Annotated in this window: 112 protein-coding genes, 2 tRNA genes, 1 other RNA gene and 2 pseudogenes (1 of these 117 running past the window's edge); 60 read left to right on the top strand and 57 right to left on the bottom strand. The window is 49.9% G+C overall.

All coding sequences use genetic code 11. The annotated features are described in order from the left end of the window. The 7 genes from FEK46_RS03865 to FEK46_RS03835 all read right to left on the bottom strand — a co-directional run. Nucleotides 1-170 carry the 5' end (the start) of a mannitol dehydrogenase family protein gene (locus FEK46_RS03865; RefSeq protein ID WP_135559559.1) on the bottom strand. Its footprint begins 1,291 nt before the window's first position, so only the first 170 of its 1,461 coding nucleotides appear in the window; it begins with the start codon at nt 168-170; the stop codon falls past the left edge of the window. 135 nt (nt 171-305) lie between these two features. Further along, a complete protein-coding gene (locus FEK46_RS03860; RefSeq protein WP_130260610.1) occupies nt 306-1,589 on the bottom strand; it encodes a TRAP transporter large permease in 1,284 nt (427 codons plus the stop codon). A gap of 24 nt (nt 1,590-1,613) precedes the next feature. Next, nucleotides 1,614-2,006 carry a TRAP transporter small permease subunit gene (locus FEK46_RS03855; protein ID WP_240731111.1) on the bottom strand — a complete coding sequence of 131 codons (393 nt, stop codon included), beginning with the start codon at nt 2,004-2,006 and terminating at the stop codon, nt 1,614-1,616. A gap of 133 nt (nt 2,007-2,139) precedes the next feature. Next, complete coding sequence (locus FEK46_RS03850; protein WP_130209277.1) at nt 2,140-3,114, bottom strand: TRAP transporter substrate-binding protein; 975 nt, start codon at nt 3,112-3,114, stop codon at nt 2,140-2,142. A 44-nt stretch (nt 3,115-3,158) separates the two neighbouring features. Next, on the bottom strand, nt 3,159-4,178 hold the full coding sequence (locus FEK46_RS03845) for a Zn-dependent oxidoreductase (protein ID WP_135559558.1): 1,020 nt from the start codon (nt 4,176-4,178) through the stop codon (nt 3,159-3,161). Between the two features lie 11 nt (nt 4,179-4,189). Next, entirely contained in the window at nt 4,190-5,404 is a 1,215-nt protein-coding gene (gene rspA / locus FEK46_RS03840) for a starvation-sensing protein RspA (protein WP_135406695.1), read from the bottom strand. Between the two features lie 219 nt (nt 5,405-5,623). After that, nucleotides 5,624-5,950, bottom strand: coding sequence for a YnfA family protein (locus FEK46_RS03835; protein WP_130209283.1), 327 nt, complete (start codon nt 5,948-5,950; stop codon nt 5,624-5,626). Between the two features lie 134 nt (nt 5,951-6,084). Here FEK46_RS03835 and FEK46_RS03830 point away from each other — a divergent pair, with 134 nt between their 5' ends. Further along, on the top strand, nt 6,085-6,426 hold the full coding sequence (locus tag FEK46_RS03830) for a DUF1283 family protein (protein WP_130209285.1): 342 nt from the start codon (nt 6,085-6,087) through the stop codon (nt 6,424-6,426). A gap of 34 nt (nt 6,427-6,460) precedes the next feature. Next, nucleotides 6,461-7,021, top strand: a complete 561-nt coding sequence (gene speG, locus FEK46_RS03825) for a spermidine N1-acetyltransferase (RefSeq protein WP_064529978.1) — start codon at nt 6,461-6,463, stop codon at nt 7,019-7,021. A gap of 2 nt (nt 7,022-7,023) precedes the next feature. On the opposite strand, the gene FEK46_RS03820 is transcribed toward speG, so the two are convergent. Continuing rightward, complete coding sequence (locus FEK46_RS03820) at nt 7,024-7,734, bottom strand: YnfC family lipoprotein (protein ID WP_130209287.1); 711 nt, start codon at nt 7,732-7,734, stop codon at nt 7,024-7,026. Between the two features lie 106 nt (nt 7,735-7,840). Here FEK46_RS03820 and FEK46_RS03815 point away from each other — a divergent pair, with 106 nt between their 5' ends. The 4 genes and pseudogenes from FEK46_RS03815 to clcB all read left to right on the top strand — a co-directional run bounded on the left by FEK46_RS03815 (nt 7,841) and on the right by clcB (nt 10,394). Then, nucleotides 7,841-8,146, top strand: coding sequence for a DUF1161 domain-containing protein (locus FEK46_RS03815; protein WP_130219129.1), 306 nt, complete (start codon nt 7,841-7,843; stop codon nt 8,144-8,146). A gap of 52 nt (nt 8,147-8,198) precedes the next feature. Then, nucleotides 8,199-8,285: pseudogene (locus FEK46_RS23620) on the top strand (hypothetical protein); the annotation flags it as partial. Between the two features lie 42 nt (nt 8,286-8,327). Next, nucleotides 8,328-8,942, top strand: coding sequence for a Tat proofreading chaperone DmsD (gene dmsD, locus FEK46_RS03805; protein WP_130260606.1), 615 nt, complete (start codon nt 8,328-8,330; stop codon nt 8,940-8,942). A gap of 159 nt (nt 8,943-9,101) precedes the next feature. Beyond that, the gene (clcB, locus tag FEK46_RS03800; RefSeq protein ID WP_135559557.1) at nt 9,102-10,394 is read left to right on the top strand and encodes a voltage-gated ClC-type chloride channel ClcB; all 1,293 of its coding nucleotides are present in this window, start codon (nt 9,102-9,104) and stop codon (nt 10,392-10,394) included. Here clcB and bioD read toward each other — a convergent pair. The 3 genes from bioD to FEK46_RS03785 form a co-directional block, all read right to left on the bottom strand. Further along, on the bottom strand, nt 10,347-11,042 hold the full coding sequence (bioD, locus tag FEK46_RS03795; protein ID WP_130209293.1) for a dethiobiotin synthase: 696 nt from the start codon (nt 11,040-11,042) through the stop codon (nt 10,347-10,349). The genes clcB and bioD overlap by 48 nt on opposite strands. 125 nt (nt 11,043-11,167) lie before the next feature. After that, complete coding sequence (gene mlc / locus FEK46_RS03790) at nt 11,168-12,388, bottom strand: sugar metabolism global transcriptional regulator Mlc (RefSeq protein ID WP_135559556.1); 1,221 nt, start codon at nt 12,386-12,388, stop codon at nt 11,168-11,170. 134 nt (nt 12,389-12,522) lie between these two features. Further along, on the bottom strand, nt 12,523-13,416 hold the full coding sequence (locus FEK46_RS03785) for a LysR family transcriptional regulator (RefSeq protein ID WP_135559555.1): 894 nt from the start codon (nt 13,414-13,416) through the stop codon (nt 12,523-12,525). A gap of 106 nt (nt 13,417-13,522) precedes the next feature. On the opposite strand from FEK46_RS03785, the gene FEK46_RS03780 reads away from it, so the two are divergent. From FEK46_RS03780 to FEK46_RS03765, 4 genes are all read left to right on the top strand, one after another. Then, complete coding sequence (locus tag FEK46_RS03780) at nt 13,523-14,776, top strand: MFS transporter (RefSeq protein WP_130209299.1); 1,254 nt, start codon at nt 13,523-13,525, stop codon at nt 14,774-14,776. A gap of 413 nt (nt 14,777-15,189) precedes the next feature. After that, nucleotides 15,190-15,498 (top strand): acid resistance repetitive basic protein Asr, encoded by a 309-nt coding sequence (gene asr, locus FEK46_RS03775; protein ID WP_214251102.1) that lies wholly within the window; start codon nt 15,190-15,192, stop codon nt 15,496-15,498. A 92-nt stretch (nt 15,499-15,590) separates the two neighbouring features. After that, nucleotides 15,591-15,674: a hypothetical protein gene (locus tag FEK46_RS03770; protein ID WP_000233091.1), complete on the top strand. Its 84-nt coding sequence runs from the start codon at nt 15,591-15,593 to the stop codon at nt 15,672-15,674. Nucleotides 15,675-15,773: 99 nt separating this feature from the next. Further along, the gene (locus FEK46_RS03765; RefSeq protein WP_130209303.1) at nt 15,774-16,595 is read left to right on the top strand and encodes a serine protease; all 822 of its coding nucleotides are present in this window, start codon (nt 15,774-15,776) and stop codon (nt 16,593-16,595) included. Between the two features lie 38 nt (nt 16,596-16,633). Here the strand turns inward: FEK46_RS03765 and mdtI are convergent, their stop codons facing one another. Next, the gene (gene mdtI / locus FEK46_RS03760; protein ID WP_130219061.1) at nt 16,634-16,963 is read right to left on the bottom strand and encodes a multidrug/spermidine efflux SMR transporter subunit MdtI; all 330 of its coding nucleotides are present in this window, start codon (nt 16,961-16,963) and stop codon (nt 16,634-16,636) included. Beyond that, nucleotides 16,950-17,315: a multidrug/spermidine efflux SMR transporter subunit MdtJ gene (gene mdtJ, locus FEK46_RS03755; RefSeq protein WP_130209307.1), complete on the bottom strand. Its 366-nt coding sequence runs from the start codon at nt 17,313-17,315 to the stop codon at nt 16,950-16,952. The genes mdtI and mdtJ overlap by 14 nt, the downstream gene beginning before the upstream one ends. 406 nt (nt 17,316-17,721) lie before the next feature. On the opposite strand from mdtJ, the gene tqsA reads away from it, so the two are divergent. Next, nucleotides 17,722-18,756, top strand: coding sequence for an AI-2 transporter TqsA (gene tqsA, locus FEK46_RS03745; protein ID WP_130209311.1), 1,035 nt, complete (start codon nt 17,722-17,724; stop codon nt 18,754-18,756). Nucleotides 18,757-18,780: 24 nt separating this feature from the next. Here tqsA and pntB read toward each other — a convergent pair whose 3' ends face one another. Beyond that, nucleotides 18,781-20,169, bottom strand: a complete 1,389-nt coding sequence (pntB, locus tag FEK46_RS03740) for a Re/Si-specific NAD(P)(+) transhydrogenase subunit beta (RefSeq protein ID WP_130209313.1) — start codon at nt 20,167-20,169, stop codon at nt 18,781-18,783. 10 nt (nt 20,170-20,179) lie between these two features. After that, nucleotides 20,180-21,712 carry a Re/Si-specific NAD(P)(+) transhydrogenase subunit alpha gene (pntA, locus tag FEK46_RS03735; RefSeq protein ID WP_130219055.1) on the bottom strand — a complete coding sequence of 511 codons (1,533 nt, stop codon included), beginning with the start codon at nt 21,710-21,712 and terminating at the stop codon, nt 20,180-20,182. 521 nt (nt 21,713-22,233) lie between these two features. Here pntA and ydgH point away from each other — a divergent pair. From ydgH to folM, 3 genes are all read left to right on the top strand, one after another. Further along, nucleotides 22,234-23,178 (top strand): DUF1471 family protein YdgH, encoded by a 945-nt coding sequence (gene ydgH, locus FEK46_RS03730; RefSeq protein WP_130209317.1) that lies wholly within the window; start codon nt 22,234-22,236, stop codon nt 23,176-23,178. Between the two features lie 188 nt (nt 23,179-23,366). After that, nucleotides 23,367-24,749, top strand: a complete 1,383-nt coding sequence (locus tag FEK46_RS03725) for an amino acid permease (protein ID WP_130209319.1) — start codon at nt 23,367-23,369, stop codon at nt 24,747-24,749. Between the two features lie 37 nt (nt 24,750-24,786). After that, complete coding sequence (folM, locus tag FEK46_RS03720) at nt 24,787-25,509, top strand: dihydromonapterin reductase (protein WP_130209321.1); 723 nt, start codon at nt 24,787-24,789, stop codon at nt 25,507-25,509. Here folM and FEK46_RS03715 read toward each other — a convergent pair. Then, entirely contained in the window at nt 25,506-25,841 is a 336-nt protein-coding gene (locus tag FEK46_RS03715; RefSeq protein WP_130209323.1) for a GlpM family protein, read from the bottom strand. The two genes, folM and FEK46_RS03715, sit on opposite strands and share 4 nt — an antisense overlap. Nucleotides 25,842-25,969: 128 nt before the next feature. Between FEK46_RS03715 and rstA the strand changes: the two genes are divergently transcribed. The 3 genes from rstA to tus all read left to right on the top strand — a co-directional run bounded on the left by rstA (nt 25,970) and on the right by tus (nt 28,998). Continuing rightward, nucleotides 25,970-26,689: a two-component system response regulator RstA gene (gene rstA / locus FEK46_RS03710; protein WP_130258961.1), complete on the top strand. Its 720-nt coding sequence runs from the start codon at nt 25,970-25,972 to the stop codon at nt 26,687-26,689. 3 nt (nt 26,690-26,692) lie between these two features. Further along, entirely contained in the window at nt 26,693-27,994 is a 1,302-nt protein-coding gene (rstB, locus tag FEK46_RS03705; RefSeq protein WP_130209327.1) for a two-component system sensor histidine kinase RstB, read from the top strand. 74 nt (nt 27,995-28,068) lie between these two features. Further along, entirely contained in the window at nt 28,069-28,998 is a 930-nt protein-coding gene (gene tus, locus FEK46_RS03700) for a DNA replication terminus site-binding protein (RefSeq protein ID WP_130219049.1), read from the top strand. Here tus and fumC read toward each other — a convergent pair. Continuing rightward, nucleotides 28,995-30,398: a class II fumarate hydratase gene (gene fumC / locus FEK46_RS03695; protein ID WP_135559554.1), complete on the bottom strand. Its 1,404-nt coding sequence runs from the start codon at nt 30,396-30,398 to the stop codon at nt 28,995-28,997. The genes tus and fumC overlap by 4 nt on opposite strands. 139 nt (nt 30,399-30,537) lie before the next feature. Next, nucleotides 30,538-32,184, bottom strand: coding sequence for a class I fumarate hydratase (gene fumB, locus FEK46_RS03690; RefSeq protein ID WP_135559553.1), 1,647 nt, complete (start codon nt 32,182-32,184; stop codon nt 30,538-30,540). A 198-nt stretch (nt 32,185-32,382) separates the two neighbouring features. On the opposite strand from fumB, the gene manA reads away from it, so the two are divergent. Together manA and FEK46_RS03680 are read left to right on the top strand one after the other, a co-directional pair. Beyond that, nucleotides 32,383-33,558 carry a mannose-6-phosphate isomerase gene (gene manA, locus FEK46_RS03685; protein WP_135559552.1) on the top strand — a complete coding sequence of 392 codons (1,176 nt, stop codon included), beginning with the start codon at nt 32,383-32,385 and terminating at the stop codon, nt 33,556-33,558. A 100-nt stretch (nt 33,559-33,658) separates the two neighbouring features. Then, nucleotides 33,659-35,167 (top strand): YdgA family protein, encoded by a 1,509-nt coding sequence (locus tag FEK46_RS03680; protein WP_135559551.1) that lies wholly within the window; start codon nt 33,659-33,661, stop codon nt 35,165-35,167. A 225-nt stretch (nt 35,168-35,392) separates the two neighbouring features. Here FEK46_RS03680 and uidC read toward each other — a convergent pair whose 3' ends face one another. From uidC to malI, 6 genes are all read right to left on the bottom strand, one after another. Next, nucleotides 35,393-36,658 carry a glucuronide uptake porin UidC gene (gene uidC, locus FEK46_RS03675; protein WP_135559550.1) on the bottom strand — a complete coding sequence of 422 codons (1,266 nt, stop codon included), beginning with the start codon at nt 36,656-36,658 and terminating at the stop codon, nt 35,393-35,395. Between the two features lie 38 nt (nt 36,659-36,696). Continuing rightward, nucleotides 36,697-38,070: a glucuronide transporter gene (gene uidB / locus FEK46_RS03670; RefSeq protein WP_130260597.1), complete on the bottom strand. Its 1,374-nt coding sequence runs from the start codon at nt 38,068-38,070 to the stop codon at nt 36,697-36,699. Further along, a complete protein-coding gene (gene uidA, locus FEK46_RS03665; protein WP_135559549.1) occupies nt 38,067-39,878 on the bottom strand; it encodes a beta-glucuronidase in 1,812 nt (603 codons plus the stop codon). The genes uidB and uidA overlap by 4 nt, the downstream gene beginning before the upstream one ends. 384 nt (nt 39,879-40,262) lie before the next feature. Then, a complete protein-coding gene (uidR, locus tag FEK46_RS03660; protein WP_130209345.1) occupies nt 40,263-40,850 on the bottom strand; it encodes a DNA-binding transcriptional regulator UidR in 588 nt (195 codons plus the stop codon). Nucleotides 40,851-41,083: 233 nt separating this feature from the next. Beyond that, the gene (gene hdhA, locus FEK46_RS03655) at nt 41,084-41,851 is read right to left on the bottom strand and encodes a 7-alpha-hydroxysteroid dehydrogenase (protein WP_130260595.1); all 768 of its coding nucleotides are present in this window, start codon (nt 41,849-41,851) and stop codon (nt 41,084-41,086) included. A 111-nt stretch (nt 41,852-41,962) separates the two neighbouring features. After that, nucleotides 41,963-42,991: a mal regulon transcriptional regulator MalI gene (gene malI / locus FEK46_RS03650; RefSeq protein WP_135559548.1), complete on the bottom strand. Its 1,029-nt coding sequence runs from the start codon at nt 42,989-42,991 to the stop codon at nt 41,963-41,965. A gap of 174 nt (nt 42,992-43,165) precedes the next feature. On the opposite strand from malI, the gene malX reads away from it, so the two are divergent. The 3 genes from malX to add all read left to right on the top strand — a co-directional run bounded on the left by malX (nt 43,166) and on the right by add (nt 47,045). After that, nucleotides 43,166-44,758 carry a PTS maltose transporter subunit IICB gene (gene malX, locus FEK46_RS03645; protein WP_135559547.1) on the top strand — a complete coding sequence of 531 codons (1,593 nt, stop codon included), beginning with the start codon at nt 43,166-43,168 and terminating at the stop codon, nt 44,756-44,758. 9 nt (nt 44,759-44,767) lie between these two features. Beyond that, nucleotides 44,768-45,940 carry a bifunctional maltose regulon transcriptional repressor/cystathionine beta-lyase MalY gene (malY, locus tag FEK46_RS03640; RefSeq protein WP_135406739.1) on the top strand — a complete coding sequence of 391 codons (1,173 nt, stop codon included), beginning with the start codon at nt 44,768-44,770 and terminating at the stop codon, nt 45,938-45,940. A gap of 103 nt (nt 45,941-46,043) precedes the next feature. Next, nucleotides 46,044-47,045: an adenosine deaminase gene (add, locus tag FEK46_RS03635; RefSeq protein WP_130209355.1), complete on the top strand. Its 1,002-nt coding sequence runs from the start codon at nt 46,044-46,046 to the stop codon at nt 47,043-47,045. A gap of 35 nt (nt 47,046-47,080) precedes the next feature. On the opposite strand, the gene FEK46_RS03630 is transcribed toward add, so the two are convergent. Then, nucleotides 47,081-48,121 (bottom strand): oxidoreductase, encoded by a 1,041-nt coding sequence (locus FEK46_RS03630; RefSeq protein WP_135559546.1) that lies wholly within the window; start codon nt 48,119-48,121, stop codon nt 47,081-47,083. Nucleotides 48,122-48,363: 242 nt separating this feature from the next. Between FEK46_RS03630 and blr the strand changes: the two genes are divergently transcribed. The 12 genes from blr to gstA all read left to right on the top strand — a co-directional run bounded on the left by blr (nt 48,364) and on the right by gstA (nt 58,987). Next, complete coding sequence (blr, locus tag FEK46_RS03625) at nt 48,364-48,489, top strand: division septum protein Blr (RefSeq protein ID WP_032147885.1); 126 nt, start codon at nt 48,364-48,366, stop codon at nt 48,487-48,489. Nucleotides 48,490-48,761: 272 nt separating this feature from the next. Next, nucleotides 48,762-48,977, top strand: a complete 216-nt coding sequence (gene ydgT / locus FEK46_RS03620) for a transcription modulator YdgT (protein ID WP_064530017.1) — start codon at nt 48,762-48,764, stop codon at nt 48,975-48,977. A gap of 86 nt (nt 48,978-49,063) precedes the next feature. Continuing rightward, on the top strand, nt 49,064-49,504 hold the full coding sequence (locus FEK46_RS03615; RefSeq protein ID WP_130209359.1) for a DUF2569 domain-containing protein: 441 nt from the start codon (nt 49,064-49,066) through the stop codon (nt 49,502-49,504). Between the two features lie 76 nt (nt 49,505-49,580). Then, the gene (gene rsxA / locus FEK46_RS03610) at nt 49,581-50,162 is read left to right on the top strand and encodes an electron transport complex subunit RsxA (RefSeq protein ID WP_000133193.1); all 582 of its coding nucleotides are present in this window, start codon (nt 49,581-49,583) and stop codon (nt 50,160-50,162) included. Then, nucleotides 50,162-50,740, top strand: coding sequence for an electron transport complex subunit RsxB (gene rsxB / locus FEK46_RS03605; RefSeq protein ID WP_130209361.1), 579 nt, complete (start codon nt 50,162-50,164; stop codon nt 50,738-50,740). Before rsxA ends, rsxB begins: the two co-directional genes overlap by 1 nt. After that, nucleotides 50,733-53,147: an electron transport complex subunit RsxC gene (rsxC, locus tag FEK46_RS03600; protein WP_138194646.1), complete on the top strand. Its 2,415-nt coding sequence runs from the start codon at nt 50,733-50,735 to the stop codon at nt 53,145-53,147. The genes rsxB and rsxC overlap by 8 nt, the downstream gene beginning before the upstream one ends. After that, nucleotides 53,148-54,206: an electron transport complex subunit RsxD gene (rsxD, locus tag FEK46_RS03595; protein WP_135559544.1), complete on the top strand. Its 1,059-nt coding sequence runs from the start codon at nt 53,148-53,150 to the stop codon at nt 54,204-54,206. It abuts the gene before it with no gap. Between the two features lie 3 nt (nt 54,207-54,209). Then, the gene (gene rsxG / locus FEK46_RS03590; RefSeq protein ID WP_130208166.1) at nt 54,210-54,830 is read left to right on the top strand and encodes an electron transport complex subunit RsxG; all 621 of its coding nucleotides are present in this window, start codon (nt 54,210-54,212) and stop codon (nt 54,828-54,830) included. A gap of 3 nt (nt 54,831-54,833) precedes the next feature. Beyond that, on the top strand, nt 54,834-55,529 hold the full coding sequence (gene rsxE / locus FEK46_RS03585) for an electron transport complex subunit RsxE (RefSeq protein WP_064530022.1): 696 nt from the start codon (nt 54,834-54,836) through the stop codon (nt 55,527-55,529). Beyond that, on the top strand, nt 55,529-56,164 hold the full coding sequence (gene nth / locus FEK46_RS03580; RefSeq protein WP_135559543.1) for an endonuclease III: 636 nt from the start codon (nt 55,529-55,531) through the stop codon (nt 56,162-56,164). Before rsxE ends, nth begins: the two co-directional genes overlap by 1 nt. 609 nt (nt 56,165-56,773) lie before the next feature. Beyond that, entirely contained in the window at nt 56,774-58,276 is a 1,503-nt protein-coding gene (gene dtpA / locus FEK46_RS03575; RefSeq protein ID WP_064530078.1) for a dipeptide/tripeptide permease DtpA, read from the top strand. Nucleotides 58,277-58,381: 105 nt separating this feature from the next. Further along, complete coding sequence (gene gstA / locus FEK46_RS03570) at nt 58,382-58,987, top strand: glutathione transferase GstA (protein ID WP_135493918.1); 606 nt, start codon at nt 58,382-58,384, stop codon at nt 58,985-58,987. A gap of 43 nt (nt 58,988-59,030) precedes the next feature. On the opposite strand, the gene pdxY is transcribed toward gstA, so the two are convergent. The 5 genes from pdxY to anmK form a co-directional block, all read right to left on the bottom strand. Continuing rightward, the gene (pdxY, locus tag FEK46_RS03565; RefSeq protein ID WP_130208172.1) at nt 59,031-59,891 is read right to left on the bottom strand and encodes a pyridoxal kinase PdxY; all 861 of its coding nucleotides are present in this window, start codon (nt 59,889-59,891) and stop codon (nt 59,031-59,033) included. 61 nt (nt 59,892-59,952) lie between these two features. Next, nucleotides 59,953-61,227 (bottom strand): tyrosine--tRNA ligase, encoded by a 1,275-nt coding sequence (gene tyrS, locus FEK46_RS03560; protein WP_053264059.1) that lies wholly within the window; start codon nt 61,225-61,227, stop codon nt 59,953-59,955. Nucleotides 61,228-61,355: 128 nt separating this feature from the next. Next, nucleotides 61,356-62,012 carry a pyridoxamine 5'-phosphate oxidase gene (gene pdxH, locus FEK46_RS03555; RefSeq protein WP_064530026.1) on the bottom strand — a complete coding sequence of 219 codons (657 nt, stop codon included), beginning with the start codon at nt 62,010-62,012 and terminating at the stop codon, nt 61,356-61,358. A gap of 58 nt (nt 62,013-62,070) precedes the next feature. After that, nucleotides 62,071-62,400, bottom strand: a complete 330-nt coding sequence (gene mliC / locus FEK46_RS03550; protein ID WP_130208174.1) for a C-type lysozyme inhibitor — start codon at nt 62,398-62,400, stop codon at nt 62,071-62,073. An 85-nt stretch (nt 62,401-62,485) separates the two neighbouring features. Next, nucleotides 62,486-63,607 carry an anhydro-N-acetylmuramic acid kinase gene (anmK, locus tag FEK46_RS03545; RefSeq protein ID WP_131161932.1) on the bottom strand — a complete coding sequence of 374 codons (1,122 nt, stop codon included), beginning with the start codon at nt 63,605-63,607 and terminating at the stop codon, nt 62,486-62,488. Nucleotides 63,608-63,881: 274 nt separating this feature from the next. Here anmK and slyB point away from each other — a divergent pair, with 274 nt between their 5' ends. Continuing rightward, nucleotides 63,882-64,349, top strand: coding sequence for an outer membrane lipoprotein SlyB (slyB, locus tag FEK46_RS03540; RefSeq protein WP_064530029.1), 468 nt, complete (start codon nt 63,882-63,884; stop codon nt 64,347-64,349). 46 nt (nt 64,350-64,395) lie between these two features. Here slyB and slyA read toward each other — a convergent pair whose 3' ends face one another. Then, entirely contained in the window at nt 64,396-64,830 is a 435-nt protein-coding gene (gene slyA, locus FEK46_RS03535) for a transcriptional regulator SlyA (protein ID WP_064530079.1), read from the bottom strand. A gap of 200 nt (nt 64,831-65,030) precedes the next feature. On the opposite strand from slyA, the gene FEK46_RS03530 reads away from it, so the two are divergent. From FEK46_RS03530 to FEK46_RS03520, 3 genes are read left to right on the top strand one after another with little or no spacing between them, the layout of a single operon-like run. Continuing rightward, on the top strand, nt 65,031-65,267 hold the full coding sequence (locus tag FEK46_RS03530; protein WP_130208178.1) for a DUF1656 domain-containing protein: 237 nt from the start codon (nt 65,031-65,033) through the stop codon (nt 65,265-65,267). 2 nt (nt 65,268-65,269) lie between these two features. Continuing rightward, complete coding sequence (locus FEK46_RS03525; RefSeq protein WP_130260586.1) at nt 65,270-66,127, top strand: HlyD family secretion protein; 858 nt, start codon at nt 65,270-65,272, stop codon at nt 66,125-66,127. Continuing rightward, nucleotides 66,127-68,139, top strand: a complete 2,013-nt coding sequence (locus tag FEK46_RS03520) for an FUSC family protein (protein ID WP_135559542.1) — start codon at nt 66,127-66,129, stop codon at nt 68,137-68,139. The genes FEK46_RS03525 and FEK46_RS03520 overlap by 1 nt, the downstream gene beginning before the upstream one ends. Here the strand turns inward: FEK46_RS03520 and sodC are convergent, their stop codons facing one another. The 3 genes from sodC to FEK46_RS03505 all read right to left on the bottom strand — a co-directional run bounded on the left by sodC (nt 68,140) and on the right by FEK46_RS03505 (nt 69,925). After that, a complete protein-coding gene (gene sodC, locus FEK46_RS03515; RefSeq protein WP_130260584.1) occupies nt 68,140-68,661 on the bottom strand; it encodes a superoxide dismutase [Cu-Zn] SodC in 522 nt (173 codons plus the stop codon). A gap of 79 nt (nt 68,662-68,740) precedes the next feature. Next, nucleotides 68,741-69,637: an aldo/keto reductase family oxidoreductase gene (locus FEK46_RS03510; RefSeq protein WP_130208186.1), complete on the bottom strand. Its 897-nt coding sequence runs from the start codon at nt 69,635-69,637 to the stop codon at nt 68,741-68,743. A 48-nt stretch (nt 69,638-69,685) separates the two neighbouring features. After that, the gene (locus FEK46_RS03505; protein ID WP_024258169.1) at nt 69,686-69,925 is read right to left on the bottom strand and encodes a DUF1289 domain-containing protein; all 240 of its coding nucleotides are present in this window, start codon (nt 69,923-69,925) and stop codon (nt 69,686-69,688) included. A 130-nt stretch (nt 69,926-70,055) separates the two neighbouring features. Here FEK46_RS03505 and FEK46_RS03500 point away from each other — a divergent pair, with 130 nt between their 5' ends. From FEK46_RS03500 to FEK46_RS03480, 5 genes are all read left to right on the top strand, one after another. Continuing rightward, nucleotides 70,056-70,655 (top strand): TetR/AcrR family transcriptional regulator, encoded by a 600-nt coding sequence (locus FEK46_RS03500; RefSeq protein WP_135559541.1) that lies wholly within the window; start codon nt 70,056-70,058, stop codon nt 70,653-70,655. Between the two features lie 51 nt (nt 70,656-70,706). Further along, nucleotides 70,707-71,804 carry an alkene reductase gene (locus FEK46_RS03495; protein ID WP_131161200.1) on the top strand — a complete coding sequence of 366 codons (1,098 nt, stop codon included), beginning with the start codon at nt 70,707-70,709 and terminating at the stop codon, nt 71,802-71,804. 80 nt (nt 71,805-71,884) lie between these two features. Continuing rightward, on the top strand, nt 71,885-72,292 hold the full coding sequence (gloA, locus tag FEK46_RS03490) for a lactoylglutathione lyase (protein WP_001237796.1): 408 nt from the start codon (nt 71,885-71,887) through the stop codon (nt 72,290-72,292). 102 nt (nt 72,293-72,394) lie between these two features. Beyond that, nucleotides 72,395-73,042 carry a ribonuclease T gene (gene rnt / locus FEK46_RS03485; protein ID WP_001282281.1) on the top strand — a complete coding sequence of 216 codons (648 nt, stop codon included), beginning with the start codon at nt 72,395-72,397 and terminating at the stop codon, nt 73,040-73,042. A 92-nt stretch (nt 73,043-73,134) separates the two neighbouring features. Continuing rightward, entirely contained in the window at nt 73,135-77,733 is a 4,599-nt protein-coding gene (locus FEK46_RS03480; protein WP_135559540.1) for an ATP-dependent helicase, read from the top strand. Nucleotides 77,734-77,781: 48 nt separating this feature from the next. Here the strand turns inward: FEK46_RS03480 and grxD are convergent, their stop codons facing one another. Then, on the bottom strand, nt 77,782-78,129 hold the full coding sequence (gene grxD / locus FEK46_RS03475) for a monothiol glutaredoxin 4 (protein WP_000108172.1): 348 nt from the start codon (nt 78,127-78,129) through the stop codon (nt 77,782-77,784). Nucleotides 78,130-78,463: 334 nt separating this feature from the next. Between grxD and mepH the strand changes: the two genes are divergently transcribed. Next, entirely contained in the window at nt 78,464-79,294 is an 831-nt protein-coding gene (gene mepH / locus FEK46_RS03470) for a peptidoglycan DD-endopeptidase MepH (protein ID WP_130208194.1), read from the top strand. Between the two features lie 127 nt (nt 79,295-79,421). Then, entirely contained in the window at nt 79,422-80,003 is a 582-nt protein-coding gene (sodB, locus tag FEK46_RS03465; protein ID WP_130208196.1) for a superoxide dismutase [Fe], read from the top strand. A 145-nt stretch (nt 80,004-80,148) separates the two neighbouring features. Here sodB and FEK46_RS03460 read toward each other — a convergent pair whose 3' ends face one another. Together FEK46_RS03460 and cydH are read right to left on the bottom strand one after the other, a co-directional pair. Beyond that, nucleotides 80,149-81,318 carry an MFS transporter gene (locus FEK46_RS03460; protein WP_130208198.1) on the bottom strand — a complete coding sequence of 390 codons (1,170 nt, stop codon included), beginning with the start codon at nt 81,316-81,318 and terminating at the stop codon, nt 80,149-80,151. Between the two features lie 165 nt (nt 81,319-81,483). Beyond that, entirely contained in the window at nt 81,484-81,573 is a 90-nt protein-coding gene (gene cydH, locus FEK46_RS03455; RefSeq protein ID WP_000102278.1) for a cytochrome bd-I accessory subunit CydH, read from the bottom strand. Nucleotides 81,574-81,871: 298 nt separating this feature from the next. Between cydH and purR the strand changes: the two genes are divergently transcribed. Beyond that, complete coding sequence (gene purR, locus FEK46_RS03450) at nt 81,872-82,897, top strand: HTH-type transcriptional repressor PurR (protein WP_000190977.1); 1,026 nt, start codon at nt 81,872-81,874, stop codon at nt 82,895-82,897. On the opposite strand, the gene punR is transcribed toward purR, so the two are convergent. Beyond that, a complete protein-coding gene (gene punR / locus FEK46_RS03445) occupies nt 82,894-83,826 on the bottom strand; it encodes a DNA-binding transcriptional activator PunR (protein ID WP_130218967.1) in 933 nt (310 codons plus the stop codon). The genes purR and punR overlap by 4 nt on opposite strands. Before the next feature lie 112 nt (nt 83,827-83,938). Here punR and punC point away from each other — a divergent pair, with 112 nt between their 5' ends. Beyond that, nucleotides 83,939-85,150 carry a purine nucleoside transporter PunC gene (gene punC / locus FEK46_RS03440; protein ID WP_130224719.1) on the top strand — a complete coding sequence of 404 codons (1,212 nt, stop codon included), beginning with the start codon at nt 83,939-83,941 and terminating at the stop codon, nt 85,148-85,150. Nucleotides 85,151-85,438: 288 nt separating this feature from the next. After that, nucleotides 85,439-86,587 carry a cyclopropane fatty acyl phospholipid synthase gene (gene cfa / locus FEK46_RS03435; RefSeq protein ID WP_130208204.1) on the top strand — a complete coding sequence of 383 codons (1,149 nt, stop codon included), beginning with the start codon at nt 85,439-85,441 and terminating at the stop codon, nt 86,585-86,587. 51 nt (nt 86,588-86,638) lie between these two features. On the opposite strand, the gene FEK46_RS03430 is transcribed toward cfa, so the two are convergent. Continuing rightward, nucleotides 86,639-87,256, bottom strand: coding sequence for a riboflavin synthase (locus tag FEK46_RS03430; protein ID WP_064530047.1), 618 nt, complete (start codon nt 87,254-87,256; stop codon nt 86,639-86,641). A 215-nt stretch (nt 87,257-87,471) separates the two neighbouring features. On the opposite strand from FEK46_RS03430, the gene mdtK reads away from it, so the two are divergent. After that, entirely contained in the window at nt 87,472-88,845 is a 1,374-nt protein-coding gene (mdtK, locus tag FEK46_RS03425; protein ID WP_131161196.1) for a multidrug efflux MATE transporter MdtK, read from the top strand. A gap of 38 nt (nt 88,846-88,883) precedes the next feature. Here the strand turns inward: mdtK and FEK46_RS03420 are convergent, their stop codons facing one another. Beyond that, nucleotides 88,884-90,140, bottom strand: a complete 1,257-nt coding sequence (locus FEK46_RS03420) for an AIDA repeat-containing protein (protein WP_131161195.1) — start codon at nt 90,138-90,140, stop codon at nt 88,884-88,886. Between the two features lie 308 nt (nt 90,141-90,448). On the opposite strand from FEK46_RS03420, the gene FEK46_RS03415 reads away from it, so the two are divergent. From FEK46_RS03415 to FEK46_RS03400, 4 genes are all read left to right on the top strand, one after another. Further along, a tRNA-Val gene (locus FEK46_RS03415) sits at nt 90,449-90,525 on the top strand. A 4-nt stretch (nt 90,526-90,529) separates the two neighbouring features. Continuing rightward, a tRNA-Val gene (locus FEK46_RS03410) sits at nt 90,530-90,606 on the top strand. A 113-nt stretch (nt 90,607-90,719) separates the two neighbouring features. Beyond that, nucleotides 90,720-91,025, top strand: coding sequence for a monooxygenase (locus FEK46_RS03405; RefSeq protein WP_130208210.1), 306 nt, complete (start codon nt 90,720-90,722; stop codon nt 91,023-91,025). A gap of 125 nt (nt 91,026-91,150) precedes the next feature. Continuing rightward, the gene (locus FEK46_RS03400; protein WP_135559539.1) at nt 91,151-92,755 is read left to right on the top strand and encodes an FAD-NAD(P)-binding protein; all 1,605 of its coding nucleotides are present in this window, start codon (nt 91,151-91,153) and stop codon (nt 92,753-92,755) included. 10 nt (nt 92,756-92,765) lie between these two features. Here the strand turns inward: FEK46_RS03400 and ydhT are convergent, their stop codons facing one another. From ydhT to fumD, 7 genes are all read right to left on the bottom strand, one after another. Next, nucleotides 92,766-93,578 carry a protein YdhT gene (ydhT, locus tag FEK46_RS03395; RefSeq protein WP_135559538.1) on the bottom strand — a complete coding sequence of 271 codons (813 nt, stop codon included), beginning with the start codon at nt 93,576-93,578 and terminating at the stop codon, nt 92,766-92,768. Nucleotides 93,579-93,581: 3 nt separating this feature from the next. Beyond that, nucleotides 93,582-94,367: a thiosulfate reductase cytochrome B subunit gene (phsC, locus tag FEK46_RS03390; RefSeq protein WP_130259825.1), complete on the bottom strand. Its 786-nt coding sequence runs from the start codon at nt 94,365-94,367 to the stop codon at nt 93,582-93,584. Beyond that, complete coding sequence (locus FEK46_RS03385; RefSeq protein ID WP_135559537.1) at nt 94,364-95,032, bottom strand: 4Fe-4S dicluster domain-containing protein; 669 nt, start codon at nt 95,030-95,032, stop codon at nt 94,364-94,366. The genes phsC and FEK46_RS03385 overlap by 4 nt, the downstream gene beginning before the upstream one ends. A 63-nt stretch (nt 95,033-95,095) precedes the next feature. Next, nucleotides 95,096-95,746 carry a YdhW family putative oxidoreductase system protein gene (locus FEK46_RS03380; protein ID WP_131161190.1) on the bottom strand — a complete coding sequence of 217 codons (651 nt, stop codon included), beginning with the start codon at nt 95,744-95,746 and terminating at the stop codon, nt 95,096-95,098. A 12-nt stretch (nt 95,747-95,758) separates the two neighbouring features. After that, a complete protein-coding gene (locus FEK46_RS03375; RefSeq protein WP_135559536.1) occupies nt 95,759-97,861 on the bottom strand; it encodes an aldehyde ferredoxin oxidoreductase in 2,103 nt (700 codons plus the stop codon). A 20-nt stretch (nt 97,862-97,881) separates the two neighbouring features. Then, nucleotides 97,882-98,508: a ferredoxin-like protein gene (locus tag FEK46_RS03370; RefSeq protein ID WP_130208224.1), complete on the bottom strand. Its 627-nt coding sequence runs from the start codon at nt 98,506-98,508 to the stop codon at nt 97,882-97,884. A 459-nt stretch (nt 98,509-98,967) separates the two neighbouring features. Further along, nucleotides 98,968-99,177 carry a fumarate hydratase FumD gene (fumD, locus tag FEK46_RS03365; RefSeq protein WP_000528337.1) on the bottom strand — a complete coding sequence of 70 codons (210 nt, stop codon included), beginning with the start codon at nt 99,175-99,177 and terminating at the stop codon, nt 98,968-98,970. Nucleotides 99,178-99,527: 350 nt separating this feature from the next. On the opposite strand from fumD, the gene FEK46_RS23905 reads away from it, so the two are divergent. The 3 genes from FEK46_RS23905 to lpp all read left to right on the top strand — a co-directional run bounded on the left by FEK46_RS23905 (nt 99,528) and on the right by lpp (nt 101,689). Next, nucleotides 99,528-99,722 (top strand): hypothetical protein, encoded by a 195-nt coding sequence (locus FEK46_RS23905; protein ID WP_242664678.1) that lies wholly within the window; start codon nt 99,528-99,530, stop codon nt 99,720-99,722. A gap of 7 nt (nt 99,723-99,729) precedes the next feature. Then, on the top strand, nt 99,730-101,142 hold the full coding sequence (gene pykF / locus FEK46_RS03360) for a pyruvate kinase PykF (protein WP_064530058.1): 1,413 nt from the start codon (nt 99,730-99,732) through the stop codon (nt 101,140-101,142). A gap of 310 nt (nt 101,143-101,452) precedes the next feature. Next, nucleotides 101,453-101,689: a murein lipoprotein Lpp gene (lpp, locus tag FEK46_RS03355; RefSeq protein ID WP_000648420.1), complete on the top strand. Its 237-nt coding sequence runs from the start codon at nt 101,453-101,455 to the stop codon at nt 101,687-101,689. 63 nt (nt 101,690-101,752) lie between these two features. Here lpp and ldtE read toward each other — a convergent pair whose 3' ends face one another. The 10 genes from ldtE to FEK46_RS03305 all read right to left on the bottom strand — a co-directional run bounded on the left by ldtE (nt 101,753) and on the right by FEK46_RS03305 (nt 112,722). After that, nucleotides 101,753-102,757: a L,D-transpeptidase LdtE gene (gene ldtE / locus FEK46_RS03350; RefSeq protein ID WP_135409990.1), complete on the bottom strand. Its 1,005-nt coding sequence runs from the start codon at nt 102,755-102,757 to the stop codon at nt 101,753-101,755. 148 nt (nt 102,758-102,905) lie between these two features. Continuing rightward, entirely contained in the window at nt 102,906-103,322 is a 417-nt protein-coding gene (sufE, locus tag FEK46_RS03345; RefSeq protein ID WP_130208228.1) for a cysteine desulfuration protein SufE, read from the bottom strand. A gap of 12 nt (nt 103,323-103,334) precedes the next feature. Beyond that, nucleotides 103,335-104,555 (bottom strand): cysteine desulfurase SufS, encoded by a 1,221-nt coding sequence (gene sufS / locus FEK46_RS03340; RefSeq protein WP_135493934.1) that lies wholly within the window; start codon nt 104,553-104,555, stop codon nt 103,335-103,337. After that, complete coding sequence (gene sufD / locus FEK46_RS03335; protein ID WP_135559535.1) at nt 104,552-105,823, bottom strand: Fe-S cluster assembly protein SufD; 1,272 nt, start codon at nt 105,821-105,823, stop codon at nt 104,552-104,554. Before sufD ends, sufS begins: the two co-directional genes overlap by 4 nt. After that, complete coding sequence (sufC, locus tag FEK46_RS03330; protein ID WP_000948890.1) at nt 105,798-106,544, bottom strand: Fe-S cluster assembly ATPase SufC; 747 nt, start codon at nt 106,542-106,544, stop codon at nt 105,798-105,800. Before sufC ends, sufD begins: the two co-directional genes overlap by 26 nt. Nucleotides 106,545-106,553: 9 nt before the next feature. Beyond that, nucleotides 106,554-108,041, bottom strand: a complete 1,488-nt coding sequence (sufB, locus tag FEK46_RS03325) for a Fe-S cluster assembly protein SufB (RefSeq protein WP_135559534.1) — start codon at nt 108,039-108,041, stop codon at nt 106,554-106,556. An 8-nt stretch (nt 108,042-108,049) separates the two neighbouring features. Then, nucleotides 108,050-108,418, bottom strand: a complete 369-nt coding sequence (sufA, locus tag FEK46_RS03320) for a Fe-S cluster assembly scaffold SufA (protein ID WP_131161186.1) — start codon at nt 108,416-108,418, stop codon at nt 108,050-108,052. Nucleotides 108,419-108,971: 553 nt separating this feature from the next. Beyond that, entirely contained in the window at nt 108,972-109,160 is a 189-nt protein-coding gene (locus FEK46_RS03315) for a YdiH family protein (RefSeq protein ID WP_088376204.1), read from the bottom strand. Between the two features lie 98 nt (nt 109,161-109,258). Then, nucleotides 109,259-109,669 (bottom strand): 1,4-dihydroxy-2-naphthoyl-CoA hydrolase, encoded by a 411-nt coding sequence (gene menI, locus FEK46_RS03310; RefSeq protein ID WP_130208236.1) that lies wholly within the window; start codon nt 109,667-109,669, stop codon nt 109,259-109,261. After that, nucleotides 109,666-112,722, bottom strand: a complete 3,057-nt coding sequence (locus FEK46_RS03305) for an FAD-binding and (Fe-S)-binding domain-containing protein (RefSeq protein WP_135559533.1) — start codon at nt 112,720-112,722, stop codon at nt 109,666-109,668. Before FEK46_RS03305 ends, menI begins: the two co-directional genes overlap by 4 nt. A gap of 388 nt (nt 112,723-113,110) precedes the next feature. Between FEK46_RS03305 and ydiK the strand changes: the two genes are divergently transcribed. The 4 genes and pseudogenes from ydiK to FEK46_RS03285 all read left to right on the top strand — a co-directional run. Then, nucleotides 113,111-114,223 carry an AI-2E family transporter YdiK gene (gene ydiK / locus FEK46_RS03300; RefSeq protein ID WP_032171354.1) on the top strand — a complete coding sequence of 371 codons (1,113 nt, stop codon included), beginning with the start codon at nt 113,111-113,113 and terminating at the stop codon, nt 114,221-114,223. Between the two features lie 186 nt (nt 114,224-114,409). Beyond that, nucleotides 114,410-114,517, top strand: an RNA gene (rprA, locus tag FEK46_RS03295) — antisense sRNA RprA. 134 nt (nt 114,518-114,651) lie between these two features. After that, nucleotides 114,652-115,008: a YdiL family protein gene (locus tag FEK46_RS03290; RefSeq protein WP_135559532.1), complete on the top strand. Its 357-nt coding sequence runs from the start codon at nt 114,652-114,654 to the stop codon at nt 115,006-115,008. Nucleotides 115,009-115,105: 97 nt separating this feature from the next. Further along, nucleotides 115,106-115,231, top strand: a pseudogene (locus FEK46_RS03285) (MFS transporter); the annotation flags it as partial. Between the last annotated feature and the right edge of the window lie 112 nt (nt 115,232-115,343).

Below are 115,343 nucleotides of genomic sequence, written 5' to 3'. Positions count from 1 at the left end.
ACTTCATAGTAACCCCAATCGCTGTGATGCTCGGCAGCCAGGATGTCGGCATACACACCCTGATGCGCGCGATGAAATGCGCCAAAACCTAAATGAACAATTTTGGGTGCCAGGTTATTACGATCATAACCAGGGAGTGTCGCTCTGGCGTTAAAAAGTCTGTTTTCCATAAGAAGACCTGTTTCTGTCAATTAAACTACGATGTATCTGTTGCAAATATCGCAGTGGTATATTTTTTCTCTTATCATTAGCGAAAGCCCGGCCACACTATCGGAAAATATAACCGGGTAACGAATAAAAATGGATTATTTCATACCTAGCAATGCCGGTAGCCACAGCGAAAGTCCCGGAATATAAGAAACCATAAATAGCAAAATGATATTTCCTGTAATAAACGGAATTACCGCTTTACTGATCTCTCCTAAAGAAACACGGGCAATTCCCTGCGAAACGAAGAGGCACACGCCAACAGGTGGTGTCGTCAGGCCGATAACAAGATTCATTACCATCATTACTGCAAAATGGATTGGATCCATACCGATAGCTGTCGCAACTGATAGCAATGGGGTAAAGAGAATCAATAGTGCTGCGATGGTTTCCATAAACATGCCGACCAACAACAGCAGCAGGTTAATCATTAGAATTAACAAATATTTGTTGCTTGTAATAGATAACATGCCATCAGCAATTTGCTGCGGGATCCCTTCAGATGTCAGGATCCAGGCAAAAACATTGGCGAAACCAACCAGCATCAAAATGCCAGCCGTACCGCTGATGCTTTCCATCATACATCCCATGAATTTGCTCACAGTCAAGTCACCATAGACAAAAAAGCCCACGATCAACGAAAACACAACAGCAAATACAGATGCTTCAGTCGGAGTAAACAGACCAGTCACCAAACCGCCGATAATCATGACCGGCATTAGAATTGCCCAGATCGCCCCACGCGTAGCATGTAACCGTTGACGAAATGTAGCCCGCTCACCTTTTGGATAACCCCGTTTATGCGCCAGGTACCATGCGATACTGGCCATGGTTAAGCCCATCATTAAACCAGGAACTGCCCCAGCGATAAAAAGTTTACCCACTGACAAACCGGTTAACGTACCAACAATGATCATTGGTACACTGGGCGGAATAATTGGACCGACTGTCGATGCCACTGCAGTTATTGCTCCAGAAAATGGTGCATCGTAACCACTGCGTTTCATTGCGGGGATCATTACTGATCCAATGCTGGCGGCTTCGGAAACTGCCGTGCCGGAAATACCTGCAAAGATCATTGAACCGCTAACGTTGGCCATTGCTAAACCGCCACGAATGTGACCCAGCCATGCGTTACTGAAAGATACAATTCGGTCAGTAATGCCGCCGCCGTTCATTAATCCTCCCGCCAGCAAAAAACCGGGGATACAAAGCAGTACAAAAGAGTCCATGCCACTAAAGAACTGATTCGCCATAATGGCGAGTCCCATATCAGTGACCAGTAGATAGAAGATTGACGATAACGCAAGGGAGAAAATAACCGGAACTCCCAGCATAAGTGAAACAAAGAATATCACAAACAGACCAATAGTCGGATTCATGCGCTGTTCTCACATTAGATAATTCTATTTCCGCCCTTGCGGCGTAAAATCCCGAATCAAATTAAACAAAGTAAAAAGCGATATGTTTCCGGTAATGATAATCACCGAGGATGTCACCCATGCCTGTGAAATAGGCAGTGTAGTAGCCATACGCCACATTGTGCTTTCTACATATTCTACGGAATTGATCATTAGAGTAATTGAGCAGGTAAGAATAACCAAATCAATAAGTAGCACCAGATATTTCTTCAAACCAGATGGCAGCAGACTTACTACCAAATCAACGTTCACCAATTCACGTTTACCCGTTGCCAGTGCACAACCAAATGCGACAACGTAAACCAGTAGAAAGCGAGCGACCTCCTCTGTCCATGCTGGCGAACTTATTGGTAATGGCCGAGATATAACCTGGAGCAATACTACACCAATGAGCGCAATTAATAAAACCGTACCAATAGTTAAATAAATTTTTCTATATATCCATATAACTTATTAAACATATTTTCCCCTCAGTAGCTCAAAAAGGGGGAATATCTCCCCCCGTTTAATATTATTTTGTTGCTCGAGCTTTTTCGTAAAGAGGTTTGATTTGTGGATTAATTGATTTTTCAACTGATTCATTTGCTATCCGAGCAAACTCGTTCTGATGTACATCAACCAGCGTCATCCCTTTCGCTTGCAGAGCTTCAACTAATTTAGCTTCATCCTGTAAATATAGTTCGTGTTCATAGGCCTGTGCCTCTTTGCCTGCATCAATAATAGCCTGCTGGTATTCTGGCTTCAGCTTATTAAACTTCTTCGTCCCCATAACCAGATAGATCCAGCTACGAACATGTTCTGTCCTGTTAAGATACTTCTGTACTTCAAAGAAACTACCACTCATAATCATAGAAAGTGGATTTTCCTGCCCTTCAATCACTCCCTGCTGCAAACCAGTAAAGACTTCAGAAAATGCCATTGGTGTCGGTTGAGCGCCCAAATCTTTCCAAACGTTGATGAACATTGGTACGTTCGGTAAACGTAGAGTTAACCCTTTAAGTTCTTCCGGATTGGTAATCGGACGGTTAGACGTCAGGTTACGGGGGCCGCGTTCAAACCAGGCGATGGTTTTCAGTTTCACACGCTCTTCAATATCTTTGGATATTTGTGCGCCAACTTCACCATTAACAATTTTTGCCATTTGTTCTGAAGAAGTAATCATATAAGGCACTGCCAGCAATGCCGCAGAAGGTGCCCAGTTTTGTAATGACTCACCTGTAATGGTCATATCAACGCTTCCTAGCTGAATTGCGTTAATAATATCCATTTCTTTACCTAATGATTCATTAGGATAGATTTTAACTTCTACCGCATTATTTGTTTTTTGCTTTACCAACTCAGCAAACTTCAGTGAGGCTTTATGCCAACTATGTTCTTCATTTACAGGATGCCCTAATTTTAGGGTAACATCTGCGGCGATAGCTGAAAAACTTAATAATCCACCAAACAGAGTACAAAGTGCCAGAGATAGCTTTTTCTTTTCCATGATTAATGTTCCTTTGTAGGTACAGTTACTTTTATATAAGACATTCAGGACTCAGGGAATTTCAATAATACTTTGCACAGCCCTTCTTGTTGAGACTCGATGAGTTTAAATGCTTCATGTACATGTTGAATATCAAAAACATGACTTATAATATTCTCCGGATGAATTAATCCCATCACCATCCACTCAATAACTGTAGGGAACATACGACAATTTAAACGCGATGAATAGAGGGTTAACTCACGACGAGTTAATTCTTGTTGCGCTATTGCGGACGGTGTCGCAGAAAAACCTAAAAGTCCAATTCGCCCGGCAGGAGAGATTAACGTCACGGCTTCTTCCAGGATAGATGGATGGCAAACCGCATCATAAATTAACGTAGGTGTTAGTTTATTATTGTGCAGAAATTCCCGTAATGAACCATTCCGGTTATTAAAAGTATGAGTCGCACCACAACGTCCTGCCATAAGCAGGCGATCTTCGCGTTGATCCACCACAATTACTGGAATCTGCCAGACGTTACACAAAACATCAATAATTGTTAAACCTGCCGGACCTGCTCCATATACCAGTGCAACATCCGTTGGGAAAACCCCCGTACGATTGGTTACATTGGCGGCTACCGCATACGGTTCAATTGCCGCTGCAAGGTTTGCTGGTATAGATTCCGGCACTCGCCAGATGTTAGTTGCTGGAACACAGGTATAATCGGTAAAGCCACCATCGCGATGAACGCCTAATACGTTTAAGCTTTCGCACACATTCGGGCGCCCAATTGAACATGGATAACAATGACCGCAGCTAATGACAGGATCAACCACGACGCGTTCACCAATGCGTTGCGGAGAGATATTGTCCCCTACGCTGGTTATCGTTCCGACAAATTCATGTCCTACGATACGAGGGTAAACAGCAAAAGGATTTGCGCCATGATAAATATGCAGGTCTGAACCACATATCCCTGCATACTCAACTTTGATACAAACTTCATCAGCTTTTGGCGCAGAAGAAACGCTATCAATCAGATGCATTTGTCCAGGTTTTTCAACCACAACACTAACCATATATTCCGTCCTTACCAGTTCCAGAGTGTGCCATCTTCCAGGCGTGCGACTGGCAGATATGCAGGTTCATAGGGATATTTCGCTGCCAGCTTTTCATCAAACTCGATGCCAAGACCCGGTTTATCGCCCGGATGCATATAGCCGTTATCAAATGTCCAGTTATGCGGGAAGACTTCGAGCATTTGTTCGGAATAGCCCATATATTCCTGAACGCCGAAATTTGGTACCCACAGATCAAAGTGCAGCGCCGCTGCCATGCAGACAGGTGACAAATCAGAAGGACCGTGTGAGCCAGTTCGTACCTGATACAGGGATGCGAAATCAGCGATCCGACGCATACCGGTGATGCCGCCCGCATGAGTCAGCGTGGCGCGGATATAGTCGATGAGTTGTTCTTCTATCAGTTGTTTGCAGTCCCAAATGCTATTGAAGACTTCACCCACCGCAATTGGCGTGACGGTGTGTTGGCGAATGAGGCGGAAACACTCCTGGTTTTCCGCAGGCGTCGGGTCTTCCATCCAGAACATGCGATAATCTTCAATGCTTTTACCAAAGCGCGCCGCTTCAATAGGCGTTAAGCGATGGTGCATGTCATGCAGCAGATGTTCATCAAAACCAAACTTGTTACGTACCGCGTCGAACAGTTTTGGCATGAAGTCGAGATATTTTTCCGTCGACCACAACTGCTCTTCTGGCCACTGCCCTTTGGTCGCAGGTTCATAAGCCAGCCCTTTGCCTTTGGACATGCCATAGGTGGTCTTCATACCTGGAATGCCGCACTGTACGCGGATGGCTTTGAATCCTAGTTCCTGATGACGAGCATAATCATCCAGTGCCTCATCAATGGAGTGACCGGTTGTGTGACAATAAACCATAACCCCTTCGCGAGACGCGCCACCCAGTAGCTGATAAAGCGGCATGTTGGCGGCTTTGGCTTTAATGTCCCACAGCGCCATATCAACAGCTGAAATGGCCGACATGGTGACTGGACCGCGACGCCAGTACGCCCCTTTATAGAAAAACTGCCAGATATCTTCGATACGGTGTGCATCGCGACCAATGAGTTGCGGGCAAAGATGATCTTGCAGATAAGATGCTACCGAAAGCTCGCGTCCGTTAAGCGTGGCATCGCCAAGACCGGTAATACCATCCTCGGTGGTGATTTTTAAGGTGACAAAATTACGTCCTGGACAGGTGACAAAAACTTCAGCCCCTACGATCTTCATGTTTTATTCCTTGCATCGATCTTCGTGATGCATGAAATCTACGCAGTTGAACCACTACCATACAAGTATGAAGACACAAAAAAGCCAGAATGATCACAAAAAAAGGCGCGTATTTGCGCCGTGAATAGATCTAAAGACAGCCAGATTTTGCTGTTATTTTGGACGCCATGTATGGCATATCTTATTAATAATAAAAGAGATTTATCATTCCAGGCAAAATCAAACTCGTCCCCAGCCAGCAACAATAATCAACATCCCGCATAGCGCGACCAATGCTCCAGTCCAGTCGTAGAGACTGAGTTTTACGCCATCCACAACCCGCAGCCACAGCAGCGCCGTGCAAACATAAACGCCACCATAAGCTGCATACACTCGCCCACTAGCCGCCGGATGCAATGTTAACAGCCAGACGAAAAGCGCCAGAGAAATCCCCGCCGGAACCAGCAGCCATACGCTGGCGTTCCGTTTAAGCCATAGCCAGGGCAGGAAGCATCCGACAATTTCACACAAGGCGGTAGCAAAAAACAGTAACGTTGTTTTAATCATCTTTGTCACTCATTGACATCATGTATATTTATGGCTCGACATAATATCATCACCCTATACATCCTTCTGGTACGTTTTGCGTTCGCAGTGGATCGTGTAAAATCCCCTTTAAACATTCATGTAAGGAATGAATCATGAATATTACTTCCAGCAAACGGCTCGGACTGCTCGCTTTTCTGCTACCTTGCGCACTGGCATTTAGCGCAACTACTCATGCAGAAACCAATAAACTGGTGATTGAGTCTGGCGACAGCGCACAGAGTCGCCAACAGGCGACAATGGAAAAAGAACAATGGAATGAAACTCGCAATTTGCGTCAAAAAGTCAATAAACGCGCCGAGAAAGAATGGGATAAAGTTGACTCCGCTTTCGATAGCCGCGATAAATGCGAACAAAGTGCCAACATTAATGCCTACTGGGAACCGAATACTTTACGTTGCCTGGACCGTCGTACTGGCCGCGTAATTACCCCCTAACCTGTTATTGATATAAGGAATGTAAGGACACGTTATGACAAGCGCCCACAGTGTTAAGCTACGTCCGCTGGAGCGTGAAGATTTACGCTATGTGCATCAACTCGACAATAACGCCAGCGTGATGCGTTACTGGTTTGAGGAACCCTACGAAGCCTTTGTTGAACTCTCTGATCTGTACGATAAACATATTCACGATCAGAGTGAGCGCCGTTTCGTGGTGGAGTGCGATGGTGAAAAAGCGGGTCTGGTGGAACTGGTTGAAATTAACCATGTCCACCGCCGCGCAGAATTTCAGATAATCATCTCCCCGGAATACCAGGGCAAAGGTCTGGCAACACGCGCAGCAAAATTAGCAATGGATTATGGCTTCACTGTTCTTAATCTCTATAAACTGTATCTGATTGTCGATAAAGAGAATGAAAAAGCGATTCACATTTACCGTAAGCTCGGTTTTACGGTCGAAGGTGAACTGATGCATGAATTCTTTATTAATGGTCAATATCGCAATGCCATTCGCATGTGTATATTCCAGCATCAGTATCTGGCGGAACATAAAACGCCGGGTCAGGCGATGCTGAAGCCGACCGCGCAATAGCGTTAATAATAATCAATGGTATTTTTGATAGTGTAAACCCGTTCGACGGCAGGTTTTTCCGCTTCATCAACAATGATCAATTGGCAGTCCACCGGATTGGCGTGACTGTCATATTCACAGCTTTGCTTCACATTACCAACTTGTTGATTATTCAGTAAAGTAACCGCCGTGTAGTCGAGTTTTTTGATCGGATCAGTTGATGGTGTTGCAGTGACTGATAACGTTTTATCGTTGCTTACCGTGGTTTTACCCAACGGATAGCCCTGTTCATCATACCTATAATCCACTTTCATCTGTTTACTGCTGGCTTTAACTACAAAGCCATTATCATCGGTTTCCCAACTCACTCCGGCGGAAGGTAATTCTGCTAACTGGCATTTACCCTGTAAACGTACTTTTTTCTCCAGTGTCTGCGCGTCACGGTAATAATTCGCATCCAGCACTAAGGCAACCACGGTATTATTTTCCAGATCCAATAATTCAAGCGAATCAAAGCAACCTTCTTCCGATAAGCTGCCTGAAACACGTTTCGTCACTTCCCCTTGTTCATTCATCAATGTCTGGGTGAAATCTTTAACCGGACCACGCAGCGGATCGAAATCAAATTCATTAGAGAAGCTGGCCATCTCTGGCGTAAAAGAAAACGTCACTTCTGCGCGATCGCATCCTGTAAGCATTATCGCGAGCAAACATGGCAGTAATTTGAAATTCACTTTAGTCACCAGACAGTAGAGATTATTATCAATCATAGTAGTAAATACAGTGCTTTACACGTGAAATGCTATGCTTAGTGAGTAATATTCATTTAAGGAGCCAATGATGAAAATCTCAACTTATTGCGCCGCGCTACTGCTCACAATTGCCTCACCCGCCGTGCTGGCCGCGCCAGATTCTTGTGAACGGATAAAGAGCGATATTTCACAGCGTATTATCAATAACGGTGTGCCAGAAAGTAGCTTTACTTTAAGTATTGTGCCAAATGATCAGATCGATCAACCTGACACCAGGGTGGTTGGCCATTGTGCCAATGATACTCATAAAATTCTCTATGACCGCACCACCAGCGGTAACAATTCTGCCCCTGCACAACCGACTCAAGATGGCGCGCCTGCCGAACCGCAGTAAAAAGTATGATGGACGCTGGCGCGTCTTTTCAGGTCTACATACTGCAACGTGCTTGTGTCTCATACCGGGCGGTGAGATGATCGGGCGAGCGCGATTTTATGGCCTGCATATGACGGTAGGAATGGCCGTCGCAGGTTAACAACTTGGTGCGGGGCAAGCCGCACGTTTCAGGATGATAAGAATGACGCATTTTTCACAACAAGATAATTTTTCTGTCGCGGCGCGTGTGCTGGGGGCGCTGTTTTATTACGCTCCAGAAAGCGAGGAAGCCGCGCCTCTGGTTTCTGCAATGACCAGCGATGGCTGGGAAACTCAGTGGCCTCTGCCGCAAACTTCTTTAGTGCCGCTGGTAACGGCTTTTCAGCAACAGAGTGAAGAGTCGCGTACACAGGCCTGGCAGCGTTTATTCGTTGGCCCGTGGGCGTTGCCGTCCCCGCCGTGGGGATCGGTCTGGTTGGACCGTGAATCGGTACTGTTTGGCGATTCAACGTTGGCACTTCGTCAATGGATGCGCGAAAAAGGCATTCAGTTTGAGATGAAGCAAAACGAACCTGAAGATCATTTTGGCTCCTTGCTACTGATGGCGGCCTGGCTGGCGGAGAGCGGTCGTCAGACAGAGTGCGAAGAGTTGCTGGCGTGGCATCTTTTACCGTGGTCGACGCGCTTTCTCGAGGTGTTTATCGAAAAAGCAGAACACCCTTTTTACCGCTCGCTTGGTGAACTAGCTCGCTTAACGCTGGCTGAGTGGCAGTCACAATTGCTGATTCCCGTCGCAGTTAAGCCACTTTTTCGTTAAGGTTCCCGTAGCATTACCGGATGGCGACATTAGCGCGCCATCCCATATTAAATAAGTTACAGTGTCACACCATTTCCCCACTTAAAGCACGTACAGCTTTTGCGCCTGACGTCTTTTCCCGCAAAATAGATGCCCGTGTTTAACTTGCCATTTCTACTCATGCATCATCTACACCTTTACCCGGATCTGCGCACCATGTTTCGTCGTCTGCTTATCGCAACGATAATCGGTATTCTCGCGGCGTTTGCCGTTGCCGGATTCCGTCATGCCATGCTGTTGCTGGAGTGGTTGTTCCTGAGCAATGATTCCGGGAGTCTGGTCAATGCTGCAACAAACCTTTCTCCGTGGCGACGCTTGTTAACTCCTGCGCTCGGCGGTCTGGTGGCAGGTTTATTGCTCATGGGTTGGCAGAGAGTTACGCAGCAACGACCCCATGCGCCGACCGATTATATGGAAGCGTTGCAGTGCGAGGGGCAGTTCGATTACGCAGCAAGCCTGGTAAAATCACTTGCCTCTCTGCTGGTGGTGACAAGCGGTAGCGCAATTGGCCGTGAAGGGGCGATGATTCTGCTGGCGGCTCTTGCTGCATGCTGGTTTGCCCAACGTTTTACGCCGCGTGAAGAGTGGAAATTATGGATTGCCTGCGGTGCTGCGGCAGGCATGGCTGCAGCCTATCGCGCACCGCTTGCCGGGAGTTTATTTATTGCCGAAGTGCTGTTTGGCACCATGATGCTTGCCTCTCTTGGCCCAGTGGTGATTTCAGCCGTGGTGGCATTGCTTGTCAGCAATCTTATTAATCACAGCGATGCATTGCTCTACAGCGTTCAGCTCGAGGTGACGCTGCATGTGCGGGACTATGCGCTAATTATCAGTACCGGCGTACTGGCTGGTCTTTGCGGACCATTACTGTTGAAAATGATGAGCGCCAGTCATCAAGGTTTTGTTCACCTAAAACTGACGCCGCCCTGGCAGTTGGCGTTAGGGGGGTTGATCGTCGGCCTGCTTTCCCTGCTCACACCTGCCGTATGGGGCAATGGTTATAGTACGGTGCAATCCTTTTTAACCACCCCACCACTGTTTACGGTCATTGCTGCGATCTTCATCTGCAAACTTTTTGCCGTGCTGGCCAGTAGCGGTTCCGGCGCGCCTGGCGGCGTGTTTACGCCAACGCTATTTATCGGACTTGCAATTGGCATGCTATATGGACGTAGCCTGGGGTTATGGCTTCCAGGCAGCGAAGAAATGACGCTTTTACTCGGACTAACTGGGATGGCAACACTGCTGGCTGCAACCACGCATGCGCCAATTATGTCGACATTGATGATATGTGAAATGACCGGGGAGTATCAGCTACTCCCCGGTTTATTGATTGCCTGCGTGATCGCGTCGGTAATGTCGCGGACCTTACACCCTGACTCTATCTACCGACAGCACACTACGCAGCATGGCTAAGCGGATGTATTGACCCAGTTCTCGCTGTTCAGCTCGGGGCAGATAAGGCAGTTCACCAATGAGCGGTGCCGGGAGTTTTTTACCCAGCACATCAATGATTTCAGCATAATGCGCTAACCCAGGGTTAATACGATTAGCCACCCAGCCAATGAGAGGCAGACCGTCGTTCGCAATCGCTTGTGCGGTCAGAAGCGCATGGTTAATACAGCCTTCCTGAATACCCACCACCATCAACACTGGTAGCTGCTCCTGGACCACCCATTCAGAGAGCGGACGCAGATCATTCATCAGGCTACGCCATCCGCCAGTCCCCTCAACGACAACATGATCAACTTTGTCAGTCAGGTTAGCCAGACCATTTGAAATGAGCGTGTAATTGATTGGACAACTGTGCGCCACGCTACTTTCTTCTTCGCTTAACGCAATGGGATTGACTGCTTCATAAGGCAGTTCAATTGATGAAACACTCTGCAACACCAGGGCATCTTTGTTACGCAGCCCCTCAGGTGTCTCTTTGCTCCCCTTCGCTACGGGTTTGTATCCCGCAACTGTTTTTCCCTGGGAGGCTAACGCTTGTAGCAATGCGCGGGAAACCACCGTTTTCCCTACAGAAGTGTCTGTACCTGTTATAAAGAAACGCTTCAGCATCACTAACTCCACCGTTATGCTTCACTAATATAAGCCAGGAAAATAATTCAACGTGGAAAGTCTAAGTTATGCTTTCTGCACTCAATTTGAGATAGCGCAAATTTTGGTAGAACAGTTAAAAAATGTTAACCCTGCAACAGACGAATCAGCAAAGATCCATTATATAGCGCATCTTTTACCAGCGCGGCCCCTGCCATTGTCCCCTGATTGGTGAACTGAGTGCTCTCAACGCTAATATGCTGGCTGTATGCAGGAAGCGCCTGCTGACGGATGCTGTCAGAAATCACAGGGAACAGAATATTTGCCGCTTTGCTTAACGGCGAGCCAATCAGTATTTTTTGTGGGTTAAATAAATTCACCATGATGGCCAGAATACGCCCAACATGCGCGCCTACGCCAGTGATAATATCCTTTGCCAGCAAGTCACCCTGCAACGCCGCATGGCATAATGAATCTACGCTCAAAGGCTGCCCGTGCAACATCGAACTCATTGACTGATTAAGACGTAATTGCGCCAGTTCGAGGATGCTGTCCACACTGGCGATGGTTTCCAGACAACCGTGGTTACCGCAATAACAGCGTTTACCATACGGATCCACCTGGGTATGACCAATTTCTACCAGGCTACTGCTTCCGGCATGTAACAAGTGACCGTCGGTAATCACGCCCGCGCCAACATTGTGATCAATTACCACCTGAATCACATCGCGCGCCCCGCGAGAGGCTCCAAATAATGCCTCGGCCATCGTCCATGCACTAATATCATGCTGAATGTAAACCGGTACACCTGTGTGCTGCTCCAGCGCTTCGCCGAGCGGCATCTCTTTCACATCCTCGTAAAACGGCATCCGGTGCACAATACCATTTTCCGTATCAATAATTCCCGGCAAAGTAATGGCGATGGATGTCAGGCGCTCGAGTTTTTTCTGATGACGGATAAAAAACTGATCAATATGCGCAATGATACGTTCCAGCAAAGGCAATTCATCCTGAAGCGCCAGCTCCTGGGTCTCTTCCACCACCAGCTTGCTGCTTAAATCACGCAGGGCAAGAAAAATTAAACCACGACTGATGCGCAGAGAAAGATAATGCCAGGCTTCTGTTTCCACCATCAACCCCACCGCAGGGCGGCCACGGTTTCCCCCTTCTTTAATTTCTAACTCTTGCACCAGATGCGCTTCTAGCATTTCGCGGACAATTTTGGTGATACTGGCGGGAGCCAGTTGCGCCATGCGGGAAAGGTCGATACGCGAAATGGGACCAAGCTGATCAATCAGGCGATAAACAGCACCCGCGTTGGTCTGCTTTATTTGATCAATATGTCCAGGCTGGTTTTCTGCAACCACCTTATACTCCCTATATTTTCGCGCTCCGAAATAATCTGTAGGCTATGGTGAAACACTTCAATGCGTGCCGTCAAATTTTTACTTAGCCATGTGATTAACAGCACACTTTTCGGGTTTTTTAGCTGAATTTTACCTCACCTGAGAGCATTCAGCAGCTGAATATGAAAGTTTCGCGCTGCCGGACTTTGTTCATGATGCGTTGGCCAGACCAACCACATTTCAGAAACCGCATCTTCTTCAGCAATAGGTATCCAACGCATTTCATTAAGCTGAACACGCTTAAATGAGGCGGGCAAAATCGAAACGCCCAAACCGGCAGACACAAGGCCAATGATGGTCATCGCCTCGCCCACTTCCTGGGTAATAACCGGTGTAAGATTGTAGCGTCGCATCAGGCCAAGAATGTCATCATAAAGCCCTGTCCCAACGTGAGGATCAAAGAAAACAAACGGCTCTTTTGCCAGTTCCGCCAACGTAACTACAGATTTACCGGCTAACGGATGATCGTGCGGAATCATCGCCATAAGCGGTTCATGCACAATTACCGCATGGTTCAATGTCTCCGGCAGCAAAGTATTGCGTAACAGTCCCATATCGAGCGTCCCTTCGATAAGGGGCGCAATTTGCTCGCGGGTATTCATCTCGCGCGTCTGCAAATGGACATCAGGAAATTCGCGGCGAAATAACGATAAGGTATCTGACACTGCGCGAATGAATGGCGCCGATGAGGTAAAACCAATGCGTAACTCTCCCGCCTCCCCCTGATGCAGTCGTTCTGCTCGCGCGGCGGCATCGTCTACCAGAGAAAGAATTTGACGACTATCGGCAAGAAATTGTTTGCCTGCAGCGGTGAGCGCGACGCTTCGATTGGTCCTGGCCAGCAGGCACGCGCCAATTTGTTGCTCCAACGCCTGAATCTGTTGGCTTAGTGGCGGTTGAGAAATATTCAGGCGCGCAGCAGCTCGACCAAAATGCAATTCTTCTGCAACAGCGATGAAGTAACGTAGGTGACGCAATTCGATATTCATATTTCATACATATTATTTGAGACTATTAATATATTAGACATAACAATTCGATTTTCCTACTCTATTCCTGAGCTAACACAACGCGCATATTTAGTAAGGATTTCAAGTGAGTCGTACCACAACTGTTGATGGCGCTCCGGCAAGCGCCACTGACAAGCAAAACGTTTCCCAGCCAAACCTGTTCATCAAACGCGGTACGCCGCAATTTATGCGCGTGACCCTGGCGCTTTTTTCTGCCGGACTGGCAACCTTCGCACTTCTCTATTGTGTGCAACCTATCCTTCCGGTTCTTTCACAGGAGTTTGGCTTAACACCCGCAAACAGTAGTATTTCACTGTCAATTTCAACGGCAATGTTGGCTATCGGATTGCTGTTTACTGGCCCGCTTTCCGATGCCATTGGTCGCAAACCAGTGATGGTTACGGCGCTGTTATTGGCCTCCATCTGCACGTTACTTTCGACGATGATGACCAGCTGGCACGGCATTTTGGTGATGCGCGCCTTGATTGGCCTTTCATTAAGCGGCGTGGCTGCGGTGGGCATGACCTACCTTAGCGAAGAGATCCACCCGAGTTTTGTCGCCTTTTCGATGGGGTTGTACATCAGCGGTAACTCGATTGGCGGTATGAGCGGACGCTTAATTAGCGGTGTCTTCACCGATTTCTTCAACTGGCGAATTGCACTGGCAGCGATTGGCTGTTTCGCACTGGCCTCGGCGTTAATGTTCTGGAAAATTCTTCCAGAATCTCGCCATTTCCGCCCTTCCTCACTGCGCCCTAAAACATTGTTTATCAACTTCCGTCTGCACTGGCGCGACCAGGGATTGCCTTTATTATTCGCAGAAGGTTTTTTGCTGATGGGCTCATTCGTCACCCTGTTTAATTATATTGGCTATCGCTTGATGCTTTCCCCGTGGCATGTCAGCCAGGCGGTGGTGGGTTTATTATCGCTGGCCTATTTGACCGGTACCTGGAGTTCACCAAAAGCTGGAACCATGACCACCCGCTTCGGACGCGGTCCGGTGATGCTGTCTTCGACAGGTGTCATGCTTGTTGGCCTGTTAATGACATTGTTCAGTTCGATATGGCTGATTTTTGCCGGGATGTTGCTCTTCTCCGCCGGATTCTTTGCTGCTCACTCGGTCGCCAGCAGCTGGATTGGCCCCCGTGCTAAACGCGCCAAAGGCCAGGCTTCCTCGCTGTATCTGTTCAGTTACTACCTGGGGTCAAGCATTGCTGGAACATTAGGTGGGGTCTTCTGGCATAACTACGGCTGGAACGGCGTTGGCGCCTTTATTGCGTCGATGCTGGTGGTCGCGATTATAGTGGGTACACGTTTGCACCATCGATTGCACGCCTGAAAAAATAAGCCCGGGCTGAGTAAAATACCCACCCGGGCTTATTGTCTGCTCAACTCAACGTTAATAACCATCCTAAAATAGACGAAGCGCCAGCCAATTCCCGCAGCGCATCTAATGTCATCAGGATAATAAATACCCAAATTAGCGGATTCATTTACTGTGTGTCATTTATTGATGATGCAAAGTAATTCTACCGTTTTGGGAACAGAGAAATAGTAAACTCGATCAAGACTACTGATATTAGTAGGGAATTTACCTTAAGTCACATCGCGTTATTATTTACCAATTTACTTTGTACATATCGTTACATGCCGAAACCAACCACTCACGGAAGCCTCTCATTACCCGAGATATAGTCATTACATCGGCCCCGTAGTGGGGTTGCATAAAAAAACCAAATTGAGGGTATGACAATGAAAAAAGTATTAGCTCTGGTTGTTGCCGCTGCGATGAGTCTCTCTTCTGCCGCTTTTGCCGCAGAGACTGCGACCACACCTGCCCCTGCAACTACTGTCACCAAAGCTGCACCTGCAAAAACCATGCATCATAAAAAACAGCATAAAGCAGCACCTGCCCAAAAAGCGCAGGCGGCTAAAAAGCATCATAAAAAAGCGAAAACCGAACAGAAAGCTCCGGAACAAAAAGCACAAGCCGCGAAAAAGCACACCAAGAAACACAGCCATCAGCAACCTGCAAAACCAGCTGCCCAACCAGCAGCTTAAGTTTTCAGCAGCAATAATGGCGCGCCCCCTTGCGCCTGAAAATTACGGCGCTAGACGGATAACGTTTAGCGCCGCCTTAAGCGGAGGGTACTATGGTGGGCCGTTATCGCTTTGAGTTCATTCTTATCATCCTTATTTTATGTGCATTGATTGCCACTCGCTTTTATCTTTTCTGATCGTAGTTATCTGATTTCACTCCCACTTTAATCCTGTCCCGGCTATAGTATTTATGAGGGTTTGCTTTTAATAATCATAATTACCCACCAGAGTGTGATATGCGTACAACCATTGCTGTAGTACTGGGTGCAATTAGTTTGACATCTGCATTGGTATTTGCAGATAAACCTGACAGTCCTGAATCGGCTAATGATGAAGTCAGCACCCTTTTTTTCGGTCATGACGATCGAGTGCCAGTAATTAACACGACCCAATCTCCGTGGGATGCGGTTGGGCAACTGGAGACTGCCAGTGGAAATCTCTGCACGGCCACCCTGATTGCGCCCAATCTCGCATTAACGGCGGGGCACTGTTTATTAACGCCGCCAAAAGGCAAACCAGACAAAGCAATTGCGCTGCGTTTTGTGTCGAATAAGGGGCTATGGCGCTATGAGATCCACAACATTGAAGGCCGCGTTGATCCGACACTAGGTAAACGGTTAAAGGCTAATGGAGATGGCTGGATTGTCCCGCCTGCTGCTGCGCCGTGGGATTTTGGTTTGATTGTGCTGCGCAATCCGCCTTCTGGCATTACACCCTTACCACTTTTCGAGGGAGACAAAGCAGCACTCACCGCCGCATTAAAAACGGCAGGTCGTAAAGTGACCCAGGCAGGCTATCCCGAGGATCACCTGGATACGTTGTACAGTCATAAAAATTGCGAAGTGACTGGCTGGGCGCAAACGTCGGTGATGTCGCATCAGTGCGATACCCTGCCGGGTGACAGCGGTTCGCCGCTAATGCTGCATACTGATGACGGCTGGCAGTTGATTGGCGTGCAAAGTTCGGCGCCTGCGGCTAAGGATCGCTGGCGGGCTGATAACCGGGCTATCTCTGTTACCGGCTTTCGCGACAAACTGGAAGAGTTATCCCGGCAATAGCGTTTAAATGCTGCCCGAAAATACGGGCAGCATAAACATCAGGCGAGTTTCACCATGATCATTCCGGCTAACAACAGGACCAGACCAACCCAGCCTTTGCGGTTTAACCGCTGACCAAACAGGACCCAACCGGCTGCTAATGTGGCGACAATACCAAACCCACCCCACAGCGCATACGCCACTGACAAGTCGATCCCTTTCACTGCCTGGGATAGTGCACTAAAAGCAGCAAGTACCGCCGCCAGCGACAGCAAGCCATAGACTTTACGGCGAAAGCCATCAGAAAATTTCAAAAAGACGTTAGCAATAATTTCCAGCACTATCGCCAGTGCCAACCAAGCGGCGTGAATCCATTCAAACTGAGCCATGATTCTGCTCCAGCGTAGATTTACGCACTTTACGTGTACCCGATTTGATCAAGACAATCCCGGCAACCAGAGTTGTTAACCCAACAATTTTCATCAGCGATAAACTTTCATCAAATAACAGAACGCTAAACAGCGTAATAAATAAAATACCGATACCTTCCCACAGCGCATAGGCTACGCCTAACGCAATTTTTTTAACGGCGAAAGAGAGAAGTATATATGACAGAGAAATCATCACCAGCATTAAAATAAACCCGCTGTTTCCATCACTGACGCTAGCCCATTTCATAGATAACGTGCCGGTAATTTCTGTGGCAATAGCCAGACCTAATAAAATCCAATAAAAATACATTACCCTTCTCCTGCAAGAGAATTATTTTAATATTCGCTTAATTCAGCGAAAGTAAAGAGGTCAAGCCCAGCGCATAGCGCAAGCTTCGGCAGAAGAAAGGACTAAAGCGCGTTGCGCCAGTGCTGCTCACCTGCGAGCAAGATAGTGGATGAGGTACGAAGATGGGTAAATGTAGAAAATAACGTCCTGAACAAATTGTCCATAAAATTACAATTATCCGCAGTGTTGCTTCTCGTCATCGCGGATGATAATTGTCCTCGGTAGTTGAACACGTCTGATTTGTATCATAGCTTAAGAATTAACTCAAAACATTTTCATTTCTTTACCTGAGTGGTTTGATTTTCGTTATAATGCCGCCGCTAAAAATAAAATATTATTAGCGAAGGAAGAATATACGGGGATAAGCATGGCAAAGCCGATCATCACACTCAATGGTCTAAAAATCGTCATAATGTTGGGAATGCTGGTCATTATTCTGTGCGGTATCCGGTTTGCCGCCGATATCATCGTCCCCTTTATCCTCTCGCTATTTATCGCTGTAATACTTAATCCTCTGGTACAACGCATGGTTCGCTGGCGAGTGCCGCGCGTACTGGCGGTGTCAATTTTGATGACCATTATCGTGATGGCGATGGTGTTAATGCTGGCCTATCTCGGTTCAACACTCAATGAACTGACCCGCACTTTGCCACAGTATCGCAGCTCAATCATAAAACCGCTGCAGGCTCTGGAACCTTTATTACAGCGCGTGGGTATTGATGTCTCAGTTGACCAACTGGCTCATTACATTGATCCGAACTCGGCAATGACGTTGCTCACCAACTTACTGACTCAGTTATCTAATGCCATGTCGTCAATATTTTTATTGTTGCTGACGGTGTTGTTTATGCTGCTCGAAGTTCCACAACTACCCGGTAAACTCCAGCAAATGATGGCGCGTCCGGTTGAAGGGATGGCGGCAATACAGCGCGCGATTGACAGTGTGTCGCATTACCTGGTACTAAAAACGGCTATCAGCATCGTCACCGGACTGGTCGCCTGGGCGATGCTCGCTGCACTGGATGTTCGCTTTGCTTTTGTCTGGGGATTGCTGGCCTTTGCGCTTAATTACATACCCAATATTGGTTCAGTTCTGGCAGCAATTCCCCCTATTGCTCAGGTACTGGTGTTTAATGGTTTCTACGAGGCGTTACTTGTACTGGCGGGATATCTGCTGATTAATTTGGTCTTCGGCAATATTCTGGAACCACGCATTATGGGGCGCGGGTTAGGACTTTCCACACTGGTGGTTTTTTTGTCATTAATTTTTTGGGGATGGTTGTTAGGACCTGTAGGTATGCTGCTTTCTGTGCCGTTGACGATTATTGTCAAAATTGCACTTGAGCAAACGGCGGGAGGCCAAAGCATCGCCGTTCTGTTAAGCGATCTCAATAAAGAGTGACGGCCTCCGTAGAGGCCGTTGAGGTTACAGAGCTTTGAGGATTGCATCCACGCTGGCTTTGGCGTCACCAAACAGCATGTGGGTGTTCTCCTTGAAGAACAGCGGGTTTTGCACGCCAGCATAGCCGGTGTTCATCGAGCGTTTAAAGACAATCACGTTCTGCGCTTTCCACACTTCCAGAACAGGCATGCCAGCAATCGGGCTCTTCGGATCGTCCTGTGCCGCCGGGTTAACCGTATCGTTGGCACCAATCACCAGTACGGTATCGGTATCAGCGAAGTCATCGTTGATTTCGTCCATTTCCAGCACGATGTCATACGGTACTTTCGCTTCCGCCAGCAACACGTTCATATGCCCTGGCAAACGCCCCGCAACCGGGTGAATCCCGAAGCGCACATTGATACCGCGCGCACGCAGTTTCTCGGTGATTTCTGCGACCGGATACTGTGCCTGCGCTACCGCCATGCCATACCCTGGAGTAATGATTACTGAATGCGAGTTTTTCAGCAGCTCCGCCGTCTCTTCTGCGGTGATTTCGCGGTGCTCGCCCACTTCCTGATCATCACCGGTAGAGGAACCATCAGTGCCGAAACCGCCCGCAATGACGCTGATAAAGGAACGGTTCATCGCCTTACACATAATGTAAGAAAGAATCGCGCCCGACGAACCGACCAGCGCACCGGTCACAATCAGCAGGTCGTTACTGAGCATAAAGCCCGCCGCTGCCGCCGCCCAACCGGAGTAGGAGTTCAGCATCGACACCACCACTGGCATATCAGCGCCACCGATGGAAGCCACTAAATGCCAACCGAAGACCAGCGCTATAGCGGTCATTATCAGCAATGCCAGCACCTGCAAGCCAACACTATCGGTACGAACAAACACCATCAACAGCAGGAAGGAAACGACCAATGCAGCCAGGTTCATTTTATGGCGGTTTGGCAGCATCAACGGTTTAGACGAAATCTTTCCGCACAGCTTACCGAACGCCACAACCGAACCGGTAAAGGTTACCGCACCAATAAAGATGCCAAGGAACACTTCCGTCAGGTGAATGTTGGCCAGAATCGGTGCCATTCCCGCGTCATGATGCAGATAGCTGTTAAAGCCAACCAGCACCGCCGCCAGCCCCACGAAGCTATGCAGGATCGCCACCAGTTCCGGCATTTCAGTCATTTCGACTTTCTTCGCCAGACGGATACCAATCGCGCCACCAATGACCATCGCAACCAGGATCCAGCCAACATTGCCAGTATCCGGCCCGAAGATGGTTGCAATTAACGCAATCGCCATCCCGGCGATACCGAAGTTGTTACCACGGCGAGACGTTTCATGTTTAGAAAGCCCGGCCAGACTGAAGATAAACAGGATCGCGGCAACAATGTATGCAGCTGTAACTAATCCTCCAGACATATGTTACCCCTTAGTTTTTGCGAAACATTTTCAGCATGCGCTGAGTCACGGTAAAGCCACCGAAAATATTAATGCTGGCGATAAGCACCGCGATAAAACTAAGGAAGCTAACCCAGCCGCCCTGGCCAATCTGCAATAGAGCTCCGACAACAATAATCCCTGAAATCGCGTTAGTAACCGACATCAGCGGCGTATGCAACGCGTGGGAGACATTCCACACCACGTAATAACCTACGACGCAGGCCAGCGCGAAAACGGTAAAGTGCCCGAGGAATTCTTTCGGTGCTACGCTTGCCAACCAGCCGAAAAGGATGATTGCCAGCGCCATCAGCGCATATTTACGCCACGGTGAGCAGGCACATTTTTCTTCGGTTTTAACATCAGGTGCCGCTTTCTGTGCTGCCTGCGGTTGGACAGAAACCTGAATCGGCGGCGCCGGCCAGGTAATTTCGCCAGAACGGATCACGGTCACGCCGCGAATCACCACATCATCAAAATCAACCGTGATATTGCCGTCTTTCTCTTTGCACAACAGTTTCAGCAGATTGACAAGGTTGGTGCCGTAAAGCTGTGAGGATTGCGTCGGCAGGCGACCAGGAAGATCGGTGTAGCCAATCACTTTGACACCATTCTCCGTGGTGAAGATTTCACCCGGCACGGTGTATTCACAGTTACCACCGTTTTGGGCTGCCAGGTCGACAATCACACTACCCGACTTCATAGAATCAACCATTTCACGGGTAATCAGTTTCGGTGCTGGTTTGCCTGGAATAAGCGCGGTGGTCACAATGATATCGACCTCTTTTGCCTGGGCGGCAAAGAGTTCCATTTCTGCTTTGATGAACGCTTCCGACATCACTTTGGCGTAACCATCGCCGCTACCGGCTTCCTCTTTAAAATCCAGCTCGAGGAATTCCGCCCCCATACTTTGAACCTGTTCTTTCACTTCCGGGCGGGTATCGAATGCACGCACAATTGCGCCGAGGCTGTTTGCTGCGCCAATGGCCGCCAGGCCCGCAACGCCCGCACCAATCACCATCACTTTTGCCGGAGGCACTTTACCTGCTGCTGTGATTTGCCCGGTAAAGAAGCGCCCAAACTCATGAGCCGCTTCAACAATGGCGCGATAACCAGCGATGTTCGCCATCGAACTTAACGCATCAAGCGATTGAGCACGTGAGATACGTGGTACAGAGTCCATCGCCATCACCGTCACGTTACGCTCCGCGAGTTTTTGCATTAACTCCGGATTCTGCGCGGGCCAGATGAAGCTCACCAGCGTGGTTCCCGGATTTAGTAACGCAATTTCATCATCTAACGGCGCATTGACCTTCAGAATGATCTCTGACTGCCAGACGTTATTCCCTTCTACAATTTCGGCGCCCGCTTGCACAAACGCTTTATCGTCAAAACTAGCCAGTTGACCTGCGCCGCTCTCTACCGCGACGGTAAAACCTAGTTTCAGCAACTGCTCCACTGTTTTCGGCGTTGCTGCAACTCGGGTTTCATTGGTTAACCGTTCTCTTGGTATGCCAATTCGCATGATATTCCCTTCCATCGGTTTTATTGATGATGGTTTGCCTGTGTTTTTGATACACAAGCCGCTCATGTACGAGCTAAATGTTACTCCGTTAAAATAAATTAGTAACAAACGCCTATAACGTACTGAAAATAATGCCTGTGATCTAGCGTCAAAAATCAGTATTTCGGCGTGAACTCGCAAAATATTAACGATTCAGCCTTGATAGCGGGATAAACACCATAGAACACAGGATAATGGGCGATAATTGTCTTTGATAATCAGGTAAAACATGAGATTTCACCGACGCCAGCCACCAGTTAACATTAAATTAACTTATACAATTCAGCCAGTTCAGTCATTCTTCTGTTATTGTGGCTATTTTTTAAGCGCGATGTTCATTCGATCAGATTTAAAATCAAATCAAGAAGTCTGATATGAAAAAATCACGCAGACAGTTACACACTTTAAATGCAATAATCAGCCACGTTTCTCGTTAATAACAATACCAGTACCTGGTTTGCGCAAGGCGAAGGATTATTTTTATGAAGCTTAAGAACACCCTCCTGGCGTCGGCACTGCTTTCTGCTACGGCATTTTCCGTTAACGCAGCAACAGAACTGACACCGGAGCAAGCGGCAGCGGTTAAACCTTTTGACCGTGTAGTGGTTACCGGTCGTTTTAATGCCATTGGTGAAGCGGTTAAAGCCGTTTCCCGTCGCGCTGATAAAGAAGGCGCCGCCTCTTTTTATGTTGTCGACACTTCAGATTTCGGTAACAGCGGTAACTGGCGTGTAGTTGCCGATCTTTATAAAGCCGATGCTGAAAAAGCAGAAGCTGATAAGAATCGCGTTTTTAATGGCGTTATTGAACTGCCTAAAGACCAGGCTGTTTTGATCGAACCGTATGACACCGTGACCGTCCAGGGCTTCTTCCGCAGCCAACCGGAAGTGAACGATGCCATCACCAAAGCAGCAAAAGCGAAAGGTGCCTACTCTTACTACATCGTTCGCCAGATAGATGCCAACCAGGGCGGCAACCAGCGTATTACTGCGTTCATCTACAAACAAGATGCTAAAAAACGCATCGTCCAGAGCCCGGATGTGATCCCTGCGGATTCTGATGCTGGTCGCGCGGCACTGGCCGCAGGTGGCGAAGCCGCGAAGAAAGTTGAAATCCCGGGCGTTGCCACTACTGCATCACCAAGTGCTGAAGTTGGTCGTTTCTTTGAAACTCAGTCCTCAAAAGGCGGACGTTACACCGTCACGCTTCCTGACGGCACCAAAGTAGAAGAACTGAACAAAGCGACCGCAGCAATGATGGTTCCGTTCGATAGCATTAAGTTCTCGGGTAACTACGGCAACATGACCGAAGTCTCCTACCAGGTTGCTAAACGTGCCGCGAAGAAAGGTGCTAAGTATTACCACATCACCCGCCAGTGGCAGGAACGTGGTAATAACCTGACCATCAGTGCAGACCTGTATAAATAAATAACTATTCAGTATCACATTAAGGCGGCTTTATGCCGCCTTTCAGATTTTTAGCTACAAATTTTCCCGCAACCATTGCATGCCGCCACTTCTCTTCGTAAAATCCCGCGCTTTAGTGGCATTCACCATTTTTATGCGTTTTGCCCTAATATTTATTCTTCTGAACACGTTTTAAACACTGGATATCGATGGAAAAGAAACTGGGACTGAGCGCACTCACCGCGCTGGTATTAAGCTCAATGCTGGGCGCGGGTGTTTTCAGTCTGCCGCAAAATATGGCGGCGGTTGCCAGCCCGGCAGCATTGCTCATCGGCTGGGGTATTACTGGCGCTGGCATCTTATTGCTGGCCTTTGCCATGCTGATCCTGACACGCATTCGTCCCGACCTTGACGGCGGTATTTTTACCTATGCACGGGAAGGGTTTGGTGAGTTAATCGGCTTCTGCTCCGCGTGGGGATACTGGCTATGTGCGGTTATCGCCAACGTCTCTTATCTGGTTATCGTCTTTTCCGCATTAAGTTTCTTCACCGATACGCCGGAACTACGCCTGTTTGGCGATGGTAACACCTGGCAATCGATCGTCGGTGCATCGGCATTATTGTGGATTGTTCACTTTTTGATCCTGCGCGGCGTACAAACCGCCGCCAGCATTAATCTGGTGGCGACATTGGCAAAATTATTGCCGCTTGGTTTGTTTATTGTGCTGGCGATGATGATGTTCAAACTGGACACCTTCAAGCTCGATTTTACTGGCCTTGCGCTTGGCGTGCCGGTATGGGAACAGGTGAAAAACACCATGCTGATCACACTGTGGGTATTCATTGGTGTGGAAGGTGCGGTGGTTGTTTCTTCACGGGCGCGGAATAAACATGATGTTGGCAAAGCGACGCTTCTGGCGGTGCTTTCTGCACTGGGCGTTTATTTATTGGTCACGCTGCTTTCGCTGGGGGTGGTTGCTCGTCCTGAACTGGCTGAGATTCGTAACCCGTCTATGGCCGGTCTGATGGTGAAAATGATGGGGCCGTGGGGCGAGATTATCATCGCTGCCGGATTGATCGTTTCTGTTTGTGGCGCGTATCTAAGCTGGACCATTATGGCGGCAGAAGTCCCCTTCCTGGCAGCGACGCATAAGGCATTCCCGCGTATTTTTGCGCGCCAGAATGCACAAGCAGCGCCGTCTGCCTCGCTGTGGCTGACCAACATCTGCGTGCAAATTTGTCTGGTGCTGATCTGGCTGACCGGCTCTGATTACAACACGTTGCTGACCATCGCCTCAGAGATGATTCTGGTGCCCTATTTCCTGGTTGGCGCGTTCTTGTTGAAAATCGCTACTCGTCCACTGCATAAAGCGGTAGGTGTCGGTGCCTGCATTTATGGCTTATGGTTATTATACGCTTCAGGCCCAATGCACCTGTTGTTGTCCGTCGTTTTGTATGCGCCAGGGCTACTGGTCTTCCTGTACGCGCGTAAAACGCATACACATGATAATGTATTGAATCGTCAGGAAATGGTGCTGATTGGCATGCTGTTAATTGCCGCAGTTCCGGCCACCTGGATGCTGGTGGGATAACTTTCGTCCCATCGTTTGCTTGCAAAGGAGATTAACGATGGGGAAAACCCAGCCCTTGCCAATATTAATCACTGGCGGAGGCCGTCGTATCGGCCTCGCTCTCGCCTGGCATTTCATTAATCAAAAGCAACCGGTGATTGTCAGCTATCGGACGCACTATCCTGCCATTGATGGACTGGTTAATGCAGGTGCGCAGTGTATTCAGGCTGATTTTTCAACGAACGACGGCGTGATGGCGTTTGCCGATGAAGTGTTAAAAACCACCCACGGCCTGCGTGCCATTTTGCATAACGCCAGTGCGTGGATGGCAGAAAAACCAGGTATGCCACTGACTGATGTTCTGGCCTGCATGATGCAGATCCATGTTAATACCCCTTACCTGCTCAACCATGCGCTGGAAAGATTACTACGCGGTCACGGACACGCCGCCAGCGATATCATTCACTTCACCGATTATGTGGTGGAGCGCGGAAGCGACAAACATATTGCCTATGCTGCAAGTAAAGCGGCACTGGATAATATGACCCGTTCGTTTGCCCGCAAACTGGCACCGGAAGTGAAAGTGAATTCTATTGCACCATCGCTGATCCTGTTTAACGAGCATGATGATGCCGAATATCGCCAACAGGCGCTGAATAAATCACTGATGAAAACCGCGCCTGGTGAAAAAGAAGTTATCGATCTTGTCGATTACTTACTCACCAGTTGCTTTGTAACCGGGCGTAGTTTCCCGCTTGATGGCGGTCGTCATTTGCGTTAATGCAGTTTCATCCAGCAAATAATTAGCACCCATGCGCTTAGCCCCCAGCACGCAACAGAACCCACAAAAGCAGCGGGCAAGCGCATGATTCCGGTGAAATACCACAACGACGCCAGATAAACAAAATAGGGAATAATCGACCACATACTGAAAACGATTGTGGCGCGCAAAGCTTCAATGCCGCGTTCACTGACAACAATATAATGCGCGATGAGCGCAAAGGTCGGAAAAAGCGGGATCAGCCCGGCGATATAGTAATTTTTCGTTTTTGCTAATACACCAATCAACACCACCACCAGCGCACCAAGCGCGGCTTTGATTACCAGCCCCATTGTTTTACCTTAACACTTCCATAACAAGTCATCTGTAGAATACCCGATGCAACCTTGTTTAGAAACGATTGATAGTAAGTAAAATCAGCGCGGTGTATTGTGACGTTTTTATATCTGCCGTGAATAATATGAACACTATCGTTTTTGTGGAAGATGACACAGAAGTTGGTTCACTGATTGCCGCGTACCTGGCAAAGCATGATATGCAGGTTACCGTGGAACCGCGCGGCGACCATGCCGAAGAGACAATTCTGCGGGAAAATCCGGATCTGGTGCTGCTTGATATCATGCTGCCTGGCAAAGACGGAATGTCCATCTGCCGCGATTTACGCACAAAATGGTCCGGGCCGATTGTTCTGCTGACCTCTCTCGATAGCGATATGAACCACATTCTGGCGCTGGAAATGGGTGCCTGCGACTATATTCTCAAAACAACGCCCCCCGCTGTTCTGTTGGCGCGTTTACGTTTACATTTGCGTCAGAACGAACAAGCGACGCTGACCAAAGGTATTCAGGAAACATCTCTGACACCTTACAAACCATTGCATTTCGGTACGTTAACTATCGACCCCATCAACCGCGTAGTGACACTTGCTAACCATGAGATTTCACTCTCGACGGCTGATTTTGAATTGTTATGGGAACTAGCCACCCATGCCGGACAAATTATGGACCGCGATGCGCTGCTGAAGAATTTACGCGGCGTCAGTTATGACGGGCTGGATCGTAGCGTGGATGTAGCTATTTCGCGGTTACGAAAAAAACTGCTCGATAACGCTGCCGAACCCTACCGCATTAAAACCGTGCGTAACAAAGGCTATCTTTTTGCGCCTCATGCGTGGGAATAAACGATGAAAAAACTGTTTATCCAGTTTTATCTTTTGCTGTTTGTCTGCTTTCTGGTGATGTCTCTACTGGTTGGCCTGGTGTACAAATTTACCGCCGAACGTGCAGGCAAACAGTCGCTGGATGATTTGATGAACAGTTCGCTGTATCTGATGCGTAGCGAATTACGCGAGATCCCTCCACACGACTGGGGAAAAACGTTGAAGGAGATGGATTTAAATCTCTCTTTCGATCTGCGCGTCGAGCCGCTGAGTAAATATCATCTCGATAATAACGCCATGCACCGATTGCGTGGCGGAGAGATTGTTGCTCTGGATGATCAGTACACCTTTTTACAGCGTATCCCGCGCAGCCACTACGTTCTCGCCGTGGGTCCCGTTCCTTATCTTTATTTCCTCCATCAAATGCGTTTGCTGGATATCGTGCTGATCGCCTTTATTGCCATCTCCCTCGCCTTTCCGGTGTTTATCTGGATGCGTCCGCACTGGAAAGACATGTTAAAACTGGAAGCGGCGGCGCAACGATTCGGCGATGGGCATCTCAATGAGCGTATTCACTTTGATGATGGTTCAAGCTTTGAACGACTTGGCGTGGCGTTTAACCAGATGGCGGACAATATCAACGCGTTGATTGCCAGTAAAAAGCAGCTTATTGATGGCATTGCCCATGAACTGCGAACACCATTAGTGCGCCTGCGTTATCGGCTGGAGATGAGCGACAACCTGAACGCCACCGAGTCCCAGGCCTTAAATCGCGATATCAGTCAACTGGAAGCCTTAATTGAAGAACTGCTGACTTATGCCCGGCTCGATCGCCCGCAAAATGAACTGCATTTTAGCGAACCAGACCTGCCGTTGTGGCTGTCAACACATCTGCAAGATATTCAGGCCGTGACCCCCGACAAAACGGTACGGATAAAAACGATCACGCCAGGTAATTACGCGGCACTGGATATGCGCTTAATGGAGCGCGTGCTGGATAACTTACTCAACAACGCCCTGCGCTACTGCCATTCAACCGTTGAAACCAGCCTGCTACTGGCAGGAAACAGAGCAACATTGATTGTTGAAGATGATGGTCCGGGAATTGCGGCAGAAAATCGCGAGCATATCTTTGAACCCTTTGTTCGCCTCGATCCCAGCCGGGACCGTGCAACTGGCGGCTGTGGGCTGGGGCTGGCGATTGTCCACTCCATCGCTCTGGCAATGGGCGGCACGGTCAATTGTGACACCAGCGAACTGGGGGGCGCCCGCTTCTCGTTCAGCTGGCCACTGTGGCACAACATCCCGCAATTTACTTCTGCCTGACACCAAACGCACGGTGGTTAAGTTGTCGTCAATGTGCTATAAATAAAGTATGTTGTAACTAAAGTGGTAATTTTATGGCCCGTTACGATCTTGTTGACCGACTCAATACGACTTTTCGCCAGATGGAACAAGAACTGGCAGCGTTTGCCGCTGAACTTGAACAACACAAGTTGCTGGTTGCCCGCGTGTTCTCGTTACCGGAGGTCAAAAAGGAGGATGAGCATAATCCGCTTAATCGCATTGAGGTTAAGCAACATCTCGGGAAAGAAGCGCAGGCGCTGGCACTGCGTCATTTCCGCCATTTGTTTATTCAACAACAGTCCGAAAATCGCAGCAGCAAGGCGGCTGTTCGTCTGCCTGGCGTGTTGTGCTATCAGGTCGATAACCTTTCACAAACGGCGCTGGCAAGTCATATACAGCGCATCAATCAACTTAAAACCACTTTCGAGCATATCGTCACGGTTGAGTCAGAACTGCCTACGGCAGCGCGTTTTGAATGGGTACATCGTCATTTGCCGGGGCTGATTACCCTTAACGCTTATCGCACGCTCACCGTTCTGCACGACCCCGCCACTTTACGTTTTGGCTGGGCGAATAAACATATCATTAAAAATTTGCATCGTGATGAGGTGCTGGCGCAGTTGGAAAAGAGCCTGAAATCGCCACGTAGCGTTGCACCGTGGACGCGCGAGGAGTGGCAGGGAAAACTGGAACGCGAGTATCAGGATATTGCCGCCCTGCCACAGGATGCGAAGTTAAAAATCAAACGTCCGGTGAAGGTTCAGCCAATTGCCCGTGTCTGGTACAAGGGGGATCAAAAACAAGTTCAGCACGCCTGCCCGACACCGCTTATCGCGCTGATTAATAGGGATAATGGCGCAGGCATGCCAGACGTTGGTGAGCTGTTAAATTACGATGCCGACAATGTTCAGCATCGTTTTAAACCGCAGGCACAGCCGCTTCGTTTGATCATTCCACGGCTGCACCTGTATGTTGCAGATTAACGCCCTGCTTTCATACTGCCGACCATCTGTTCTGGTCGTACCCAGCTATCAAACTCGGCTTCGCTAAGATAGCCCAGCGCAAGGGCGGCAGCTTTTAAGGTCAGCCCTTCTTTGTGCGCTTTTTTGGCGATCTCCGCAGCTTTGTCATAGCCAATATGGGTGTTTAGCGCGGTCACCAGCATCAGCGATTCATTGAGTAATTGGTTGATACGCTCACGATTCGGCTCTATTCCCACCGCGCAGTGTTTGTTAAAACTTTCCATGCCATCTGCCAGCAAGCGTACCGATTGCAGGAAATTGTGGATCACCATCGGACGGAAGACGTTCAGTTCGAAGTTACCAGAAGCGCCGCCGATGTTGATTGCCACGTCATTCCCCATCACCTGGCAGCAAAGCATGGTTAATGCTTCACACTGCGTTGGGTTCACTTTTCCCGGCATGATTGAACTACCCGGCTCGTTTTCCGGGATTGAGATTTCGCCAATGCCGCAACGTGGACCAGAAGCCAGCCAGCGGACGTCATTGGCAATTTTCATCAGTGACGCCGCCAATCCTTTTAACGCACCGTGCGCCTGAACCAGCGCATCACAGGTCGCCAGTGCTTCAAATTTGTTCGGTGCGGTAACAAACGGCGCACAGGTAATGACCGAAAGCTCGTCCGCCACGCGACGGGCATATTCCGGATGGGTGTTTAGTCCAGTACCCACAGCTGTACCGCCCAGAGCCAGTTCCGCTACGTGAGGCAGGCTGTATTCGATATGTTTGAGATTATGCTCAAGCATTGCTACCCAGCCGGAAATCTCCTGCCCCAAGGTCAGCGGCGTAGCGTCCTGCAAGTGGGTACGACCAATTTTGACGATATCGGCAAACGCGCAGGATTTCTCATTCAGAGTTTGTGTCAGGGTTTTAAGTTGTGGAATGAGTTGCTTACGCAGCGCCAGCAGCGCCGCAACGTGCATTGCCGTTGGAAAGACATCATTGGAACTCTGGCTTTTGTTCACATCGTCGTTAGGGTGAACTTTACGCTCCATCCCGCGCACACCGCCGAGCAGTTCACTCGCCCGATTGGCCAGTACTTCGTTCATGTTCATATTACTTTGCGTGCCGGAACCGGTCTGCCAGATTGCCAGTGGGAATTCATCATCATGCAGCCCCGCCAGCACTTCATCCGCCGCCTGACGAATGGCACTCGCTTTCTCTTCAGACAGCAAGCCTAAATCTTCATTAACTTTTGCCGCTGCGCGCTTGGTTAGCGCCAGCGCATGAATCAGTGAGGTTGGCATTTTCTCCGTCGAAATGCGGAAATGCTCCAGCGAGCGTTGAGTTTGTGCGCCCCACAGCTTATCTGCCGGGACATCGATCGCACCCATCGAATCTTTTTCGCTGCGTACTGTTTTCATGGCCTGCTCCTCACCTGATTAATTTTTTTCTTCTTTGCTTACGTTAAGCAACTTTTAGCTCACTTATTATTTACCATTTGATAACAAATGTTTGGTATTTCGTGCCATGTAAAAAAGCCGCCCCGAAGGGCGGCTCTGCTTATTTCACGCAGCGGCTACACTGCGTGAATTGTATCTGCTGGAAGAAGTCATTTCCTTTATCATCCACCAGGATAAACGCTGGGAAATCTTCCACTTCGATTTTCCAGATGGCTTCCATTCCCAGTTCCGGATATTCAACACATTCCAGACTTTTAATACTCCCCTGCGCCAGCACTGCCGCAGGACCGCCGATACTGCCGAGATAGAAACCGCCATGTTTTTTACAGGCATCCGTCACCTGCTGGCTGCGATTACCTTTCGCCAGCATGATCATACTGCCGCCCTGCGCTTGCAGTTGATCGACGTAAGAATCCATACGTCCGGCAGTCGTTGGGCCAAGAGAACCGGAGGCATAACCTTCCGGCGTTTTGGCCGGACCCGCGTAGTAAATTGGATGATCTTTAATATACTGCGGCAGCCCTTCGCCGTTATCCATCCGCTCTTTCAGTTTGGCATGAGCGATATCACGACCGACGATAATCGTGCCGTTAAGCGATAAGCGTGTAGAAACGGGATACTGCGACAACTGTGCGAGGATCTCTTTCATTGGGCGGTTAAGGTCAACGCGTACCGCTTCGCCTTCTCCCGCTTTACGCAGTTCTTCAGGGATGTATTTGCCAGGATTATGTTCCAGTTTTTCGATCCAGATCCCCTGACGGTTAATCTTCGCTTTGATATTACGGTCAGCAGAACAGGAGACGCCCATACCAATCGGGCAGGATGCGCCGTGGCGTGGCAGGCGAATAACGCGAATGTCATGGGCGAAATATTTCCCGCCAAACTGCGCGCCCAGACCGAGATTTTGCGCTTCAATCAGCAATTCGTTTTCCAGTTCCACATCGCGGAACGCCTGACCGTGCTCGTTCCCTTCCGTTGGCAGTTCGTCATAGTATTTAGCGGAAGCCAGTTTCACCGTTTTAAGGTTAGTTTCCGCAGAAGTTCCGCCAATAACGAACGCAATATGATACGGAGGACACGCCGCCGTACCCAGTGTGCGCATTTTCTCAACCAGATAATTTTTCAGTTTCCCCGGCGTCAGTAACGCTTTGGTTTCCTGATAGAGATACGTCTTGTTTGCCGAACCGCCACCTTTGGCGATACAGAGGAATTTGTACTCGTCGCCATCAACGGCATAAAGATCGATCTGCGCTGGCAAGTTAGTGCCGGTATTCACCTCTTTATACATATCCAGCGGCGCGTTTTGCGAGTAGCGCAGGTTATCTTCGATGTAAGTGTTATAGACACCGCGCGCCAGCGCCGCTTCGTCGCCACCACCGGTCCATACACGCTGCCCTTTTTTACCAACGATAATCGCGGTGCCGGTGTCCTGGCAGGTTGGCAGAACGCCTTTTGCGGCGATATCGGAGTTTCGCAGGAATTGCAGTGCCACATACTTGTCGTTTTCGCTGGCTTCCGGGTCACGCAAAATATCGGCTACCTGCTGTTGATGGGCCGGACGCAGCATGAATGACGCATCATGAAACGCCTGACGCGCCAGAAGAGTTAACGCTTCTGGTGCAACTTTCAAAATCTCCTGTCCTTCAAATTCAGATACGCTGACATGTTCGCTGGTCAGCAGGTAATACTCGGTATCATCTTTTTTGAGTGGGAAAGGAGCCTGATAATGAAAGGGTTTGTTTGACATTGTTCTCTCACTTACTGCCTGGTTTGGTTATGCTTTGGGCGGGTGTTCCATTGCCCTGTTAAAAGCGAATTACATTATCCTACACACTTTTTTAACAAAAACTGAGACTAGTACGACTTTTTGCGGCTCCAGGTTACTTCCCGTAGGATTCTTGCTTTAATAGCGGGATTAATTTCCACATCTAAACAGGGATTGATCATGCAAAAACTCATTAACTCAGTGCAAAACTATGCCTGGGGCAGCAAAACGGCGTTGACTGAACTTTATGGCATGGAAAATCCGTCCAGCCAGCCGATGGCCGAGTTGTGGATGGGCGCGCATCCAAAGAGCAGTTCACGTGTGCACGATGCCGCAGGAGATATCGTTTCACTGCGTGATGTGATTGAGAGTGATAAAGCGACTCTTTTGGGAGATGCCGTTGCCAAACGCTTTGGCGAGTTGCCTTTCCTGTTCAAAGTATTATGCGCAGCCCAGCCGCTCTCCATTCAGGTGCATCCGAACAAACGCAATTCTGAAATCGGTTTTGCCAAAGAAAATGCAGCCGGTATTCCAATGAATGCCGCCGAGCGTAATTATAAAGATCCTAATCACAAGCCTGAGCTGGTTTTCGCCCTGACCCCTTTCCTCGCGATGAACGCATTTCGTGAGTTTTCCGACATTGTCTCCCTGCTTCAGCCAGTCGCGGGCGCACATCCGGCCATTGCTCACTTTTTGCAGCAGCCCAATGCCGAAAGTTTAAGGGCACTGTTTGCCAGCCTGTTAAATATGCAGGGTGAAGAAAAATCCCGCGCGCTGGCGATTTTAAAATCGGCGCTCGACAGTCAGCAGGGCGAACCATGGCAAACGATCCGTTTAATTTCTGAATTTTACCCGGATGACAGCGGTCTGTTCTCCCCTCTATTGCTGAATGTGGTCAAATTGAATCCTGGCGAAGCGATGTTCCTGTTCGCTGAAACACCGCACGCTTACCTGCAAGGCGTGGCGCTGGAAGTGATGGCGAACTCCGATAACGTGCTGCGTGCGGGTCTGACGCCTAAATACATTGATATTCCAGAGCTGGTTGCCAACGTGAAGTTCGAAGCCAAACCGGCCAACCAGTTGTTGACCCAGCCGGTGAAACAAGGCTCAGAGCTGGACTTCCCGATTCCGGTTGATGATTTTGCCTTCTCGCTGCATGACCTTAGCGATGAAGAAACCACCATCAGCCAGCAAAGTGCCGCCATTTTGTTCTGCGTCGAGGGCGATGCAACGCTGTGTAAAGGTTCTCAGCAGTTACAGCTTAAACCGGGTGAATCAGCGTTTATTGCCGCCAACGAGTCACCGGTGACTGTCAAAGGCCACGGCCGTTTAGCCCGTGTTTACAACAAGCTGTAAGAGCTTACTGAAAAAATTAACATCTCTTGCTAAGCTTATTAAAGGCTTATAACACCTTCAGGCGGCCAGTCCGCCTGATTTTATTTTATGGATAATCATTATGAATAAATCGCTGGTAGCGGTAGGCGTCATTGTTGCGCTCGGCGTAGTCTGGACAGGCGGCGCATGGTACACAGGCAAGAAGATTGAAACCCATCTCGAAGACATGGTCGCGCAGGCGAACGCGCAACTCAAACTAACAGCTCCTGAATCCAACCTGGAAGTGAGTTATCAAAACTATCATCGCGGCGTATTCAGCAGCCAGTTGCAACTGGTGGTGAAACCCATTGCCGGGAAAGAAAATCCGTGGATTAAAAGCGGTCAGAGCGTCATCTTCAACGAATCGGTTGATCATGGTCCCTTCCCCCTTGCCCAGCTTAAAAAACTGAACCTGATTCCGTCGATGGCATCAATTCAAACCATGCTGGTTAATAACGAAGTAAGCAAACCACTGTTTGATATGGCAAAAGGTGAAACGCCTTTTGAGATTAACTCCCGCATTGGTTACAGCGGTGATTCCAGTTCCGATATTTCGCTCAAGCCACTGAATTACGAGCAAAAGGATGAAAAAGTCGCCTTTAGCGGCGGCGAGTTCCAGTTAAATGCAGACAGAGACGGCAAAGCCATCTCCCTGTCAGGGGAAGCACAAAGCGGTCGGGTGGATGCGGTTAACGAATACAACCAGAAAGTGCAGTTGACCTTTAATAATCTGAAAACTGACGGTTCCAGCTCGCTGGCAAGTTTTGGTGAACGCGTGGGCAATCAAAAAGTCTCGCTGGAAAAAATGACCATTTCAGTGGAAGGCAAAGAGCTGGCATTGCTGGAAGGCATGGAGATCAGCGGTAAATCGGATCTGGTCAATGACGGGAAAACGATCAATAGCCAACTGGATTACTCGCTAAATAGCCTGAAGCTTCAGAATCAGGATCTGGGCAGTGGCAAGCTGACTTTAAAAGTCGGCCAAATTGATGGCGAAGCCTGGCATCAGTTTAGCCAGCAATATAACGCGCAAACTCAGGCGCTGCTGTCACAGCCAGAAATTGCCAACAATCCCGAACTTTATCAGGAGAAAGTGACGGAAGCCTTCTTTAGCGCCCTGCCGCTGATGTTGAAAGGCGATCCGGTGATTACTATCGCACCACTGAGCTGGAAAAACAGTCAGGGTGAAAGTGCGCTGAATCTGTCGCTGTTCCTGAAAGATCCGGCAACGACTAAAGAAGCGCCGCAAACGCTGGCGCAGGAAGTAGACCGCTCGGTTAAATCTCTGGATGCGAAACTGACCATTCCGGTGGATATGGCAACTGAGCTGATGACTCAGGTAGCGAAGCTGGAAGGATATCAGGAAGATCAAGCGAAAAAACTGGCGAAACAGCAAGTTGAAGGTGCGTCAGCAATGGGGCAGATGTTCCGTCTGACCACCTTGCAGGACAATACCATCACCACCAGCCTGCAGTATGCTAACGGTCAGATCACGTTAAACGGACAGAAAATGTCGTTAGAAGATTTTGTTGGCATGTTTGCGATGCCAGCTCTTAACGTTCCGGCTGTACCGGCAATTCCGCAGCAGTAATTCACGGCCAAAACGCCGGAGAATTTTCACTCCGGCGTATTCGTCTGATTACAAACCAGAGATTGCCTGATGCGCTACGCTTATCAGGCCTACCTTTTCCTGCAACATTTTGAATTTATGAGCTTTTGTAGGCTGGATAAGGCGTTTACGCCGCATCCGGCATAAAAAACGCGCACTTTGTCAACAATCTGAAACGCCGGAGAATTTTCACTCCGGCGTTTTTTCTCACTTCAGCATATAGTCATACTGAATACTCATTTTCACATCCCAGTAATTCAGGCGATCGCCCAGCGCGCTGCCGTTGCGCTTTTCACGCCCTTTATCGGCTGCAAGAAAGAAATTCATCCCTTGTAGCGGCCCTTCGCTAACCCGATAGTTCACACCACCTAAGATACCCGCGCCTTCAATCCGCACGTCTCGTTTACTGGATTCATAGCCGCGGGTCACAATCGGTGCAAATGTCAGCGTAAATTGCGGGGTTAAACGATAATTGACGCCCAATTGCCAGGACTGCATTCCTTCGCGGTTACGATCAAGACTTAATGAAAAGGGATAGCCAATGTCGGTGTCCACTACGGCTCCATTCATCGCATGACGCAAATAACCGCCACTGCCAAATACGCTTCCCCACGGCGCGATCCAGGTCAATTGTCCACTAACCAACGCCGTTTCATTGGGCTGGCTGGTATTACGACTTAAACCTTCGAGTTGCGCATAAAAGCCGAGCAACTCCCCTTTCAACGTATAATTCGGGTCGAGCGGTATGCTTTTCTCGAGAATACTTTGTATCTGATTGGAAACATCTTTCTGTACCGATGCCCCCAGAGAATAGCGACTGGTATCATCATGCCAACTGGCGGCTAAAAAAGAACGTGCGCGATGTTTATCGTATTTTCCCGTCTGGCTGTTATAAACCCCTTCATCACGAATACCGGTTGTTGAATCGGTCCATAAAAATACTCGTGAACGCCACATTCCCCACAATTCAATATTTGGCGTTAAAGCCCAGTAACCTAACGCCCCTTCGGAAACAGTCGGCAATGTCCGTTGCGAACTACCAGCAATTAACGGAATGCGATAAGGTAAGCTGCCATAACTATAATCCGTCCCGAAGCGACCTAATTTAAGCAGGCTATTTTCACTGGGTTTTATTTTTACTGCCCCCAGGACAAAGCCAAAACTTTTATCACCATCAAGATACCACCGGGTACTCATATCAGCACGAGCACCTAATTTATAAACATAATACGCCCCACCTTCGACACCAATAATATTAGAATAATAGCCACTATTAAAATCGAGTAATCCTCCCTGTACCCATGCGTAAATGTCTCTTCCCGCGCCAGCACTGGGCTTGTCGGCCCTGCGCAATTCATTTTTCAGTCTGATGCGTAGTCCCGCTTCATCGTCAGCCAGTTGTGCCGCGTAAGCGGTGGTAAGGCCAGAGGCAGCCGTCAGGGAAATAACGGCCATGGCCACTATTTTTCTCATAGTTGCACCTTTGATGTTCTGATTATTTTTATGGAATATTAATTAGTGATATCGCTGATTAATTGCTGCTGCATTTGTTTGCGATTATCAATTTCAACTACGATTTCTTTGAATTTTTTATCCGTGAGCGGATAAAACCAGATTATTATAAATGCCAGTAGCATAAACCCGCAGGGTACTAAGGCAATTGATGTGCGGATCCCCATAATAACTTCCGGTGTTTGCACCTGATTGGCAATATATCCGCTTAATCCCAAAATAAAGGCGGGAATTGATCCTCCTATTGCCTGGCCGCATTTGCGCGTAAATGAGAATAGCGAATAGGTAAGTCCTTCAATCCGCACACCGGTCAGGTATTCACCGTATTCTACGGTATCGGCTTCCAGCGCCCACATCACGGTCATGGTAACGCCCTGACCAATTGAGGCAATGGCTAACGCAACCAGTGCCACCGGCAGCGACCAGACGGAAACCCAGAAGAACAGCAGATAACCACAGGTTCCCAGCAGCGCGCCAATCAGGAAGGTGTTCTTTTTACCGATTCTGGCGACCATCCCCGGCACCAGCGGTGCCGATGCCACGGTACCGACCAGGTTTTGCACCAGCACCAGTACGGTGAACAAGCCAGTATCATTCAACACATAGCGCACATAGAACAACAACGAGGCGCTAACAGCGAAGGTCGAAATCAGCACACACAGCGCTCCGATGCACAACATAAACAGCGGACGATTCCGTTTCAGCGTTTGCAGACTGATCTTCAATGACGGCTGTGCCACGATGCGTACCACATTCTCGCGCGTCGATTTAAAGCAGATGAAGTAAAGCACCATTCCGGCCATCGCCAGCACAATCGTCCAGAAATGGTATACCGACACCATCTCCTCCGGGCTGGAGTTCTTAATGCTCGGTCCTATCAGAAATGCCAGGCAGACAAAGGTCAATGAAGCTGCAATCCCGCGAGCCGCGCCCAGACGGGCGCGGGATTGTGGTTGTTGGGTCATCGCGGTAGCAAGTGAACCATAAGGAATATTCACCAGGCTGTAGCAAAGCCCGAGGCCCATGTAGGTCAAATATGCATACACCACTTTGCTGCTATGGCTCCAGTCGGTCGGCACCCAGAATACCAGCACGCTGAAGATCATTAACGGCGCTGTGCCGAAGAGTAAAAATGGGCGGAATTTTCCCCAGCGGGTATTCACACTGTCCACTACTCGCCCGGCCAGGACGTCGGCAAAGGCATCGAATACCCGCACCAGTAACAGCATGGTGCCCGCCGCAGCGGCACCGACGCCTGCGACGTCGGTGTAGTAACTCAACAGGAAGAGCGCCCCCATTGCGAAGGCGAAGTTATTGGCGACGTCACCGAGGCTGTAGCCGACAATGGTGCGCCAAGAGAGTTGTTGATTCATTGTTTGCCTCCCTGCTGCGGTTTTTCACCGAAATTCATGCCAGTCCAGCGTTTTTGCAGCAGGAAAGCCGCCGATTTCGGTTTGCGGTCGCGGGTGAAGATCCCTTTCTTGTTGCCGCCAACGCGCATAATGCCCTGCGAGGTCGCAAAATCAGCGAAGTTCCATACCTGTTCACCGACGACGGCGCTGACGCGATCAAAGACGCGGTGATACATATCCAGCCATGCACACTGATACTCTTCACTCCACATGTCGGTGTACATCGAGTGCAGACCCGCTAACGTATCTACGCCGTATTCGGTGATGATAATCGGCTGATGCAGTTTCTCTTGCCAGGCAAGCAGTTCTTTTTCCAGTACCTTCTCTGCCGTTTCCAAATCGCCGCTTTGGACATACCAACCGTAATAACGATTCAGGCACAGCACATCAAAGAGATCGCTGATGGTATCGGTGTGAGCGTCGCAGAACATTACATTGACGCAGGTGATCGGTCGCGTCGGGTCGAGTTTACGCGTTGCTTCCGCCAGTGGTGCGAAATATTCCCGTGCACCTTGCGGACGGGTATCCGGTTCGTTGGCAATACTCCACATCACCACGCTGGGGTGGTTTTTGTCACGCGCAATCAGCTCTTTAATCGCCTGTAAGTGCGCCTGCTGAGTTTCCCCGTTGACGGCCTCTTCGCTGTAGAGTTCTTTTGGCTTGTTACCCGCTTCAAATCCAATGCCTAAAGAGAGGTTAAAGCCGACGGCAGCAGTTTCATCAATCACCACAATGCCATTTTCATCAGCCCAGTCGAGCATCTCTTCAGCGTAAGGGTAATGCGAGGTACGGTAAGAGTTGGCACCAATCCAGTCCATCAATGCGTGATCGTGCACCATCAGCACGTTATCGAATCCTTTACCGCGTAAATCCGCATCTTCATGACGACCAAAACCAGTGAAGTAGAACGGTTTGTGGTTGATCAGGAACTGTTCGCCCTTCACTGCCACTGACCGGATGCCGACGCGCAGCGGGTAGATATCACACTCTGTCTGGCTTTTGGTTGTGACGCACAGTTCATAGAGATAACCTTCACCCGGTTGCCAGAGGTGCGGATTCACCACTTGCAAAGTCCCGCTGGTACCTTGTCCAGTTGCAACAACCTGTTGATCTGCATCACGCAGTTCAACGCTGACATCACCATTTGCCATCACCTGCCAGTCAATAGACGCGTGGTTACAGTCTTGCGCGACATGCGTCACCACGGTGATATCGCCCACCCAGGTGTTCGGTGTGGTGTAGAGCATTACGCTGCGATGGATCCCGGCGTAGTTAAAGAAATCATGGAAGTAAGACTGCTTTTTCTTGCCGTTTTCGTCGGTAATCACCATTCCCGGCGGGATAGTCTGCCAGTTCAGTTCGTTGTTCACACAAACGGTAATACGTACACTTTTCCCGGCAATAACATACGGCGTGACATCGGCTTCAAACGGCGTATAGCCGCCCTGATGCTCCATCACTTCCTGATTATTTACCCACACTTTGCCGTAATGAGTGACCGCATCGAAACGCAGGACGATACGCTGGCCCGTCCAACCTTTCGGTATAAAGACTTCGCGCTGATACCAGACGTTGCCCACATAATTACGAATATCTGCATCGGCGAACTGATCGTTAAAACTGCCCGGCACAGCAATTGCCCGGCTTTCTTGTAATGCGCTTTCCCACCAACGCTGAGAGATTCCACAGTTTTCCCGATCCAGGCTGAATGCCCACAGGCCGTCGAGTTTTTTGATTTCACGAGTTGGGGTTTCTACAGGACGTAACATAAGGGACTCCTCATTAAGATAAAAATACTGGTCAACCTTTAATCTAATTAGTTGACCAATTCTGTGTTGAACACAGTTATCTGTGAGAAACCCATGGAAGAGAAATGGAAATAAAAAGAACTGGCACCGCGATCAAAAAACCAAAAACTGCAATACCCACAGCGTGATATGGATCGCATTAATCTTTAAAACAGCGTTGACAGAAGACACAAAATAAGCAATCGAACGCTCGCTCGATTGCTTATAAAACGATAAATTCCCATGACATATGGTTTCGACGAATGTTTTAGTGGGATCTTTCGACCAGGTGAGAACGTTTTTTGTTCAGCTGTGTTGAGGCATTGAACGCGGGCACTCTCTTCACCGGCCCGCAGAAAGTGAGGATCAGGATGCGGTCAAGATACCGCCAATCATCGCACGTAGCCCCTGGGCAAATAACGCTTCTCGCGCCAGGTCTTCCGCTTCGATATCGGCCAGCACGCCATAGGTCAGATCCAGCAGTAAACGAGAGGTCATTGCCGTGTTAATGTCAGGGCTTATCTCGCCTTTTTGCTGGGCATCCCTCATGCGCTGGGCAATACATTCCGTGATGGTCAGATGTTTATTCTTAAGCATGGTGGCAACCTGTGGATTGCGCATCCCTTCTGCCATAATTTCGACCACCAGCGCTCGTTGTCCAAAGGCTTCATGGGTGAGAGAGACTATCGACTCGACCATATAGTCAACGAAATGGATCCCTTCAATCGGTTCCCGGAAGCGGGCCAACGCCCTCTCCTGGTCCTGGAGAATAATCGCCTGAATCAAGGCTTCTTTCGAAATGAAGTGGTGATAAAGCGTCCCGGGACTGATAGCGCAGGATTTACAGATGGCTTTCATTGAGGCACTGTGAAATCCATTTTCTGAAAAAATCTCTCTGGCAGCATTGAGGATCCGGGTCCGTGTCGGTTGTGCTTCAGTTTGCATGTTATCCATCGTTAAACCAATATAGTTAGCATGAATAACTAGTTTACCGCGTTGTCCGGTGAGCGCCTATCATTGCAGTTGAATTGTGCGAAGGAATACCCGTTTCGTTTACTATTTGCACGATAATTGGTCAACCAGCAGGCGGAATTTGGCTACCAGTTGTCTGGTGGAGGCTTTTCCCTACTCGACAAGCGGTGTCGGTAAACAACACTCACTCGGTTGTTTACCGACCTGTTAGCATATTAATTAAGTTCCTGTACCCCACCGCCGGAGACGGTGAGTATTTGCCCGCTTATCCAGCTGGCAGCTGGTGAACAGAGGAATAGCGCCGCGTTGGCAATATCTTGCGGTTGGCCCAGACGCCTGATTGGCGTGTGCTGCAACATTTTCTGTTCAATTTCTGGTGTAATAACGGATTTCAGGGCATCAGTTAATATTGCCCCAGGCGCTATGCCATTCACCCGAATATTTTTTTCACCCAGGTCAAACGCCATATTCCTGACCAGATGGCTGGCCGCCGCTTTAGATGACGCATAGGAGGTCATGTTTTTATTTTTATTTTCTGCTGCCATAGATGTGATGGTCAAAATAACGCCTCCGCCATTTTTTTCCATTTCAGGCGCAATGAGTTGTGACAGACGGAAAAAAGAAAACACATTCAGTTCATAAGCGCGGCGGAAATCCGCCATTGGCATATCAAACGGTTTAGGACCACCACCACCAGCATTGTTAACCAGAATATCAACTTTGCCCAGCTTACTGATGGCAAAGCCTGCCAGAGCAGATAACTCCTGTTCGGAAGTAATATCACAGCGCCAGGCAAATGCCTGCCCACCCAACTGTTGAATTTCATCTACAACATGATTAGCTGCATCGGTGTTAATATCACTGACCACTACAGATGCGCCAGCTGTCGCGAACGTAATGGCGATTTCTTTACCAATACCTGCACCCGCACCTGTAATGATGGCGCATTTTCCGTCGAGTCTCAGGTTGTCAGAATTAAACACATAAACCTCCTGTGAACTTCAGTAAAAATAAAAGGCACCGCCTGTGTGCCACATTTTTTATCATTAACCTTGAGGAAAGGACACTACCAGGTATAGCAGATAAAGAGAGGATTATTTCGCCGCAATGAGCCGGGCGGGAATAATAAGATTACGTGAATGCGTCTCTTCATGGGTGATTTTTTGCATCATGCGATCCGCAAGTGTCGTACCAAGTTCCCGCGCAGGCGTGCTGGCCCAGGTAACGGGTATATCATCAAGTGCAGTTGGCGTCGCATCGGTAAATGCCGCCAGTGAAACCTGTTGTTCAAAGTAACGATCGACGCCACTTTCGCCACTTTGTCGTCCTGCTTTCAGCAAGCCAAACCATGCCCCCATTGCAATGGTTTCGTTGTAACAAACCACGGCGCTGATGGTCGGGTTATGACGCAAAAGCGCCGTAATGGCTTCCGCAGCTTGCTTCTGACTCGAGGCACACTCCAGTACCCAATCACTGTGAAACGGCAGGCTGAATTTTAATAGTGTCGCGCAATAGCCACCCACTCGTTCCGCACGGGTTAAAGAGGAACTTTGCCCTCCCAGCCAGGCAATACGCTGGTGTCCATTGCGAATGAGATGCTCCGTCAATAACTGCGCTGCCTGCATGTTATCCGGGCGAACAGTATCAACATCATCAAGATAACTGGCTCGGGAAGCGAAAATAACCGGGATACCTTTTTCTTCTGCCATGCGCCGCAGGTCATCACTGCTCCCCGCCGCACCGGCAATGACGACGCCATCGACGCCCTGGTTCAGTAGCAGTAAAAAGCGCTGGGTCAGTTGCTCACCGTCTTTACCTCCGTGGAGCAAAAAAACCATTCGCCCCTGCGCTTCCAGTGCCTCCGTCAGCCCGGCTGTTAATTCAGCGTAAAACGGCGCAGACAAGTCACGCACAATTAAGCCAACCACACCACTCTGCCCGCCGCGTAGTGCCGACGCCTGGCGATTGCGCACAAACCCCAGTTCTTCAATGGCGGCGTTAACACGTTCTCCTGTGGCGGTAGAGATTCGCCCTTTGCCACTAAGCACCAGCGAAACGGTACTGACCGACACGCCCGCAGCCAGCGCAACATCATGAATGGTGATTTTTTTGGCGGTAGCCATGCAGATGACCTACTCCCTGATTTTGTGACAGATAAAACGTTTTACCTTTTATTTATCTTATACCCGCTATTATCGTTGCGTAATGTGATTTATGCCTCACTAAAATTTGATAAAACGTTTTATCTTCTCGCGCAATTTACTGAATCCAGATTGTTCTCTACGAGGAGTCGTTTTATGACGGCGAAAGCAGCACCAAAAGTCACACTGTGGGAATTCTTCCAGCAGCTAGGCAAAACCTTTATGTTGCCTGTCGCATTACTGTCGTTCTGCGGCATTATGTTGGGGATTGGCAGTTCCCTTAGTAGCCACGATGTCATCACACTGATCCCGGCATTGGGTAACCCTGTGTTGCAGGCCATCTTTACCTGGATGAGTAAGGTTGGTTCGTTCGCGTTTAGTTTCCTGCCAGTGATGTTCTGTATCGCCATCCCGCTGGGTCTGGCGCGCGAAAACAAAGGCGTCGCGGCGTTCGCTGGTTTTGTTGGTTACGCAGTGATGAACCTGGCAGTGAACTTCTGGTTGACCAATAAAGGCATTCTACCGACCGCCGATGTTGCCGTGCTGAAAGCCAATAACATTCAAAGCATTCTTGGGATCCAGTCGATCGACACCGGGATCCTCGGTGCAGTTATCGCCGGTATTATCGTCTGGATGCTGCATGAGCGTTTCCATAATATCCGCCTCCCGGATGCGTTGGCGTTTTTCGGCGGTACGCGCTTCGTGCCAATCATCTCCTCGCTGGTGATGGGCCTTGTCGGTCTGGTGATTCCATTGGTCTGGCCGATCTTCGCCATGGGCATTAGTGGATTAGGCCATATGATTAACAGCGCGGGTGATTTCGGACCTATGCTGTTTGGTACGGGTGAGCGTCTGCTGTTACCATTTGGTCTGCATCACATTCTGGTGGCATTAATTCGCTTTACCGACGCAGGCGGCACGCAGGAAGTCTGCGGTCAAACCGTCAGCGGCGCACTAACCATCTTCCAGGCGCAATTGAGTTGCCCGACCACTCACGGTTTCTCTGAAAGCGCCACGCGTTTCCTCTCGCAGGGCAAAATGCCTGCATTCCTCGGCGGTCTGCCAGGTGCAGCGTTAGCTATGTATCACTGTGCGCGCCCGGAAAATCGCCATAAAATTAAAGGTCTGCTGATTTCTGGCCTGATCGCCTGTGTCGTTGGCGGCACTACCGAACCGCTGGAATTCCTGTTCCTGTTCGTAGCGCCAGTTCTGTATGTCATCCACGCGCTGTTAACCGGCCTCGGCTTCACCGTCATGTCCGTGCTCGGTGTCACCATCGGTAATACCGACGGCAATATCATCGACTTTGTGGTGTTCGGTATTCTGCATGGACTGTCAACCAAGTGGTACATGGTGCCAGTGGTGGCGGCAATCTGGTTTGTTGTTTACTACGTCATCTTCCGTTTCGCTATCACCCGCTTCAATTTGAAAACCCCTGGCCGCGATAGCGAAATTGCCAGCTCAATCGAAAAAGCCGTTGCCGGTACGCCAGGTAAATCAGGTTACAACGTTCCGGCAATCCTCGAAGCCTTAGGCGGTGCCGACAATATTGTCAGCCTCGATAACTGCATTACTCGTCTGCGTTTGTCAGTGAAAGATATGTCCCTTGTTAATGTGCAGGCACTGAAGGACAATCGGGCAATTGGCGTAGTACAACTTAATCAACATAACCTGCAGGTTGTTATCGGGCCGCAAGTTCAGTCAGTCAAAGATGAAATGGCCGGTCTGATGCGTACTGTTCAGGCATAAGGATAAGATATGTTCGATTTTTCGAAGGTCGTGGATCGTCATGGCACATGGTGCACACAGTGGGATTATGTCGCTGACCGTTTCGGCACTGCTGACCTGTTACCGTTCACGATTTCAGACATGGATTTTGCCACCGCTCCCTGCATTATCGAGGCGCTGAACCAGCGCCTGATGCACGGCGTGTTTGGCTACAGTCGCTGGAAAAACGATGAATTTCTCGCGGCTATCGCCCACTGGTTTTCCACACAGCATTACACCGCCATTGATACGCAGTCGGTGGTATATGGCCCTTCCGTTATCTATATGGTGTCGGAGCTGATTCGTCAGTGGTCCGCTGTCGGTGAAGGTGTGGTGATCCATACCCCGGCCTACGACGCATTTTACAAAGCCATTGAAGGTAATCAGCGCACCGTGATGCCCGTTGCTTTAGAGAAGCGGGTTGATGGTTGGTTTTGCGATATGGGTAAACTGGAAGCCGTGTTGGCGAAACCGGAGTGTAAAATTATGCTCCTGTGTAGCCCTCAGAATCCTACCGGTAAAGTCTGGACTTGCGATGAACTGGAAACAATGGCTGACCTGTGCGAACGCTATGGTGTGCGCGTTATCTCCGATGAAATCCATATGGATATGGTATGGGGTGAGCAACCGCATATTCCCTGGAGCAATGTAGCTCGCGGCGACTGGGCGCTACTGACTTCTGGTTCGAAAAGTTTCAATATTCCGGCTCTGACCGGGGCTTACGGGATTATTGAAAATAACGACAGCCGTGAAGCGTATTTATCGGCCCTGAAAAGCCGTGATGGGCTTTCCTCCCCTGCGGTACTGGCGTTAACCGCCCATATCGCCGCCTATCAGCAAGGCGCGCCATGGCTAGATGCCTTACGCGTTTATCTGAAAGATAACCTGACGTATATCGCAGAGACGATGAACGCCGCGTTCCCTGAACTCAACTGGCAGATTCCCCAATCCACTTATCTCGCATGGCTTGATTTACGTCCGTTGAACATTGATGACAACGCGTTGCAAAAAGTCCTGATTGAACAAGAAAAAGTGGCAATCATGCCGGGATATACCTACGGTGAAGAAGGCCGTGGCTTTGTTCGGCTCAATGCCGGATGCCCACGTTCTAAACTGGAAAAAGGTGTCGCTGGATTAATTAACGCCATCCGAGCTGTACGCTAATTGCGATTGCGCAACGCAAATAATCGTTGCGCAATCGTAGATTTTTACCCTGCTTTGTTTTTATAATGGTGCGCACTTTTATATCCAGAAAAAGAGTGCGACCATGATTGATACCACCCTGCCATTAACTGATATCCATCGCCACCTTGATGGCAACATTCGTCCCCAGACCATCCTTGAACTTGGCCGCCAGTATAATATCTCGCTACCTGCACAATCCCTGGAAACGCTAATTCCACACGTTCAGGTCATTGCCAACGAACCCGATCTGGTGAGTTTTCTGACTAAGCTTGACTGGGGCGTTAAAGTTCTCGCCTCGCTCGACGCATGCCGTCGCGTGGCGTTTGAAAATATTGAAGATGCTGCCCGAAACGGCCTGCACTATGTCGAACTGCGTTTTTCGCCAGGTTATATGGCAATGACGCATCAGTTGCCTGTTGCGGGCGTTGTCGAAGCCGTTATTGACGGCGTACGTGACGGTTGCCGCACCTTTGGTGTGCAGGCGAAACTTATCGGCATTATGAGCCGGACCTTTGGCGAAGCTGCCTGCCAGCAAGAGCTGGAGGCATTTTTAGCCCACCGTGATCAGATTACCGCACTGGATTTAGCCGGTGATGAACTTGGTTTTCCGGGGAGTTTGTTCCTCTCTCACTTCAACCACGCGCGTGATGCAGGCTGGCATATTACCGTCCATGCAGGCGAAGCTGCCGGGGCAGAAAGTATCTGGCAAGCCATTCGTGAGCTGGGAGCTGAACGCATTGGGCATGGCGTAAAAGCCATTGAAGATCGGGCGCTGATGGATTTCCTCGCCGAGCAACAAATTGGCATAGAATCCTGCCTGACCTCCAATATTCAGACCAGTACCGTGGCATCTCTGGCGGCACATCCGCTGAAAACGTTCCTTGAGCATGGTATCTGCGCCAGTATTAACACCGACGACCCGGGTGTTCAGGGCGTCGATATCATTCACGAATATACCGTTGCCGCGCCCGCTGCAGGTTTATCTCGCGAGCAAATCCGCCAGGCGCAGATTAATGGTCTGGAAATGGCTTTCCTCAGCGCAGAGGAAAAACGCGCACTGCGAGAAACAGTCGCAGCGAAGTAACAAAAATGGATGGTGCTAATTGCACCATCCCCTTTTCAAGCAAGGCACAAAGTCGAGCGATGTTTGGCGGACTCGATGCCCAGCTCAATCAACTCCATTACCTGAATGGCCTGACTTGCTGGCACCGGGTTTTCACCGTCGCCATTCAACGCATCACGAATGGCAGCATAGTAAGCCGGATAATTCCCCGGCACGGTCAACAGCGTTTCTTCAACACGTTCCTCGCCTTCAACACGGGTTAGTACACCGTCACGCATATCGTAGCCCCAGTCTTCCTGCGGCAGACGCTCACCATTTTTCAACCGCTCTTCCTGCGGATCGAGGCCGTATTTAACATAGCTGCCACGGGAGCCATGCACGATATAACGTGCTGACTCAGCTGCCGCCAACATGGTGCCGTGTAAAATGACCCGCCGCTGTGGGTAGGACAAAATGGCGTGGAAATAATCAGTCGACTGCGCCCCTGGGCGCAACTGTGTTAAATCCACCGTCATACTGACGGGTAAGCCAAAAAGCGTAATAGCTTGATCGAGCAAATGCGGTGCCAAATCGTACCAGATACCGCTGCCAGGGCCGCCCTGTTCACGCCAGCGATCGCGCACCTGCGGCCGAAAGCGGTCAAAATGAGACTCAAAGTACGCAACTTCACCCAGCGAGCCTTCCGCGAGCAAACCTTTTAGTGTCAAAAAATCGCTATCCCAGCGACGATTATGAAACACCGACAATACGCGACCCAGACTTTTTGCCAACGCATCCAGTTCTCGAGCTTGTGACAGTGTCACGGTAAAAGGCTTGTCGACGACCACATGTTTACCCGCTTCAAGCGCCGCTTTGGCTAACGGGAAATGGGTATCATTTGGTGTGGGAATGACAATCAAGTCTATGTTGGGATCATTAAAAAGATGCTTTGGTTCAGAGACAACCGTCACTGTTGGCCAGTCGGCTTTTACTTTTGTTTCGTCACTGCTGGAAATTACTGCCAGTTCTAGTCCGGGCGTGCCCGCAATCAGGGGCGCATGGAAGGTTTTGCTCGCATAACCATACCCAATCAACCCAACACGGATGTTGTCGCTCATGTCATTGCCTCTCAGAGAAGTACGATCGCTATTTGACACTATCCTTTACCCTCTCTCAACAGTTTAATAACCAGCCCGAAATAAGGGATGTTATTTAACTTAAGTCAAAGAAATGGCGAATTTTCTAATGATAAAAGCTAAATATCGCAAAAACCTCAGCAAAAATCTTGCTGGGGCAATTATTGCTAAGTAACATTTACCCCCTGAAGTTAATGGATCACTCAACATAGATGTGGGCAGTAATGAATCGTCTTATTGAATTAACAGGTTGGATCGTTCTTGTCGTTTCTGTCATTCTCCTTGGCGTGGCGAGTCACATTGACAACTACCAGCCGCCAGAACAGAGTACACCAGTACAACATAAGTAATACCTGCACTTGCAGAACAGCATGCAGCCCGTCCGGATGCATGTTTTAACTTGTCGGGTATTAAACCAGGAATTTATTATCTTGTGGTGTGTTGTCGGCGATTGGCAGGGATAGTAAAGCGCGTTACTCTTTTCAGGACAGTATTTCATCCCTGAATATTTACCATCAGCACATTCTTATTATTGTTATTACATAAGCGTTCACTTTTGGTGAAGTTTTATCATTACATATAATACCTACCACTTTGGTATTAATTATTTTATGGGCCTTTTATGACTGTTCAGGACTACTTATTAAAATTTCGCAAAATCAGTTCACTCGAAAGCCTGGAAAAACTCTACGATCATCTTAATTACACACTGACGGACGATCAGGACCTTATCAACATGTATCGCGCCGCCGATCACCGCCGCGCAGAGCTGGTGTCTGGCGGGCGTTTGTTTGACCTGGGCCAGGTGCCGAAGTCCGTCTGGCATTATGTCCAATAAAGAAAGTAGCGATTGATAATAAAAACCTTATAATAACGTCCCTAAAATTAGATTTGCCTGTTTGCTGTCGCTATTCTGGAGAACCTATGACCACCACAACGCCACAACGTATTGGAGGCTGGTTGCTTGGCCCTTTGGCCTGGCTGTTAGTCGCTCTATTGAGTACGACGCTGACGCTGTTACTGTATACCGCAGCGTTATCTTCTCCTCAAACATATAAAACGATCGGCGAACAAGCACTGACAACGCAAATCTTATGGGGCGTTTCTTTTATTACCGCCATCGCCATGTGGTATTACACTTTGTGGTTGACCATCGCTTTCTTTAAACGTCGGCGTTGTGTTCCTAAACACTATATTATCTGGCTACTGATCTCCGTATTACTGGCTGTTAAAACCTTCGCTTTTTCGCCAGTTGCAGATGGCGTAGCCGTGCGCCAATTGTTGTTCACTTTACTGGCAACCGCATTGATAGTCCCCTATTTCAAACGCTCGTTGCGGGTCAAAGCGACGTTTGTGAATCCGTAATAACCTTACAGTTAACCTGTTGTCGCCTGCTCTGGATTAACGGATAATAGGCGGCTTTTTTATTTCAGGCCGAAAAATGACTGACTACCTGTTACTGTTTGTCGGAACTGTACTGGTCAATAACTTTGTACTGGTTAAGTTTCTGGGCCTCTGTCCGTTTATGGGCGTTTCCAAAAAGCTGGAAACTGCAATGGGGATGGGGCTGGCAACAACATTTGTGATGACGCTGGCGTCAATCTGCGCCTGGCTTATCGACACGTGGATCTTGATTCCACTCAACCTGATTTACCTGCGCACGTTAGCGTTTATTTTAGTGATCGCTGTAGTGGTGCAGTTCACCGAGATGGTGGTGCGTAAAACCAGCCCGGTGCTTTATCGTCTGCTGGGGATTTTTCTGCCGCTTATTACCACCAACTGTGCGGTGCTTGGTGTCGCGTTGCTGAATATTAATCTCGGGCATAATTTCTTGCAGTCGGCGCTGTACGGTTTTTCAGCAGCTGTCGGCTTCTCGTTGGTGATGGTGCTTTTCGCAGCCATCCGCGAGCGCCTGGCTGTGGCTGATGTCCCGGCACCTTTTCGTGGTAATGCCATTGCGCTGATTACCGCAGGTCTTATGTCTCTGGCCTTTATGGGCTTTAGTGGTTTGGTGAAGTTGTAATGAATGCTATCTGGATTGCCGTTGCCGCCATCAGCCTGCTGGGCCTGGCGTTTGGCGCCATTCTGGGTTATGCCTCCCGCCGTTTTGCGGTGGAAGACGATCCGGTCGTTGAGAAAATTGACGAAATTTTACCGCAGAGCCAGTGTGGTCAATGCGGTTATCCTGGCTGCCGGCCGTATGCGGAGGCTATCAGTTGCAACGGTGAAAAAATCAACCGCTGCGCCCCTGGTGGCGAAGCTGTAATGCTGAAAATTGCCGAGTTGCTCAACGTCGAACCACAGCCGCTGGATGGCGAAGCGCAGGAGTTGACGCCTGCGCGTATGGTAGCGGTTATCGATGAAAATAACTGTATTGGCTGCACTAAGTGTATTCAGGCGTGTCCGGTGGACGCCATTGTCGGCGCTACCCGAGCAATGCATACCGTCATGAGCGATCTGTGCACAGGTTGTAATCTGTGTGTAGACCCATGCCCAACGCATTGCATCTCCTTACAACCGGTTGCAGAAACGCCAGACAGCTGGAAATGGGATCTGAACACCATTCCCGTGCGCATCATTCCCGTGGAACACCATGCTTAAGTTATTCTCTGCTTTCAAAAAAAATAAAATCTGGGACTTCGATGGCGGTATTCATCCACCGGAGATGAAAACTCAGTCCAACGGTACTCCCCTACGCCAGGTTCCACTGGCGCAGCGATTTGTTATTCCACTGAAACAGCATATTGGTGCTGAAGGCGAGCTGTGCGTTAACGTTGGTGATAAGGTACTGCGCGGACAGCCACTCACCCGTGGACGCGGCAAAATGCTACCGGTTCACGCACCAACGTCTGGCACCGTTACGGCTGTTGCGCCCCACTCTACTGCCCATCCATCGGCATTGGCTGAATTAAGCGTGATTATTGACGCCGATGGGGAAGATTGCTGGATCCCACGTGACGGTTGGACCGATTACCGCTCACGCACTCGGGAAGAATTAATCGAACGCATTCATCAATTTGGCGTCGCCGGACTGGGTGGTGCTGGCTTCCCTACTGGCGTTAAATTGCAGGGCGGCGGCGATAAAATCGAAACGTTGATCATTAATGCCGCAGAATGCGAGCCGTATATTACCGCCGATGACCGTTTGATGCAGGATTGCGCCGCCCAGGTCGTAGAAGGTATTCGCATTCTCGGGCATATTCTACAGCCACGCGAAATTCTGATCGGAATTGAAGATAACAAACCGCAGGCAATTTCCATGCTGCGTGCAGTGTTGGCGGATTCTCACGATATTTCTCTGCGAGTTATTCCGACCAAATATCCCTCTGGCGGCGCCAAACAGTTAACCTACATCCTGACCGGAAAGCAGGTTCCACACGGCGGTCGTTCATCAGATATCGGCGTGTTAATGCAAAACGTCGGCACGGCTTACGCAGTGAAACGAGCCGTTATTGATGGCGAGCCGATTACCGAGCGTGTCGTGACGCTGACTGGCGAAGCAATTGCACGCCCCGGCAACGTCTGGGCACGACTGGGTACGCCGGTTCGTCATTTATTGAACGATGCAGGATTCTGCCCTTCTGCCGATCAAATGGTGATTATGGGCGGCCCGCTAATGGGCTTTACCTTGCCGTGGCTGGATGTTCCGGTCGTAAAAATCACCAACTGTTTACTGGCACCGTCTGCCAATGAACTTGGCGAACCACAGGAAGAACAAAGCTGCATCCGTTGTAGCGCCTGTGCTGATGCCTGCCCTGCAGATCTCCTGCCGCAACAGTTGTACTGGTTCAGCAAAGGCCAGCAGCACGATAAAGCCACTACACATAACATTGCCGATTGTATTGAATGCGGGGCCTGTGCGTGGGTTTGCCCAAGCAATATCCCTCTTGTGCAATATTTCCGTCAGGAAAAAGCCGAGATTGCCGCCATTCGTCAGGAAGAAAAACGCGCAGCCGAAGCAAAAGCACGCTTTGAAGCTCGTCAGGCACGTCTGGAACGTGAAAAAGCCGCACGTCTTGAACGACACAAGAACGCGGCGGTTCAACCTGCGGCCAAAGACAAAGATGCGATTGCTGCCGCACTGGCACGCGTAAAAGAAAAACAGGCCCAGGCCACACAGCCTATTGTGATTAAAGCGGGCGAACGCCCGGATAACAGCGCGATTATTGCGGCACGGGAAGCGCGTAAAGCGCAAGCCAGAGCGAAACAGGCTGAATTGCAACAGACTAACGAAGCCGCAACCGTTGCCGATCCGCGGAAAGCGGCAGTGGAAGCCGCAATTGCTCGCGCCAAAGCACACAAGCAGGAGCAACAGCCTGCTAACGAAGAGCCGCAGGAACAGGTTGACCCGCGTAAAGCTGCCGTCGAAGCGGCTATCGCCCGTGCTAAAGCTCGCAAGCAGGAGCAACAGCCTGCTAACGAAGAACCGCAGGAACAGGTTGATCCGCGTAAAGCCGCCGTTGAAGCCGCTATTGCCCGTGCCAAAGCGCGCAAGCTGGAACAGCAGCCTGCTAACGAAGAACCGAAGGAACAGGTTGATCCGCGTAAAGCTGCCGTTGAAGCCGCTATCGCCCGCGCCAAAGCGCGCAAGCTGGAACAGCAGCCTGCTAACGAAGAACCGCAGGAACAGGTTGATCCGCGCAAGGCTGCCGTTGAAGCTGCTATCGCCCGCGCTAAATCGCGCAAGCTGGAACAGCAGCCTGCTAACGAAGAACCGCAGGAACAGGTTGATCCGCGTAAAGCTGCCGTTGAAGCTGCTATCGCCCGCGCTAAAGCGCGCAAGCTGGAACAGCAGCAGGCCAACGGAGAGCAGGAAGAACAGGTTGATCCCCGCAAAGCTGCAGTTGCCGCCGCTATCGCCCGCGCTAAAGCGCGCAAGCTGGAACAGCAGCAGGCCAACGGAGAGCAGGAAGAACAGGTTGATCCCCGCAAAGCTGCAGTTGCCGCCGCTATCGCCCGGGTTCAGGCAAAAAAAGCCGCTCAGCAAAAGGTTGTAAACGAGGACTAAATGGTATTCAGAATAGCTAGCTCCCCTTATACCCATAACCAGCGCCAGACATCGCGCATAATGCTGCTGGTACTAGTCGCAACCGTCCCTGGTATCGCTGCGCAACTGTGGTTTTTTGGCTGGGGTACTCTCGTTCAACTCCTGTTGGCCTCGGTCAGTGCACTCTTAGCCGAAGCCCTCGTACTCAAACTGCGCAAGCAATCTGTAACGGCAACCTTAAAAGATAACTCAGCATTGCTAACGGGCTTATTACTGGCGGTAAGTATTCCGCCTCTTGCGCCGTGGTGGATGGTGGTACTCGGCACTGTGTTTGCCGTAATTATCGCTAAACAGCTGTATGGCGGTCTGGGGCAAAATCCGTTTAACCCGGCAATGATTGGTTATGTGGTATTACTGATCTCCTTCCCGGTACAGATGACCAGCTGGTTGCCGCCGCATGAGATTGCGGTCAACGTCCCTGGATTCATTGATGCTGTACAGATTATCTTCAGCGGTCATACCGCCAGTGGTGGTGATATGAACACACTTCGCTTAGGTATCGATGGCATTAGCCAGGCGACACCGCTGGATACATTCAAAACATCTGTACGCGCCGGTCATTCGGTTGAACAGATTATGCAGTATCCAATTTACAGCGGTGTTCTCGCGGGCGCTGGCTGGCAATGGGTAAACCTCGCATGGCTGGTTGGTGGCGTGTGGCTGCTATGGCAGAAAGCGATTCGTTGGCATATTCCCGTCAGTTTCTTAGTGACACTGGCCCTGTGCGCAACGCTGGGTTGGTTGTTCTCTCCGGAAACACTAGTTTCACCGCAGATTCATCTGCTGTCTGGCGCGACCATGCTCGGTGCATTCTTTATTCTGACCGATCCAGTCACCGCGTCTACCACCAATCGTGGTCGTCTGATTTTCGGTGCGCTGGCGGGATTATTAGTCTGGCTGATCCGCAGTTTCGGCGGCTATCCTGACGGCGTTGCCTTTGCTGTCCTGCTGGCAAACATCACGGTTCCTCTGATCGATTACTACACGCGTCCACGCGTATACGGCCATCGCAAAGGATAAACCATGCTGAAGACTATCCGAAAACACGGTATTACGCTGGCGCTGTTCGCCGCTGGTTCAACAGGTTTAACGGCTGCCATCAACCAGATGACCAAAGCCACGATTGCTGAACAGGCTAGCCTGCAACAAAAAGCGTTATTTGATCAGGTGTTACCAGCCGATCGCTATAACAACGAGCTGGCCCAAAGTTGCTATATAGTAACTGCGTCTGCGTTAGGAAAAGGCGAGCATCGGATTTACATCGCGAAAAAGGATGATAAACCAGTAGCTGCCGTTCTGGAGGCAACCGCACCAGATGGTTATTCTGGTGCGATTCAGTTGTTGGTTGGGGCCGATTTTAACGGCACGGTACTTGGCACCCGCGTGACAGAACATCACGAAACGCCGGGACTTGGCGACAAAATCGAACTGCGCCTTTCTGACTGGATCACCCATTTCGCGGGTAAAAATATCAGCGGCGCGGATGACGCTCACTGGGCAGTGAAGAAAGATGGTGGTGATTTCGACCAGTTCACCGGAGCGACCATTACGCCTCGCGCGGTGGTGAATGCGGTAAAACGCGCCGGATTGTTTGCCCAAACGTTGCCAGCACAACTTTCTCAGCTTCCTGCCTGTGGAGAATAAACCGTGAGCGAAATTAAAGACGTTATTGTTCAGGGGTTATGGAAGAACAACTCCGCACTGGTCCAGTTACTTGGCCTCTGTCCGCTGCTGGCGGTCACTTCCACTGCCACCAACGCACTGGGTTTAGGGCTTGCGACAACGCTGGTGTTGACTCTCACCAACCTGACCATCTCGACGCTGCGTCACTGGACGCCAGCCGAAATCCGAATCCCGATTTACGTGATGATCATCGCCTCGGTGGTCAGCGCCGTACAAATGCTGATTAACGCATACGCCTTTGGCCTGTATCAATCGTTAGGGATTTTTATTCCTCTGATTGTCACTAACTGTATCGTTGTTGGCCGTGCGGAAGCTTTCGCCGCAAAAAAAGGTCCGGCGCTCTCCGCACTTGATGGTTTTTCGATAGGCATGGGCGCAACCTGCGCCATGTTCGTACTGGGTTCACTACGCGAAATCATCGGCAACGGAACATTGTTTGACGGTGCCGATGCGCTGTTAGGTAGCTGGGCCAAAGTACTGCGGGTAGAGATCTTCCATACCGATTCTCCCTTCCTGTTAGCAATGTTACCGCCAGGCGCATTCATTGGTCTGGGGCTGATGCTGGCGGGAAAATATCTGATTGATGAAAGAATGAAAAAGCGCCGTGCTGAAGCAGCTGCTACACGCGAGTTGCCAAACGGTGAAACAGGGAATGTCTGATGAACAAAGCAAAACGACTGGAGATCCTCACTCGCCTGCGTGAGAACAACCCTCATCCTACAACCGAACTTAATTTCAGTTCGCCTTTTGAATTGCTGATTGCTGTACTGCTTTCCGCTCAGGCGACCGATGTCAGCGTCAATAAGGCGACGGCAAAGCTTTACCCGGTGGCCAATACACCTGCCGCAATGCTCGAACTGGGCGTTGATGGGGTTAAAACGTATATCAAAACCATTGGGCTATATAACAGCAAAGCAGAAAATATCATCAAAACCTGCCGTATTTTGCTCGAACAGCATAATGGCGAAGTTCCGGAAGATCGCGCTGCGCTGGAAGCCCTGCCCGGTGTAGGGCGTAAAACAGCAAACGTGGTATTGAATACTGCTTTCGGTTGGCCGACCATTGCTGTAGATACGCACATTTTCCGCGTCTGTAATCGCACCCAATTTGCACCGGGGAAAAATGTCGAACAGGTTGAAGAAAAACTACTCAAAGTGGTTCCGGCAGAATTCAAAGTCGATTGCCACCACTGGTTAATCCTCCACGGGCGTTACACCTGTATTGCCCGCAAGCCTCGCTGTGGCTCCTGCATTATTGAAGATCTTTGTGAATACAAAGAGAAAGTTGGCATCTGACGAAAAGGGGTAACATCGTTATCCCATTGATAACTATTTCTCATCCTCTTATAAAACATCTTGTTAACGTCAATGATGCCGCCTCGCGGCATCATTGTCAGGCAATCCGTTTGTGAATAACCAAAAATGCAGGTTAATTGTTTTTTTAATAGCGAAATTTTCTATCTATTCGTGATCAAAATCACATTGATGTCATTATGTAAAAATTTTGCTCTATTTAAGTTAAATTTGACAAGGCATTGATTCAACCAGGGCATAAACCTACAAAACATTACACTGTCTATTTTTCAGATAATGGACTATCTCACTACATAAAACACCTTACAGTAGAACATATCGCCAAATATCAGTATTCCCCCTCTTCTGGTAGTGAAAAAATCTGCCGTTGCGTTTTTTGAAAAATTTAACGCTGGATAACATTTCAATGGGCCGATGATTTCTCCATGCCAGTTATATGTAACAGATTATTACAAAGGACTTGTCTGAAAGTGCAAGATAGTGAACATTACCTGCCGTTTCCCCTCCCACTATAACAATTGCGCGTATGTTTATTAGACATCACGCGAGAAAGCACCCCCGTTAATATGGGATGTAAAAAAAGAGGTAAAAGTGTCCACTGCAAACCAAAAACCAACAGAAAGCGTTAGTTTGAACGCTTTCAAACAACCGAAGGCGTTCTATCTCATCTTCTCGATCGAGTTATGGGAACGCTTTGGTTATTACGGCCTACAAGGAATTATGGCTGTTTACCTGGTTAAACAACTGGGTATGTCCGAAGCGGATTCAATCACACTTTTCTCTTCCTTTAGCGCCCTGGTTTATGGTCTTGTCGCTATTGGTGGTTGGTTAGGCGATAAAGTACTGGGTACAAAACGCGTCATTATGCTTGGTGCTATTGTGCTGGCTATTGGCTATGCGCTGGTTGCCTGGTCTGGTCACGATGCCGGTATCGTCTATATGGGTATGGCGGCAATTGCGGTCGGTAACGGCCTGTTTAAAGCCAACCCGTCTTCACTGCTGTCAACTTGCTACGAGAAAAACGATCCACGTCTGGACGGTGCATTCACCATGTACTACATGTCCGTCAACATCGGTTCATTCTTCTCTATGATTGCAACGCCGTGGTTAGCAGCCAAGTATGGCTGGAGCGTCGCATTCGCCCTTAGCGTAGTTGGTCTGTTGATCACCATCGTTAACTTCGCCTTTTGCCAACGCTGGGTTAAGCAGTACGGTTCAAAACCTGACTTCGAGCCGATCAACTACCGCAATCTGCTGTTAACCATTATTGGTGTTGTCGCGCTGATTGCTATTGCCACCTGGCTGCTGCACAACCAGGACGTTGCGCGTATGGCGCTGGGCGTTGTTGCCTTCGGTATCGTGGTTATCTTCGGTAAAGAAGCCTTTGCAATGAAAGGTGCTGCACGTCGTAAAATGATCGTTGCTTTCATCCTGATGCTTGAAGCAATCATCTTCTTCGTGCTGTACAGCCAGATGCCGACGTCTCTGAACTTCTTTGCAATCCGTAACGTTGAGCACACCATTCTGGGCCTGGCAGTAGAACCTGAACAGTATCAGGCACTGAACCCGTTCTGGATCATCATTGGTAGCCCGATTCTCGCCGCTATCTATAACAAGATGGGCGATACCCTGCCGATGCCGACTAAGTTTGCTATCGGTATGGTGATGTGTTCTGGCGCGTTCCTGATCCTGCCACTGGGCGCGAAATTCGCCTCTGACGCCGGTATCGTGTCTGTAAGCTGGCTGGTCGCAAGCTATGGCCTGCAGAGTATCGGTGAACTGATGATCTCCGGTCTGGGTCTGGCAATGGTTGCGCAGCTCGTTCCACAGCGTCTGATGGGCTTTATTATGGGTAGCTGGTTCCTGACCACTGCCGGTGCAAACCTGATTGGTGGTTATGTTGCGGGTATGATGGCTGTACCGGATAACGTAACCGATCCGCTGATGTCGCTGGAAGTATATGGCCGCGTATTCTTACAGATTGGTGTTGCTACTGCTGTTATTGCAGTGCTGATGCTGCTGACCGCGCCGAAACTGCATCGTATGACTCAGGACGATGCTGCTGATAAAGCGGCGAAAGCTGCCGTAGCGTAAATTTCAGGGAAACTCTTTTACAAGCCGCTAACTTTTCGTTAGCGGCTTTTTTTTTGTTCAGCAACGCACTACCATACTTTAAACCACAGCCAAAAGGAGTTACCGATGAAACTGTTCTACAAACCGGGCGCCTGCTCTCTTGCTTCCCATATCATCCTGCGTGAGAGCGGAAAGGACTTTACGCTCACCAGTGTGGATTTAATGAAAAAACGTCTGGAAAACGGCGATGATTACTTTGCGATTAATCCTAAAGGGCAGGTTCCTGCTCTGCTGCTGGACGATGGCACTCTGCTCACGGAAGGCGTGGCCATTATGCAGTATCTTGCCGACAGCGTCCCCGACCGCCAGTTACTGGCTCCGGTAAACAGTATTTCTCGCTATAAAACCATCGAATGGCTGAACTATATCGCCACTGAGTTGCATAAAGGCTTTACTCCGCTGTTTCACCCGGCTACACCGGAAGAGTTCAAACCGACTGCACGCGCACAGCTGGAGAAAAAACTGCAGTACGTTAACGATGCGCTGAAAGAGGATCACTGGATTTGCGGGCAACGTTTTACTATTGCTGACGCCTATCTGTTTACTGTACTGCGCTGGGCATATGGGGTGAAATTGAATCTGGAAGGTTTAGATCATATTGCCGCCTATATGCAGCGTATGGCTGAACGTCCGACGGTAAAAGCCGCGCTAACTGCGGAAGGCTTGCAGTAATGGTTATCGGCCCGCAGGATACTGTGGGCCGACAAGACACTTTTCAGAGCTTCGTCGCACTGAAGTAGTGTTCTGGTTTAGCAATACGATCCTGGGCTGCTACAACTTGCAGCTCATATTCCTGCATTGCTTTGGTGGTTACCATAATTTCGTATACCGCCGCGGTCACATGCTCCAGCGCCTGCTGCAACGTTGCGCCTTGTAGTAGTTTCACCAGCAGTAACCCGCTCGTCACATCACCGACGCCTACTGGCTGACGCGAGCCAAAATCTACCAGAGGACGGTCGATATGCCATGCTTCATCGGCAGTGACCAGCAGCATTTCAAAACGTTCTGTGCTGTAACCGGCACGCGCCAGATGTTTCACCAGTACGATTTCAGGCCCCTGAGCAATAAGTTCGCGCGCAGCTTTAACCGCATCTTCGACGTTATGTACCGGATGCTCGCAGAGGATTTCCAGCTCAACCAGATTTGGCGCGATGATATCGCTGGCAGGAAGACCGTGACGCACGTGGAACTCCGCCACACCTGGCGCAACGATACAGCCTTTTTCGGGGTGTCCCATTACCGGATCGCAAAAATATTTCGCCTGCGGGTTCGCCGCTTTCACCTGACGGACAATACCGAGGATATGCTCGCCCTGCTCGGCCGACCCCAGATAGCCGCTTAATACAGCATCACAAGTGTGCAACTTATCGATGGCAGCAATGCCTTGCACAATTTCGGTTAAATGGCTGGGCGGCATAACACAGCCGGTCCATTTGCCGTATTGGGTGTGATTAGAAAATTGAACGGTGTTGAGCGGCCAGACATTCGCGCCCAGGCGGCGCATTGGAAACTCTGCCGCACTGTTACCCGCATGACCATAGACAACGTGAGACTGGATAGCGAGAATATTTTTCATCGTGTTCCCTGTATAAAAATCAGGGGGAGTGATTTCTCACCCCCCCTTTCCACTTAATGCATTATTTCCAGCAAATCAGACAGTAATTCTTTTTGCCGCGACGAAGTAAGGTATAACGACCAAACAGACGATCTTCTTCTTTAAAGAAGTATTCTGGATCGGACTGTTTTTCACCATTAATGGTGATGGCATTAGAGGCGATAGTTTTACGCGCCTGACCACGGGAAGGTTGCAGTTCAGAATCAACCAACGCCTGCATCAGATCAGCGCCTTTTTCCATCTCTACCATCGGTACGCCGTCCTGCGCCAGTTGTTCGAAGTCCGCTTCACTCAGCGCACTCAGAGAACCGCTGAACAGGCACTCGGTAATACGTTTCGCAGCTTGCAAACCTTCTTCACCGTGAACCAGACGCGTCACCTGCTCCGCAAGCACATACTGAGCGCGTGGCGCTTTACCGCTGTTTTTGTCTTCTTCTTCGAGGGCATTGATCTCTTCAATGCTCATAAAGGTAAAGAACTTCAGGAAGCGGTAAACGTCAGCATCAGCAGTATTGATCCAGAACTGGTAGAACTTGTACGGACTGGTTTTCTTCGGATCCAGCCATACTGCGCCACCTTCAGTTTTACCGAACTTAGTACCGTCTGCTTTGGTGATAAGAGGAACGGTCAGGCCAAACACCTGGTTCTGATGCAGACGACGGGTCAGATCGATACCAGAGGTGATGTTACCCCACTGGTCAGAACCGCCGATTTGCAGCACCACACCGTACTGTTTGTTCAGGCAGGCAAAGTCATAGCCCTGCAACAGGTTGTAGGAAAACTCGGTAAACGAAATCCCCTGATCTTCACGGTTGAGACGCTGTTTAACCGCTTCTTTGTTGATCATCTGGTTAACGGAGAAGTGTTTGCCTATATCGCGCAGGAAGGTCAGCACATTCATATTGCCGAACCAGTCATAGTTGTTCGCTGCGATAGCAGAGTTTTCTCCGCAGTCGAAATCGAGGAACGGGGCAACCTGCTTGCGGATTTTGTCCACCCACTCCTGAACAGTTTCTTCAGTGTTCAGCTTACGCTCGGCAGCTTTGAAGCTCGGGTCGCCAATCAGACCCGTGGCGCCGCCTACCAGCGCAACCGGCTTGTGGCCCGCCTGCTGGAAGCGTTTCAGGCATAACAATGGAACAAGATGCCCCAAATGCAAGCTGTCAGCGGTAGGATCGAAGCCGCAATAGAGCGCGATCGGGCCTTGCGCCAGTCGCTCTGCTAACGCTTCTTCGTCCGTCACCTGGGCCACCAGCCCCCGCTCTTGCAATTGTTTAATCAAGTTACTGCTTGCCATCAAAATCTCCATGTATATAACGACTGCACCTTTGCCGGTACACGACTTTTCGCCAGATGCGAAAGAGACATAGAATAAAGTGCCGGAATCAGGAGTACCAGCGATTAAAGCAAGATTTTTGCATCTTTTCAGGGTGCGAGGCGATCGATTTTCCACGCCTCGTTTTCACGCTGGTACAAAAAGCGGTCATGCAGCCGATGCTCACCGCCCTGCCAGAACTCAATCTGTTCAAGGCTGACGCGAAAACCGCCCCAAAAGCTCGGCAACGGCACTTCGCCCTGCTGAAACTTCTGCTTCAATTCCAGGAATTTGCTTTCAAGGATCCCACGCGCAGAAATACGGCTGGACTGCTTCGATACCCACGCGCCAATCTGGCTATCACGCGGGCGGCTATGAAAATATTTCATCACTTCGAGAGTCGAAAGACGTTCCGCTTTACCGATAACCATCACCTGACGTTCCAGGGTATGCCATGGGAAAAGCAGGCTAACGCGCGGATTATTTTCGATTTGGTGTGCTTTACGGCTGCCGAGGTTGGTGTAAAACACCATCCCTTTTTCATCGTAATGTTTTAGTAAAACAATGCGCTGATAGGGTTGGCCATGTTCATCAACGGTAGCGACGACCATCGCAGTAGGGTCGGCCAGTTTGGCTTCACAGGCCTGAGAAAGCCAGCGTTCAAAAAGGGTTAAAGGATCGGCGGGAAGATCGCGGCGGCGTAAACCGCCTTTAGTGTATTCGCGGCGCAGATGCGCGATTTGCTGCAATTCGTCGTTATCAGCCATGGTTTTCTTTACAAATTGTCAGTGGGTGACGCTATTGTGCGCCGCCCCTGGAAAAATCTCAACGCTGCGGATTTTGTAACTGACAGTTATTCAAGACGATGCGGTCACGTTTATAGACCGTCGCCTCATCACCTTTTGACCAGAAAACGTAGATACCGTCGGTATAACGTGCGCCAGAAGCTGAAATCCCCTGTTTAAGGTGCAGCAGTTGATTATCGTAAACAAAACTAACTTCCTGACGCGGATTATTCAGTTTGACCGTCAACGGTTTTTCATCACACTGGTATTCCAGCGTATCAGTTTGCATGCGCTCAACCAGTTGATTAAACGCGCCACAGCCGGTAAGAAATAGCGGCAGACAAAGTAGTAACAGTTTTTTCATAAACATATCCCGAAGACTTTCCTGGTCCGGAGGGCAAAAACGCCCTCCTCAACTTCCAAGTGTAACGGCAGACGCAGTAAGAAAAATTCAGTTAACTCTGATATCGCGGGTTTGCAGGGAAAATAGCGCCCAATACCGTTTCCTCGCTTGCGCCGGTAACGGAAGGTAGATTGCCGGGCAGCCCAGCCAGCGTTCGCCAGGCAAGCCATGCGAAGGCTAACGCTTCCATGTCATCGCCGCTAATGCCAACGGCATCGGTGGAGGTCACTTCAGTACCGGGCAGTAATGCAGCCAGCCTCGCCATGAGCAGCGGATTGCGACTTCCGCCACCACATACCATCAATCGATCGCAGCCACCGCTCAACAAGACTTGTTCAGAAATGGTCACGGCGGTAAGTTCCGCCAGTGTTGCCTGGACATCTCGCGCATCCAGGCCAGGGAAATCGCGTAGATGGCGCTCCAGCCAGGCATAGTTAAAGTATTCGCGCCCGGTGCTTTTGGGTGCTGGCTGGGAAAAATAGGGATCGCTAAGCATTTTTTGCAGCAGCGGCAGAATAACCTTACCCGCCCGCGCCCACTCAGCGTCTTTATCGTAAGGTTTACCGACCTGACGCCAGATCCATGCGTCCATTAGCATGTTGCCCGGTCCGGTATCGTAGCCACCTACCGGCATCCCTGGTATGAGTAGTGACAGATTGGCAATACCACCAATATTAAGCACCATTCGCCGCTCAGTTGGATGGGCCAGCAATGCCTGATGAAAAGCAGGTACCAGCGGTGCGCCCTGGCCACCTAAGGCGATATCGCGACGGCGAAAATCCCCGACGACGGTAATTCCAGTCCGCGCAACAATTTGATTGTTATCACCAATCTGTAGCGTATGTGGCGCAACGCCCGTGGGTTCGTGCCAGACGGTCTGGCCATGACAACCGATAGCTACGATATCTTTCGGCTGTAAATTTTCTGCTTTTAATAGTGCATTAACGGCATCCGCAAACAAGCAGCCAAGTCGGGTATCCAGTTGACCAAACTGGGAGAGCGTAAGCTGTTGCCCCTGGCAAATATCCAGCACCGCCTGTTTGAGTGATGGGGGAATCGGCCAGCTCAAACTCGCCAGCTGCGCCACCCGGTGTTCATCGATCGTCGCTAACACAACATCGACACCATCCAGGCTAGTACCTGACATAACACCAATAAAGCGGCCTGATTTCATAGTTCATCCTTTTTCAACCTGATGTTTGCGTTCCACTCAAACACAAACCTTTCGCGAATTCCATGCATAAGAGCCGATTTTTATCGTTGGTAGTAAAAGATTATATTCACATCAATAACTAATATGAATGTTTTGTTTATACTTGGTTAACCCTACTCTAATTATGATTTAATCATGTTTTAGTGGAACATGTAATCATGGTTATACTAATGCGGTTTACTTTGACCATTAGGGATGCTTGTGAGGCGTTTCATGGTAATCAGGAGATTTTTCAATGATTAAACGCGTACTGGTTGTATCAATGGTAGGTCTTTCTCTTGTTGGTTGTGTTAACAACGATACCCTATCTGGCGATGTTTATACTGCCTCTGAAGCGAAGCAAGTGCAGAATGTCAGCTACGGCACAATCGTGAACGTACGGCAGGTACAGATTCAGGGCGGTGATGATTCCAACGTCATCGGCGCAATTGGCGGTGCGGTTCTCGGTGGTTTTCTTGGTAATACCGTTGGTGGCGGTACTGGACGCTCTTTGGCTACCGCAGCAGGTGCCGTCGCGGGTGGTGTAGCCGGTCAGGGCGTACAGAGCGCAATGAACAAAACACAGGGTGTGGAGCTGGAAATTCGTAAAGATGATGGCAACACCATCATGGTGGTACAGAAACAGGGCAATACCCATTTCTCTCCGGGACAACGTGTCGTTCTGGCTAGCAACGGCAGCCAGGTGACGGTTTCCCCGCGCTAAACAAGTTGACGTGTGGTCAGCTACCTGGCCACACGCCCCCTTTATTTCACCCTTTGGCCTGTAACTCAGTAATATTATGCTCAAGTTTTGCAATGAGCCTAATCAGTTGTTCCAGTTCCTCTGCTGAAATCCCATCCAAAATTTCCGCCCGGGTCTTGTTAATAACAGCTTCCATTTCGCTAATCAGCGGCTCCGCCTTTTCCGTCAGTTTAATACGTTTGGCCCGCCGATCGCTGGGACAAGTTTGACGCGAAATTAACCCTTTTTCTTCCAGTTGGTCCAACGTACGAACCAGTGATGGCTGCTCAATGCCAATCGCTTTTGCCAGTTGAATTTGCGACTGGTCTGGAGGTAACTGATGTATATTATGCAACGTCACCCAATGGGTTTGCGTTAACTCCAGGGGTTTCAGGCGATGGTCTATCAGAGCACGCCATATGCGCACCAACCGTGCCAGATCAGAACCTAGTGGCGATTCCAATTTCATCTCCTTATAATTAGCTTGCTAAGATATTATACGGCTTTTAGAATAGTGTGCAGCAATTGTATTGCTAAAACAAATGGATTGCTGCATTTGCTTACCGTCAGACATGCTTTTCAGAAATAGCGAGTAATTTTCTCTCACATAAACAATATTTATTAATCTAAAGCAATAAACTCAGCCTCAAAGGAATCTATTTTGTGAAGTTTATGCATAGTGCAACAGGATTGCCCCTACAAGATCTGGTGTTCGGTGCATCCGTCTACTTTCCTCCGTTTTTCAAAGCCTTCGCGCTTGGATTCGTCGTCTGGCTTGTCCTGCACCGCCTGCTTCGCGACTGGATCTACGCGGGCGACATCTGGCATCCCTTGTTAATGGATTTGTCGCTGTTTGCGATCTGCGTATGCTCCGCCCTGGCAATATTGATTGCGTGGTAACTATGTCAATTAAAACCATTAAGTATTTCTCAACAATAATTGTAGCAGTAGTTGCCGTTCTCGCCGGATGGTGGCTCTGGAACTATTACATGCAGTCACCGTGGACGCGGGATGGCAAAATACGCGCGGAACAGGTCGCTATCACCCCACAAGTGTCCGGACGTATTGTTGCGATGAATATAAAAGACAACCAGTTGGTTAACGCTGGCGATATTCTGTTCACTATCGATAAAACACCCTTCCAGATTGCCGAACTGAATGCCCAGGCCCAACTGGCGAAAGCGCAATCTGATCTTGCCAGAGCCAATAATGAGGCCAACCGCCGCCGTCATCTCTCGCAAAATTTTATCTCTGCCGAAGAGCTGGATACGGCAAACCTCAATGTTAAAGCGATGCAGGCCAGTGTCGATGCCGCACAAGCAACGCTGAAACAAGCACAATGGCAATTGGCACAAACGGAAATTCGCGCCCCGGTCAGCGGATGGGTCACCAACCTCACTACCCGCATCGGCGACTACGCTGACACAGGAAAACCGCTGTTTGCCCTCGTGGACAGTCACTCGTTTTACGTCATTGGTTATTTTGAAGAAACCAAATTGCGGCATATCCGCGACGGTGCGCCAGCACACATTACGCTCTATAGCGACAACAAAACGTTACAGGGTCACGTCTCCAGTATCGGTCGGGCAATTTATGATCAGAGTGTGGAAAACGATTCCAGCCTGATTCCAGACGTTAAACCTAACGTTCCCTGGGTTCGCCTCGCCCAGCGCGTCCCGGTTCGCTTTGCCCTTGATAATGTTCCCAGCGATGTCACGCTGGTATCCGGCACGACCTGTAGTATCGCAGTAGGTCAGTAATGAACGCCTGGTCATGGTCTCTGCGCAATCTGCCCTGGTTTAAGGCCACGCTGGCACAATGGCGCTATGCGTTGCGCAATACCCTTGCCATGTGTCTGGCGCTGACTGTTGCTTATTATTTAAATCTGGACGAGCCCTATTGGGCGATGACGTCAGCCGCGGTAGTGAGCTTTCCGACAGTTGGCGGTGTCATCAGCAAAAGCCTGGGGCGCATCGCTGGCAGTTTGCTGGGGGCTATCGCGGCGCTAATCCTTGCCGGGCATACTCTTAACGAACCGTGGTTCTTCCTGTTGAGCATGTCGGCATGGCTTGGTTTTTGTACCTGGGCCTGCGCGCATTTCACGAATAACGTGGCCTATGCGTTTCAACTGGCGGGTTACACAGCTGCGATTATCGCCTTCCCGATGGTCAATATCACTGAAGCAAGCCAGTTGTGGGACATCGCCCAGGCGCGCGTTTGCGAAGTGATCGTCGGTATTCTCTGCGGTGGGATGATGATGATGATTCTGCCGAGCACTTCCGATGCCACTGCCCTTTTAACCGCATTGAAAAACATGCACGCCCGTTTACTGGAACATGCCAGTTTACTCTGGCAGCCTGAAACAACCGATGCCATTCGTACCGCACATGAAGGGGTGATTGGGCAAATACTGACCATGAATTTGCTGCGTATCCAGGCTTTCTGGAGCCACTATCGCTTCCGCCAGCAAAACGCGCGCCTCAATGCGTTACTCCACCAGCAGTTACGCATGACCAGCGTCATTTCGAGCTTGCGGCGTATGTTGCTCAACTGGCCATCCCCCCCTGGTGCTATACGGGAAATTCTTGAACAGTTGCTAACGGCCCTCGCCAGCGGGCAAACGGATTTTTACACCGTCGCACGCATTATTGCCCCGTTACGCCCGACGAACTCAGCTGACTACCGGCACGTCGCCTTCTGGCAGCGACTACGTTATTTTTGCCGCCTTTATCTGCAAAGTAGTCAGGAATTACATCGTCTGCAAAGCGGCGTAGATGATCAAACCAGACTCCCTCGCGCGTCCGGGCTGGCACGTCATACCGATAATGCAGAAGCCATGTGGAGCGGGCTGCGGACATTTTGTACGTTGATGTTGATTGGTGCGTGGAGTATTGCCTCGCAATGGGATGCCGGAGCCAATGCCTTAACCCTGGCTGCGATTAGCTGCGTCCTTTATTCCGCCGTTGCAGCGCCGTTTAAGTCATTGACGCTACTGATGCGCACACTGGTATTGCTGTCGTTCTTTAGCTTTGTGGTTAAATTTGGCCTGATGGTTCAAATTAGCGAGCTGTGGCAATTTTTGCTGTTTCTTTTCCCCCTGCTGGCAACGATGCAGCTACTCAAGATACAAATACCAAAACAAGCCGCATTATGGGGGCAACTGATTGTTTTTATGGGCTCGTTTATCGCCGTTACCAACCCGCCGGTGTATGATTTTGCCGATTTTCTCAATGATAATCTGGCGAAAATCGTTGGTGTGGCGTTGGCGTGGTTAGCGTTTGCCATTCTGCGACCTGGGTCGGATGCCCGCAAAAGCCGTCGCCATATTCGCGCCCTGCGCCGGGATTTTGTCGATCAACTCAGCCGTCGTCCGATACACAGCGAGAACGAATTTGAATCTCTCACTTATCATCACGTCAGTCAGTTGAGCAACAGCCAGGATGCGCTGGCGCGCCGTTGGTTATTACGTTGGGGGGTGGTGCTACTGAACTGTTCGCATGTTGTCTGGCAATTACGCGAGTGGGAGTCACGTTCTGATCCGTTATCACAAGTGCGGGATAACTGTATTTCGCTGTTGCGGGGAGTGATGAGTGAGCGTGGCGTTCAGCAAAAATCGCTGGCAGCCACACTTGAAGAATTACAGCGGATTTGTGACAGCCTTGCCCGGCATCATCAGCCTGCCGCCCGTGAGCTGGCAGCGATTATCTGGCGGCTATACTGCTCGCTTTCGCAACTTGAGCAAGCACCGCCGCAAGGTACGCTGGCCTCTTAACTACTTAATAACACCACAGGCATAGCGTTCACCGCCACCGCCCAGCGGTTTAGGTTGATCGGACATATTATCGCCGCCAACGTGGATCATCAGCGCCTTGTCTTTGATTTCATCGAGTGATTTCAGACGAGGCGCAATAACGGCATCGGTCGCCTTGCCGTCATTATTGACCACCAGCGCAGGCAGATCGCCTAAATGTCCCGCACCTTCCGGCCCTTCATGCTTGTTGGTTTTTTGTGGATCAAGATGCCCGCCTGCGGATTCTGCCGCAGCGGCTTTGCCATCTTTCGTTGCTGGTTGACAGCTTCCGTTGGCATGAATATGGAAGCCATGTTCACCGGGGGGTAATGCTTTCAGATCGGGTGAAAACTCCAGACCTTTATCGGTTTCAGTAATAGTTACGCTACCTATTGACTGCCCAACCCCTTGCGACGTAACGAGGTTCATCTCGACTTTTTCACTGGCGGCTTGTGCGCCGGTCGCAACAACCAGCGCCAGGATAGCCAGACTAAAACGCTTCATAGGACCTCCGTTCATTGTGCATACCCGTTAAGTGTAAACCAGTGACACATATTTGAACGGCGGCTAATCCTAAAAGTGCTTACGGTACGTCGTAACCTAATGCAGCTTTACGGATACGAAACCACTGCTGACGCGTCATTTTCAGGGCTTCTGCCTCTACAGCAGCCCGTACGCGCTCAATTTTACCAGAGCCAATGATCGGCAACGGTTGCGACGGCAGACGTAATATCCAGGCATAAACAACCTGCTCAATCGTGGCGGCGTTTAATTCCTGGGCTATCACAGCAAGTTCATCCCGCAGCGGCTGGAAATAATCATCATTGAACAGACGTCCACCACCAAGGCACGACCACGCCATTGGACGAATACGCAGTTGTTGTAGCTGATCGAGCGTACCATCCAGCAGCAACGGCTGATGCACCGGGGATATTTCCACCTGATTGGTCGCAAGAGTAAACGGCAGGCGTGATTGCAACAGGGCAAATTGCGCAGGCGTGAAGTTGGATACGCCAAAATGGCGCACTTTGCCGCTCTGATGCAGATGTTTAAACGCATCCGCCACTTCATCGGCATCCATCAACGGGTCGGGACGGTGGATTAACAGCAAATCCAGATGATCGGTCGCGAGATTAATCAGCGACTGTTCGGCGCTTTTAATAATATGGTCGCGGTCAGTGATGTAATGACCAATGACATTTTCTTCACGCGCAGTCGTCGCGATGCCACATTTGCTGACGATTTCCATCCGTTCACGCAGATGCGGCGCCAGCTTCAGCGCCTCGCCAAACGCCGCTTCGCACTGATAGCCGCCATATATATCAGCATGGTCCACGGTGGTAATGCCGAGATCCAGATGCTCCTCAATAAAGCTAACCAACTGACGGGCAGACATATTCCAGTCCATTAGTCGCCAGTAGCCCATCACAAAACGGGAAAACTCCGGGCCTTGCGGCGCAATAGTAATACGCTGAACCATAATCGCTTCCTCTTATCAGATATGAGAGGAGTATACGCAAGATTATGCTCAAAAGAGTGATGGTTGCTCCGGTTCATCTGATGACGTTGGTTTATTCGCGCGTAATTTGCGCATCAGCCGCTGCCGACAAAGGCGCAGCACCTCTTGTTTTTCGCCATCGCTCATATTATTCCAGTTAAAACGTTCATCCCGGCTTCGAAAACAGCCGCGACAAAATCCGCGTTCGTCAGACTGGCAAATTCCCCGGCACGGGCTCTGGACGGGAAAGAACTCTAATTGCTCCGCCACGCTAGTCTCCTGTCATTTCACTTCTGTTCATTGAAGACGTTAATGATTCACATCGCAACCTTTGTCCCGAAACGGATCTCAGATAAAAAGCGATTGCATTAGACCGACTGGTCTATTAGATTAACTCGCCATGAGCAAACATACTGAACACAATACCCGCGAACATATTCTGGCAACCGGTGAGGCACTCTGCTTACAGCGCGGTTTTGTTGGGATGGGACTTAGCGAACTGTTAAAAACGGCGGAAGTTCCGAAAGGTTCCTTCTACCACTATTTTCGGTCCAAAGAAGCCTTTGGCGTTGCGATGCTTGAACGCTATTTTGCGAATCATCTTCAGCGTCTGGAACAACATTTTAGTGCTGCTGAGGGCAGTTGCCGCGACCATTTACTGGCTTATTACCAGCAAACTATTAACCAGTTTTCTTTGCAGGGTAAAATCAGTGATTGTTTGACTGTAAAGTTATCGGCTGAAGTGTGTGATTTATCGGAAGATATGCGTATCGCAATGGACAAAGGCACATGCCAGGTTGTCACACTGCTGGCGGACACACTGGAGAGCGGTCGCCGTCAGGGCTGTATGTCGTTTGAAGGTGACGCACAAACACTGGCGGAAGTTTTGCATTCTCTTTGGTTGGGTGCAAGGCTCCAGGCCAAGATTTCCCGAAGTTCATCACCGCTGGAAAGCGCGATGGCTCACGCAAAAATTATGATCACAACGCCCGGACAATAGGGCGTTATTTTTTACTCAAATGCTAGACGACCGGTCTACTCAGGAGTCACCATGTCGTATGACAAGCTGTATACCCCGCTTAAAGTGGGCGCAATCACGGTAGCAAACCGTATCTTTATGGCCCCACTGACGCGTTTGCGCAATATAGAACCGGGTGACATCCCTACTCCGTTGATGGCGGAATACTATCGCCAGCGCGCCAGTGCGGGTTTGATCATCAGTGAAGCAACGCAAATTTCCGCCCAGGCAAAAGGCTATGCGGGTGCGCCGGGGCTCTACAGTGCCGAACAAATTGCCGCATGGCAAAAAATCACCTCGGGTGTTCATGCACAAGGCGGTCATATGGCCGTGCAATTCTGGCATACCGGGCGTGTATCACACAGCAGTTTGCAGCCTGGTGGTCAGGCTCCGGTAGCTCCATCAGCCATTAGTGCAGGGACCCGGACATCACTGCGTGATGAAAATGGTCGAGCGATTCGTGTCGAAACCTCCATGCCTCGTGCGCTGACACTGGAAGAAATCCCTGGCATCGTTAACGATTTTCGTCAGGCCATCGCCAATGCCCGCGAAGCAGGTTTTGATCTGGTCGAACTGCATGGCGCACATGGTTATCTGCTACATCAGTTCCTCTCCCCCTCCTCTAACCATCGTACCGATCAGTATGGCGGCAGCGTGGAAAATCGCGCGCGATTGGTGCTGGAAGTGGTCGATGCCGGGATCAAAGAATGGGGAGCCGATCGCATTGGTATCCGTCTCTCACCGATCGGTACTTTTGCCAATCTCGACAATGGTCCAGATGAAGAAGCCGATGCGCTGTATCTGATTGAACAACTGGGTAAACGTGGTATTGCTTATCTGCATTTGTCCGAACCGGACTGGGCTGGCGGTGAACCGTATACCGATGCCTTCCGCGAAAAAGTGCGTTCCCGTTTCCACGGTCCGATTGTCGGTGCCGGGGCTTATTCAGCAGAAAAAGCAGAGATGCTCATCGAAAAAGGGTTAATTGACGCTGTGGCATTTGGTCGTAACTGGATTGCGAATCCAGACCTGGTCACTCGCTTGCAACGTAAAGCCGAACTTAATCCACCACGTCCTGAAAGTTTCTACGGTGGCGGCGCGGAAGGCTATACCGATTACCCTACGCTATAATCCAACATTGCGAGCGGCGTAAAGCCGCCGCTATACTAAAACAACATTTTGAATCTGTTAGCCATTTTGAGGATATAAAGATGCGTCTTCTTCATACCATGCTGCGCGTTGGCGATCTGCAACGCTCCATCGATTTTTATACCAAAGTGCTGGGCATGAAACTGCTGCGCACCAGCGAAAACCCGGAATACAAATACTCACTGGCGTTTGTTGGCTACGGCCCGGAAACCGAAGAAGCGGTGATTGAACTGACCTACAACTGGGGCGTGGATAAATACGAACTCGGCACTGCTTATGGTCACATCGCGCTTAGCGTTGATAACGCCGCTGAAGCGTGCGAAAAAATCCGTCAAAACGGGGGTAACGTTACCCGTGAAGCGGGTCCGGTAAAAGGCGGTACTACGGTTATCGCGTTTGTGGAAGATCCGGACGGTTACAAAATTGAATTAATCGAAGAGAAAGACGCCGGTCGCGGTCTGGGCAACTAATCTCCTGCCGGGCGCGAACTCATCGCGCCCGCATCTTTACTGCATCGACAAGTAATATTTGTCATAATGCGCGCTGCAATTTATCCGTATTAAGAGAATCAGATGTCCGATAACGCTCAACTTACCGGTCTGTGCGACCGTTTTCGTGGTTTTTATCCTGTTGTGATCGATGTTGAAACAGCCGGATTTAACGCCAAAACCGATGCGCTGCTTGAGATTGCCGCCATCACCCTGAAAATGGATGAACAAGGCTGGCTGATGCCGGACACCACATTACATTTCCACGTCGAACCATTTGTCGGCGCAAATTTGCAGCCAGAGGCCCTCGCCTTCAACGGCATTGACCCGAACGATCCCGATCGCGGCGCGGTCAGCGAATACGAGGCGCTGCACGAAATTTTTAAAGTTGTACGTAAAGGCATTAAAGCGAGCGGCTGTAACCGGGCCATTATGGTGGCGCACAACGCCAATTTTGATCACAGCTTTATGATGGCCGCCGCAGAACGCGCCTCACTGAAACGTAACCCATTCCACCCTTTCGCCACTTTTGACACCGCGGCACTGGCCGGGCTGGCACTCGGACAAACCGTATTATCAAAAGCCTGCCAGACCGCGGGTATGGACTTCGACAGCACCCAGGCGCACTCCGCGCTGTACGACACCGAACGCACTGCTGTGCTGTTTTGTGAAATCGTCAATCGCTGGAAACGTCTGGGAGGCTGGCCGCTGCCTGCCGCCGAAGAGGTGTAATCGAGTCGATGCCTGATGACATGCAATGATTCAGGCATCTATAGTGAGGCTATTCCACGCATCATGCATGATATTCACGGGGAATAGCGTTAATGGCAGATAATCCAAACTCTTCATCGCCCCTGCCGGACGTGTTTTCACCGGCGACCCGCGACTGGTTTCTTCGCGCCTTTAAACAGCCGACCGCTGTCCAGTCGCAAACCTGGCATGTGGCGGCACGAGGTGAACATGCGCTGGTGATTGCACCGACTGGCTCAGGGAAAACGCTGGCAGCATTTCTCTACGCACTGGATCAGCTCATCCGCGAAGGTGGCGAGCATGCCAGCGAGGCGCATAAACGCAAAACCTCACGCATCCTCTACATTTCACCAATTAAAGCCTTAGGCACCGACGTTCAGCGCAATTTGCAGATCCCGTTACAAGGCATTGCAGAGGAACGGCGGCGGCGCGGCGAAACGGAAGTCAATCTTCGCGTGGGGATCCGGACTGGCGATACGCCCGCGCAGGAACGCAGCAAACTGACCCGCAATCCGCCGGATATTCTGATAACCACGCCCGAATCACTCTATCTGATGCTGACCTCCCGCGCGCGCGAAACGCTGCGCGGCGTCGAGACGGTAATTATTGATGAAGTCCACGCGGTAGCGGGCAGTAAACGCGGTGCGCATCTGGCGTTAAGCCTGGAACGGCTCGATGCGCTGCTACAAACCTCAGCACAGAGAATTGGACTTTCCGCGACTGTACGCTCAGCCAGCGATGTGGCCGCATTTCTTGGTGGCGATCGTCCGGTTACTGTAGTCAACCCGCCCGCAATGCGCCATCCGCAGATACGGATTGTCGTACCGGTCGCCAATATGGATGATATCTCGTCGGTCGCCAGCAGCACCGGGGAAGACAGCCATGCGGGCAGAGAAGGCTCAATCTGGCCGTATATTGAAAGCGGCATTCTTGATGAAGTGTTGCGCCATCGCTCAACCATCGTCTTCACCAATTCTCGCGGCCTGGCGGAAAAACTGACGGCACGGCTGAATGAGCTTTACGCCGCACGATTACAGCGCTCCCCGGCCATCGCCATAGACGCCGCTCATTTCGAGTCTACCTCCGGCGCAACCTCTAACCGCGTACAAAGTAGCGACGTTTTCATTGCCCGCTCGCACCACGGTTCCGTCTCTAAAGAACAACGGGCGATAACCGAACAAGCACTGAAATCAGGCGAATTGCGCTGTGTGGTCGCGACTTCCAGTCTCGAACTGGGGATTGACATGGGCGCGGTAGATCTGGTGATTCAGGTGGCGACGCCGCTTTCTGTCGCCAGCGGACTACAGCGCATTGGTCGCGCCGGACATCAGGTTGGCGGTGTATCTAAAGGGCTGTTTTTCCCCCGTACCCGGCGTGATTTAGTCGATTCCGCCGTCATTGTCGAGTGTATGTTTGCAGGCAGGCTGGAAAACCTGACGCCACCACATAATCCACTCGACGTCCTTGCGCAGCAAACCGTTGCCGCCGCGGCGATGGATGCATTACAGGTAGACGAATGGTACTCCCGCGTACGCCGTGCCGCACCGTGGAAAGATCTGCCAAGACGAGTTTTTGACGCCACGCTGGATATGCTTTCCGGGCGCTATCCCTCAGGCGATTTTTCTGCTTTTCGACCAAAACTGGTCTGGAACAGGGAGACGGGGATATTGACCGCCCGACCTGGCGCTCAGCTGTTGGCTGTTACCAGCGGTGGCACCATTCCGGATCGTGGCATGTACAGTGTGTTATTACCCGAAGGTGAAGAACAGACAGGCTCGCGGCGGGTGGGCGAACTGGATGAAGAGATGGTGTATGAATCGCGAGTGAATGACATCATCACTCTCGGCGCTACCTCATGGCGGATCCAACAAATCACCCGCGATCAGGTCATTGTGACACCTGCACCAGGTCGCTCTGCCCGACTTCCCTTCTGGCGTGGCGAAGGTAATGGACGCCCCGCTGAATTGGGGGAAATGATCGGCGATTTTCTCCATTTGCTGGCAGATGGCGCGTTCTTTTCCGGAAATATCCCGCCGTGGCTGGCAGAAGAAAATACACTCGCCAATATTCAGGGGCTGATTGACGAACAGCGTAACGCTACGGGCGTTGTCCCTGGAAGCCGCCACCTGGTTCTCGAACGCTGCCGTGATGAAATTGGCGACTGGCGCATTATTTTACACTCTCCCTATGGAAGACGAGTGCATGAACCGTGGGCGCTGGCGATTGCCGGACGACTGCATGCGCTATGGGGCGCTGATGCCTCGGTAGTCGCCAGCGATGACGGTATTGTCGCCCGCATTCCAGATACCGACGGCAAATTGCCTGACGCCGCGATATTTTTGTTTGAACCGGAAAAGTTGCTGCAAATTGTCCGCGAGGCGGTGGGCAACTCAGCACTTTTCGCCGCCCGTTTTCGCGAATGCGCCGCGCGGGCATTATTAATGCCGGGCCGAACACCGGGCCATCGCACCCCGCTCTGGCAACAACGGCTGCGTGCCAGCCAGTTACTGGAAATCGCCCAGGGATATCCGGATTTTCCTGTCATTCTCGAAACTCTGCGTGAATGCCTGCAGGATGTGTATGACCTTCCCGCGCTGGAACGTTTGATGCGTCGCCTGAACGGTGGCGAAATTCAAATATCCGATGTAACGACCGCTACGCCCTCGCCTTTCGCCGCCAGTTTATTGTTCGGTTATGTGGCGGAATTTATGTATCAGAGCGACGCCCCGCTGGCAGAACGGCGAGCTTCAGTGCTGTCTCTGGACAGCGAATTGTTGCGCAATCTACTCGGTCAGGTTGATCCTGGTGAGTTACTCGACCCGCAGGTCATTCGTCAGGTGGAAGAAGAGTTACAGCGACTGGCCCCTGGCAGAAAAGCGAAAGGTGAAGAAGGTCTTTTCGACCTGTTGCGCGAACTGGGGCCAATGACCGTTGAGGATCTGGCGCAACGGCATACAGGCCGCCGTGAAGAGATTGAGACATTTGTAGAAAATCTTCTGGCGGCAAAAAGAATCTTTCCGGTGATCATGGCAGCTCAGGAGCGTCTGGCCTATATGGACGATGCGGCCAAATTACGCGATGCTCTCGGAGTGCAACTGCCGGACTCGCTGCCTGATATTTACTTGCACCGTGTCAATTACCCGCTTCGCGATCTCTTTCTGCGCTATCTCCGGGCTCATGCTCTGGTCACGGCTGAACAACTGGCTCATGAGTTTAGCCTCGGTATTGCCATTGTCGAAGAGCAACTTCATCAATTGCGCGAACAGGGGCTGGTGATGAATTTGCAACAAGACATCTGGGTGAGCGATGAAGTTTTTCGTCGTTTACGTTCCCTGCAGGCTGCCAGAGAAGCTACGCGTCCGGTACCCGCCATTGCCTATGCACGATTGCTGCTGGAACATCAGGGCGTGCTCCCCGCCACCGATGGTAGCCCGGCGCTCTTTGCCTCAACATCGCCAGGCGTTTATGAAGGCGTGGATGGCGTCATGCGAGTTATCGAACAGCTTGCTGGTGTCGGTTTACCCGCCTCACTGTGGGAAAGCCAGATCCTGCCCGCCCGCGTACGCGATTACTCGCCAGAAATGCTCGATGAACTGCTGGCAACCGGTACGGTTATCTGGTCGGGGCAAAAAAAGCTCGGTGAGGATGAAGGTCTGGTGGCACTGCATTTACGGGAATTTGCCGCCGAATCGTTCATTCCCGCAGAACAGGATCAGGCGAAACGTTCAGCGCTTCAGCTGGCAATTATCGCGGTTCTGACTGACGGGGGCGCCTGGTTTGCGCAACAAATCAGCCAACGAACAGGCGAGATAATCGGCGAGCCCGTAGAGCCTTCAGCCCTGCAAGAGGCGCTTTGGGAACTGGCCTGGCAAGGCGTCATCACCTGTGATATTTGGGCACCGTTGCGCGCCCTCACCCGAAGCAGTCCGACCACTCGCCGCAGTAGCCGGGCTCGTCGTGGACGTCCGGTTTATGCACCGTCAGCTATGCCGTCGGTATCTTACAACACACCAAAGCTGGCTGGACGCTGGTCGTTATTGCAGGTGGAGCCACTAAACGATACCGAAAGGATACTGGCGCTGGCGGAAAATATGCTCGACCGCTACGGAATCATCAGCCGTCAGGCGGTGATTGCTGAAAATATTCCTGGCGGATTTCCGTCGATGCAAACGCTTTGCCGCAGTATGGAAGATTCCGGGCGAATTATGCGGGGTCGATTTGTTGAAGGTTTGGGTGGTGCACAATTTGCTGATCGCCAGACCATTGACCGTCTGCGCGACCTGGCGCCCCATGCCACGCAGACGCGACAATATATGCCCGTGGCCCTTAGTGCCAACGATCCGGCTAATTTGTGGGGGAATCTGCTACCCTGGCCTGCACATCCGGCGACGCTGGTTCCGACTCGTCGGGCAGGCGCGCTGGTGGTCATTTCTGGCGGCAAATTATTGATTTATCTTGCGCAAGGTGGCAAAAAAATGCTGGTCTGGCAGGAAAAAGATGAATTATTACCACCGGAGGTTTTCCTGGCGCTAACCACCGCGTTACGGCGAGAACCACGGCTACGCTTTACGTTGACAGAAGTGAATGACCAACCGGTACGGCAAACGCCGATGTTTACGCTACTGCGTGAAGCGGGATTTTCAAGTTCGCCACAAGGGCTGGATTGGGGATAAAAAGCACTGACGGATGCCGGTTAGCATCCGTCAGTATTGCGAAACGGATTATTCAGCATCCGGCTCTTCAGACTTGTATTTAGCAGCAGTTTCTTTGATCAGCTGCTGCAGTTCGCCACGCTGATACATTTCAATCACGATATCACAACCGCCTACCAGCTCGCCGTCAACCCACAGTTGCGGGAAAGTCGGCCAGTTAGCATATTTCGGCAGTTCCGCACGAATGTCCGGATTTTGCAGGATATCAACGTAGGCAAAACGTTCGCCACAAGCGGCAAGCGCCTGGACTGCCTGAGCAGAAAAACCGCAGCTCGGCAGTTTCGGTGAACCTTTCATGTACAGCAGGATCGGGTTTTCAGCAATCTGGCGTTGGATTTTTTCGATAGTGGTGCTCATTGTCTTGCTTCCTCAAACTTCTTTACGGCAGTAATCTGACATTGTAGCGGGTCAGTGCGGCATCGGAAAATAACATTTTCATCATGCTTTTGCTATTTTATCCCTTTGCTCTATTTGTTGCATTTCAAATATTCGTTTCTACTCTGCCACGCTGCAAGCTGGCGTATTTGTGACCATTTTTAGCTTTCACTGCTGCTTTTTTTTGCGCTCGCCGACGAAACGTATTTTTTAACAATAAAAGCTATTAACTTTCCCTTCTTCTATGCATTAGAATCATCAAGTTTTGTAAATCAGACGCAGGCATGATAGACCTGCCTTAACAGAGGGACGCTCAGTGGCGCGGATAAACCGTATTTCGATCACGCTCTGTGCTTTACTTTTTACCACCCTGCCTTTAATGCCTATGGCCTATGCTTCCAAGCAAGCCAGGGAGAGTTCTGCTACCACTCATATCACCAAAAAAGCAGATAAAAAGAAAAGCACGGCAACCACCAAAAAGACCAATAATAAAGCCAGTCAGAAAACCGCCAAAAAAGTCGCCAGTAAAAGTACGACCAAAAGCAAAACCGCTTCTTCCGTTAAAAAATCCTCCATTACCGCTTCTAAAAACGCTAAAACTCGAAGCAAAAATGTTGTCACTAAAACGGCGTCTGCCAGCTTTACGGAAAAGTGCACCAAACGTAAGGGCAATAAGTCACATTGCGTGAAAGTCAAAAATGCCGCCCCTGGCACTATTGCCGATGCGCACAAAGCCAAAGTTCAGAAAGCCACTAAAGTGGCGATGAATAAACTGATGCAGCAAATTGGCAAGCCATATCGTTGGGGCGGGAGTTCACCGCGTACCGGTTTTGATTGCAGTGGACTGGTTTATTACGCTTATAAAGACCTGGTTAAGATCCGTATTCCGCGCACGGCCAACGAAATGTATCACCTGCGCGATGCGGCACCTATCGATCGCAGTGAACTGAAAAACGGCGACCTGGTCTTCTTCCGCACGCAAGGGCGTGGGACTGCCGATCACGTAGGCGTGTATGTTGGCAATGGTAAATTTATTCAGTCACCACGCAGTGGTCAGGAAATTCAAATCACGTCGTTAAGTGAAGATTACTGGCAACGTCACTATGTTGGCGCTCGTCGGGTAATGACCCCAAAAACACTTCGCTAAAACTTTACCCTGTTGTTACGACAACAGGGTAAGTTCATCTTTTGTATCACCTTTTAATTTGCTACCCTATCCGTACTCACAATAAGGCTATTGTGCGTATACCAATGAATAATAAAGGAGAGTAGCAATGTCATTCGAATTACCTGCACTACCATATGCTAAAGACGCTCTGGTTCCGCACATTTCTGCGGAAACCATTGAGTATCACTACGGCAAACATCATCAGACTTATGTCACTAACCTGAACAACCTGATTAAAGGCACCGAGTTTGAAGGTAAATCACTGGAAGAGATTATTCGCAGCTCTGAAGGTGGCGTATTCAACAACGCAGCTCAGGTCTGGAACCACACTTTCTACTGGAACTGCCTGGCACCGAACGCCGGTGGCGAACCGACTGGCAAAGTCGCTGAAGCTATCGCCGCATCTTTCGGTAGCTTTGCCGATTTCAAAGCACAGTTTACTGACGCTGCGATCAAAAACTTTGGTTCTGGCTGGACCTGGCTGGTGAAAAACAGCGATGGCAAACTGGCTATCGTTTCTACCTCTAATGCTGGTACTCCGCTGACCACCGATGCGACCCCGCTGCTGACCGTTGATGTCTGGGAACACGCTTATTACATCGACTATCGCAATGCGCGTCCTGGCTATCTGGAGCACTTCTGGGCGCTGGTGAACTGGGAATTCGTAGCGAAAAATCTCGCTGCATAATAACTGATGGCAAATGCAACATTGCCTGATGCGCTACGCTTATCGGGTCTATCCGGATGAGGCGTTAACACCGCATCCGGCAAGATAAATCGCACTTTGCCTGCAAACTGTAACGCAGAAGGTATCCCCTTCTGCGTTTCGTTTATTAACTGTTGGCAACGCAAACTGCTTCAGGTTGTTTTCTGGCTGACATAAACACCAGCAACAATGCCAGTCCTGCGACAATTGCCCCCATCACCGGCACAAAACTGTACCCCAGACCACCCGAAATCACTGCGCCACCTGCCGCGGCACCCAGAGCATTGCCCAGGTTAAAGGCACCGATATTCACTGAGGAAGACAGCCCTGGCGCTTCGCTGGCAACTCGCATCACACGCATCTGTAACGGCGGTACCACCGCAAAGGTTGCTGCGCCCCACACCACCATGCTGATAGCCGCACCAAACTCATTACGCGCCAGGAACGGGATCGCCAGCATAATCACCATCAGCAGCAACAAAAAGCCTTTCAGCGTGCCGTTGACCGAACGGTCCGCCAGTTTACCGCCTAAATAGTTACCGATAGAAAACCCAACGCCAATCAGCACCAGCATGGCTGTTACGAACACCGGCGTTGCGTGGGTGATACTTTGCAGTACTGGTGAAATATAGGTGTAGAGGGTAAACATTGCGCCAGCCCCTAGTACCGTCGTCAGCAAGGCTGATAACACCTGCGGACGCATCAATACCGCCAGCTCTTTTTTCACTTCCGGTCGCGCACCTGCGCCGCCTTTCGGTAACGAGAAGAACAGGCTAACCATTGAAATCACGCCCAGCCCCGCCGTTGCCAGAAACGACATCCGCCAGCCAATAGTTTCGCCAAGCCAGGTCGCCGCAGGAACACCGCCAATATTTGCCAGAGTTAAGCCCATAAACATAGTGGCGACGGCGCTGGCCTGTTTGTGTTTAGGCACAACGCTTGCGGCCACGACTGAACCCAAACCAAAGAATGCCCCGTGATTCAGACTGGTCAAAATGCGTGAAAGCATCAGCGTCATATAATCCGGCGCGATGGCGGAAAGCACGTTGCCAAGAGTGAAAATGGCCATCAGGAAAATAAGCGCACTGCGCCTGGCGCGATGAGACAGCAGTAATGTCATCAGCGGCGCGCCAACCATCACGCCAACCGCATAGGCGCTGATTAACATGCCCGCAGCAGGAATCGAGACATCCACACCACGCGCAATGACGGGTAACAGGCCCATTGGCGAGAACTCCGTTGTCCCGATACCAAACGCGCCAACTGCCAGCGCCAACAACGGATAGTTAATTTTCATGCCTAATCTCCACCTCTTCGCGTCATTACACGATATTCATCAAAGTGGCGAAAGCATGACAGCAATCACAAAAAATTGAAAATAACAAAAAGAGAAAACACTTTTGCCATTTTGCTAACAAAAGGGAAGAGAGAGCGAGGGAGGATGCGCTCCCTCGAAGGGAAATCAGTGCAGCGCGGCAGTCAAACCTACGGCCACGATCAAACCGAGGACAATAATGGTTGTTACCAGTGAAAATTTAAGATCGGTACTCATCAAGTTTTCTCCTTTTTTATTACCCTACAAAAAGTGATATTACGCATTTTTACACACTGTGAAGAAAAAATCTCCCGCCATTTATAATGATAAGTGTTTTTACCACTTCCCCTTTTCATCAAGATCGGCCAAAATTCCACGCTTACACTATTTGCGTACTGGCCATTGACCCCTTCCTGACGCTCTGTGTCGTTTTTCCGGCGTACCGCAACACTTTTGTTGCGCGTAAGGTGTGTAAAGGCAAACGTTTACCTTGCGATTTTGCAGGAGCTGAAGTTAGGGTCTGGAGTGAAATGGAATGGCAACAATAAAAGATGTAGCGAAGCGAGCAAACGTTTCCACTACAACTGTGTCACACGTTATAAACAAAACTCGTTTCGTCGCTGAAGAAACGCGCAACGCCGTGTGGGCAGCGATTAAAGAATTACACTACTCCCCTAGCGCGGTAGCGCGTAGCCTGAAGGTTAACCATACCAAGTCTATCGGCTTGCTGGCGACCAGCAGCGAAGCAGCCTATTTCGCGGAGATCATCGAAGCGGTTGAAAAAAATTGCTTCCAGAAAGGTTACACGTTGATCCTCGGCAACGCGTGGAACAATCTGGAGAAACAGAGAGCCTATCTGTCGATGATGGCGCAAAAACGCGTCGATGGCCTGCTGGTCATGTGTTCTGAGTATCCGGAACCGTTGCTGGCGATGCTGGAAGAGTATCGCCATATCCCGATGGTGGTAATGGACTGGGGCGAAGCAAAAGCCGACTTTACCGATGCGGTCATCGATAACGCGTTTGAAGGCGGCTACATGGCCGGACGCTATCTGATTGAACGCGGTCACCGCGAAATCGGCGTTATCCCTGGTCCTCTGGAACGTAATACCGGCGCGGGTCGTCTGGCAGGGTTTATGAAGGCGATGGAAGAAGCGATGATCAAGGTGCCGGAAAACTGGATTGTGCAGGGTGACTTTGAACCTGAATCGGGTTATCGCGCCATGCAACAAATCCTGTCGCAGCCACACCGCCCTACTGCGGTCTTCTGTGGCGGCGATATCATGGCAATGGGTGCACTTTGCGCTGCTGATGAAATGGGTCTGCGCGTACCGCAGGATATTTCGCTGATCGGTTATGATAATGTGCGCAACGCCCGCTACTTTACCCCGGCGCTGACCACTATCCATCAGCCAAAAGATTCGCTGGGCGAAACGGCGTTCAACATGCTGTTGGACCGTATCGTCAACAAACGCGAAGAACCGCAGTCTATCGAAGTTCATCCGCGGCTTATTGAACGCCGCTCCGTGGCTGACGGTCCGTTCCGCGACTATCGTCGTTAATCATCCGTTGCGGGAGTCTCTTCCGGCTCCCGCAGCCACTCCTTATTCAGCGTCTCACTATCGCCGAGATACTCCAGCAACCAGGTTAACGCTGGCGACATATCATTCTGCTGCCAGGTCAGGCAACATGCCGAATCAGGGAATGGATTTTCCAGTTCTAACGCCACCCATTTTCCCTCATTAAGCCACGGTTTGGCGAAATGCGTAGGCACCATGCCAATGCATAAACCGGCCGAGATACAGGTTGCCGATGATTCCCAGTCAGGTACGACAAGCCTTTTTTGGTTATCCAGCAGCCAGGTAATTCGTTTGGGTAACGTCCGCGACGTGTCTTCGCGCACCAGCGACGGCCAGTTGCGCAACGTGTCATCGCTGAGCGGCCCATTCATCGACGCAAGCGGATGGTGGCGGGCAACAACACAACTCCAGCTCAACATCCCCATATCACGGAAGGCGTAACGGCCCCCAACCGGAATCGCTCGTGTCGCGCCAATCGCCAGTTCCACGCGCCCATCGGAAAGCGCATCCCAGACGCCGTTGAACACTTCCTGAAAAACCAGAAGTTCGACGTCATCAAAATGGCGATAGAAATCAACAATCATCTGCCGCGTGCGTTCTGGCCTGACAATATTATCTACCGCGATAGCTAATTGACCGCGCCAGCCGTTCGCTATCTGCTGACATTGTTGGCGAGTGATCTGCATTTTTTTGACAACAGAGCGCCCTTCTTTGAGAAACCACGCCCCGGCAGCGGTCAGTTCCACGTCACGATGACGCCGTTCAAAAAGCGGCACCGCCAGCCACTCTTCCAGCTGACGCACGGTATAGCTGACCGCAGAAGGAACGCGATGCAACTCCTGGGCTGCAGCGCTGAAGCTGCCATTTCGCGCCACTGCATCAACCACTTCGAGAGAATACTCAGACCACATAGTTTGCCTGCAAAATTTTTGAAACCAGTCATCAAATATTACCGTTTCACAACAGGAATTTCACTCCCTACACTTTGCGACGGTGTTTAATTGAGGAATTTAGAGAATATACATGCAACCTGGGAAAAGATTTTTAGTCTGGCTGGCGGGTTTGAGCGTACTCGGTTTTCTGGCAACCGATATGTATCTGCCCGCTTTCGCCGCCATTCAGGCCGACCTGCAAACGCCTGCGTCTGCTGTCAGTGCCAGCCTTAGTCTGTTCCTTGCCGGTTTTGCCGCTGCCCAGCTCCTGTGGGGGCCGCTCTCCGATCGTTATGGTCGTAAACCTGTGTTATTGATCGGCCTGACAATTTTTGCGCTGGGTAGTCTGGGAATGTTATGGGTGGAAAACGCTGCCACGCTGCTGGTATTGCGTTTTGTGCAAGCTGTTGGTGTCTGTGCCGCGGCCGTTATCTGGCAGGCATTGGTGACGGATTACTATCCTTCACAAAAAGTTAACCGTATTTTTGCGACCATTATGCCTTTAGTGGGGCTTTCTCCGGCGCTTGCTCCGCTGTTAGGTAGCTGGCTGCTGGTCCATTTTTCCTGGCAGGCGATTTTCGCCACTCTGTTTGCCATTGCCGTAGTGCTGATTCTGCCCATTTTCTGGCTTAAACCCACCACGAAAGCACGCAATAATAGTCAGGATGGACTGACCTTTACCGATCTGCTGCGTTCAAAAACCTATCGCGGGAATGTGCTGATTTATGCGGCCTGTTCAGCCAGTTTCTTTGCCTGGCTAACCGGTTCACCGTTTATCCTCAGCGAAATGGGCTACAGTCCGGCAGTAATCGGATTAAGTTATGTTCCGCAAACCATCGCGTTTCTTATTGGTGGCTACGGCTGTCGCGCCGCATTGCAGAAATGGCAGGGTAAGCAGTTGTTACCGTGGCTACTGGCGCTGTTTGCCGTCAGCGTGGTAGCAACCTGGGCTGCGGGCTTCATTAGCCATGTGTCGCTGGCCGAAATTCTGATCCCATTCTGTGTGATGGCCATTGCCAACGGAGCAATCTACCCGATTGTGGTCGCCCAGGCGCTACGCCCCTTCCCGCATGCGACTGGCCGCGCTGCTGCATTGCAGAATACCCTGCAATTGGGTCTGTGCTTCCTCGCAAGCTTGGGGGTTTCCTGGCTCATCAGCGTCAGCACGCCGCTGTTCACCACCACCAGCGTGATGTTATCGACCGTGGTGCTGGTTGCCATCGGCTATAAGATGCAACATCAACCTGAATCTCACTGTCAGAATCATGGCGAGACGGAAGTCGCACATAGTGAATCACATTGATCTATAGCGATATCGTTATACTTAGGCTGCTAACAAAATTTTGTTGTATGATTGAGATTAGCAGCCTATACTGAGTTCCAGTTGTTAATATTACGATAAATATTATGTTTTTACGGGGACAGGAGCGTTCCCGGGTCACTATGGATGGTCATTTCGGCAAGGGTTCCTCCTTTCCTCTGTTCTACGTCGGATTATAGACTCGCGGTTTTCCTGCGAGATTTCTCACAAAGCCCAAAAAGCGTCTACGCTGTTTTAAGGTTCTGATCACCGACCAGTGATGGAGAAACTATGAGTTCATCGTGTATAGAAGAAGTCAGCGTACCGGATGACAACTGGTACCGTATCGCCAACGAATTACTTAGCCGTGCAGGCATCGCCATTAATGGCTCTGCCCCGGCAGATATTCGAGTTAAAAACCCCGATTTTTTCAAACGCGTTCTACAGGAAGGATCGTTGGGGTTAGGCGAAAGTTATATGGATGGCTGGTGGGAATGTGACCGACTGGATATGTTTTTTAGCAAAGTCTTACGCGCTGGGCTTGAAAACCAACTCCCCCATCATTTCAAAGACACACTGCGCATTGCTGGCGCACGGCTCTTCAATCTGCAAAGTAAAAAACGTGCCTGGATAGTAGGTAAAGAGCATTACGACCTTGGTAATGACCTGTTCAGCCGTATGCTGGATCCCTTCATGCAGTATTCCTGCGCTTACTGGAAAGATGCCTATAATCTGGAATCTGCCCAACAAGCGAAGCTCAAAATGATTTGTGAAAAATTGCAGTTAAAACCGGGCATGCGGGTTCTGGATATCGGCTGCGGTTGGGGCGGGCTGGCGCATTACATGGCGTCTAATTATGACGTAAGTGTGGTTGGTGTCACGATTTCTGCCGAACAACAGAAAATGGCCCAGGAACGCTGCGCAGGTCTGGATGTCACCATTTTGCTACAGGATTACCGTGACCTGAACGACCAGTTTGACCGTATTGTTTCGGTTGGTATGTTCGAGCACGTCGGACCGAAAAATTACGATACCTATTTTGAGGTGGTGGATCGTAATCTGAAGCCAGAAGGGATTTTCCTGCTACATACTATCGGCTCGAAAAAAACCGATCTGAATGTTGACCCGTGGATTAACAAATATATTTTCCCGAATGGTTGCCTGCCTTCTGTTCGCCAGATTGCGCAATCCAGTGAACCACACTTTGTGATGGAAGACTGGCATAACTTTGGCGCTGACTATGACACTACGTTGATGGCCTGGTATGAACGATTCCTCGCCGCCTGGCCGGAAATTGCCGATAACTACAGTGAACGCTTTAAACGGATGTTTACGTATTATCTGAATGCTTGCGCTGGTGCCTTCCGCGCCCGTGATATCCAGCTCTGGCAAGTGGTGTTCTCACGTGGGGTCGAAAGCGGCCTTCGCGTGGCGCGTTAAGTATTATTTCATCGCCCCCATTTTGGGGGCGATGTCATTTCAAACGCAGCTTTATTTCTTTTCCCGTGCCGCCAACACACGTTCAACAGTATCTACCACGGCCTGAGTTTGAGGATCGATTTCGATATTGACGCGTGCACCGAGTTTTTTCTTACCGAGAGTGGTACGTTCCAGCGTTTCCGGAATTAAATGCACACAAAAGCGGGTCGCTGTCACTTCACCAACCGTCAGACTGATGCCATCAATACCAATAAACCCTTTATACAGGATATATTTCATTAACTGCTCATCCTGTACTTTGAACCAGATCTGGTGGTTATTTTCTGATGTTATTATTTTCGATACTTCTGCGGTGGTCATAATATGACCTGACATTAAATGTCCGCCGATTTCATCGCTGAATTTCGCCGCGCGTTCTACGTTTACCCAATCCCCAACGTTTAAATCGCCAAGGTTTGTTATTCGTAACGTTTCTTTCATCAGATCAAAACTGATACGGTTGCCGTTAATTTCCGTTACGGTCAGGCAGCAACCGTTATGCGCGACTGAAGCACCTGTCTCCAGACCATCCAACATGTAATCAGGTAATTCCACTACATGGGTTCGAAAATTTGCTTTCTCGTCAATCGACACCAACTTCGCGGTGCCCTGCACTATCCCCGTAAACATACTTACAACTCCTGAAATCAGTTAGGACATTCTGTTCAGCACAATAGCAGGTGGGAAACGTCCTTACCAGTAAAGGGGATTGAGTGGTTATTTTTTCACTGGAGAATTAATAAATCCTCGCTACAATAGACTGAATTTCCCCTGCTTCTTCTTTTTGCTGCCCATTCAGGCGGTTTTTTAGTCTCTCATATAACAACAATATAAAAGGTGTTCACGTGCAGAAATACATTAGTGAAGCGCGTCTGTTATTAGCATTAGCAATCCCGGTGATTCTCGCGCAAATCGCCCAAACAGCGATGGGTTTTGTCGATACCGTCATGGCGGGCGGCTATAGCGCCACCGACATGGCGGCAGTCGCCATTGGTACTTCTATCTGGCTCCCGGCGATTCTTTTCGGTCACGGACTGCTGCTGGCAATGACGCCAGTCATCGCGCAATTGAATGGTTCCGGTCGCCGTGAACGTATTGCGCATCAGGTGCGACAAGGTTTCTGGCTGGCCGGTTTCGTCTCCGTGCTTATTATGCTGGTGCTGTGGAATGCGGGGTATATCATCCGCTCCATGCAAAATATCGATCCGGCCCTCGCCGATAAAGCAGTGGGTTATCTGCGTGCACTATTGTGGGGGGCTCCGGGCTATCTGTTCTTCCAGGTCGCTCGTAACCAGTGTGAAGGTTTGGCAAAAACCAAGCCGGGCATGGTAATGGGCTTTATTGGCCTGCTGGTGAACATTCCTGTTAACTATATCTTCATTTACGGTCACTTCGGTATGCCTGAACTCGGTGGCGTCGGCTGTGGTGTGGCGACTGCGGCGGTGTACTGGGTAATGTTCCTTGCTATGGTTTCCTATATTAAGCATGCCCGTTCTATGCGCGATATCCGCAACGAAAAAGGCACCGCTAAACCAGATCCGGCGGTAATGAAAAGACTTGTGCAACTGGGTTTACCTATCGCGCTGGCCCTGTTCTTTGAAGTAACACTGTTTGCGGTGGTTGCGCTGTTGGTATCTCCGCTCGGTATTGTCGATGTGGCAGGCCACCAGATTGCCCTGAACTTTAGTTCGCTGATGTTCGTTCTTCCGATGTCGCTGGCAGCGGCTGTGACTATCCGTGTGGGTTATCGTCTGGGTCAGGGTTCCACGCAGGATGCGCAAACTGCTGCACGAACCGGGCTTATGGTTGGCGTCTGTATGGCAACGATGACGGCAATTTTCACAATCTCGCTGCGGGAGCAGATCGCTCTTCTGTATAACGATAATCCAGAAGTTGTGACACTGGCTGCTCACCTCATGTTGCTGGCGGCGGTGTATCAGATTTCTGACTCGATACAGGTAATCGGTAGCGGGATTTTGCGTGGTTATAAAGATACGCGATCTATTTTTTACATTACCTTTATCGCGTATTGGGTGTTGGGCTTACCAAGTGGCTATATTCTGGCATTGACCAATCTGGTAGTTGAGCCGATGGGGCCGGCAGGTTTCTGGATAGGCTTTATTATCGGTCTGACTTCTGCTGCCATTATGATGATGCTACGTATGCGTTTCTTGCAACGTCTACCATCGGCTATCATTTTGCAACGTGCATCTCGATAAAAAAATGAGGCGCAATCCGCAAAGATTGCGCCTTAATTTTAGGCTGGCTGGAGCGTTGCGCCAATGCCATCTTCGTCCGGCTGCAATTTAAGTGCGCTGCAAATAGGCTGCCGACTGGCATCCGTTATCTCAACGTGAATATCACCGCTGACTTCCCCTTTCACACTGATGAATTCTGGAGAAATTTCTTTCGCACTGGTTTGCAGGCAAATCGTTCCTTCTCCTCGCAGACGTTTCACCTTCAACTGCACAGACGTTGCTGTTGACGTTATCAGCCACACTTTTCCACCATCGAGATTCAGGTTGCCAACATAGAAAGTGACATTGTCACCTTTAACCGTGCTGCCATCGAGGATCAACATGCCTTCCTGCTGGACCGTAATCGTTGATTGTTTCAGATCAGCGCCATAGCCAACAATCATAGAAGCGCCGTCCTGTAATGCAACGCTCCCCGTAAGTTCAACCGGAGCACAGTCTTCTTCTACGACGAATTTTTCATCCGCACTGGTGGGAGACATCACAATCACTGTCCCACTTTGTACCACTGCATTTTCCAGCGTACCGGCATGCACTTCAGCCCGCCCACCGGTTTTAACTGTCAGGTTTTTAGTCTTACCAGAACTGTAGAGTTGCAGACCGTCTGTCCCCAGGCGATAAACGGCGCCATTCTCAACGATGGTATGAATGTCTTCGCCGCCGAGATTATTCATGGTGCCACCCGCAATCAGCGTATCACTGGCTTTACCTGCCAGCATAAAAACGCCACCGTGGTTTATCTCACCATTGATGGCTTCTCCACCAGGGTAAACCAACAGTTCACCACCTTCATCGACAACAACTGCTGATGCTGTTCCGTTGACCAACAAACCACCATCCTGATCCAGAATGATTTTTTCCGCTCGATGGCCCTCCAGTACCCGCAGATTACCGCCATTCTCCAGCAATAAACCGCAGGCATAGCCCTGATCAACGCTAAATTCACCTTCGGGATGGCGGCCATTAACAGTCGCGAGCGTTGAGAGGCTAATCGCTCCACCGTCTGACTGAACAATGTCAGTGGCTATTGCGCCGTCACCGACTGATAACGTGCCATTGTTGCTGTACTGTGTACATTTGGCGATTCCACCAGTTTCAACTTTCAGCCAGCCAGCGTCTGTGACCACGGTATTTTCTGCTCTTCCGCCTGCCTCAACAATCAACTCGCCATCAGTAAGTTGAGTCGCGCCGATAACGTCTCCAGCATGAACAATTTGCACTTTCCCGTCGCTAATCAAGTTTTTTGCATCAGATCCCATGACTTATTCCTATGCTGCATCTGTGTGCCTTTATCGCTACCTAAGTGTAAAGGCTACGAAGGATTTATCCACGATAGAATTGATATGGTGGCAAAGTCTCTGTTTTACATTGTGAGTCGAGGGATAATCGGCTGTATCAAATCTAAATATGATCTCTGGCCAAAAATCGCCCTTGCAAATCAACAAAATATCGCCAATTTGCTTAAAAGCTCTGCAAACGATAGAAATAGCGCAGAAAATTACGATTTGCCTCTTGCCACCTTCACGCTCTGCCGCTAATATTCGTCCCCGTTGTCACCTACAACGTTGCGTTCATAGCTCAGTTGGTTAGAGCACCACCTTGACATGGTGGGGGTCGTTGGTTCGAGTCCAATTGAACGCACCATCCTGCGTCCGTAGCTCAGTTGGTTAGAGCACCACCTTGACATGGTGGGGGTCGGTGGTTCGAGTCCACTCGGACGCACCAGATTTTCTTAGTCTGGTCTTCTCTTCTCTTTTGTTTCTCCTGCTTCTTCTCTGTATCCAATACGTTAAAAGATTTACACTATCCTCGTATGCGTTATCAGAAGGAGAATAGCTATGGCAACTTTATTACAACTTCATTTTGCTTTTAATGGCCCCTTTGGCGACGAAATGGCTGAGCAACTAAAACCGCTTGCCGAGTCGATTAATCAGGAACCCGGTTTTCTGTGGAAGGTGTGGACAGAAAGTGAAAAGAACCATGAAGCCGGTGGGATCTACCTTTTTACCGATGAAAAAAGCGCCCTGGCTTATCTGGACAAACATACTGCCCGCCTGAAAAATCTTGGTGTCGCAGAAGTTATTGCCAAAGTTTTCGATGTCAATGAGTCACTGAGTCAAATCAATCAGGCAAAACTGGCCTGACACAGATTAATGAAGGGCGATACGCGCCCTTTTCGTCCCCGTCTGAAATTTCTCCTTTTCTAAATATTTCCACCACACTTACCTGATAACACCAAATTCAAAAAAATGCATACAGGTAAGTAACAATGAAAAAAATTGCCATTGTGGGTACCGGACCAACAGGGATCTACACTTTCCTCTCGCTTTTGCAGCAACAAACGCCACTCTCCATTTCTCTCTTCGAGCAAGCCGACGAGGCGGGTGTCGGTATGCCGTACAATGATGAAGAAAACTCTAAAATGATGCTGGCAAATATTGCCAGCATTGAAATACCGCCGATTTATTGTACTTATCTGGAATGGTTGCAAGAGCAAGATGCCAGCCATCTGCAACGTTATGGCGTTAAAAAGGAAAGCTTGCACGATCGCCAGTTTTTGCCGAGGATTTTGTTAGGAGAATATTTCCGTGATCGCTTTTTACGGTTGGTAGAACAAGCTCGGCAGCAGCAATTTGAAATCAACGTTTATGAATCTTGCCAGGTGACTGATCTGCAAGTCACAGACTCTGGCGTGCTTATCTTCACAGTTCGGGATTTGCCAGTTGAGACGTTTGATTTAGCCGTAATAGCCACCGGTCACGTCTGGCCTGACGAAGAACAAGCAAGCCGAACATATTTCCCCAGCCCGTGGTCAGGGTTAATGGAAGCGAAAATTGAAGCCTGTCGCGTGGGCATTATGGGAACATCCTTGAGCGGGCTGGATGCCGCAATGGCGGTTGCTATCCAGCATGGTTCCTTTATCGAAAAGGATAATCAACACATTCTGTTTCAGCGCGATAGCGACAGTGAAAAACTCAGTATTACATTGATGTCACGCACAGGCATTTTGCCAGAAGCCGATTTCTATTGTCCTATTCCCTACGAACCTCTACGCATTGTCACTGAACATTCCCTGAACGCGGAAATTGAAAAAGGTACACAGGGTCTTCTGGACCGGGTATTTAAACTTATAGTGAAAGAGATTACTACGGCTGATCCTGACTGGAGCCAACATATTGCGATAGAGGACCTGAATGTCGATACCTTCGCGCTGGCCTGGTTTGCTGACCGTAAACAGCATGACCCATTTGCCTGGGCAGAAAAAAACTTAGCAGAAGTCGAGCGAAATAAACGTGAAAAACATACCGTTCCCTGGCGTTATGTCATTCTTCGCCTGCATGAAGCCGTACAGGAAATTGTTCCGCATCTGAATGAGCACGACCATAAACGGTTCAGTAAAGGCCTTGCCAGAGTATTTATCGACAATTATGCAGCTATTCCTTCTGAATCTATAAAGCGCTTACTGGCTTTGCGCGAGGCGGGAATTATCCATATTCTCGCTCTCGGTGAGGAATACGATATGGAAATCGACAAAACGCACACAATGCTGAAAACAGCGGACAACAGCTACTCGTTTGACGTTTTTATTGATGCTCGTGGGCAGCGCCCGCTCAAAGTGAAAGACATTCCTTTCCCTGGACTACGTGCACAGCTACAGAAAACAGGCGATGAAATCCCTGATATCGGTGAAGATTATACGCTACAGCAACCGGAAGAAGTTCGTGGTCGCGTGGCGTTCGGCGCGTTGCCCTGGCTAATGCACGATCGGCCTTTCGTTCAGGGGCTTACGGCTTGTGCTGAAATTGGCGAGGCTATGGCGCAGGCCGTCGTTAAGCCAGCATCCCGCGCACGCCGACGTCTGTCGTTTGATTAAGGTAAAAGAGTCAGCATTCCACAAATTGATGCTGCTCATTCAGACGATAGCGAACTCCAGCGCGAATATTACTTTCACCTTCAACGGCTACGGCAAAGCGCACTCTTTCGCCGTCATGATACGCCAGCGCGGCGCTGCCTCCTGGCCCGAGAATAATTGAATCCACCACGCCCGTACTCACTACCGTTGAATTTTCACCGCTGGCGATGATATGAACGTTATCGCCGCTGTTGGCAATCCTGGCGTTTGCGCCAAAGCTGGCGATTTGCACCAGATCGCCATTACTGGCGACATGACACCGTTCACCCAATGTACAAACGCGTACTCGCATTCCGGTATTCGCAATACGACTGCTGTCTCCGGCGCTGCTTATCCGCGAGGAATTACCGGTTACAGCAACACGAGCACGTTCACCTGAGCTACCGATATGGCTGTTAAAGCCGACACTGCCAATCCGCACGTTATAACCCACGCTGGCAATTTGCGCAGCATACCCCACGGTGGCGATTCTGGCGTTATCCTTACAACAGCCGACGCGTGCGTGATCGTCGGCCCGGGCGAACTGACTGCAAAAGGGTATCTCTACGGGACCTTTGGCCAGTTTTTGCATTGAGGAAACTTCCTGACGGGCGAAATTTTCGTCTGCCAGCCATTTTTTCCAGGCGTACTCAACCAGACTTTCCGCCCAGTCAGTAAATCCTTCGCCAATCAGGGCGTGGTGTATATCGGCATAAATTCCACCTTGCGGAAAACGGCGCAGAAACCAGCGGTACATAACCGCGCCTACACGCCACTCTCGCAGATCAGCTCGTGTAATGATCATTCGTTAATGCCGGTGATAGCCATCGACCATACATTTAAAAGTTTCGTGCGGAGTACGCCCCGTGGTGCAAAGATAGAGATGGCCGAAGATAAAAAAGAGGCTTATAACTGCCAGAGCAAAATGCGCCTGCAATAACCAGTATCTTACGCCAGGGAACACGTCCCCCACGGTTTGCGGGTAAAGGCATAGCAGCCCCGTCAACAATAACAGCGGCAGCAATCCATACATCACACCAACATAGGCGGCCTGCTGCAATGGATTGAATTTAGACTGTGTTGTTGCAGGAAATGGATGATCTTCCCCTTGCATAATTCCAAGCAGATAAAACCGCGTTTGTTTAGCCGCTCGCCCCAGCCAGCCCTGACGACGGATAATGTAGTGATGACCATTACCCCCAACGGCATTAATGAGAACAAAGCCAAGCCAGCATGCCAGTAGCAGGAATCCACAAACTTCATGTACGGCAACCAGACTTTTGACTGCAGCAACGCCCACCAGCGCAAAGTGATTGATTAGCCCACTTGCCAGCAACAAGACAAAGAGTAACGCATTCGACCAGTGCCATAATCTCACCGCCTTGCTGTAGAGATAAACCTTCTCGCCATGACCAGTGGAGGATTTCTTTTTACCACGAGCGCGAAGTAAGGCGTGAAGCCCCAACACTAACCACATCCCGACCAGCAGCAGCCCGGCAATGACCAACCACACAGGCCAAAATTCGGGAGAAAACTGCGGTACATAGTTTGCCAACTGGTTATGAAATTGTTCAGCATTTTGCGACGGGTTCATACATTTTCCTTTTTAATCAAATGTTGACCGAACCGGCGATACAGATGCGGTTTCCCGGCACCAGGCAGCTGATATTGATAGTATTTATTTTCCTGTAACCACGCCTGAATTTCTGGGCTATCTTCGCGACCAAAGATCAACGCATGTTCCGGACAGGCGCTAACGCAGATGGGCGGAAAACCTTTTGCCAGCCGTGACTCAGCACAGAAATCACATTTATCCGCCACTTTGGTAAGTGGATTAAGGTAACGAACCTGATACGGGCATGCGCCGATGCAGTAGCTACAGCCAATGCATTGTGATTTTTCTACCCGCACGATCCCCTGTTCATCATGCCACGATGCCCCTGTGGGGCAAACGTCGATGCAAGGAGCATCTTCACAGTGCTGGCATGACTGGCGAAAAAAGTGATACAGCGTTTCGTTATTGTTATCGGTGACCGGGATATGCGCGATAGACAAACGACTTCCCTGTGCCGGTACATGGTTAGTTTTACGGCATGCTCTGGCGCAAATATTACAGCCATTGCACCGCGATTCATCGTGAATCATGGCATATCGAACTTCCTTTCCTTGTCTGGTGTTCGCTAACAAAGAAGGTGCTGAACCGGTAAAAAAGAGTACCGTTCCCATCCCCAGAACAAATTTGCGTCGAGTGAAGGACATCTTATTATCCTCTAATGCTGTGGCTGCGACTGTCCACCCTATCCATGATATCTCCCTGAAACTTCAGGGATTCTGAAACTGCTCAACCTCGAACCATTCACATAAGCCATAAGCTTTGCCATAGCTCATAAAACGCTCGCTAAACAGGTACAACACAGCCGTCGATGACGTCACCTGGCGTATATCGGCATACTCAGGAGCGATATCCATCGCGGCGAGCGCGGCTTCAATCTGCGCTTCCTGGTAGTAATATGGCGCTTGCGTCAGCATGGCGACCTTATAAGGCCGGGGATACGTCTGGCATTCGAAGCGAACGGCATGTGCAATGGCCCGACAGATGTCCTGCTCAACAACCTGCAAAGACATAGCGGCATAGTTTTCGCTCATGGTTTGCGTTGAGTAGTAATAATCATCTTTACTGCCCGTCATACAGGCGATATCTGCGAAGTCTGAACTCTGCCGTATGCTTTCCAGCAATGCAGAAAGATCCTCTTCAGCAACCGTATATGGCGGCGACAGGAACACGGCGCGTGCAACCAGTTGACCCGCCGTCGAATGCTGGCGGATAAACTCCGCCAGAATTTCAGCCGGTTCAGGCCCTGTAACCGCATCGTTCGCCGTGTCATCGGGCTGACGCATACTGTGCAACCAGTGACGCTTAGTCACGTCAATATCAGGCGCTTCCAGTTGTGTCATTTCCTCCTGCTGGCTCATTACGCCGGTTCCTTATGCTGGTAGCCGGTTGTGTGTCGCCAGATCGGCGGCAATATCTTCCAGCCCGAGTCGATGAAGCGTTTCTCGCGTTGGACAACCAAGCAGTGGGTCCCAGCCCATTTCCTTGTAGAACAGCGTGAGTGACTGGTGCATATCATCGCGGTCCATTTTGTCAGTACCTTCACTGAAGACCGGAATCTGCGGATCTTTATCAAATACCCAGGAACAGATCAGGTCATGCTCATTGCGCATATCTTTGGTTTGCATCAGTTTTACCGTGTAGGCACGATGTAACGTAAAGATACGCTCAGCAGCTAAATCTAATTTTTCCTGCGTCATATCTTCGCCAGTGATTGCTTTAAAGAATTTGGCTTCTAGCGCAAGGTCGCCACGATAATTGCGGCTTTTCAGTGGCGAAACGGTCATTGGCCAGACCCAGTTGCACAGGGTGACGGCGTTATGCAAACAAACCCGCAACAGCGACCATTTGGCATATTTAATTTTTGCGTCATTGATCGGCGTGTAGTTTTTGGTTTCATCGTAAGCATCTTCAGAGCCAAAAAGCTCTTTTGCCACTTCACGCTGCAGTTTCAACGGCAAACCGGAGCCGATAAAGTTGATGTGCGTATGCGTCATACAGTCACGGTTGAACATGCAGTTAACGATAGAGCCGACCTGTGCCGATGCTTCATTGGCATGGTGAACCGGATAACCAAACGGCGACCAGAGTTTATTTTTTGCGTAGCCCCAGTACTCTTCACCCAAATTCCAGCGTTCAGCAATGGCATACGAGCCATCAGCCAGGTGACTCAACTCACCCACACGGTGCGCCAGACGATAGTAAAAATCTTTAATGAAATTAACGTCGCCAGCTTCCAGTTGATCCCAACGAATTTCCGCATACTCTTCAGCAGGCAGAACGCGCTTAAACACGCCTTTGCTGTAACAATAGGTAAAGTCGCGATGCAACTGCCCGTAGTTACACCACAGCCCGTAGTCATCGAACAGATTCAGACCGACCAGATTACCAATCACCCGGCCATCATCTTTATCTTCAAAATCTTTCGGCCCGTTCGGGAAGATGGTGGTGTGGACAAAGTTAGCGACACAGGTGTTGCCACCTGTACTGGGTACACCAAACTCTTTAACCCGAGGAATGTTCATCTGGGTCATACAACGAATTGGACATGAGTGGCAGCCACTCATTTTGACGGTGTATTTCTCTGCTGCCGGACCTAAATCAAAGACAGATTTATAGGTGCGGAAACCGACCGTGTTTTGATTGCCAGGAGGGATTTCTCCTGTTTCAATCGGGCCGCCTTCCGCTGCGCCCCAAAACAGCCCTTTACGAGCTGTCCAGCGCGACTTGGGATCAGAGTACTCTGCCCACGATTGCGGCGTACTTGGCACGACATGATTGTTATTAGCGCCAATAAGTTCGGTCATCATATAGTCATTGAGCCGTTTCATCTCCTGGCGATCGGCAATGTTGACTCCTTTTGTCCCTTCAACCGCAATCGCTTTCAGGTTTTTGGAGCCCATTATTGCGCCAGTTCCCGCGCCGCCACTGTGGTTACGACTATTCAGCATGCCAGAGAGAGGCACAAGATTTTCACCCGCCTGACCAATAGCCGCTACACAGGTTTCAGGGCTGGTTAAACGGCAAATTTCTTCCGTGGTTGCACGCGTCCCTTTTCCCCACAAGAAATCGGCTTTCTCCAGGCTAACTTTGTCATCTTTTATATTTAGCCAGACCGGTGATTTCGCTTTACCCTCGATAATAATGACGTCGTATCCGGCGAATTTCATTTGTGCAGCAAAAAAACCGCCCATATGAGCGTCGACGACTAAATTTCCTTTGGTAAATGTGGAAAGTGATGTGATATTTACGCGAGAACTACAGGGTGCACCAGACCCTGTCAACGGCCCCGTAGCAAAAACTAATTTATTTGCTTCATCGAAAGGTTTGGTGCCTGGAGGTACTTCGTCATACATAATTTTGTAGCCAAAGCCCATACCACCGACAAAATCTTTAAACTTACTGGAATCTTCGAGGGTAATATTTCCTGTCGTAAGATTGACTCTTAATATATTACCAGTCCAACCGTTAGCCATGATTTTTTCCTTTGCAAGATTCACACAGTAATATCTTTCCACTCGATAATTTTTAACGCCCCTGTCGGGCAGGCGTTTGCGCATTCACCGCACAACACACATTTCGAGGATTTTTTAGTTTCAGTATTTACGGTGGCCATCATCCACGGACACGCAGTGGTACAGGCGCTACAACCAATGCAACGTTTATGATCGACGGTTATACATCCCTCTTCCTGCTGCCAGGTAATCGCGCCAATCGGGCAGACCTTCAGGCATTGAGGATCTTTACACTGGCGGCAGGTGTCGGCGGTATAATTCAGATCGCCGTATAAGCCGCCACCGGAACCTACGCCCTTGTCGCCAAAGAAATAATTACGATGGATTTTGATGCGGGAAAAAAAAGTACCAACGGCGCCATCGTTATAGTTGGTACAGGAGATTTCACAGCGGTGGCAGCCGGTGCAACGCGCACGCTGGGTAACTAACACTCCTTTGGGTGTGTTTATCAGCCCCACCGTGCCGCTATCGACATCTTCCTGTTTACAGCCCAAAAGTGACAATAACGCAGGGGCTATTGTTAAACCAGCAAGACCTTTTCCTGATATACGCAAGAACTCTAATCGCGTTAAGCCAATATCTAATAGTGGACGTTCAACCGGGTTCATTTATTTCGCATCCTCTTCGCAAACACAGTGCTGACAATTCAGTAGCCTTCTATTAAGCATTCAACTAATACGCTGCTGACTATGCCTCCAACACCAGATATTTTTGTCCTAACCCGATAGCGTATGAGACATGATTTAACGCAAGCAAACTAATCCTTTATGGTTAGGAGAAAAAATAATGTGATTATTCTTAGCCCTTAACATTGATCGTTATCAATTAAAAATGGAAAGCAGAAGATTAAAAGCGGAGTGATATTTGTTATCATTTGAAATGAATTTCATTTACTCTACAATAATTTGTGATATACATTCCAGAATATAGAAATAGTTAATTCGCTATAAAATTAAATACATATCGCAATTAATATAGTTGGCTTACATCAATTTATAAAAATAAACTTACATGTGACAATATAATAAAACAGAGGGGATAAGGCGTTACGCGCTATCCCCGAACAATTATTTCACCAGTGCATTAATGACTGTTTCCATCGCCTGCTTTTCTAATTCGCTGCGTTGGATACGTTTATTTGCTAATGCTGTACGCAGCACACCAGCGATGACGATATGTTTTGGCTCCTGGCCCAGGTCACGCATCTCCAACACCACTTTACCTACCACTCTGCACATTTCGCGGTACAGCTCATCATCTTTTGTCCGGTTGCCCATTATTAACACCCATTTATCATGCCAGTTATCAGCATATATCAATCTCATTACTTAAACAAAAAACAAACAAAATCAAACAAATAACTCGATAAATTATTATAATTGCATCTGTTGTGTAACGAAGGTATGCACTCTGTCTTTACTCCAGTCATCCTCCGCCTTCCAGCCATCGCCTTCCCGTTGCGCAAACAGCGATGATTTTGCGTAATCTGCTATCGAGGACGTTAAATCTTTGATAACAGTTTATTGTGTATATGCATGAATGTTTTTGAAACGGTGTTTTTGTTTTCCTTTTTGATTAAATTCAGCGTATAATCCGCGCCAATTGACTCTTGAATGGTTTCAGCACTTTGGACTGTAGAACTCAACGACTCAAAAACAGGCACTCACGTTGGGCTGAGACACAAGCACACATTCCTCTGCACGCTTTTTCGATGTCACCTATCCTTAGAGCGAGGCACCATCACTTTCGTAATACCGGATTCGCTTTCCGGCAGTGCGCCCAGAAAGCAAGTTTCTCCTATCCTTCTCAACTTAAAGACTAAGACTGTCATGAAAAAGACCAAAATTGTTTGCACCATCGGCCCAAAAACCGAATCTGAAGAGATGTTAGCTAAAATGCTGGACGCGGGCATGAACGTCATGCGTCTGAACTTCTCTCATGGTGACTATGCAGAACACGGTCAGCGCATTCAGAACCTGCGCAACGTGATGAGCAAAACCGGTAAAACTGCCGCTATCCTGCTCGATACCAAAGGTCCGGAAATCCGCACCATGAAACTGGAAGGCGGTAACGACGTTTCTCTGAAAGCAGGCCAGACCTTTACTTTCACCACTGACAAATCTGTTATCGGCAACAGCGAAATGGTTGCGGTAACTTATGAAGGTTTCACCACCGACCTGTCCGTCGGCAACACCGTACTGGTTGACGATGGTCTGATCGGTATGGAAGTTACCGCTATCGAAGGTAACAAAGTTATCTGTAAAGTACTGAACAACGGTGACCTGGGCGAGAACAAAGGTGTGAACCTGCCAGGCGTTTCCATCGCCCTGCCGGCGCTGGCAGAAAAAGACAAACAGGACCTGATCTTCGGTTGCGAACAAGGTGTAGACTTTGTTGCTGCTTCCTTTATCCGTAAACGTTCTGACGTTGTCGAAATCCGTGAGCACCTGAAAGCGCACGGCGGCGAAAACATCCAAATCATCTCCAAAATCGAAAACCAGGAAGGCCTCAATAACTTCGACGAAATCCTCGAAGCATCTGATGGCATCATGGTTGCACGTGGCGACCTGGGTGTAGAAATTCCGGTTGAAGAAGTTATCTTCGCCCAGAAGATGATGATCGAAAAATGTATCCGTGCACGTAAAGTCGTTATCACTGCGACCCAGATGCTGGATTCTATGATCAAAAACCCACGTCCGACTCGCGCAGAAGCTGGTGACGTAGCCAACGCCATCCTCGACGGCACCGACGCAGTAATGCTGTCTGGTGAATCCGCAAAAGGTAAATATCCGCTGGAAGCTGTTTCTATCATGGCGACCATCTGTGAACGTACCGACCGCGTGATGAACAGCCGTCTCGAGTTCAACAACGACAACCGTAAACTGCGTATCACCGAAGCGGTTTGCCGTGGCGCAGTTGAAACTGCTGAAAAACTGGATGCTCCGCTGATCGTCGTAGCGACCCAGGGCGGTAAATCTGCTCGTGCAGTACGTAAATACTTCCCGGATGCAACCATTCTGGCGCTGACCACCAACGAAAAAACGGCTCATCAGCTGGTACTGAGCAAAGGCGTTGTACCGCAACTGGTTAAAGAAATTACCTCTACTGATGATTTCTATCGTCTGGGTAAAGAACTGGCGCTGCAGAGCGGTCTGGCGCACAAAGGCGACGTCGTAGTCATGGTTTCTGGCGCGCTGGTACCGAGCGGCACGACTAACACCGCATCTGTTCACGTCCTGTAATATTGCTTTTGTGAATTAATTTGTATATCGAAGCGCCCTGATGGGCGCTTTTTTTATTTAATCGATAACCAGAAGCAATAAAAAATCAAATCGGATTTCACTATATAATCTCACTTTGTCTAAGATGAATCCGATGGAACCATCCTGTTTTCTCTCATTTTTTTTATCTAAAACCAAGCGTTCGATGTTTCTTTGAGCGAACGATCAAAAATAAGTGCCTTCCCATCAAAAAAATATTCTCAACATAAAAAACTTTGTGTAATACTTGTAACGCTACATGGAGATTAACTCAATCTAGAGGGTATTAATAATGAAAGCTACTAAACTGGTACTGGGCGCGGTAATCCTGGGTTCTACTCTGCTGGCAGGTTGCTCCAGCAACGCTAAAATCGATCAGCTGTCTTCTGACGTTCAGACTCTGAACGCTAAAGTTGACCAGCTGAGCAACGACGTGAACGCAATGCGTTCCGACGTTCAGGCTGCTAAAGATGACGCAGCTCGTGCTAACCAGCGTCTGGACAACATGGCTACTAAATACCGCAAGTAATAGTACCTGTGAAGTGAAAAATGGCGCACATTGTGCGCCATTTTTTTTGCCTGCTCATTACGCCTATTGCGTCGCGCGTAACATATTTCCTTGCTCTGGTTCACCATTCTGCGCTGACTCTACTGCAGACGCATTGCTGGCTACTGGAGTTGCTCCACTGCCTACCGCAACCGGATACCCTGCCCGACGATACAATGCTTTATCGACTAACTTCTGATCTACAGCCTTATTGTCTTTAAATTGCGTGAAGCCTGCAGGCAGTGCGTACGGCATTGTCTGAACGTTCTGCTGTTCTTCTGCCGATAGCGGTCGATGCACTTCAACATAACGCATCCCGTTCGGTTCTACAGAGTATTTTACCGGTTCGTTGATCACTCTTACCGGCGTTCCCGTTCTCACACTGGAGAACAGTGCTTTAATGTCCGGCGCGTTCATACGCATACAGCCTGAACTGACGCGCAAACCGACGCTGTCCGGCGCACTGGTGCCATGAATGAGGTATTCGCCGTTGCCGTGCGCCAGGCGCAGTGCGTAGCGTCCCAGAGGGTTATTCGGCCCGGCTGGAACAACTGGCGGTAATTTGATGCCTCGCTCCAGTGAACGCTGACGAATACCTGCCGTGGGCGTCCAGGTAGGATTGGGGATTTTCTGCCCTACCCGTGTTTCCATCACTGGCGTTTCCAGCCCCTGCAAGCCAATACCTATCGGGTAGACCTGCACGATATTTTCTCCCGGCGGATAATAATAAAGACGCAGTTCCGCAAGGTTCACAATTATCCCCTGGCGCGGTGCATCAGGTAATAACAGTTGCGAAGGAATGGTTATTGTCGTGCCTGGTTTTGGCACCGGAGCAATTGTGTTATTGGCTTCAAGGATCAACATTGCCGCAGTATCAAAACGACGGGCAATAGCCTGAAGGTTTTTATCCCCCTCTTGCACCGTATAGGTTTGATTTTGCCCAACCAGTCGGCTTCCGGTTGGTGGGAGCGGGTAATCTACCGCCCAGGCTGCCTGAATGGCGCTGAAAGCGCCGATAAGAGTCAGTGTTAGTAAAGACGCGCGTTTCATTGTAAACCTCCTGTATTTGCCGGTGGCTCACGCTGAAACGACGGATGGCGCTTATGTTTACCTGAAACCGAAACACTCCTGTGCAGGCCAGTGTAAACATCGACCACCCGGCAAAGTGAGCCTACCGGATGAAAGCTGTTCCTTTAGTTTAGCTAAGTGCAGCGGCTTTGGCGCGAATTGCGCGAATCATCGCTTCCAGACCTTGTGAACGAGATGGGGTGAGATGTTGGGTGAGCGCCATTTTTTCAAACCACGGACGCACATCGAAATTGACAATATCCTGCGGCGTCATTTGATCGTAGAGAATAAAAACGACCGCAATAAGCCCTTTCACAATGGCCGCATCGCTGTCGCCCTGCAATTCAATAATTCCCTGCGCATTCTGACGCATCACAATCCACACCTGACTCTGACAGCCCTGAATGCTATTTTGCGGACTTCTTTCTTCATCGCCTAATTCCGGCAGACGCTGTCCCAGTTCAATAATGTAGAGATATTTCTCTTCCCAGTTGGTACAGCGTAAAAAGTTACGCAGCAATTTTTCTTTATCCGGCAATACAGCCATAGAGCCTCCCTTTTACCCCAGTAGACGATGAATACGTTGCAATCCAGTTACCAGACGATCCACTTCTTCATGGGTGTTGTACATTGCCAGCGACGCCCGACACATCGCGGGGACGTTGTAATAGGCCATTAATGGCATTGCGCAGTGATGTCCGGTACGCACAGCAATACCGTAGTTATCAAGAAAACTGCCGACGTCATAGGCGTGGTGTTTACCGAGATTAAAGGCAATAACGCCAAGTCTGTCCGGCGGACCATAGAGCGTAAGATCCGGCACCGCTGCCAACTGCGACAATGCGTAATGCATCAGATTTTGTTCATACTCGGCAATGTTGTTAAGCCCCAGCGCCGAAACATACTCCAGCGCCGCGCCAAGGCCAATAATACCGCCCGTATTGGGCGTACCGGCTTCAAACCGCCACGGCGCTTTAGTCCAGGTAGTGCCTTCACTCAGGCTGACGGTGGCGATCATTGAACCGCCGCCTTCCCACGGCGGCATCTCCTGCAACAAGGCTTCTTTGACATAAAGCACGCCAATGCCGGTGGGACCATACAGTTTATGCCCGGAGAAAACGTAGAAATCGCAATCCAGTGCCTGAACATCCACCGGATGATGCATCACTGCCTGAGCGCCATCCACCAGCACTTTTGCGCCATGCTGGTGCGCAAGCGTGATCATCTCCGCCAGCGGATTTTCCGTCCCCAGCACGTTGGAGACATGGGTAATTGTCAGCAGGCGAGTTTTCTCGTCGAACAGATTGGGCAGTGTATCCAGTTGCAGTGTGCCGTCCGGGTTAAGCGGGATCACACGCAACTCTGCGCCAACACGCGCGCAAAGCATTTGCCAGGGAACAATATTGGCATGATGTTCCATTTGACTAATGATGATATTGTCGCCTGATCTCACATTGCTGTTGCCCCAGCTATTGGCGACCAGATTGATCCCTTCCGTCGTGCCGCGGACGAACACCAGCTCTTCCGCCGAACGGGCATTAATAAACAGCGACGCCCGCTTGCGCACGTTCTCCATTTTCTCGGTCGCCTGGGCGCTTAACGTATGAATACCGCGATGCACCGCGGCGTAGCCGTGACGATAAAACTCGGCCTCGGCGTCAATCACCTGGCTCGGTTTCTGCGCACTGGCGGCGCTGTCGAGATAAGCCAGTGGCAAACCGTTTACCTCACGAGAAAGCACCGGAAAGTCGGCCCGCACTTTGTCGACGGAAAAAGTCATCTTGCACCTCCCGGCAGTCGTTGACCGATTCGGGCCAGCACCTGCTGTTTAAGCCCTTCATCACGCAGTGCTTCCGTCAGTTCGGCGGCAAAGGCGTAAATGATCATCTGCTGGGCATCCTGTTGATTGATCCCGCGCGAACGCAGATAGAACATCTGTTCGTTATCAATACGCCCCACCGTCGCACCGTGGCTGCATTTCACATCATCAGCATAGATTTCCAGCTGTGGTTTGGTATCCACTTCCGCCAGTTTACCCATCAGCAGATTATTGTTGGTCATCTGGCCGTCAGTCTTGATGGCATGCTGCGCGACGTTGATCAAACCGTTAAACACCGCGCGACCTTTGTCGCTGACGATAGTTTTGTGCAACTGGCGGCTATTACAAAAACCTTTATTGTGTTCCAGCCAGGTGCGGGTATCACACACTTCGTTTTTCACCGGCATCGCCAGGCTATTGATGCGCAGCGTGCTGTTTTCGCCATTGAGTTGCGTACTGGTGTTGTGCCGTAACACAGCGCCACCCAGCAGGAAACTGTGGCTAAATGCGGTGGCATCGTCAGCCAGCAACAAATCGTTATGGGCAAAGTGGTGACTGACCGGGTTTTCAAACGCCAGCTTGATATGCTGCAAGTGGGCGTTCGCTGCGACGTTGATGGTGAACCGCGCGCCGGTGAAATGACGAGCATCATTAAGACTGACAAAATGTTCAATCACCGTTGCTTCGGCACCTTCCGCCAGATCCAGATGATGCCGGTAATGGACGGTGTTCACCTCTTCACCTGCCACGCCCTGGGTAATATGCATTAACAGCAATGGCTTTGCAGGCCGTTGACCGCGCTTCACGGCAATATGCGTAACGCTTTGCGCCAGACTTTCCGTCAAATGCAAAAAGACTTCTGCCTGAATGGCATCGGGCAATCCCTGACGGTTGTCGTTAACGCTTACATCATACCCGCTGCCTTCAGTTGCATCGCTAAGCGCTGGCATGTAACGTCCATCGACAAACACCAGCCGCACGGCGTCTAACGTTAACGCTAAGGCATCGCGTTGTTGCGAGGATATCTCACCCGCAATGCTGACGAACTGGCTATTGGTCAGCCCTTCCAGCGGCGTATATTTCCAGTGCTCATGTTTACGTGTCGGCAGGCCGGTACGCAGCAATTGTTGTAAATGCTGCTGTGCTTCTGGAGAACGTTTCGCCCCTTCAGCTTCAAACAAGTGATGCCACTGTTGCAGCGCGTTACTGCTGTTCGGTAAGCCAGCCATAACCCTGCTCCTCCAGTTGTTTGACCAACGTGAAATCACCGGATTTCACAATTCGCCCCTGATACAGAACATGGACGTAATCAGGCTTGATGTAGTCAAGAATGCGTTGGTAGTGCGTAACAATGATGAATGAACGCTTGCCGTCACGCAGCGAGTTCACGCCATCGGCGACCACTTTTAATGCGTCAATATCCAGCCCGGAGTCTGACTCATCAAGAATGCATAACTCCGGTTCCAGCACCGCCATTTGCAAAATATCGTTGCGCTTTTTCTCACCACCAGAAAAACCAACGTTTACCGAACGGGTTAGTAAATCTTCCGGCATCTTCAGAAGAGCAATTTTTTCTTCCATCAAATCCTGAAAATCAAAGCGGTCGAGCGTTTCCTGGCCGCGATAGCTGCGCACCGCATTAAGTGCCGTTTGCAGGAAAAACTGGTTACTGACGCCGGGAATTTCCACCGGATACTGGAAGGCCATAAAAATGCCTTCGCCTGCACGATCTTCCGGCGACAGCGCAAGTAAATCTTTGCCTTTAAACTCAACCGTGCCGCCCGTCACTTCATAATCTTCGCGCCCGGCAAGCGTTGCCGATAAGGTACTTTTGCCAGAACCGTTTGGCCCCATAATGGCGTGAACTTCGCCGGGACGAACGTCGAGGCTTAATCCACGCAGGATAGTTTTATCTTCCACGCTGACGTGTAAATCTTTAATACTTAACATGTTTATTCCTTATCCGACGCTGTGTTCAAGGCTGATGGCGAGGAGTTTTTGTGCTTCAACGGCAAATTCCAGCGGCAGTTCTGAGAACACGTCTTTGCAGAAACCGTTAACAATCATCGAGATGGCGTCTTCTTCGCTGATCCCGCGTTGCAGGCAGTAAAACAGTTGATCTTCACCAATACGTGATGTCGTTGCCTCGTGCTCCAGTTGTGCGCTGTTATTGCGACATTCGACATACGGGAAGGTATGCGCCCCACAATTAGCGCCAATCAGCATTGAGTCGCACTGAGTGAAATTGCGCGCATTGGTTGCCGTCGGCATAATTTTCACTAAGCCGCGATAACTGTTCTGACTATGTCCGGCAGAGATCCCTTTCGAGATAATGGTTGATTTGGTGTTTTTACCGATGTGGATCATCTTCGTGCCGGTATCCGCTTGCTGATGACCGCTGGTCAGTGCCACTGAGTAAAACTCACCAATGGAGTTATCGCCGCGCAGAATGCAGCTGGGATATTTCCACGTAATGGCTGAACCGGTTTCTGATTGCGTCCATGACATTTTGCTGTTTTCGCCTTCGCACAAAGCACGCTTGGTGACGAAATTGAGAATACCGCCGGTGTTGTTATCGCCAGGGAACCAGTTTTGTACCGTGGAATATTTCACCTCGGCGTTCTTATGGATGATGACTTCCACCACCGCAGCGTGTAGCTGATAGCTGTCACGCACCGGAGCGGAACAGCCTTCAATGTAGCTGACGTAGCTGTCTTCATCGGCCACCAGAATGGTGCGCTCAAACTGCCCGGTTTTTTCCGCGTTAATGCGGAAATAGGTGGAGAGTTCCATCGGGCAGCGCACGCCTTTAGGCACATAAATAAACGTACCGTCAGAGGCCACTGCCGCATTAAGCGCGGCAAAGAAGTTGTCATTCCCCGGCACCACGGTGCCGAGATATTTACGCACCAGTTCCGGGTGATCGTGAATCGCCTCGCCAAAGGAACAGAAGATAATTCCCTGCTCCGCCAGCTTTTCGCGATAAGTGGTGGCAACCGAAACAGAGTCGAAAATGGCATCCACCGCCACCTCTTTGCCTTCCCGCACGGGAACGCCCAACTGCTCAAACGCCGCCTCCACCTCTTTACTTAAAAAGGCGTTCGCGCCAGTTTGCTGCACCGCGCCGGGTTCAGACGCACAGGTATCGTCACAATTACCGCACGACGGTGCCGAATAATAGCTGTAATCCTGATAATTCAGCTTGTCGTAGTGCGCTTTCAGCCAGTGTGGTTCTTCCATCTCCAGCCATGCGCGATAGGCGTTAAGACGAAACTCCAGCATCCACTCCGGCTCATTACGCTTCGCCGAAATTGCGCGCACCACCTCTTCGTTTATCCCCTTTGCCAGCTCATCGGTGTCTAACTGGGTGAAGAATCCTTCTTTATAATTCAGCGGGCCGCCGGTCCATGTTTTGACATCGTCAGTTGCTTCAGTATTACGAGACATAGTACCGCCTATACCCCAAAGCTTTCGCCACAGCCACATTCATTCTGGGCTTTCGGGTTGTGAAATTTGAATATCTGATTGAGTCCTTCGCGAACGAAATCGACTTCCGTGCCATCAATAAACGGCATCGCTTGCAGCGGGACGAACAGCTTCGCGCCGTCGAGTTCAAACTGCAGATCATCTCTCTCTGGCTCGCTGACGCTGTCGAGCACATAGCCAAAGCCCGCGCAGCCTGTTTGTTTGACGCCTAAACGCACGCCAACCATGCCCGACTGCTTCGCGACTAACTCACGTATATGCGCCGCGGCTGCGGGTGTTAACGTTAAGCCTTGCCAGGCGAAATCCTGTGGATTAAACGTTCCTGAATGCATGTCCATCGATTTACCTCACTTCATCGCTTTCAGCGGATAACAGCATGTTAGTGATAATGATTATCAGTTCAACCCAGCAAACGCAGGGGCTTTAGCGTAAAACATGCTTTTTGCCTGTATTTAATAAGCATAGACCCTGATGAGAGGGTTAACAGGCATGCTAAGAATTAGGTATCTCATTGTTAGATAATGATTATTATCGAGTGGGTGTTAAGGCTGTGATGGAAAAGAAAAAGTTGTATCGAAAATGACTATTTAAGAGATAGGTAAAAAAGTGGCGAGTTCTGAAATAAGAAAACCCTTAAGTCTGTGCATCACAGGCTTAAGGGTTTCTACCCCATCCGGCGCTTATCTCCGGCACTCAAAGTGGCTTAGCTCTTGAAGGGGCGATAAGAATAATCTCATAAGACTGCATCGCCGTTTTAACACAAACTGCGATTTGTATTATTTTTGAGCAAAATCAGGCGGGTAACAACAGGAGGACGGTCAGAAAACAATCGCCAGACCTGGACAGATGTTAATCCAGGTCGATGGGCGTTCAGACTATGTTCAGTAGAGATTAATGCACGCCCAGACGCCAGGCGAAGTAGATTTCTTCTTTCAGCTCCGTAGAAGAGAGGGTAAGCAGGTCAGCAAATTCAAGTTCGAGTTGTTTCAGACGCTTGAGATATTGAGCGGGTGAAAGATTGCTTTGGTCACGGCGTAAAAATTCGATGGCCAGCTGGGTGGGATTAAGTTGAGTAGACATAGCATCCTCGCTTTAGACAAGACCTGCACAGTATACCACCGTTTACTGTGCAGATAATAACCAAAAGCAATATGCATCACACTTTTCTGGTGACAACGTCACAAAATGGCGGTCGTCAATCGTGATGAACAACACAAACGCCCTTTCTCATCGAAGATTTCGATCTGCCAGACCTGATGCCGTGAACCGAGATGCAGCGGTTTACAAACGCCGCGTACCCGCCCTTCTCGTGCTGAGCGAACATGGTTAGCATTGACTTCCAGGCCAACCACTTTTTGCTCGCCTTCGGTACATAAATAACCGGCAACGGAGCCGATACTCTCGGCCAATACTACGGACGCCCCGCCATGTAGCAGCCCAAAAGGCTGCTTTGTCCGCGAGTCTACCGGCATTGTTGCTTCCAGCGTTTCATCACCAATATGTTCAAAACGAATATCCAGCAGCCCCACCATGTTTCCTTCACCCATGGCATTCAGTGCTTCAAGGGTGATTTTACGTTTCCATATCATTTAATAATCTCCAGTAATGCCTGCACGGGATGGCGTACCCCCGTCCCTTCAACCCGTTTAACCTGGCTGCGGCAAGAATACCCGGTCGCCAGACAGCGATTACGCGGCAGACGCTGCATTGCCTGATGCCAGGATAACTCATAGATCCCGAGCGAGTGTTTATGGTTTTTCGCCTCATGTCCGTAAGTTCCTGCCATGCCGCAGCAACCCACGCTGACATTTTCCAGTTTCGCGCCAAAACGGGCAAATATCGCGGCCCATTGTGCTGGCGCGCCCGGCAGAGCAGTGACCTCAGTACAGTGACCAAAGAAATACCATGATTCACCGCTGACTGCTGTCACTGGCTGTGACTGAAGCGCGCTTGCCAGCCATTCATTCGCCAGTAAGACGTTAAACTCGCCACGCGCCTCGCCCAGAACCAGTTTATATTCATCGCGATAACAGAGCACCAGAGCCGGATCGACACCCACCATTGGCATCCCCAGTTTCGCCATGCGGTTAAGGAAATCCGCCGTCTTTTTCGCCGTCTTCGCAAACCGATTAAGAAAGCCTTTGATATGCTGCGCTTTACCATTCGGTGAGAATGGCAACAGCACCGGCTGGAAACCTAATTTTTCGACCAGACGAACAAAATCCGCCACCACGTGCGCATCGTAATAACTGGTGAAAGGATCCTGCACTACCAGAACCGTGCGTGCTTTCTGCTCTGAACTGAGCGCTTCAAGCTGTTCCAGCGTCATGTTTGCCGAGCGATGCCCCACCATTTGTTGTTGCAGCGACGGCACTGAAAGCAGCGGCAAATCGACCATACCGATGTGTTTTTCCGAGAGTTTTCGCACCAGCGGCTGGTTAATGAAGAAGTTAAAAGTCTTTGGCGCACGCGCCATCAGCGGTGCGTAACTTTCGACCGTTGCCACCAGATGATCGCGCAATGGGCGTAGATAACGCGTGTGATAGAGTTGCAAGAAACGAGAGCGAAACTCCGGTACGTCAATTTTGATCGGACACTGAGTCGAACACGCTTTACAGGCCAGGCAGCCCGACATAGCCTCTTTGACTTCGTGCGAGAAGTCATATTCGCCTTTATTTGCATGCCAGCTATTGCGCATACGGGCAATTAACGTGCGCAAGCTGACGCCAGACTCTGGTAGCTCTTGCTCCAGTTTTAGAGGATCAACGCCGCGATCCGCCAGCAAACGTAACCATTCACGCACCAGCGTTGCACGCCCTTTCGGTGAATGAATCCGGTTCTGAGTAATCTTCATTGACGGACACATCGGGCTGCGGGCATCAAAGTTGAAGCACAAACCGTTGCCATTACATTCCATAGCGCCGCGCCACTGCTGGCGTACCGCGATGGGGATTTGTCGGTCATACGTGCCACGCTTTACCGCGTCCACTTTCATCATTGGCGCGTCAATACTTTCTGGCGGGCAGATTTTCCCAGGGTTTAGTCGGTTATGCGGATCAAACGCCGCTTTAACCTTGCGTAGCTCTGCGAAAAGCTCTTCACCGAAAAACGCCGGACTGTATTCGGCACGAAAACCTTTACCGTGCTCGCCCCACAACAAGCCACCGTATTTTGCAGTCAGCGCCACTACGTCATCAGAGATTTGCTTCATCAACATCTCTTGTTGCGGATCGCACATATCCAGTGCCGGACGGACGTGCAAAACACCAGCGTCGACGTGGCCAAACATGCCATAACTTAAACCGTGGCTGTCGAGCAGTGCGCGAAATTCAGCAATATAATCTGCCAGATGTTCCGGCGGCACGCAGGTATCTTCGGCAAATGGAATCGGTTTGGCTGCACCTTTGGCATTGCCGAGCAGGCCGACGGCTTTTTTGCGCATTGCATAAATACGTTCAACACCTGCCAGCTCACTGCACACCTGCCAGCCGATCACCCCTGCCTGCTGGCTGGCAATCAGTTCATCTAGCCGCGCACAGAGTGAATTTACCCGCTCGTCAATCAGCGCCTCATCATCTCCGGCAAATTCAACAATGTTCAGCCCGAGCATCTCTTTGTCTGGCACATTGGTAATCAGTTCGCTGACGGAATGCCAGACAATATCTTCCCGCGCCAGATTCAGCACTTTTGAGTCCACCGTCTCTACCGAAAGCGCACGCGCCTCAACCATAAACGGCGCATTACGCAGCGCGGAGTCAAAAGAGTCATATTTGACGTTCACCAGACGGCGCACTTTAGGCAAGCGCGTAATATCCAGCCGCGCTTCGGTAATAAAGGCCAGCGTCCCTTCTGATCCGGTCAGAATGCGCGTCAGGTCGAACTCGGTCATCTCATCGTTAAAGACATGACGCAGATCGTAACCGGTAAGAAAACGGTTAAGTTTGGGAAATTTGTCGATGATTAACTGGCGTTGCTGACGGCAACGTTGATAGACAGTGTTGTAGATCCGCCCAATCGTGGTATTGGTTTTACCCAGCGTTTCAGCAAGTTCGACGGGTAAAGGTTGCGTATCGAGAATATCGCCCCCCAACAACACCGCCCGCACGCCCAACACGTGATCTGACGTTTTGCCATAGACCAGCGATCCCTGACCTGATGCATCGGTATTGATCATCCCGCCGAGCGTTGCCCGGTTGCTGGTCGAAAGTTCTGGTGCAAAAAAGTAGCCGAACGGTTTCAGGTACTGATTGAGTTGGTCTTTTATCACCCCGGCCTCAACGCGCACCCAGCCCTCTTCAGGGTTAATTTCGATGATGCGGTTCATATGGCGGGACATATCAACAATAATCCCCTGGTTGAGCGCCTGACCGTTAGTGCCGGTGCCGCCGCCGCGGGGGGTAAAGATCAGCGATGTATAGCGTTCCTGCGCGGCCAGACGAGCAATTAACGCCACATCTGCGGTTGAACGCGGAAATACCACCGCATCGGGGAGAAGTTGATAAATACTGTTGTCAGTCGACATTGTCAGACGATCGGCATAACTTGTCGCCGTATCGCCGGTAAAACCCTGTTGCTCCAGCTCTTGCAAAAAATTAAGCACCAGTTGAACGACGCCGGGTGCCTGGGAAATCTGTGGAATCATTATATTGACCCTTTCCTGCGGTCTGTGATGTAGGTCGATACACTGTTCTTTCAGGCTGCTGCAATAGCGCACTGAAAGGTGATGTTTGTTTACTCTATGGATTTCGAGTTGCAGGAAGGCGGCAAGCGAGTGAACTCCAGGAGCTTACAAAAGTAAGTGACTGGGGTGAACGAACGTAGCCGCAGCATATGCAACTTGAAATACGACGAGTAAATCGTTTGCGTGTTGCCTGAGTTGTTGTACCACATTTTTTTCTAACACGCCCATCAGAATTAAGGGCAGAATCGGCCTGTTAAAAACCGCTGAAATTGCTCATCATTATGCAGGTGAGTTTCGCGTGTTCACGTCGCGTCGACGATTTGACGCACAAAAAAGGTGAAAAGTAGTTATGGTAAATGTTCGTCAGCCCAGGGATGTCGCACAAATTCTGCTTTCGGTGCTGTTTTTAGCCATCATGATTGTGGCATGTCTGTGGATCGTTCAACCCTTTATTCTCGGCTTCGCATGGGCCGGTACGGTGGTTATCGCCACCTGGCCGGTATTGTTACGTTTGCAAAAGATCATGTTTGGCCGCCGCTCTCTCGCCGTTCTGGTAATGACGTTGCTCCTGGTGATGGTGTTTATCATCCCTATCGCCTTACTGGTTAACAGTATCGTCGACGGCAGTGGCCCGTTAATTAAGGCCATCTCCAGTGGCGATATGACATTACCGGATTTAGCGTGGCTTAATACCATTCCGGTGATTGGCGCGAAGCTGTACGCAGGCTGGCACAATTTGCTGGATATGGGCGGCACGGCAATTATGGCGAAAGTCCGTCCTTATATTGGCACCACTACCACCTGGTTCGTCGGGCAAGCCGCGCATATCGGGCGCTTTATGGTGCATTGTGCCTTGATGCTGCTCTTCAGTGCCCTGTTGTACTGGCGCGGTGAACAGGTGGCGCAAGGCATCCGCCATTTTGCGACCCGTCTGGCTGGTGCTCGCGGTGATGCTGCTGTACTGCTGGCGGCACAAGCTATCCGCGCAGTGGCGCTGGGCGTTGTGGTGACTGCGTTAGTGCAGGCAGTGCTTGGCGGTATCGGTCTGGCCGTTTCTGGTGTGCCTTACGCAACGCTGCTAACGGTATTAATGATCCTCTCCTGCCTTGTTCAGCTAGGCCCGCTGCCAGTGTTGATTCCGGCGATTATCTGGCTCTACTGGACCGGCGATACCACCTGGGGAACGGTATTGTTAGTGTGGAGTGGTGTGGTTGGCACTCTGGATAACGTCATCCGCCCAATGCTAATTCGCATGGGCGCAGATTTACCGCTGATTCTGATCCTCTCCGGGGTTATTGGTGGTTTGATTGCTTTCGGTATGATCGGTCTGTTTATTGGTCCGGTACTACTGGCTGTTTCCTGGCGTCTGTTTGCCGCGTGGGTTGAAGAAGTTCCGCCGCCGACTGACCAGCCGGAGGAAATTCTCGAAGAGCTGGGCGAAATCGAGAAATCGAATAAGTAAATCACTTATCAGGCGGCTTTGCCGCCTGATTGTTAATCACTGCTAATTGATATTTCATTCCACCAGTCCGTATTTTCCTGCTTACCGCCATTCAGCTGGTAGTTCCTGTCGCAAATCCTTTACAGTTTTTAAACTAATGAGACGAATCTGATCGACGCAAAAAGTCCGTATGCCTACTATTAGCACACGGTTATAAATCAACATATTGATTTATAAGCATGGAAATCCCCTGAGTGAAACAACGAATTGCTGTGTGTAGTCTTTGCCCATCTCCCACGATGGGCTTTTTTTTAACATTTTTTGCTTCATTACCCCGCCTCTCGTTCTTTCCAATAATGTTGCACAAGATACTGTGACTCTCTTCAAGCCGTAAGCAGGCTGATAATGTTATTTATATTTTATTCTTTTTTTCATGCAGCCATTACACGATGAACGCTTATGAACTCCAGGCACTACGCCATATTTTTGCTATGACCATTGATGAATGCGCGACCTGGATTGCCCTGACGGGCGACAGTGAAAGCTGGCAACAATGGGAGAAAGGCAAAAAGGATATTCCTGACGAGATAGTTGAAAAACTTCTGGCAATGCGCCAGCAAAGAAAAAGGCATCTTCACGCCATCATAGAAAAAATAAACAACCGCATCGGCAACAACACCATGCGTTTTTTCCCCAATTTAATCGCATTTCAACATATCTACCCTGAAGGTAATTTTATTGACTGGAAGATTTACCAGTCTGTCGCAGCTGAATTATATGCGCACGATCTGGAACGCCTGTGTTGATATTTTAACGGGATACAACGGACGTCATGACAAAAATAATAAACGGATGCTGACATAACAACAGCAACTTTTTAAGCAATATTGCTAAGTAGATCTTATGAAAAATCCCTACCTCCCTACCGCGCTTGGGTTGTATCTCAATTACCTGGTGCATGGTATGGGTGTCATTTTGATGACTTTAAATATGGCCTCGCTGGAGACGCTCTGGCAGACTGATGTAGCCCCCAGAAACACCGGACAGTAGCTGTATCTCCAGATAAGAGATAGGCTTGAATATATGTCTAACACTAACGCCAATTTTGAGATGACCGGGATCCTGTTAGGGCAAGAAGTCC

It is taken from the genome of Escherichia sp. E4736, from assembly GCF_005781225.1.
Classification (GTDB): Bacteria; Pseudomonadota; Gammaproteobacteria; order Enterobacterales; family Enterobacteriaceae; genus Escherichia.
This window is presented reverse-complemented; position numbering and strand designations above follow the sequence as displayed.

Bases quoted from the DNA above. Each gene is read 5' to 3' on its own strand.
- FEK46_RS03495 (WP_131161200.1), top strand. From the start codon at position 70,707: ATGTCGTATGACAAGCTGTATACCCCGCTTAAAGTGGGCGCAATCACG.
- ydgH (WP_130209317.1), top strand. From the start codon at position 22,234: ATGAAGCTTAAGAACACCCTCCTGGCGTCGGCACTGCTTTCTGCTACG.
- FEK46_RS03845 (WP_135559558.1), bottom strand. From the start codon at position 4,178: ATGGTTAGTGTTGTGGTTGAAAAACCTGGACAAATGCATCTGATTGAT.
- pykF (WP_064530058.1), top strand. From the start codon at position 99,730: ATGAAAAAGACCAAAATTGTTTGCACCATCGGCCCAAAAACCGAATCT.
- FEK46_RS03305 (WP_135559533.1), bottom strand. From the start codon at position 112,722: ATGATTCCACAGATTTCCCAGGCACCCGGCGTCGTTCAACTGGTGCTT.
- FEK46_RS03385 (WP_135559537.1), bottom strand. From the start codon at position 95,032: ATGTCCTTCACTCGACGCAAATTTGTTCTGGGGATGGGAACGGTACTC.
- FEK46_RS03460 (WP_130208198.1), bottom strand. From the start codon at position 81,318: ATGAAAATTAACTATCCGTTGTTGGCGCTGGCAGTTGGCGCGTTTGGT.
- tyrS (WP_053264059.1), bottom strand. From the start codon at position 61,227: ATGGCAAGCAGTAACTTGATTAAACAATTGCAAGAGCGGGGGCTGGTG.
- sufD (WP_135559535.1), bottom strand. From the start codon at position 105,823: ATGGCTGGCTTACCGAACAGCAGTAACGCGCTGCAACAGTGGCATCAC.
- mliC (WP_130208174.1), bottom strand. From the start codon at position 62,400: ATGTTTATGAAAAAACTGTTACTACTTTGTCTGCCGCTATTTCTTACC.
- sufB (WP_135559534.1), bottom strand. From the start codon at position 108,041: ATGTCTCGTAATACTGAAGCAACTGACGATGTCAAAACATGGACCGGC.
- malI (WP_135559548.1), bottom strand. From the start codon at position 42,991: ATGGCTACCGCCAAAAAAATCACCATTCATGATGTTGCGCTGGCTGCG.
- clcB (WP_135559557.1), top strand. From the start codon at position 9,102: ATGCATCATCTACACCTTTACCCGGATCTGCGCACCATGTTTCGTCGT.
- pntA (WP_130219055.1), bottom strand. From the start codon at position 21,712: ATGCGAATTGGCATACCAAGAGAACGGTTAACCAATGAAACCCGAGTT.
- ydhT (WP_135559538.1), bottom strand. From the start codon at position 93,578: ATGATCATTACACGAGCTGATCTGCGAGAGTGGCGTGTAGGCGCGGTT.
- pntB (WP_130209313.1), bottom strand. From the start codon at position 20,169: ATGTCTGGAGGATTAGTTACAGCTGCATACATTGTTGCCGCGATCCTG.
- FEK46_RS03815 (WP_130219129.1), top strand. From the start codon at position 7,841: ATGAAAATCTCAACTTATTGCGCCGCGCTACTGCTCACAATTGCCTCA.
- folM (WP_130209321.1), top strand. From the start codon at position 24,787: ATGGGGAAAACCCAGCCCTTGCCAATATTAATCACTGGCGGAGGCCGT.
- phsC (WP_130259825.1), bottom strand. From the start codon at position 94,367: ATGAACCCGTCGCAAAATGCTGAACAATTTCATAACCAGTTGGCAAAC.
- asr (WP_214251102.1), top strand. From the start codon at position 15,190: ATGAAAAAAGTATTAGCTCTGGTTGTTGCCGCTGCGATGAGTCTCTCT.
- sodB (WP_130208196.1), top strand. From the start codon at position 79,422: ATGTCATTCGAATTACCTGCACTACCATATGCTAAAGACGCTCTGGTT.
- FEK46_RS03615 (WP_130209359.1), top strand. From the start codon at position 49,064: ATGACCACCACAACGCCACAACGTATTGGAGGCTGGTTGCTTGGCCCT.
- ldtE (WP_135409990.1), bottom strand. From the start codon at position 102,757: ATGAAACGCGCGTCTTTACTAACACTGACTCTTATCGGCGCTTTCAGC.
- FEK46_RS03520 (WP_135559542.1), top strand. From the start codon at position 66,127: ATGAACGCCTGGTCATGGTCTCTGCGCAATCTGCCCTGGTTTAAGGCC.
- FEK46_RS03510 (WP_130208186.1), bottom strand. From the start codon at position 69,637: ATGGTTCAGCGTATTACTATTGCGCCGCAAGGCCCGGAGTTTTCCCGT.
- bioD (WP_130209293.1), bottom strand. From the start codon at position 11,042: ATGCTGAAGCGTTTCTTTATAACAGGTACAGACACTTCTGTAGGGAAA.
- cfa (WP_130208204.1), top strand. From the start codon at position 85,439: ATGAGTTCATCGTGTATAGAAGAAGTCAGCGTACCGGATGACAACTGG.
- slyB (WP_064530029.1), top strand. From the start codon at position 63,882: ATGATTAAACGCGTACTGGTTGTATCAATGGTAGGTCTTTCTCTTGTT.
- punR (WP_130218967.1), bottom strand. From the start codon at position 83,826: ATGTGGTCTGAGTATTCTCTCGAAGTGGTTGATGCAGTGGCGCGAAAT.
- FEK46_RS03430 (WP_064530047.1), bottom strand. From the start codon at position 87,256: ATGTTTACGGGGATAGTGCAGGGCACCGCGAAGTTGGTGTCGATTGAC.
- FEK46_RS03725 (WP_130209319.1), top strand. From the start codon at position 23,367: ATGGAAAAGAAACTGGGACTGAGCGCACTCACCGCGCTGGTATTAAGC.
- malX (WP_135559547.1), top strand. From the start codon at position 43,166: ATGACGGCGAAAGCAGCACCAAAAGTCACACTGTGGGAATTCTTCCAG.
- uidA (WP_135559549.1), bottom strand. From the start codon at position 39,878: ATGTTACGTCCTGTAGAAACCCCAACTCGTGAAATCAAAAAACTCGAC.
- uidC (WP_135559550.1), bottom strand. From the start codon at position 36,658: ATGAGAAAAATAGTGGCCATGGCCGTTATTTCCCTGACGGCTGCCTCT.
- FEK46_RS03500 (WP_135559541.1), top strand. From the start codon at position 70,056: ATGAGCAAACATACTGAACACAATACCCGCGAACATATTCTGGCAACC.
- nth (WP_135559543.1), top strand. From the start codon at position 55,529: ATGAACAAAGCAAAACGACTGGAGATCCTCACTCGCCTGCGTGAGAAC.
- FEK46_RS03785 (WP_135559555.1), bottom strand. From the start codon at position 13,416: ATGAATATCGAATTGCGTCACCTACGTTACTTCATCGCTGTTGCAGAA.
- rstB (WP_130209327.1), top strand. From the start codon at position 26,693: ATGAAAAAACTGTTTATCCAGTTTTATCTTTTGCTGTTTGTCTGCTTT.
- FEK46_RS03715 (WP_130209323.1), bottom strand. From the start codon at position 25,841: ATGGGGCTGGTAATCAAAGCCGCGCTTGGTGCGCTGGTGGTGGTGTTG.
- rsxD (WP_135559544.1), top strand. From the start codon at position 53,148: ATGGTATTCAGAATAGCTAGCTCCCCTTATACCCATAACCAGCGCCAG.
- malY (WP_135406739.1), top strand. From the start codon at position 44,768: ATGTTCGATTTTTCGAAGGTCGTGGATCGTCATGGCACATGGTGCACA.
- grxD (WP_000108172.1), bottom strand. From the start codon at position 78,129: ATGAGCACCACTATCGAAAAAATCCAACGCCAGATTGCTGAAAACCCG.
- uidR (WP_130209345.1), bottom strand. From the start codon at position 40,850: ATGGATAACATGCAAACTGAAGCACAACCGACACGGACCCGGATCCTC.
- FEK46_RS03315 (WP_088376204.1), bottom strand. From the start codon at position 109,160: ATGTCTACTCAACTTAATCCCACCCAGCTGGCCATCGAATTTTTACGC.
- rstA (WP_130258961.1), top strand. From the start codon at position 25,970: ATGAACACTATCGTTTTTGTGGAAGATGACACAGAAGTTGGTTCACTG.
- gstA (WP_135493918.1), top strand. From the start codon at position 58,382: ATGAAACTGTTCTACAAACCGGGCGCCTGCTCTCTTGCTTCCCATATC.
- rspA (WP_135406695.1), bottom strand. From the start codon at position 5,404: ATGAAGATCGTAGGGGCTGAAGTTTTTGTCACCTGTCCAGGACGTAAT.
- rnt (WP_001282281.1), top strand. From the start codon at position 72,395: ATGTCCGATAACGCTCAACTTACCGGTCTGTGCGACCGTTTTCGTGGT.
- menI (WP_130208236.1), bottom strand. From the start codon at position 109,669: ATGATATGGAAACGTAAAATCACCCTTGAAGCACTGAATGCCATGGGT.
- purR (WP_000190977.1), top strand. From the start codon at position 81,872: ATGGCAACAATAAAAGATGTAGCGAAGCGAGCAAACGTTTCCACTACA.
- tus (WP_130219049.1), top strand. From the start codon at position 28,069: ATGGCCCGTTACGATCTTGTTGACCGACTCAATACGACTTTTCGCCAG.
- pdxY (WP_130208172.1), bottom strand. From the start codon at position 59,891: ATGAAAAATATTCTCGCTATCCAGTCTCACGTTGTCTATGGTCATGCG.
- cydH (WP_000102278.1), bottom strand. From the start codon at position 81,573: ATGAGTACCGATCTTAAATTTTCACTGGTAACAACCATTATTGTCCTC.
- sufA (WP_131161186.1), bottom strand. From the start codon at position 108,418: ATGGACATGCATTCAGGAACGTTTAATCCACAGGATTTCGCCTGGCAA.
- dmsD (WP_130260606.1), top strand. From the start codon at position 8,328: ATGACGCATTTTTCACAACAAGATAATTTTTCTGTCGCGGCGCGTGTG.
- gloA (WP_001237796.1), top strand. From the start codon at position 71,885: ATGCGTCTTCTTCATACCATGCTGCGCGTTGGCGATCTGCAACGCTCC.
- speG (WP_064529978.1), top strand. From the start codon at position 6,461: ATGACAAGCGCCCACAGTGTTAAGCTACGTCCGCTGGAGCGTGAAGAT.
- FEK46_RS03420 (WP_131161195.1), bottom strand. From the start codon at position 90,140: ATGGGATCTGATGCAAAAAACTTGATTAGCGACGGGAAAGTGCAAATT.
- FEK46_RS03770 (WP_000233091.1), top strand. From the start codon at position 15,591: ATGGTGGGCCGTTATCGCTTTGAGTTCATTCTTATCATCCTTATTTTA.
- pdxH (WP_064530026.1), bottom strand. From the start codon at position 62,012: ATGGCTGATAACGACGAATTGCAGCAAATCGCGCATCTGCGCCGCGAA.
- anmK (WP_131161932.1), bottom strand. From the start codon at position 63,607: ATGAAATCAGGCCGCTTTATTGGTGTTATGTCAGGTACTAGCCTGGAT.
- FEK46_RS03680 (WP_135559551.1), top strand. From the start codon at position 33,659: ATGAATAAATCGCTGGTAGCGGTAGGCGTCATTGTTGCGCTCGGCGTA.
- blr (WP_032147885.1), top strand. From the start codon at position 48,364: ATGAATCGTCTTATTGAATTAACAGGTTGGATCGTTCTTGTCGTTTCT.
- FEK46_RS03525 (WP_130260586.1), top strand. From the start codon at position 65,270: ATGTCAATTAAAACCATTAAGTATTTCTCAACAATAATTGTAGCAGTA.
- FEK46_RS03630 (WP_135559546.1), bottom strand. From the start codon at position 48,121: ATGAGCGACAACATCCGTGTTGGGTTGATTGGGTATGGTTATGCGAGC.
- rsxA (WP_000133193.1), top strand. From the start codon at position 49,581: ATGACTGACTACCTGTTACTGTTTGTCGGAACTGTACTGGTCAATAAC.
- FEK46_RS03765 (WP_130209303.1), top strand. From the start codon at position 15,774: ATGCGTACAACCATTGCTGTAGTACTGGGTGCAATTAGTTTGACATCT.
- FEK46_RS03860 (WP_130260610.1), bottom strand. From the start codon at position 1,589: ATGAATCCGACTATTGGTCTGTTTGTGATATTCTTTGTTTCACTTATG.
- sufC (WP_000948890.1), bottom strand. From the start codon at position 106,544: ATGTTAAGTATTAAAGATTTACACGTCAGCGTGGAAGATAAAACTATC.
- mdtJ (WP_130209307.1), bottom strand. From the start codon at position 17,315: ATGTATTTTTATTGGATTTTATTAGGTCTGGCTATTGCCACAGAAATT.
- ydgT (WP_064530017.1), top strand. From the start codon at position 48,762: ATGACTGTTCAGGACTACTTATTAAAATTTCGCAAAATCAGTTCACTC.
- uidB (WP_130260597.1), bottom strand. From the start codon at position 38,070: ATGAATCAACAACTCTCTTGGCGCACCATTGTCGGCTACAGCCTCGGT.
- fumB (WP_135559553.1), bottom strand. From the start codon at position 32,184: ATGTCAAACAAACCCTTTCATTATCAGGCTCCTTTCCCACTCAAAAAA.
- FEK46_RS03400 (WP_135559539.1), top strand. From the start codon at position 91,151: ATGAAAAAAATTGCCATTGTGGGTACCGGACCAACAGGGATCTACACT.
- rsxB (WP_130209361.1), top strand. From the start codon at position 50,162: ATGAATGCTATCTGGATTGCCGTTGCCGCCATCAGCCTGCTGGGCCTG.
- FEK46_RS03850 (WP_130209277.1), bottom strand. From the start codon at position 3,114: ATGGAAAAGAAAAAGCTATCTCTGGCACTTTGTACTCTGTTTGGTGGA.
- manA (WP_135559552.1), top strand. From the start codon at position 32,383: ATGCAAAAACTCATTAACTCAGTGCAAAACTATGCCTGGGGCAGCAAA.
- ydiK (WP_032171354.1), top strand. From the start codon at position 113,111: ATGGTAAATGTTCGTCAGCCCAGGGATGTCGCACAAATTCTGCTTTCG.
- FEK46_RS03370 (WP_130208224.1), bottom strand. From the start codon at position 98,508: ATGAACCCGGTTGAACGTCCACTATTAGATATTGGCTTAACGCGATTA.
- tqsA (WP_130209311.1), top strand. From the start codon at position 17,722: ATGGCAAAGCCGATCATCACACTCAATGGTCTAAAAATCGTCATAATG.
- rsxG (WP_130208166.1), top strand. From the start codon at position 54,210: ATGCTGAAGACTATCCGAAAACACGGTATTACGCTGGCGCTGTTCGCC.
- add (WP_130209355.1), top strand. From the start codon at position 46,044: ATGATTGATACCACCCTGCCATTAACTGATATCCATCGCCACCTTGAT.
- fumD (WP_000528337.1), bottom strand. From the start codon at position 99,177: ATGGGCAACCGGACAAAAGATGATGAGCTGTACCGCGAAATGTGCAGA.
- sufE (WP_130208228.1), bottom strand. From the start codon at position 103,322: ATGGCTGTATTGCCGGATAAAGAAAAATTGCTGCGTAACTTTTTACGC.
- mdtI (WP_130219061.1), bottom strand. From the start codon at position 16,963: ATGGCTCAGTTTGAATGGATTCACGCCGCTTGGTTGGCACTGGCGATA.
- FEK46_RS03405 (WP_130208210.1), top strand. From the start codon at position 90,720: ATGGCAACTTTATTACAACTTCATTTTGCTTTTAATGGCCCCTTTGGC.
- fumC (WP_135559554.1), bottom strand. From the start codon at position 30,398: ATGAAAACAGTACGCAGCGAAAAAGATTCGATGGGTGCGATCGATGTC.
- lpp (WP_000648420.1), top strand. From the start codon at position 101,453: ATGAAAGCTACTAAACTGGTACTGGGCGCGGTAATCCTGGGTTCTACT.
- punC (WP_130224719.1), top strand. From the start codon at position 83,939: ATGCAACCTGGGAAAAGATTTTTAGTCTGGCTGGCGGGTTTGAGCGTA.
- rsxC (WP_138194646.1), top strand. From the start codon at position 50,733: ATGCTTAAGTTATTCTCTGCTTTCAAAAAAAATAAAATCTGGGACTTC.
- FEK46_RS03380 (WP_131161190.1), bottom strand. From the start codon at position 95,746: ATGAGCCAGCAGGAGGAAATGACACAACTGGAAGCGCCTGATATTGAC.
- FEK46_RS03290 (WP_135559532.1), top strand. From the start codon at position 114,652: ATGAACGCTTATGAACTCCAGGCACTACGCCATATTTTTGCTATGACC.
- sodC (WP_130260584.1), bottom strand. From the start codon at position 68,661: ATGAAGCGTTTTAGTCTGGCTATCCTGGCGCTGGTTGTTGCGACCGGC.
- FEK46_RS03375 (WP_135559536.1), bottom strand. From the start codon at position 97,861: ATGGCTAACGGTTGGACTGGTAATATATTAAGAGTCAATCTTACGACA.
- FEK46_RS03830 (WP_130209285.1), top strand. From the start codon at position 6,085: ATGAATATTACTTCCAGCAAACGGCTCGGACTGCTCGCTTTTCTGCTA.
- sufS (WP_135493934.1), bottom strand. From the start codon at position 104,555: ATGACTTTTTCCGTCGACAAAGTGCGGGCCGACTTTCCGGTGCTTTCT.
- FEK46_RS03480 (WP_135559540.1), top strand. From the start codon at position 73,135: ATGGCAGATAATCCAAACTCTTCATCGCCCCTGCCGGACGTGTTTTCA.
- FEK46_RS03835 (WP_130209283.1), bottom strand. From the start codon at position 5,950: ATGATTAAAACAACGTTACTGTTTTTTGCTACCGCCTTGTGTGAAATT.